Annotated in this window: 110 protein-coding genes, 10 tRNA genes and 1 other RNA gene; 53 read left to right on the forward strand and 68 right to left on the reverse strand. The window is 55.2% G+C overall.

What is annotated here, in order from left to right; all coding sequences use genetic code 11:
- Position 1 precedes the first annotated feature (1 nt).
- The 23 genes from EC836_RS20360 to sdhC form a co-directional block, all read right to left on the reverse strand.
- Positions 2-74, reverse strand: a tRNA-Val gene (locus EC836_RS20360).
- 71 nt (positions 75-145) lie between these two features.
- A tRNA-Lys gene (locus EC836_RS20365) sits at positions 146-221 on the reverse strand.
- Positions 222-251: 30 nt separating this feature from the next.
- Positions 252-365, reverse strand: a non-coding RNA gene (locus EC836_RS20370) — RtT sRNA.
- Positions 366-379: 14 nt separating this feature from the next.
- Positions 380-455 (reverse strand) — tRNA-Lys (locus EC836_RS20375).
- Between the two features lie 164 nt (positions 456-619).
- Positions 620-1,429: a cell division protein CpoB gene (cpoB, locus tag EC836_RS20380; RefSeq protein WP_123336513.1), complete on the reverse strand. Its 810-nt coding sequence runs from the start codon at positions 1,427-1,429 to the stop codon at positions 620-622.
- Between the two features lie 9 nt (positions 1,430-1,438).
- Positions 1,439-1,954: a peptidoglycan-associated lipoprotein Pal gene (gene pal, locus EC836_RS20385; protein ID WP_123336515.1), complete on the reverse strand. Its 516-nt coding sequence runs from the start codon at positions 1,952-1,954 to the stop codon at positions 1,439-1,441.
- A 42-nt stretch (positions 1,955-1,996) separates the two neighbouring features.
- Complete coding sequence (gene tolB, locus EC836_RS20390) at positions 1,997-3,289, reverse strand: Tol-Pal system beta propeller repeat protein TolB (RefSeq protein WP_123336517.1); 1,293 nt, start codon at positions 3,287-3,289, stop codon at positions 1,997-1,999.
- A gap of 110 nt (positions 3,290-3,399) precedes the next feature.
- Positions 3,400-4,737, reverse strand: a complete 1,338-nt coding sequence (gene tolA, locus EC836_RS20395) for a cell envelope integrity protein TolA (protein WP_123336519.1) — start codon at positions 4,735-4,737, stop codon at positions 3,400-3,402.
- Between the two features lie 29 nt (positions 4,738-4,766).
- The gene (gene tolR / locus EC836_RS20400; protein WP_123336521.1) at positions 4,767-5,195 is read right to left on the reverse strand and encodes a colicin uptake protein TolR; all 429 of its coding nucleotides are present in this window, start codon (positions 5,193-5,195) and stop codon (positions 4,767-4,769) included.
- Positions 5,196-5,207: 12 nt separating this feature from the next.
- Positions 5,208-5,894: a Tol-Pal system protein TolQ gene (gene tolQ, locus EC836_RS20405; RefSeq protein WP_123336523.1), complete on the reverse strand. Its 687-nt coding sequence runs from the start codon at positions 5,892-5,894 to the stop codon at positions 5,208-5,210.
- Positions 5,891-6,295 carry a tol-pal system-associated acyl-CoA thioesterase gene (ybgC, locus tag EC836_RS20410; RefSeq protein ID WP_105591092.1) on the reverse strand — a complete coding sequence of 135 codons (405 nt, stop codon included), beginning with the start codon at positions 6,293-6,295 and terminating at the stop codon, positions 5,891-5,893. Before ybgC ends, tolQ begins: the two co-directional genes overlap by 4 nt.
- A gap of 235 nt (positions 6,296-6,530) precedes the next feature.
- Positions 6,531-6,824, reverse strand: coding sequence for a cyd operon protein YbgE (gene ybgE / locus EC836_RS20415; protein WP_123336525.1), 294 nt, complete (start codon positions 6,822-6,824; stop codon positions 6,531-6,533).
- Entirely contained in the window at positions 6,824-6,931 is a 108-nt protein-coding gene (cydX, locus tag EC836_RS20420; protein ID WP_123336527.1) for a cytochrome bd-I oxidase subunit CydX, read from the reverse strand. The genes ybgE and cydX overlap by 1 nt, the downstream gene beginning before the upstream one ends.
- Before the next feature lie 14 nt (positions 6,932-6,945).
- Positions 6,946-8,085 (reverse strand): cytochrome d ubiquinol oxidase subunit II, encoded by a 1,140-nt coding sequence (gene cydB, locus EC836_RS20425; protein ID WP_123336529.1) that lies wholly within the window; start codon positions 8,083-8,085, stop codon positions 6,946-6,948.
- 15 nt (positions 8,086-8,100) lie between these two features.
- Positions 8,101-9,669 (reverse strand): cytochrome ubiquinol oxidase subunit I, encoded by a 1,569-nt coding sequence (gene cydA, locus EC836_RS20430; protein ID WP_123336531.1) that lies wholly within the window; start codon positions 9,667-9,669, stop codon positions 8,101-8,103.
- A gap of 604 nt (positions 9,670-10,273) precedes the next feature.
- Positions 10,274-11,149 (reverse strand): succinate--CoA ligase subunit alpha, encoded by an 876-nt coding sequence (sucD, locus tag EC836_RS20435; RefSeq protein WP_105591087.1) that lies wholly within the window; start codon positions 11,147-11,149, stop codon positions 10,274-10,276.
- Entirely contained in the window at positions 11,149-12,315 is a 1,167-nt protein-coding gene (sucC, locus tag EC836_RS20440) for an ADP-forming succinate--CoA ligase subunit beta (RefSeq protein ID WP_105591086.1), read from the reverse strand. Before sucC ends, sucD begins: the two co-directional genes overlap by 1 nt.
- A gap of 91 nt (positions 12,316-12,406) precedes the next feature.
- Entirely contained in the window at positions 12,407-13,624 is a 1,218-nt protein-coding gene (odhB, locus tag EC836_RS20445) for a 2-oxoglutarate dehydrogenase complex dihydrolipoyllysine-residue succinyltransferase (RefSeq protein WP_123336533.1), read from the reverse strand.
- A gap of 14 nt (positions 13,625-13,638) precedes the next feature.
- Positions 13,639-16,446: a 2-oxoglutarate dehydrogenase E1 component gene (sucA, locus tag EC836_RS20450; RefSeq protein WP_123336535.1), complete on the reverse strand. Its 2,808-nt coding sequence runs from the start codon at positions 16,444-16,446 to the stop codon at positions 13,639-13,641.
- 229 nt (positions 16,447-16,675) lie between these two features.
- Positions 16,676-17,392 (reverse strand): succinate dehydrogenase iron-sulfur subunit, encoded by a 717-nt coding sequence (locus EC836_RS20455; protein WP_123336537.1) that lies wholly within the window; start codon positions 17,390-17,392, stop codon positions 16,676-16,678.
- A gap of 15 nt (positions 17,393-17,407) precedes the next feature.
- The gene (gene sdhA / locus EC836_RS20460) at positions 17,408-19,174 is read right to left on the reverse strand and encodes a succinate dehydrogenase flavoprotein subunit (RefSeq protein WP_123336539.1); all 1,767 of its coding nucleotides are present in this window, start codon (positions 19,172-19,174) and stop codon (positions 17,408-17,410) included.
- The gene (sdhD, locus tag EC836_RS20465; RefSeq protein ID WP_123336541.1) at positions 19,174-19,521 is read right to left on the reverse strand and encodes a succinate dehydrogenase membrane anchor subunit; all 348 of its coding nucleotides are present in this window, start codon (positions 19,519-19,521) and stop codon (positions 19,174-19,176) included. Before sdhD ends, sdhA begins: the two co-directional genes overlap by 1 nt.
- Positions 19,515-19,904 (reverse strand): succinate dehydrogenase cytochrome b556 subunit, encoded by a 390-nt coding sequence (sdhC, locus tag EC836_RS20470; RefSeq protein WP_105591080.1) that lies wholly within the window; start codon positions 19,902-19,904, stop codon positions 19,515-19,517. Before sdhC ends, sdhD begins: the two co-directional genes overlap by 7 nt.
- A 628-nt stretch (positions 19,905-20,532) precedes the next feature.
- Here sdhC and EC836_RS20475 point away from each other — a divergent pair.
- A complete protein-coding gene (locus EC836_RS20475) occupies positions 20,533-21,816 on the forward strand; it encodes a citrate synthase (RefSeq protein ID WP_123336543.1) in 1,284 nt (427 codons plus the stop codon).
- Between the two features lie 76 nt (positions 21,817-21,892).
- Here the strand turns inward: EC836_RS20475 and nei are convergent, their stop codons facing one another.
- From nei to EC836_RS20515, 8 genes are all read right to left on the reverse strand, one after another.
- The gene (gene nei, locus EC836_RS20480) at positions 21,893-22,684 is read right to left on the reverse strand and encodes an endonuclease VIII (RefSeq protein ID WP_123336545.1); all 792 of its coding nucleotides are present in this window, start codon (positions 22,682-22,684) and stop codon (positions 21,893-21,895) included.
- Positions 22,685-22,828: 144 nt separating this feature from the next.
- Entirely contained in the window at positions 22,829-23,566 is a 738-nt protein-coding gene (pxpA, locus tag EC836_RS20485; RefSeq protein WP_123336547.1) for a 5-oxoprolinase subunit PxpA, read from the reverse strand.
- Entirely contained in the window at positions 23,563-24,489 is a 927-nt protein-coding gene (gene pxpC / locus EC836_RS20490; RefSeq protein WP_123336549.1) for a 5-oxoprolinase subunit PxpC, read from the reverse strand. Before pxpC ends, pxpA begins: the two co-directional genes overlap by 4 nt.
- On the reverse strand, positions 24,483-25,139 hold the full coding sequence (pxpB, locus tag EC836_RS20495; protein WP_123336551.1) for a 5-oxoprolinase subunit PxpB: 657 nt from the start codon (positions 25,137-25,139) through the stop codon (positions 24,483-24,485). Before pxpB ends, pxpC begins: the two co-directional genes overlap by 7 nt.
- A gap of 123 nt (positions 25,140-25,262) precedes the next feature.
- On the reverse strand, positions 25,263-26,006 hold the full coding sequence (locus tag EC836_RS20500) for a type 2 GTP cyclohydrolase I (RefSeq protein WP_123336553.1): 744 nt from the start codon (positions 26,004-26,006) through the stop codon (positions 25,263-25,265).
- A gap of 2 nt (positions 26,007-26,008) precedes the next feature.
- A complete protein-coding gene (gene phrB, locus EC836_RS20505) occupies positions 26,009-27,439 on the reverse strand; it encodes a deoxyribodipyrimidine photo-lyase (protein ID WP_123336555.1) in 1,431 nt (476 codons plus the stop codon).
- Between the two features lie 18 nt (positions 27,440-27,457).
- Positions 27,458-28,435: a 2-thiouracil desulfurase family protein gene (locus EC836_RS20510; protein WP_123336557.1), complete on the reverse strand. Its 978-nt coding sequence runs from the start codon at positions 28,433-28,435 to the stop codon at positions 27,458-27,460.
- A gap of 182 nt (positions 28,436-28,617) precedes the next feature.
- Positions 28,618-28,824 (reverse strand): YbfA family protein, encoded by a 207-nt coding sequence (locus EC836_RS20515; RefSeq protein ID WP_123336559.1) that lies wholly within the window; start codon positions 28,822-28,824, stop codon positions 28,618-28,620.
- A 303-nt stretch (positions 28,825-29,127) separates the two neighbouring features.
- On the opposite strand from EC836_RS20515, the gene kdpE reads away from it, so the two are divergent.
- On the forward strand, positions 29,128-29,811 hold the full coding sequence (gene kdpE / locus EC836_RS20520; protein ID WP_123336561.1) for a two-component system response regulator KdpE: 684 nt from the start codon (positions 29,128-29,130) through the stop codon (positions 29,809-29,811).
- Positions 29,812-29,898: 87 nt separating this feature from the next.
- Here the strand turns inward: kdpE and pgm are convergent, their stop codons facing one another.
- From pgm to EC836_RS20530, 3 genes are read right to left on the reverse strand one after another with little or no spacing between them, the layout of a single operon-like run.
- On the reverse strand, positions 29,899-31,539 hold the full coding sequence (gene pgm, locus EC836_RS20525; protein WP_199735254.1) for a phosphoglucomutase (alpha-D-glucose-1,6-bisphosphate-dependent): 1,641 nt from the start codon (positions 31,537-31,539) through the stop codon (positions 29,899-29,901).
- Positions 31,540-31,563: 24 nt separating this feature from the next.
- Positions 31,564-32,100, reverse strand: coding sequence for a replication initiation negative regulator SeqA (seqA, locus tag EC836_RS24880; protein WP_199735255.1), 537 nt, complete (start codon positions 32,098-32,100; stop codon positions 31,564-31,566).
- The gene (locus EC836_RS20530) at positions 32,087-32,320 is read right to left on the reverse strand and encodes a hypothetical protein (protein ID WP_123336563.1); all 234 of its coding nucleotides are present in this window, start codon (positions 32,318-32,320) and stop codon (positions 32,087-32,089) included. The genes seqA and EC836_RS20530 overlap by 14 nt, the downstream gene beginning before the upstream one ends.
- Positions 32,321-32,359: 39 nt before the next feature.
- Here EC836_RS20530 and ybfF point away from each other — a divergent pair, with 39 nt between their 5' ends.
- The 4 genes from ybfF to fur all read left to right on the forward strand — a co-directional run bounded on the left by ybfF (position 32,360) and on the right by fur (position 35,066).
- On the forward strand, positions 32,360-33,124 hold the full coding sequence (gene ybfF / locus EC836_RS20535; protein WP_123336565.1) for an esterase: 765 nt from the start codon (positions 32,360-32,362) through the stop codon (positions 33,122-33,124).
- A gap of 146 nt (positions 33,125-33,270) precedes the next feature.
- Positions 33,271-33,552: a LexA regulated protein gene (ybfE, locus tag EC836_RS20540; protein ID WP_123336567.1), complete on the forward strand. Its 282-nt coding sequence runs from the start codon at positions 33,271-33,273 to the stop codon at positions 33,550-33,552.
- Positions 33,553-33,697: 145 nt separating this feature from the next.
- Positions 33,698-34,228 carry a flavodoxin FldA gene (gene fldA, locus EC836_RS20545; RefSeq protein WP_123336569.1) on the forward strand — a complete coding sequence of 177 codons (531 nt, stop codon included), beginning with the start codon at positions 33,698-33,700 and terminating at the stop codon, positions 34,226-34,228.
- A 394-nt stretch (positions 34,229-34,622) separates the two neighbouring features.
- A complete protein-coding gene (gene fur, locus EC836_RS20550) occupies positions 34,623-35,066 on the forward strand; it encodes a ferric iron uptake transcriptional regulator (RefSeq protein WP_105591064.1) in 444 nt (147 codons plus the stop codon).
- A 56-nt stretch (positions 35,067-35,122) separates the two neighbouring features.
- On the opposite strand, the gene mtr is transcribed toward fur, so the two are convergent.
- The 3 genes from mtr to EC836_RS20565 all read right to left on the reverse strand — a co-directional run bounded on the left by mtr (position 35,123) and on the right by EC836_RS20565 (position 38,222).
- Entirely contained in the window at positions 35,123-36,370 is a 1,248-nt protein-coding gene (gene mtr, locus EC836_RS20555) for a tryptophan permease (RefSeq protein WP_123336584.1), read from the reverse strand.
- Between the two features lie 116 nt (positions 36,371-36,486).
- Positions 36,487-36,876 (reverse strand): hypothetical protein, encoded by a 390-nt coding sequence (locus EC836_RS20560; RefSeq protein WP_123336586.1) that lies wholly within the window; start codon positions 36,874-36,876, stop codon positions 36,487-36,489.
- On the reverse strand, positions 36,873-38,222 hold the full coding sequence (locus EC836_RS20565; RefSeq protein ID WP_123336588.1) for an MFS transporter: 1,350 nt from the start codon (positions 38,220-38,222) through the stop codon (positions 36,873-36,875). Before EC836_RS20565 ends, EC836_RS20560 begins: the two co-directional genes overlap by 4 nt.
- Positions 38,223-38,314: 92 nt before the next feature.
- On the opposite strand from EC836_RS20565, the gene EC836_RS20570 reads away from it, so the two are divergent.
- Entirely contained in the window at positions 38,315-39,202 is an 888-nt protein-coding gene (locus EC836_RS20570; RefSeq protein WP_123336590.1) for a LysR family transcriptional regulator, read from the forward strand.
- Positions 39,203-39,316: 114 nt separating this feature from the next.
- On the opposite strand, the gene glnS is transcribed toward EC836_RS20570, so the two are convergent.
- A complete protein-coding gene (gene glnS, locus EC836_RS20575) occupies positions 39,317-40,984 on the reverse strand; it encodes a glutamine--tRNA ligase (RefSeq protein WP_123336591.1) in 1,668 nt (555 codons plus the stop codon).
- A 157-nt stretch (positions 40,985-41,141) separates the two neighbouring features.
- A complete protein-coding gene (gene nagE / locus EC836_RS20580) occupies positions 41,142-43,097 on the reverse strand; it encodes a PTS N-acetyl glucosamine transporter subunit IIABC (RefSeq protein ID WP_123336593.1) in 1,956 nt (651 codons plus the stop codon).
- Between the two features lie 333 nt (positions 43,098-43,430).
- Between nagE and nagB the strand changes: the two genes are divergently transcribed.
- The 12 genes from nagB (at position 43,431) to EC836_RS20640 (ending at position 50,361) form a co-directional block, all read left to right on the forward strand.
- On the forward strand, positions 43,431-44,231 hold the full coding sequence (gene nagB / locus EC836_RS20585; protein ID WP_123336595.1) for a glucosamine-6-phosphate deaminase: 801 nt from the start codon (positions 43,431-43,433) through the stop codon (positions 44,229-44,231).
- 101 nt (positions 44,232-44,332) lie between these two features.
- Positions 44,333-45,481 carry an N-acetylglucosamine-6-phosphate deacetylase gene (nagA, locus tag EC836_RS20590; RefSeq protein WP_123336597.1) on the forward strand — a complete coding sequence of 383 codons (1,149 nt, stop codon included), beginning with the start codon at positions 44,333-44,335 and terminating at the stop codon, positions 45,479-45,481.
- A 7-nt stretch (positions 45,482-45,488) separates the two neighbouring features.
- A complete protein-coding gene (locus EC836_RS20595; protein ID WP_123336599.1) occupies positions 45,489-46,709 on the forward strand; it encodes an N-acetylglucosamine repressor in 1,221 nt (406 codons plus the stop codon).
- Positions 46,710-46,726: 17 nt separating this feature from the next.
- Positions 46,727-47,479: an HAD-IIA family hydrolase gene (locus tag EC836_RS20600; RefSeq protein WP_123336601.1), complete on the forward strand. Its 753-nt coding sequence runs from the start codon at positions 46,727-46,729 to the stop codon at positions 47,477-47,479.
- 268 nt (positions 47,480-47,747) lie between these two features.
- Complete coding sequence (asnB, locus tag EC836_RS20605; protein WP_123336603.1) at positions 47,748-49,412, forward strand: asparagine synthase B; 1,665 nt, start codon at positions 47,748-47,750, stop codon at positions 49,410-49,412.
- 218 nt (positions 49,413-49,630) lie between these two features.
- Positions 49,631-49,707, forward strand: a tRNA-Met gene (locus EC836_RS20610).
- Positions 49,708-49,718: 11 nt separating this feature from the next.
- Positions 49,719-49,803, forward strand: a tRNA-Leu gene (locus EC836_RS20615).
- Positions 49,804-49,829: 26 nt separating this feature from the next.
- A tRNA-Gln gene (locus tag EC836_RS20620) sits at positions 49,830-49,904 on the forward strand.
- 53 nt (positions 49,905-49,957) lie between these two features.
- Positions 49,958-50,032, forward strand: a tRNA-Gln gene (locus EC836_RS20625).
- A 28-nt stretch (positions 50,033-50,060) separates the two neighbouring features.
- Positions 50,061-50,137, forward strand: a tRNA-Met gene (locus EC836_RS20630).
- Between the two features lie 6 nt (positions 50,138-50,143).
- A tRNA-Gln gene (locus EC836_RS20635) sits at positions 50,144-50,218 on the forward strand.
- A gap of 68 nt (positions 50,219-50,286) precedes the next feature.
- Positions 50,287-50,361: transfer RNA gene (locus tag EC836_RS20640), tRNA-Gln, on the forward strand.
- A 132-nt stretch (positions 50,362-50,493) separates the two neighbouring features.
- Here the strand turns inward: EC836_RS20640 and ubiF are convergent.
- Entirely contained in the window at positions 50,494-51,672 is a 1,179-nt protein-coding gene (gene ubiF / locus EC836_RS20645; RefSeq protein WP_123336605.1) for a 3-demethoxyubiquinol 3-hydroxylase, read from the reverse strand.
- Positions 51,673-51,851: 179 nt separating this feature from the next.
- Between ubiF and miaB the strand changes: the two genes are divergently transcribed.
- The 9 genes from miaB to EC836_RS20695 all read left to right on the forward strand — a co-directional run bounded on the left by miaB (position 51,852) and on the right by EC836_RS20695 (position 61,344).
- Positions 51,852-53,276, forward strand: a complete 1,425-nt coding sequence (gene miaB, locus EC836_RS20655; RefSeq protein WP_123336607.1) for a tRNA (N6-isopentenyl adenosine(37)-C2)-methylthiotransferase MiaB — start codon at positions 51,852-51,854, stop codon at positions 53,274-53,276.
- Positions 53,277-53,479: 203 nt separating this feature from the next.
- On the forward strand, positions 53,480-54,544 hold the full coding sequence (locus EC836_RS20660; RefSeq protein WP_123336609.1) for a PhoH family protein: 1,065 nt from the start codon (positions 53,480-53,482) through the stop codon (positions 54,542-54,544).
- Positions 54,541-55,008: an rRNA maturation RNase YbeY gene (gene ybeY, locus EC836_RS20665; RefSeq protein ID WP_123336611.1), complete on the forward strand. Its 468-nt coding sequence runs from the start codon at positions 54,541-54,543 to the stop codon at positions 55,006-55,008. Before EC836_RS20660 ends, ybeY begins: the two co-directional genes overlap by 4 nt.
- An 83-nt stretch (positions 55,009-55,091) precedes the next feature.
- The gene (gene corC, locus EC836_RS20670; protein ID WP_123336614.1) at positions 55,092-55,970 is read left to right on the forward strand and encodes a CNNM family magnesium/cobalt transport protein CorC; all 879 of its coding nucleotides are present in this window, start codon (positions 55,092-55,094) and stop codon (positions 55,968-55,970) included.
- A 7-nt stretch (positions 55,971-55,977) separates the two neighbouring features.
- The gene (lnt, locus tag EC836_RS20675; RefSeq protein ID WP_123336616.1) at positions 55,978-57,519 is read left to right on the forward strand and encodes an apolipoprotein N-acyltransferase; all 1,542 of its coding nucleotides are present in this window, start codon (positions 55,978-55,980) and stop codon (positions 57,517-57,519) included.
- A 565-nt stretch (positions 57,520-58,084) separates the two neighbouring features.
- Entirely contained in the window at positions 58,085-59,008 is a 924-nt protein-coding gene (locus EC836_RS20680) for an amino acid ABC transporter substrate-binding protein (protein ID WP_123336618.1), read from the forward strand.
- 192 nt (positions 59,009-59,200) lie between these two features.
- Positions 59,201-59,941 carry an amino acid ABC transporter permease gene (locus EC836_RS20685; RefSeq protein ID WP_123336620.1) on the forward strand — a complete coding sequence of 247 codons (741 nt, stop codon included), beginning with the start codon at positions 59,201-59,203 and terminating at the stop codon, positions 59,939-59,941.
- Positions 59,941-60,618, forward strand: a complete 678-nt coding sequence (gene gltK / locus EC836_RS20690) for a glutamate/aspartate ABC transporter permease GltK (protein ID WP_123336622.1) — start codon at positions 59,941-59,943, stop codon at positions 60,616-60,618. Before EC836_RS20685 ends, gltK begins: the two co-directional genes overlap by 1 nt.
- Positions 60,619-61,344: an amino acid ABC transporter ATP-binding protein gene (locus tag EC836_RS20695; protein WP_105591041.1), complete on the forward strand. Its 726-nt coding sequence runs from the start codon at positions 60,619-60,621 to the stop codon at positions 61,342-61,344. It begins immediately after the preceding gene.
- Positions 61,345-61,475: 131 nt separating this feature from the next.
- On the opposite strand, the gene EC836_RS20700 is transcribed toward EC836_RS20695, so the two are convergent.
- Positions 61,476-61,958: a zinc ribbon-containing protein gene (locus EC836_RS20700; RefSeq protein WP_123336624.1), complete on the reverse strand. Its 483-nt coding sequence runs from the start codon at positions 61,956-61,958 to the stop codon at positions 61,476-61,478.
- Between the two features lie 227 nt (positions 61,959-62,185).
- Between EC836_RS20700 and leuS the strand changes: the two genes are divergently transcribed.
- The 13 genes from leuS to lipA all read left to right on the forward strand — a co-directional run bounded on the left by leuS (position 62,186) and on the right by lipA (position 75,786).
- Positions 62,186-64,768: a leucine--tRNA ligase gene (gene leuS, locus EC836_RS20705; RefSeq protein ID WP_123336626.1), complete on the forward strand. Its 2,583-nt coding sequence runs from the start codon at positions 62,186-62,188 to the stop codon at positions 64,766-64,768.
- 14 nt (positions 64,769-64,782) lie between these two features.
- Complete coding sequence (gene lptE / locus EC836_RS20710) at positions 64,783-65,379, forward strand: LPS assembly lipoprotein LptE (RefSeq protein ID WP_123336628.1); 597 nt, start codon at positions 64,783-64,785, stop codon at positions 65,377-65,379.
- Entirely contained in the window at positions 65,376-66,407 is a 1,032-nt protein-coding gene (gene holA, locus EC836_RS20715) for a DNA polymerase III subunit delta (protein ID WP_123336631.1), read from the forward strand. Before lptE ends, holA begins: the two co-directional genes overlap by 4 nt.
- The gene (gene nadD / locus EC836_RS20720; protein WP_123336633.1) at positions 66,400-67,080 is read left to right on the forward strand and encodes a nicotinate-nucleotide adenylyltransferase; all 681 of its coding nucleotides are present in this window, start codon (positions 66,400-66,402) and stop codon (positions 67,078-67,080) included. The genes holA and nadD overlap by 8 nt, the downstream gene beginning before the upstream one ends.
- Before the next feature lie 48 nt (positions 67,081-67,128).
- Positions 67,129-67,446 (forward strand): ribosome silencing factor, encoded by a 318-nt coding sequence (rsfS, locus tag EC836_RS20725; RefSeq protein ID WP_123336635.1) that lies wholly within the window; start codon positions 67,129-67,131, stop codon positions 67,444-67,446.
- A 3-nt stretch (positions 67,447-67,449) separates the two neighbouring features.
- Entirely contained in the window at positions 67,450-67,920 is a 471-nt protein-coding gene (rlmH, locus tag EC836_RS20730) for a 23S rRNA (pseudouridine(1915)-N(3))-methyltransferase RlmH (protein ID WP_105591034.1), read from the forward strand.
- Positions 67,921-67,952: 32 nt separating this feature from the next.
- Positions 67,953-69,857 carry a peptidoglycan DD-transpeptidase MrdA gene (gene mrdA, locus EC836_RS20735; protein ID WP_123336637.1) on the forward strand — a complete coding sequence of 635 codons (1,905 nt, stop codon included), beginning with the start codon at positions 67,953-67,955 and terminating at the stop codon, positions 69,855-69,857.
- A 5-nt stretch (positions 69,858-69,862) separates the two neighbouring features.
- Positions 69,863-70,975 (forward strand): peptidoglycan glycosyltransferase MrdB, encoded by a 1,113-nt coding sequence (mrdB, locus tag EC836_RS20740; RefSeq protein ID WP_123336640.1) that lies wholly within the window; start codon positions 69,863-69,865, stop codon positions 70,973-70,975.
- A gap of 11 nt (positions 70,976-70,986) precedes the next feature.
- Complete coding sequence (gene rlpA / locus EC836_RS20745; RefSeq protein ID WP_123336642.1) at positions 70,987-72,111, forward strand: endolytic peptidoglycan transglycosylase RlpA; 1,125 nt, start codon at positions 70,987-70,989, stop codon at positions 72,109-72,111.
- Between the two features lie 99 nt (positions 72,112-72,210).
- Positions 72,211-73,422 (forward strand): D-alanyl-D-alanine carboxypeptidase DacA, encoded by a 1,212-nt coding sequence (dacA, locus tag EC836_RS20750; RefSeq protein WP_123336644.1) that lies wholly within the window; start codon positions 72,211-72,213, stop codon positions 73,420-73,422.
- A 158-nt stretch (positions 73,423-73,580) separates the two neighbouring features.
- Complete coding sequence (ybeD, locus tag EC836_RS20755; protein WP_105591029.1) at positions 73,581-73,844, forward strand: DUF493 family protein YbeD; 264 nt, start codon at positions 73,581-73,583, stop codon at positions 73,842-73,844.
- Positions 73,845-73,928: 84 nt separating this feature from the next.
- On the forward strand, positions 73,929-74,597 hold the full coding sequence (gene lipB / locus EC836_RS20760) for a lipoyl(octanoyl) transferase LipB (protein WP_123336648.1): 669 nt from the start codon (positions 73,929-73,931) through the stop codon (positions 74,595-74,597).
- A 223-nt stretch (positions 74,598-74,820) separates the two neighbouring features.
- On the forward strand, positions 74,821-75,786 hold the full coding sequence (lipA, locus tag EC836_RS20765; RefSeq protein ID WP_123336650.1) for a lipoyl synthase: 966 nt from the start codon (positions 74,821-74,823) through the stop codon (positions 75,784-75,786).
- Between the two features lie 64 nt (positions 75,787-75,850).
- Here the strand turns inward: lipA and tatE are convergent, their stop codons facing one another.
- The 5 genes from tatE to pagP all read right to left on the reverse strand — a co-directional run bounded on the left by tatE (position 75,851) and on the right by pagP (position 78,804).
- On the reverse strand, positions 75,851-76,054 hold the full coding sequence (tatE, locus tag EC836_RS20770) for a twin-arginine translocase subunit TatE (RefSeq protein WP_123336653.1): 204 nt from the start codon (positions 76,052-76,054) through the stop codon (positions 75,851-75,853).
- Between the two features lie 108 nt (positions 76,055-76,162).
- Positions 76,163-76,963, reverse strand: coding sequence for a deaminated glutathione amidase (locus tag EC836_RS20775; RefSeq protein WP_123336655.1), 801 nt, complete (start codon positions 76,961-76,963; stop codon positions 76,163-76,165).
- A gap of 3 nt (positions 76,964-76,966) precedes the next feature.
- Complete coding sequence (locus tag EC836_RS20780; protein ID WP_123336657.1) at positions 76,967-77,392, reverse strand: GNAT family N-acetyltransferase; 426 nt, start codon at positions 77,390-77,392, stop codon at positions 76,967-76,969.
- A gap of 482 nt (positions 77,393-77,874) precedes the next feature.
- Positions 77,875-78,084 (reverse strand): transcription antiterminator/RNA stability regulator CspE, encoded by a 210-nt coding sequence (gene cspE, locus EC836_RS20785; protein ID WP_004156612.1) that lies wholly within the window; start codon positions 78,082-78,084, stop codon positions 77,875-77,877.
- A 150-nt stretch (positions 78,085-78,234) separates the two neighbouring features.
- On the reverse strand, positions 78,235-78,804 hold the full coding sequence (pagP, locus tag EC836_RS20790; RefSeq protein ID WP_123336659.1) for a lipid IV(A) palmitoyltransferase PagP: 570 nt from the start codon (positions 78,802-78,804) through the stop codon (positions 78,235-78,237).
- A 1,045-nt stretch (positions 78,805-79,849) separates the two neighbouring features.
- On the opposite strand from pagP, the gene EC836_RS20795 reads away from it, so the two are divergent.
- The 3 genes from EC836_RS20795 to EC836_RS20805 are packed head-to-tail and all read left to right on the forward strand — an operon-like array spanning position 79,850 to position 81,382.
- On the forward strand, positions 79,850-80,569 hold the full coding sequence (locus EC836_RS20795) for an MtnX-like HAD-IB family phosphatase (RefSeq protein WP_123336661.1): 720 nt from the start codon (positions 79,850-79,852) through the stop codon (positions 80,567-80,569).
- 55 nt (positions 80,570-80,624) lie between these two features.
- Positions 80,625-80,981 carry an EamA family transporter gene (locus EC836_RS20800; RefSeq protein WP_123336663.1) on the forward strand — a complete coding sequence of 119 codons (357 nt, stop codon included), beginning with the start codon at positions 80,625-80,627 and terminating at the stop codon, positions 80,979-80,981.
- Positions 80,981-81,382: an EamA family transporter gene (locus EC836_RS20805; RefSeq protein WP_123336665.1), complete on the forward strand. Its 402-nt coding sequence runs from the start codon at positions 80,981-80,983 to the stop codon at positions 81,380-81,382. The genes EC836_RS20800 and EC836_RS20805 overlap by 1 nt, the downstream gene beginning before the upstream one ends.
- A gap of 203 nt (positions 81,383-81,585) precedes the next feature.
- On the opposite strand, the gene EC836_RS20810 is transcribed toward EC836_RS20805, so the two are convergent.
- From EC836_RS20810 to ltnD, 6 genes are all read right to left on the reverse strand, one after another.
- Positions 81,586-82,977 (reverse strand): aspartate aminotransferase family protein, encoded by a 1,392-nt coding sequence (locus tag EC836_RS20810; protein ID WP_123336667.1) that lies wholly within the window; start codon positions 82,975-82,977, stop codon positions 81,586-81,588.
- A 434-nt stretch (positions 82,978-83,411) separates the two neighbouring features.
- The gene (locus EC836_RS20815) at positions 83,412-84,770 is read right to left on the reverse strand and encodes a GntP family transporter (RefSeq protein WP_123336669.1); all 1,359 of its coding nucleotides are present in this window, start codon (positions 84,768-84,770) and stop codon (positions 83,412-83,414) included.
- A 143-nt stretch (positions 84,771-84,913) separates the two neighbouring features.
- The gene (locus EC836_RS20820; RefSeq protein ID WP_123336671.1) at positions 84,914-85,690 is read right to left on the reverse strand and encodes an HPr family phosphocarrier protein; all 777 of its coding nucleotides are present in this window, start codon (positions 85,688-85,690) and stop codon (positions 84,914-84,916) included.
- 4 nt (positions 85,691-85,694) lie between these two features.
- Positions 85,695-86,318: an aldolase gene (locus tag EC836_RS20825; RefSeq protein WP_123336673.1), complete on the reverse strand. Its 624-nt coding sequence runs from the start codon at positions 86,316-86,318 to the stop codon at positions 85,695-85,697.
- Positions 86,315-87,577: a 3-oxo-tetronate kinase gene (gene otnK, locus EC836_RS20830; RefSeq protein WP_123336675.1), complete on the reverse strand. Its 1,263-nt coding sequence runs from the start codon at positions 87,575-87,577 to the stop codon at positions 86,315-86,317. Before otnK ends, EC836_RS20825 begins: the two co-directional genes overlap by 4 nt.
- Positions 87,577-88,491: an L-threonate dehydrogenase gene (gene ltnD, locus EC836_RS20835; protein WP_123336677.1), complete on the reverse strand. Its 915-nt coding sequence runs from the start codon at positions 88,489-88,491 to the stop codon at positions 87,577-87,579. Before ltnD ends, otnK begins: the two co-directional genes overlap by 1 nt.
- 280 nt (positions 88,492-88,771) lie before the next feature.
- On the opposite strand from ltnD, the gene ygbI reads away from it, so the two are divergent.
- Together ygbI and EC836_RS20845 are read left to right on the forward strand one after the other, a co-directional pair.
- Positions 88,772-89,533, forward strand: a complete 762-nt coding sequence (gene ygbI, locus EC836_RS20840) for a DNA-binding transcriptional repressor YgbI (protein ID WP_123336679.1) — start codon at positions 88,772-88,774, stop codon at positions 89,531-89,533.
- 268 nt (positions 89,534-89,801) lie between these two features.
- A complete protein-coding gene (locus tag EC836_RS20845; protein WP_123336681.1) occupies positions 89,802-90,872 on the forward strand; it encodes a malate/lactate/ureidoglycolate dehydrogenase in 1,071 nt (356 codons plus the stop codon).
- Between the two features lie 46 nt (positions 90,873-90,918).
- Here the strand turns inward: EC836_RS20845 and EC836_RS20850 are convergent, their stop codons facing one another.
- Complete coding sequence (locus tag EC836_RS20850) at positions 90,919-91,545, reverse strand: LysE family translocator (RefSeq protein ID WP_123336683.1); 627 nt, start codon at positions 91,543-91,545, stop codon at positions 90,919-90,921.
- A 756-nt stretch (positions 91,546-92,301) separates the two neighbouring features.
- On the opposite strand from EC836_RS20850, the gene EC836_RS20855 reads away from it, so the two are divergent.
- The 3 genes from EC836_RS20855 to EC836_RS20865 all read left to right on the forward strand — a co-directional run bounded on the left by EC836_RS20855 (position 92,302) and on the right by EC836_RS20865 (position 95,146).
- Positions 92,302-93,726, forward strand: coding sequence for a cytochrome ubiquinol oxidase subunit I (locus EC836_RS20855; protein ID WP_123336685.1), 1,425 nt, complete (start codon positions 92,302-92,304; stop codon positions 93,724-93,726).
- A gap of 1 nt (position 93,727) precedes the next feature.
- Positions 93,728-94,735, forward strand: a complete 1,008-nt coding sequence (gene cydB, locus EC836_RS20860; RefSeq protein WP_123336688.1) for a cytochrome d ubiquinol oxidase subunit II — start codon at positions 93,728-93,730, stop codon at positions 94,733-94,735.
- A gap of 156 nt (positions 94,736-94,891) precedes the next feature.
- Positions 94,892-95,146: a CsbD family protein gene (locus EC836_RS20865; RefSeq protein ID WP_123336690.1), complete on the forward strand. Its 255-nt coding sequence runs from the start codon at positions 94,892-94,894 to the stop codon at positions 95,144-95,146.
- Between the two features lie 63 nt (positions 95,147-95,209).
- Here the strand turns inward: EC836_RS20865 and EC836_RS20870 are convergent, their stop codons facing one another.
- On the reverse strand, positions 95,210-95,467 hold the full coding sequence (locus tag EC836_RS20870) for a hypothetical protein (protein WP_123336692.1): 258 nt from the start codon (positions 95,465-95,467) through the stop codon (positions 95,210-95,212).
- A gap of 223 nt (positions 95,468-95,690) precedes the next feature.
- Here EC836_RS20870 and EC836_RS20875 point away from each other — a divergent pair, with 223 nt between their 5' ends.
- A complete protein-coding gene (locus EC836_RS20875; RefSeq protein ID WP_123336694.1) occupies positions 95,691-96,080 on the forward strand; it encodes a carbohydrate porin in 390 nt (129 codons plus the stop codon).
- Between the two features lie 313 nt (positions 96,081-96,393).
- Positions 96,394-97,707 (forward strand): carbohydrate porin, encoded by a 1,314-nt coding sequence (locus tag EC836_RS20880; RefSeq protein ID WP_233599381.1) that lies wholly within the window; start codon positions 96,394-96,396, stop codon positions 97,705-97,707.
- 227 nt (positions 97,708-97,934) lie between these two features.
- Here EC836_RS20880 and fetB read toward each other — a convergent pair whose 3' ends face one another.
- From fetB to EC836_RS20950, 14 genes are all read right to left on the reverse strand, one after another.
- Positions 97,935-98,696 (reverse strand): iron export ABC transporter permease subunit FetB, encoded by a 762-nt coding sequence (gene fetB / locus EC836_RS20885; protein ID WP_123336697.1) that lies wholly within the window; start codon positions 98,694-98,696, stop codon positions 97,935-97,937.
- Positions 98,693-99,349 carry an iron ABC transporter ATP-binding protein FetA gene (gene fetA / locus EC836_RS20890; protein WP_123336699.1) on the reverse strand — a complete coding sequence of 219 codons (657 nt, stop codon included), beginning with the start codon at positions 99,347-99,349 and terminating at the stop codon, positions 98,693-98,695. The genes fetB and fetA overlap by 4 nt, the downstream gene beginning before the upstream one ends.
- A 59-nt stretch (positions 99,350-99,408) precedes the next feature.
- Positions 99,409-99,792, reverse strand: a complete 384-nt coding sequence (gene arnF / locus EC836_RS20895) for a 4-amino-4-deoxy-L-arabinose-phosphoundecaprenol flippase subunit ArnF (RefSeq protein ID WP_123336701.1) — start codon at positions 99,790-99,792, stop codon at positions 99,409-99,411.
- Positions 99,792-100,127 carry a 4-amino-4-deoxy-L-arabinose-phosphoundecaprenol flippase subunit ArnE gene (arnE, locus tag EC836_RS20900; RefSeq protein WP_123336703.1) on the reverse strand — a complete coding sequence of 112 codons (336 nt, stop codon included), beginning with the start codon at positions 100,125-100,127 and terminating at the stop codon, positions 99,792-99,794. Before arnE ends, arnF begins: the two co-directional genes overlap by 1 nt.
- The gene (gene arnT / locus EC836_RS20905; RefSeq protein WP_123336705.1) at positions 100,124-101,785 is read right to left on the reverse strand and encodes a lipid IV(A) 4-amino-4-deoxy-L-arabinosyltransferase; all 1,662 of its coding nucleotides are present in this window, start codon (positions 101,783-101,785) and stop codon (positions 100,124-100,126) included. Before arnT ends, arnE begins: the two co-directional genes overlap by 4 nt.
- 6 nt (positions 101,786-101,791) lie before the next feature.
- On the reverse strand, positions 101,792-102,688 hold the full coding sequence (gene arnD / locus EC836_RS20910) for a 4-deoxy-4-formamido-L-arabinose-phosphoundecaprenol deformylase (RefSeq protein WP_123336707.1): 897 nt from the start codon (positions 102,686-102,688) through the stop codon (positions 101,792-101,794).
- Positions 102,685-104,667: a bifunctional UDP-4-amino-4-deoxy-L-arabinose formyltransferase/UDP-glucuronic acid oxidase ArnA gene (gene arnA, locus EC836_RS20915; protein ID WP_123336975.1), complete on the reverse strand. Its 1,983-nt coding sequence runs from the start codon at positions 104,665-104,667 to the stop codon at positions 102,685-102,687. Before arnA ends, arnD begins: the two co-directional genes overlap by 4 nt.
- On the reverse strand, positions 104,667-105,641 hold the full coding sequence (gene arnC, locus EC836_RS20920; RefSeq protein WP_123336709.1) for an undecaprenyl-phosphate 4-deoxy-4-formamido-L-arabinose transferase: 975 nt from the start codon (positions 105,639-105,641) through the stop codon (positions 104,667-104,669). Before arnC ends, arnA begins: the two co-directional genes overlap by 1 nt.
- Before the next feature lies 1 nt (position 105,642).
- Positions 105,643-106,782, reverse strand: coding sequence for a UDP-4-amino-4-deoxy-L-arabinose aminotransferase (gene arnB / locus EC836_RS20925; protein ID WP_123336711.1), 1,140 nt, complete (start codon positions 106,780-106,782; stop codon positions 105,643-105,645).
- Positions 106,783-107,228: 446 nt separating this feature from the next.
- Positions 107,229-108,218, reverse strand: coding sequence for a substrate-binding domain-containing protein (locus EC836_RS20930; protein ID WP_370348339.1), 990 nt, complete (start codon positions 108,216-108,218; stop codon positions 107,229-107,231).
- 78 nt (positions 108,219-108,296) lie between these two features.
- Positions 108,297-109,334 carry an ABC transporter permease gene (locus EC836_RS20935; protein ID WP_123336715.1) on the reverse strand — a complete coding sequence of 346 codons (1,038 nt, stop codon included), beginning with the start codon at positions 109,332-109,334 and terminating at the stop codon, positions 108,297-108,299.
- A gap of 83 nt (positions 109,335-109,417) precedes the next feature.
- Complete coding sequence (locus tag EC836_RS20940; protein WP_123336717.1) at positions 109,418-110,920, reverse strand: sugar ABC transporter ATP-binding protein; 1,503 nt, start codon at positions 110,918-110,920, stop codon at positions 109,418-109,420.
- Positions 110,917-112,431 (reverse strand): xylulokinase, encoded by a 1,515-nt coding sequence (xylB, locus tag EC836_RS20945; RefSeq protein WP_123336719.1) that lies wholly within the window; start codon positions 112,429-112,431, stop codon positions 110,917-110,919. Before xylB ends, EC836_RS20940 begins: the two co-directional genes overlap by 4 nt.
- A 3-nt stretch (positions 112,432-112,434) precedes the next feature.
- On the reverse strand, positions 112,435-113,469 hold the full coding sequence (locus tag EC836_RS20950) for an NAD(P)-dependent alcohol dehydrogenase (RefSeq protein WP_123336721.1): 1,035 nt from the start codon (positions 113,467-113,469) through the stop codon (positions 112,435-112,437).
- A gap of 221 nt (positions 113,470-113,690) precedes the next feature.
- On the opposite strand from EC836_RS20950, the gene EC836_RS20955 reads away from it, so the two are divergent.
- Together EC836_RS20955 and EC836_RS20960 are read left to right on the forward strand one after the other, a co-directional pair.
- The gene (locus EC836_RS20955) at positions 113,691-114,221 is read left to right on the forward strand and encodes a D-lyxose/D-mannose family sugar isomerase (RefSeq protein WP_123336723.1); all 531 of its coding nucleotides are present in this window, start codon (positions 113,691-113,693) and stop codon (positions 114,219-114,221) included.
- 109 nt (positions 114,222-114,330) lie between these two features.
- On the forward strand, positions 114,331-115,317 hold the full coding sequence (locus EC836_RS20960; RefSeq protein ID WP_123336725.1) for a LacI family DNA-binding transcriptional regulator: 987 nt from the start codon (positions 114,331-114,333) through the stop codon (positions 115,315-115,317).
- Positions 115,318-115,343: the final 26 nt, after the last annotated feature.

A 115,343-nucleotide genomic window follows, 5' to 3' on the forward strand; every position in this document is an offset into this window, starting at 1 on the left:
GTGGGTGATGACGGGCTCGAACCGCCGACCCCCTCCGTGTAAAGGAGATGCTCTACCAACTGAGCTAATCACCCATATCAGAACTGCTTTACTTCACTTGCTCACGATTTACATCACTCATCATGTTAAGTATTACTCTAAGTGATGGTGGGTCGTGCAGGATTCGAACCTGCGACCAATTGATTAAAAGTCAACTGCTCTACCAACTGAGCTAACGACCCTACGCTCGGTAAATCTTTAATGCTTTGAAGTGGTGGGTCGTGCAGGATGACTTCGCCCTTCGGGCCGTCGCTAATCGCAACGTTGTCTCGCTTTCGCTCGACTCGAACCTTTACGGTTCTCATCCTTCACGATTTACACCGTGCATCACATTAAGTGATGGTGGGTCGTGCAGGATTCGAACCTGCGACCAATTGATTAAAAGTCAACTGCTCTACCAACTGAGCTAACGACCCACTTTTGTGCTGCTGGACGCTGTTAACATATCCCCCGGCAACGGCGGCATATATTACTGATTTGAATTTCCAGCGCAACCACTATTTCAACACATTACGTTCAACTGCTTAGCTTTCACGCGTTAAGACCAGAATTCAGGCGTATTCTGGTCAAATCGTGCCTTTTACAGCGCTGCGGAACGCTTTTGCGCCTGCTTTGCTGCTTCGCTATTTGGATAAAGTTTTATGACCTGCTGGTAAACGGCCTTGGCTTTAGCCTTGTCGCCCTTCTCCTGCATGATCACCCCAACCTTAAACAGCGCATCGGCGCTTTTTGGCGATTTAGGGTAACTTTTGACGACGGTAGCGAAATAGTAAGCCGCATCGTCTTTTTTGCCTTTGTTGTAGTTCAACTGCCCAAGCCAGTAGTTGGCATTAGGCTGATAGGTTGAATCCGGGTACTTTTTTACAAAGGCCTGAAACGCCGCGATAGCCTGATCGTACTGTTTCTTTTCCAGTACCAGCGCAACCGCCGCGTTGTAGTCGGTATTCGCATCACCGCTCTGCGTCGGCGCAGCAGTTGGTGCCGCCGCCGTCGCATCGCCTGCCGCACTGCCGGATGCAGCCGCCGCACCGGCTGCTGCATCTCCCGCACCGCTGGCCTGCGCACCGGCATTCCCGCCGCCGCTGCTCAGACTGTCGATCTGCTGAAGGATACCTTTCTGCCGCTCAACAACCTGGTTCAGCTGATAGCTGTTTTCCTGGATCTGACCGCGCAGAGAATCAATATCATTTTGCGTATCGGAAAGCTGCTGCTGAAGCTGCTGGAGGAGTTGTGCCTGAGCATTAGAAATACGCTCAAGGGTAGTGACGCGGTCTTCGACCGAGCCTGAGCCAACGCTACTGATTGTTGCCTGGGCATTAGCGGCCCAGGGGGCCGCTATGCCAATCAGTAACGACAGACTCAATAGTTGAGTTCTGAAGCTACTAATCATGTGAGTCTCTTAGTAAACCAGTACGGCACGACGGTTTTTAGCATAGGCTGCTTCGTCGTGGCCCAGTACAGCTGGCTTCTCTTTACCGTAAGAAACGATAGAGATCTGGTCAGCAGAAACGCCTTTACCCTGCAGGTACATCTTAACTGCGTTAGCACGACGCTCGCCCAGTGCGATGTTGTACTCAGGAGTACCGCGCTCATCCGCGTGGCCTTCTACAGTCACTTTGTAAGACGGGTTGCTACGCAGGAAGTTAGCGTGCGCATCCAGCATCTGAGCGAATTCAGACTGGATGTCATATTTGTCCAGACCGAAGTAAACGATGTTGTTCTGCTGCAGCTGCTGCATCTGCAGACGCGCCTGCTCGTCAGAAGACATGTTGCCGCCGTTGTTGTAGCCGCTGTTAGAACCGTCCTGACCTGCGTTGGTCTGGTCGTTGTTGTTGTTCTTGTGAGAGCTACAAGCCGCTACCGCGATTACTGGCAGTGCCAGCATTAAGCCTTTCAGCACTTTGTTCAGTTGCATTTTTGATTCCTAATTATTGTTTGTCATACATATTTATATGCATTACAGATACGGCGACCAGGCAGGAAACTTGACCTGTCCATCAGTTGCCGGAAGACGCGCTTTGAAACGCCCATCCGTCGAAACCAACTGCAATACGGAACCCATACCCTGAGTTGAGCTGTAGATTACCATTGTGCCGTTAGGTGCGAGACTTGGCGTCTCATCCAGGAACGTGTCCGTTAATTGTTGAACGGCTCCCGTTACCAGATCTTGTCGGGCGACGTGTTGAGCGCCGCCGTTGGTGCTGATCATCACCATTGATTTGCCGTCAGCGCTGACGTCCGCATCCTGGTTCTGTGAACCTTCCCAGGTGATACGCTGCGGAGTACCGCCGCTTGCGCTGACTTTATAAATTTGTGGGCGTCCGGCCTGGTCAGAAGTATAGGCAATGCTCTGACTGTCCGGGAACCAGGTCGGTTCGGTGCTGTTATAGCGGCCGTCGGTTACCTGACGGATCTGGCCGGAACCAATATCCATGACGTACAGGTTCAGGCTGCCGGTTTTAGACAGGGCGAAGGCCAGCTTGCTGCCGTCCGGTGAGAATGCCGGTGCGCCGTTGTGACGTGGGAACGATGCAACCTGACGGATAGCGCCGTTAGCCAGCGTCTGGATAACCAGCGCTGATTTGCCGCTCTCAAAGGTCACATAGGCCACTTTGCTGCCGTCCGGAGACCAGGCCGGCGACATCAGCGGCTGCGGTGAACGGTGCACAACGAACTGGTTGTAGCCGTCGTAGTCGGAAACGCGCAGCTCATACGGGAACTGGCCGCCGTTGGTGGTCACGACGTAGGCGATACGGGTACGGAACGCACCTTTAATACCGGTCAGCTTCTCAAAGCTTTCATCGCTGGCGGTATGCGCAGCGTAGCGCAACCACTGTTTGGTGACTTTAAACTGGTTTTGCGCCAGCACTGCACCCGGGTTGCCAGACGTATCGACCAACTGGTAGGACACCAGATAGCTGCCGTCGGCGCCAGGCTGTACCTGACCCACCACTACAGCATCAATACCCAGCGCGGTCCATGCAGCAGGCTGCACTTCAGCGACAGAGGTTGGCTGCTGCGGCAGGCGAGCGCGATCGATTGGATTAAATTTCCCGCTGTTGCGCAGGTCGGCAGCAACGATGCCACCAATATCTTCCGGGGCAGCGCCAGGGCCATCCCACTTAAACGGTACCACGCCAATAGGACGCGCGGAATTCACACCCTGAGTAATTTCAATGCGTACTTCTGCATGCGCCACGGCGACAAACAGCAGTAAAAAACTCAGCGCTACACGAAATGCCTGCTTCATTATTTCTCCCTTATCCGGGCATAGCGCCCACGATAAATTAGCCTTGTATCAACAAACCTAAGAGTACGGCATGCTTAACATAGTTCAACATGCCGCTGGTTACCGCATTCTTACGGTTTAAATTCCAGCCTAGCTTCTTTTACCGCCTGCCACACTTCCGCGCTCGGTGGTTTCGGAATTCGTGCGGACTTAGCCGCCGTTACCGCGGCCTGACACAGCGCCGAATCGCCACCTGCCGGCGTGGCATCAAAAAGTGTTCCATCTGAAGCAAGTTTAATCCGCACATCACATTTTTTACCGGCAAAGGTGTCCGCATCATAAAACTTGCTCTGAATCGCCGCTTTGACCTGGCCCAGATAGCTGTCTATCGCTGCACCGGAGGCACCCGATTTCTTCTGCGTGCCCTGCCCTGCTGCACCGCCACCGCCGGCTGCTTTGCCTGATTTCGGCGCATTCTTGCCGGAGGAGAGATCGCCAAGCAGATCGCCTACGTCACCGGCATCTTTCGCCGCCTCGGCAGCCGCTTTCTTCTTGGCGGCCGCATCCGCTTTGGCTTTTGCTGCTGCGTCGGCTTTCGCTTTCGCGGCGGCATCGGCTTTTTCCTTCGCCTCAGAGGCGGCTTTCTCTTTGGCTTCCGCTGCGGCTTTCTCTTTCGCATCAGCGGCTGCCTGAGCTTTCGCTTCGGCGGCAGCCTCCGCTTTAGCTTCTGCTGCCGCCGCTTTGGCATCAGCCGCGGCTTTCGCCTTAGCATCAGCGGTCGCTTTAACTTTAGCCGCTTCGGCCGCGGCCTGTTTAGCCTGTTCTTCCGCTTTTTTCTTCGCGTCAGCAGCGGCCTTCTTGACCTCTTCTTCCGCTTTTTTCTTCGCATCCGCTGCGGCTTTTGCCTGCGCATCGGCATCGGCTTTAGCCTGTGCCTGCGCATCAGCCTTGGCTTTCGCCTGGGCATCCGCTTTCGCCTTAGCCTGGGCGTCCGCTTCGGCTTTCGCGTCAGCCTTCGCTTTGGCGGCTGCCGCCTCGGCCTGTTTCTGTTCCTGCTGAGCCTGTTTGGCCGCGGCTTCCGCCTGTTTCTGCTCGGCGGCCTGTTCCGCTGCCTGCTGCTTAGCGTCTTCCTGCGCCTGCAGACGCTCTTTTTCCAGCTGCTTCAGGCGCTGCTGTTCAGCGGCCTGCTTCTGCTGTAGCTCTTCCGCCTGCTGTTTTGCCTGCTTCTGACGCTGCTGCTCGGCGCGCTTGCTGTCGCTCTGCTGATTTTGCTGGCGATTGTACTGTTCAACGACAGCACCAGGATCGACCATCACCGCGTCAATATCGCTACCGCCACCGCCGCCGCTGGCGTCGATATTTTCGTCAAACGAGCTCCACACCAGCGCCGCAATCAAAATGATATGCAGCACTACGGAGATGGTTATGGCTCGTTTTAACTTATCGTCTTGCTCGGTTGCCTTCGACACTCTCGGTTCCCAAAAACGGTTCGGATGAATTAAATCGGCTGCGTCATCAGTCCGACAGACTTAACGCCTGCCTGATGCAGCAAGTTCAGCGCCTTAATGATCTCGTCATAAGGCACTTCTTTAGCACCGCCAATCAGGAACACGGTTTTCGGGTTCGCCGTAATGCGGCTTCGCGCCTCGGCCACCACCTGTTCCGGCGGCAGCTGCTCCATCCGGTCGTGATCGACCACCAGGCTGTACTGTCCGACGCCCGCGACTTCGACAATCACCGGAGGATTATCGTCGCTGGAGACTGTTTTTGAATCGGTTGCGTCCGGCAGATCGACTTCCACGCTCTGGGTGATAATCGGCGCCGTTGCCATGAAAATCAGCAACAGCACCAGCAGCACGTCCAGTAATGGAACGATATTGATTTCGGACTTCAGTTCGCGGCGACCGCGACCACGCTTTCTGGCCATAAAACCTCCGACTTACTTGCTTACGTCGCTGGTGAAAGCCTGACGATGCAGGATAGCCGTAAACTCTTCCATAAAGTTGTCGTAGTTCTGCTCCAGCTTATTCACGCGCTGGTTCAGGCGGTTATAGGCCATAACGGCGGGGATAGCCGCGAACAGACCGATTGCCGTGGCAATCAGTGCTTCAGCGATACCCGGAGCAACCATCTGCAGGGTCGCCTGTTTCACCGCACCCAGCGCGATAAAGGCATGCATAATCCCCCACACCGTACCAAACAGACCGATGTACGGACTGATGGAACCTACGGTACCGAGGAATGGAATATGGTTTTCCAGCGTTTCAAGCTCACGATTCATCGAGATGCGCATGGCACGCGTCGCCCCTTCCACCACCGCTTCCGGTGCATGGTTATTGGCACGATGCAGGCGAGCAAACTCCTTAAAGCCCGCGTAGAAAATCTGCTCAGTTCCGCCCAGTTCATCACGGCGCGCCTGGCTTTCCTGATACAGACCAGACAGTTCGACACCCGACCAGAACTTGTCTTCAAATGCATCCGCATCGCGTGTCGCAGCATTGAGGATACGGGTACGCTGAATAATGACCGCCCAGGAAGCGATTGAAAACCCGATCAAAATCAACATGATAAGTTTGACCAGAAGGCTCGCCTTCAGGAACAAATCAAGAATGTTCATGTCAGTCACTGCTTGAACTCCGCGACAATAGACTTGGGAAGCGCTATCGGCTTCATTAGATGTGGGTTGATGCAGGCGATAAGGACTTCTGCTTCATTGAGCACACGGCCATCTGCATTAAGGATACGCTGGGCAAATGTCATGGTCGTTCTGCTCATGGCAATGACCTCGCTCTGCACGTCGAGCATATCGTCGAGGCGGGCAGCTGCAAGGTAATCAACCGTGATACGACGCACGACAAAAGCGACCTGTTGTTCCAGAAGCGCCTGCTGATTGAAATGACGCTGACGCAGCATTTCAGTCCGTGCTCGTTCATAAAAAGCGACATAGCTGGCGTGGTAAACCACACCACCGGCATCAGTGTCTTCGTAATAGACGCGAACCGGCCATTGAAACAGCGTTGTACTCACTCTACATCCCGGTAATGCTAACGTTGGTACAGGAAAACGTTGCTACTATACGCAAGAGATAACGCCTTTGGAATGGGTTGCCAGAGGGGAACGAAAATAATTATCAGACGGTAACAACTTCTCTGATTTCAGCACATTTATCAGACAAACCTTGACAGAAATGAAGCTAAAAAAAGATTTCTCAAGGGTCTTTCGCAGAGGATAGGGAGCCAGCGATCGCTGACTCCACGGGAAACTACAAAAAGAAAAAGGCTAACCCGGCCAGCAGGACAATAAATGCAGGAAGCGGTGAGAAGAATCCCTGCCAGCGGAGGCGACGAGGGCGAAAGCCCACACCATGAATGACACCGCTGCACACGGCCCACATCAGCACCAGTCCCTGCCAGATAGCAAGATGACCACTACTGGCAGCAAAGCGTGACGGGTCCCAAAACATACAGCCCGCCAGCAGCAGTGCGGCAACCAGGGACAAGGCCCGCAGCGGGACCTTATCCATCAGCCGATAAAGTTTAGCGATGCCCTGCCCCATTAGTGTTTATCTTTCGCTGTTGCTTCCGTCTGTTCCAGCGCCAGCGCGGTGATCACACCGAAGGCACAGGCCAGTAGCGTGCCAAGTATCCAGGCAAAATACCACATCGTGTCGCTCCTTCTTAGTAGAGAGAATGGCTGTTACTTTCAATCTGCTCTTTGGTCACGCGACCGAACATTTTGTAGTAACACCAGATTGTGTAACACAGGACGATTGGCACAAAGATAGCGGCCACGACGGTCATCACTCTCAGCGTCAGCAGAGTCGACGTTGCATCCCACATGGTCAGGCTGATATTTGGCACGGTCACTGAAGGCATAATGAACGGGAACATCGCCACGCCGGCCGTCAGAATGACACAGGCCATCGTCAGAGAGGAGAAGACGAATGCCCAGGCACCTTTTTCCAGACGCGAGCACAGAATTGTCAGCAGCGGCAGAACCACGCCCAGGGCAGGAATAACCCACAGGACAGGCGCACTGCGGAAGTTCGCCATCCAGGCACCGGCTTCATGGCTCACTTCTTTCAATAACGGATTGGAAGGGCCGTTATGATCGAGGACGGAAGTCAGAACGTAACCGTCAATGCCGTAGACAACCCAGACACCGGCCAGCAGGAAACAAATCATCATTACCAGTGCAGCAATCTGCGCGGTGATTCGTGAACGCAGATGCAGTTCACCCGTAGTACGCATCTGCAGATAGGTGGCTCCCTGAGCCAGGAACATCGTCAGGCTGATGATGCCTGCCAGCAGACCAAACGGATTCAGCAGCTGGAAGAAGTTACCGGTGTAGAACAGACGCAGATCGGTATCAATATGGAACGGCACACCCTGCAACAAGTTGCCGAATGCCACACCAATCACCAGCGGTGGTACAAAGCTACCGATGAAAATGGCCCAGTCCCACATTCCACGCCAGCGCATGTCTTCAATTTTCGAACGGTAATCAAACCCTACCGGACGGAAGAATAAAGACGCCAGCACCAGGATCATCGCCACGTAAAAACCGGAGAACGCCGCAGCATAAACCGTAGGCCAGGCGGCAAACAGCGCACCACCGGCGGTAATCAACCAGACCTGATTGCCGTCCCAGTGCGGTGCGATACTGTTGATCATCACGCGGCGCTCGGTATCGGTTTTACCCAGAATACGCGACAGCATGCCCACGCCCATATCAAAACCTTCGGTGACGGCAAACCCAATCAGCAGTACGCCAATCAGCACCCACCATATAAAACGCAATATCTCGTAAGAAAACATGTGAGAACTCCTGTCTTAGCGCGCTGGCTGCGATTGAGTACTGGACAGCTCGTAGTGATAGCGTCCGGTTTTCAAGCTACTCGGTCCAAGGCGGGCGAATTTAAACATCAGATACATTTCCGCGACCAGGAACAGGGTGTACAGTCCGCAAATCAGTCCCATTGAGAACAGCAGGTCACCGGCGGTCAGCGAAGAGTTCGCGACGGCCGTTGGCAGCACTTCACCAATAGCCCACGGTTGACGACCGTATTCGGCAACGAACCAGCCGGATTCGATAGCAATCCACGGCAGAGGAATACCGTACAGCGCACATTTGAGCAGCGTTTTACAGTTGCCGATGCGGTTGCGAAGTACTGACCAGAATGACAGACCGATAATCAGCAGCATCAACACCCCACAGCCAACCATGATACGGAAGGAGAAGTAGAGCGGCGCGACGCGTGGAATCGAATCCTGGGTTGCCATCTGAATTTGCGCTTCACTGGCATCAGACACGTTTGCCGTATAGCGTTTCAGTAACAGCCCGTATCCGAGATCGTTTTTCGCCGCGTTAAAGGCGCTACGCACTGCCGGATCCTGGTTACCGCTGCGCAGTTCCTGCAGCAGCTCATAGGCTTTCATCCCGTTACGGATACGCACTTCATGCTGGCCCAACAGATCTTTCAGACCGGTAACCTGCTTGTCGACCGAACGCGTGGCGATCAGGCCAAGCGCCCAGGGGATTTGAATCGAATAGTTATTTTCCTGCGTATCCTGATCGGGGATCCCAAACAGGGTAAACGCCGCAGGCGCGGGCTGGGTTTCCCACTCGGCTTCAATCGCGGCCAGTTTGGTTTTCTGCACGTCACCCATTTCATAACCGGATTCATCACCCAGGACGATCACCGACAGGATGGCGGCCATGCCGAAGCTGGCGGCGATTGCGAATGAGCGTTTAGCAAACGCCAAATCACGGCCACGAAGCAGGTAATAAGAACTCACGCCGAGGATAAACATCGCACCACAGGTGTAGCCCGCTGCGACGGTATGAACGAATTTAACCTGCGCAACCGGGTTAAGCACCAGCTCAGAGAAGCTGACCATTTCCATACGCATGGTTTCAAAGTTAAATTCTGAGGCAATCGGGTTCTGCATCCAGCCGTTTGCCACCAGGATCCACAGCGCAGAAAGGTTAGATCCCAGCGCAACCAGCCAGGTCACCGCCATGTGCTGCACTTTACCCAGGCGATCCCAACCGAAGAAGAACAGGCCGACAAAGGTTGATTCCAGGAAGAACGCCATCAGGGCTTCGATCGCCAGTGGCGCACCGAAGATATCGCCTACGTAGTGAGAGTAATAGGACCAGTTGGTACCGAACTGGAACTCCATGGTGAGTCCTGTTGCGACGCCAAGGGCAAAGTTAATCCCAAACAACTTGCCCCAGAACTTGGTCATATCCTTATAGATTTGTTTACCTGAAAGCACATAAACCGTTTCCATTATTGCCAGCAGAAACGCCATACCTAGCGTTAATGGTACAAACAGGAAGTGATACATGGCAGTCAAGGCAAACTGTAACCGCGACAGTTCGACAATATCCAACATTTTGACTCCTTGCTCCGCTAATGGGCCTTGGCAAAAAATAATTGAGTAAATTACTCAGGTATATTTTTCGGCCCAGAAAAACATAATTATTCCTGGTATTGGTTTTAGACGCATAACAGCACGCCTCCCGCCAGGGTGATCTAAAGTTAAAAACAGGTTAAAAATTTCGGTAAGACTTGCACCCATTATAATACGCCCCAATAGGCTTATAGTTAAAGGGGTTTCTCATTGCAATATTGTTTTTTATCACCAGATCAAATTTCAGCTCAAAAGAGGTCGGGACATCCATTTGATATAGCGCAATTTATACCAAAACTGACAAATTCTTCCAGCTAAATACCTGGTAAATAAGTCGTGTTTTTTTGATCTAAAATAATATTTGATGCAGGGGTTATATGCTAGCAAAGGAAGAATTGTTAACTTTTTGTACCTTATATTTACGTGGCAGTTAAATATTAAGGTAATAAGAGGTTTGTTTTAAGATATGGCGAGAAATAGTCTATTTAATAATAAATAAGCCATTTTTATTGAATGACTTAAAATCTGGCAGAGGATCGTAAAAAAGGCCACCCGAGGGTGGCCAACATGTCGAGATTTTTTAACGTTATTTCTGTGGCAGAACCGCTTTGACCGCATCGCCGATGTCGGCAAGGCTGCGCACGGTTTTAACACCGGCCGCTTCCAGAGCAGCAAACTTCTCGTCAGCGGTACCTTTACCACCGGCGATAATTGCACCGGCGTGACCCATACGCTTGCCTTTCGGCGCGGTCACACCGGCGATGTAGCCGACGACAGGTTTGGTAACGTGTTCTTTGATGAACGCCGCCGCCTCTTCTTCCGCGCTACCGCCGATTTCACCGATCATCACAATCGCTTCGGTCTGCGGATCGTCCTGGAACAGCTTCAGGATATCGATGAAGTTAGAACCCGGGATCGGGTCACCGCCGATGCCGACGCAGGTAGACTGGCCGTAGCCGATATCTGTGGTCTGCTTAACGGCTTCATAGGTCAGAGTACCGGAACGGGAAACGATACCGATACGACCTGGCTGGTGAATGTGCCCCGGCATGATGCCGATCTTACATTCACCCGGGGTGATAACGCCCGGACAGTTAGGACCAATCATGCGCACACCGGCTTCATCCAGCTTCACTTTCACGGTCAGCATATCCAGCGTTGGGATACCTTCGGTGATGGTGATGATCAGTTTGATACCGGCGTCGATAGCTTCCAGGATACCGTCTTTACAGAACGGGGCCGGAACGTAGATAACGGAGGCAGTAGCGCCGGTGGCTTCCACGGCTTCACGCACGGTGTTAAATACCGGCAGGCCCAGATGCTCGGTGCCGCCTTTACCCGGGGTCACGCCGCCAACCAGCTGCGTACCGTAGGCCAGCGCCTGCTCGGAGTGGAAGGTACCCTGACCGCCGGTGAAGCCCTGGCAGATCACTTTGGTGTTTTTATCGATCAGAATGGACATTATTTACCCTCCGCTGCGGCAACAACGCGCTGCGCCGCGTCACTCAGGCTGGTTGCTGCAATAATATTCAGGCCGCTGTCTGCCAGTTTTTTGGCACCCAGTTCAGCATTGTTACCTTCCAGACGTACGACAACCGGGACGTTAACACCCACTTCCGCTACGGCACCGATGATACCGTCAGCGATCAGGTCACAGCGAACGATGCCGCCGAAGATGTTCACGAATACCGCTTTCACTGCGTCATCGGAGAGAATGATTTTAAACGCTTCGGTTACGCGCTCTTTGGTTGCGCCGCCGCCAACGTCCAGGAAGTTAGCCGGCTGGCCACCGCTCAGCTTAACGATGTCCATGGTGCCCATCGCCAGACCTGCGCCGTTAACCATACAGCCGATGTTGCCTTCCAGCGCCACGTAGTTCAGTTCCCACTGCGCTGCATGCGCTTCACGGGAATCTTCCTGGCTTGGGTCACGCATTTCGCGCAGCTCAGGCTGACGGAACATCGCGTTGCCATCGGCGGTCAGTTTGCCGTCCAGGCAGACCAGATCGCCCTGCTTGGTGATCACCAGCGGGTTGATCTCAACCAGTGCCAGATCGCGCTCCAGGAACAGCGTTGCCAGACCCATAAAGATTTTGGTGAACTGACCAATCTGCTTACCGGTCAGACCCAGTTTAAAGGCCAGCTCGCGGCCCTGGAACGGCTGCGGGCCGGTCAGTGGGTCCAGCGCCATTTTATGAATCAGGTGCGGGGTTTCTTCCGCCACTTTTTCAATTTCCACGCCGCCTTCGGTCGACGCCATAAACACCACGCGACGCGTTGCACGGTCAACGACCGCGCCCAGGTAAAGTTCCTGGTCGATGTCGGTCGCGGCTTCAACCAGAATCTGGTTTACCGGCTGGCCGTTTGCATCAGTCTGGTAAGTGACCAGGTTTTTACCCAGCCAGTTTTCAGCGAAAGCACGAATGTCTTCCTTGCTGTTCACCACTTTCACACCGCCCGCTTTACCGCGGCCACCGGCATGAACCTGACATTTCACTACCCACGGACCGGCGCCAATTTTAGAGGCGGCTTCTTCTGCTTCACGTGGCGTGGTGCAGGCATAACCGGTTGGTGCCGGTAAGCCATACCGTGCAAACAACTGTTTTGCCTGATATTCGTGTAAGTTCATGATGTTCTATCCATTCAGGTCTGAAAAGACTTAGCCGTCAGCAACGGCTACACATAGGATGGGTGCGGCACGGGGCCGCACGCCAGGGGTTTTAAACGTCCAGCAGCAGACGGGCCGGATCTTCCAGCAGCTCTTTGATCGCCACCAGATAGCCGACGGATTCGCGGCCGTCGATCAGGCGGTGATCGTAAGAGAGCGCCAGATACATCATTGGCTGAATCACTACCTGGCCGTTCACCGCCATAGGACGATCTTTGATGGCATGCATGCCCAGGATCGCGCTCTGCGGTGGGTTGATGATCGGCGTAGACATCAGTGAACCGAAAACGCCGCCGTTGGTAATGGTGAAGTTACCGCCGGTCAGTTCATCAACGGTCAGCTTGCCGTCACGGCCTTTCACGGCCAGTTCTTTAATTTTCTTCTCGATGTCCGCCATGCTCAGGGCATCAACATCTTTCAGCACCGGGGTCACCAGACCGCGCGGGGTGGATACCGCGATGCTGACGTCGAAGTAGTTGTGGTAAACCACGTCTTCGCCGTCGATGGAGGCGTTCACTTCCGGATAACGCTTCAGCGCTTCTACCACGGCTTTGATGTAGAAGGACATGAAGCCCAGGCGCACACCGTGGCGTTTTTCGAAGGCATCACCGTACTGTTTACGCAGAGCCATGATTGGCTGCATGTTGACTTCGTTAAAGGTAGTCAGCATGGCGGTGCTGTTTTTCGCCTGCAGCAGACGTTCGGCAACGCGTTTGCGCAGACGAGTCATCGGTACGCGTTTTTCACTACGGTTGCCAAGCGAGCTGGCCGGTGCAGCTTCAGCAGCTTTAGGTTCGGCAGCTTTCGCCGGTGCCTTAGCCAGATGCTTCTCAACGTCTTCACGCGTCAGACGACCACCCACTCCGCTGCCCTTGATCGCTGATGCATCAAGGTTATGTTCAGCGATCAGACGACGGATCGCCGGGCTCAGGGCATCGCTGCTCTCTTCTTCCAGAGATGCGCTCTGACGCTGCGCCGGAGTCGATTCTTTGCTGTCTGCCTTGGCTGACGTTTCTTTGCCTTCGCTGTTGCCTTCTTTCAGACGGCCCAGCACCTGGCGAGAAGTCACGGTTGCGCCTTCATCCTCGACGATGGCTTCCAGTACGCCGTCTGCTGAGGCAGGAACTTCCAGAATCACTTTGTCAGTTTCGATCTCAACCAGCACTTCATCACGCTTAACGCTGTCGCCGGGTTTTTTATGCCAGGTTGCAACGGTGGCATCAGCAACGGATTCTGGCAGGTCAGGAACAAGAATCTCTACACTACTCATTATTTTTCCTTAATTTATTCAACGTTCAGCGCGTCATCAACCAGATCTTGCTGCTGCTTCTGGTGAACGGACATATAGCCAACTGCCGGTGATGCAGATGCAGGACGACCGGCATAACGTAATGAAGCCCCAAACGGCACGACTTCGCGGAAATGATGCTGACTGCAATACCATGCACCCTGGTTCAGAGGCTCTTCCTGACACCAGACAAAATCATGCACGTGGGCGTACTGCTGCAGAATATCCTGCACCGCTTTGTGCGGGAACGGATACAGCTGCTCGATACGTACGATGGCCACGTTGGTTTGCTCGTTTTTACGGCGCTTATCCAACAGGTCGTAATATACTTTACCGGAACACAGCACGACGCGTTTCACGCCCTGCGGATCGAGCTCATCGATTTCACCAATCGCCGGCTGGAAGCCGCCGTTAGCCAGCTCTTCCAGGGAAGATACCGCCTGAGGATGACGCAGCAATGACTTCGGTGACATCACCACCAGCGGACGACGCATACCGCGCAGCGCCTGACGACGCAGCATGTGGTAAACCTGAGCCGGCGTAGAAGGAACGCAAACCTGCATATTCTGCTCGGCGCACAGCTGCAGATAACGTTCAAGACGCGCGGAGGAGTGCTCCGGGCCCTGACCTTCATAGCCGTGCGGCAGCAGCATTACCAGGCCACACATACGGCCCCATTTCTGCTCGCCGGAGCTGATGAACTGATCGATAACCACCTGCGCGCCGTTGGCGAAGTCGCCAAACTGCGCTTCCCAGATGGTCAGCGTGCGTGGTTCAGCGGTGGCGTAACCGTATTCAAAGGCCAGTACCGCTTCTTCAGACAGCACGGAATCCCAGACTTTGAAAGTACCCTGACCGTTGTGCACGTGCTGCAGCGGGGTATAGGTAGAACCGTTTGCCTGGTTGTGGATCACTGCGTGACGATGGAAGAAGGTACCGCGCCCCATATCCTCACCGGACAGGCGGCATGGGATCCCTTCGTCAACCAGCGTCGCGTAGGCCAGGTTTTCAGCTGCGCCCCAGTCGAACAGTTTATTCCCCGCTGCCATTTCGGCGCGATCGTTATAAATTTTCGCCACGCGCGACTGCATTTCAACCGCTTCCGGCACCGTGCTGATGCGCTTAGCCAGTTCCTGCAGGCGTTTCAGCTCGATGGTTTCCGGATATCTTTCATCCCACTCGTGGTTCAGATAAGGAGACCAGGTGAAAGAGTGCAGGCTCATCGGACGCCATTCCGGCACCACGCATTCACCGGCATCCAGTGCATCACGGTACAGGTTGACCATTTCCGTGGCATCTTCCAGGCTGGCGACCTTTTCGGCTTCCAGCTTATCAGCATAGAGTTTACGCGGCGTTGGGTGTTTCTTGATTTTCTGGTACATCACCGGCTGAGTGGCGCTTGGCTCATCAGCTTCGTTATGACCGTGACGGCGATAGCAGACCAGATCGATAAACACGTCGCGTTTGAAGGTGTTACGGAAATCCAACGCCAGACGAGTGACAAAGGCAACGGCTTCCGGGTCATCCGCGTTCACGTGGAAGATCGGAGCCAGTACCATTTTACCAATATCGGTACAGTACTGAGTCGAACGGGCGTCTTTCGGGTTTGAGGTGGTGAAACCAATCTGGTTGTTGATCACGATACGCACGGTACCGCCCACTTCATAGCCGCGAGCCTGCGACATGTTCAGGGTTTCCTGCACCACGCCCTGCCCGGTCACTGCTGCATCGCCGTGAATGGTAATCGGCAAGACTTTATTGCTGCTCGGCTCATCAAGACGGTCAAGGCGCGCACGCACCGAGCCCATGACGACCGGGCTGACGATTTCCAGGTGCGAAGGGTTGAACGCCAGCGCCAGGTGCACGCTGCCACCCTCTGTTTCCACATCTGAAGAGAAGCCCATATGGTACTTAACGTCACCGGTACCCAGATGTTCTTTGTGCTTGCCGGAGAACTCGTCGAACAGCTCCTGCGGCCTTTTACCCAGCACGTTGATCAGTACGTTGAGACGTCCGCGGTGCGCCATACCCAGCACCACTTCACGCGTGCCGCTCTTGCCGGCATGACGGATCATCTCATTGAGCATTGGCACCAGCGCATCGCCGCCTTCCAGTGAGAAGCGCTTCGCACCCGGGAACTTCGCTCCCAGATAGCGCTCCAGACCTTCTGCTGCGGTCAGCTGTTTGAGGAAGCCCTTCTTCTCTTCGACAGAGAATGACGCACGCCCCATCACTGACTCAAGACGCTGCTGGATCCAGCGCTTTTCATCGGTATTGGTGATATGCATGTACTCAGCACCGATTGAACCGCAGTAGGTTTGTTTCAGCGCTGCATACAGATCGGACAGCTTCATCGTGTCTTTGCCGATGGCAAACGAACCGACGTTGAAACTCTCCTGGAAGTCAGCCTCACTTAATCCATGATATGCAGGATCAAGATCCGGTACCGTCTCCAGCTTCCATAGCCCTAACGGATCGAGGTTGGCATGCTGATGCCCGCGGAAGCGGAAGGTGTTAATCAGCTGGAGAACCTTGACCTGCTTGGCATTGGTTTCAGGATCGCTAACGGAAGCGGTGTAGCGCGAAGCGTCTTTCGCCAGACGGCGGAAGTACTCGCGAGTGGAGGAATGAAATTGCTCAGGTTTAACCCCAGTACCGGGAAGCTGCTGGAAAAGAGATTTCCATGCATCATCGACAGAGTCAGGATCGGTTAAAAAGTCCTCATAGAGTTGCTCTATGTAGGACTGGTTCGCGCCGGCCAGCCAGGAGGAGTCCAGCCAGGGTTTCATCGCGCTGTTCTGCATTGTGATCCCTTAAGCATTTTTTGCTTTTTTTCGCCGTGGTTGTTTATGGAACCTTTGCAAGTCCCGCGCCGTGTAAACGGCATACCGAAATACGGTTCTTCGATACGAGCGACCGGCCCGTAAGGGAACCTTTGCAAGACGTTTCCAACAACTGCTCTCTGTCGGAAACATCTTACAAAGATGACCTGTTAAAACTCCGGGAACCAGAGGTTCCCGGATATCATACCTGTTATGCGCCGCGCTGCAGCAGCATCGACTTGATATGGCCGATGGCTTTGGTCGGGTTTAGCCCTTTCGGGCAAACACTGACACAGTTCATAATGCTGTGGCAGCGGAATACGCTGAAAGCATCATTCAGATTATCCAGGCGCGCATCGGTTTCCGTATCGCGGCTGTCAATCAGGAAGCGGTATGCCGCCAGCAGGCCTGCCGGGCCGATAAACTTGTCCGGATTCCACCAGAATGACGGACAAGAGGTGGAACAGCATGCACAAAGAATACACTCATACAGGCCATCCAGTTTTTCACGCTGCTCCGGCTGCTGCAAATGTTCTCTTGCCGGTGGTTTCTTCCCATTATTCAACAGGTAAGGCTTAATCTTCTCATACTGAGCATAGAATTGCCCCATGTCTACCACCAAATCACGAATAACCGGTAAACCCGGCAGTGGGCGGATAACAATTTTCTTCTTGCCGTTGCCCAGTGCGGAAACCGGCGTGATGCAGGCCAGACCGTTCTTACCGTTCATATTGATGCCGTCAGAACCACATACCCCTTCGCGGCAGGACCGACGGAAGGCTAAGGTGGGATCTTTCTCTTTCAGACGCATCAATGCGTCCAGCAGCATCATGTCGCGGCCTTCTTCAGACTCCAGCGTGTAATCCTGCATCCGCGGAGCATCGTCGACATCCGGGTTATAACGATAGATGGAAAATTCGAGTCTCATGTGTTTCTCCGCAAACTAGTAAGTACGCGCTTTCGGCGGGAAGGCCGCACGCAGTTTCGGCTGCATGTTCACCTCACGGCGCGTCATGCTTTCACTTTGCGGCAGATACAGGCTGTGACATAACCAGTTCGCATCATCACGCTCAGGATAGTCGAAGCGGCTGTGCGCTCCACGGCTTTCGGTGCGGTAGTTCGCTGACACCGCGGTGGCATAAGCCGTTTCCATCAGGTTATCCAGCTCCAGGCACTCAACGCGCTGGGTGTTGAAGTCGCTGGAACGATCGTCAAGACGGGCATTCTTCAGGCGCTCACGCAGAACTTTCAGCTCGGCCAGGCCTTTAGCCATCGCATCACCTTCACGGAATACCGAGAAGTTATTCTGCATGCAGGCCTGCAGTGCCTTGCGCAGGTCGGCAGGATCTTCACCGGAAACGTTGTTGTTCCAGCGGTTCAGACGCGCCAGCGAGGCTTCGATCTCTTCTTCTGTCGCATCGCGCAGTTCACCCTGCTCGGCAATAGATTCCTGCAGATGCACACCCGCAGCACGGCCAAAGACCACCAGGTCTAGCAGCGAGTTGCCGCCCAGACGGTTAGCACCGTGTACCGAAACGCAGGCGATTTCACCCACGGCAAACAGGCCAGGGACCAGCACATCTTCACCCTGTTCATTTACCGTTAGTGCCTGGCCGCTTACGCGGGTCGGAATGCCGCCCATCATATAGTGGCAGGTCGGGATAACCGGGATCGGCTCTTTCACCGGATCGACGTGAGCAAAGGTACGGGACAGCTCGAGGATACCCGGCAGGCGCGCTTCTAAAACGTCTTTACCTAAGTGATCCAGTTTCAGCTTGGCGTGCGGGCCCCACGGACCATCGCAGCCGCGGCCTTCGCGGATTTCGATCATGATCGAGCGAGCAACCACATCGCGCCCGGCCAGATCTTTCGCATTTGGCGCGTAGCGTTCCATAAAGCGCTCGCCGTGCTTGTTCAGCAGGTAACCGCCCTCACCGCGACAGCCTTCCGTCACCAGCACGCCGGCACCGGCAATACCCGTTGGGTGGAACTGCCACATTTCCATATCCTGCACCGGCACACCGGCACGCAGTGCCATACCCACGCCGTCACCGGTGTTGATATGCGCATTGGTGGTGGACTGGTAGATACGTCCGGCACCACCGGTCGCCAGAACGGTGGCGCGGGCTTTGAAGTACACCACTTCACCGTCTTCAATGTTCAGCGCGGTACAGCCGACAATGGCACCGTCGGCGTTTTTCACCAGGTCCAGCGCGTACCATTCGGAGAAGATCGTGGTGTGATTTTTCAGGTTCTGCTGATACAGCGTATGCAACAGCGCATGGCCGGTACGGTCAGCGGCTGCGGCGGTACGGGCCGCCTGCTCGCCGCCGAAGTTCTTCGACTGGCCGCCGAACGGGCGCTGGTAGATACGGCCATCGTCCAGACGGGAGAACGGCAGACCCATGTGCTCCAGTTCCAGAATCGCTTCTGGACCGACGTTACACATATATTCTATCGCGTCCTGGTCTCCGATGTAGTCGGAACCCTTAACGGTATCGTACATGTGCCATTCCCAGTTATCTTCGTGGCTGTTACCCAGCGCTACGGTAATACCGCCCTGAGCAGACACGGTGTGGGAACGGGTTGGGAAAACTTTCGACAACAGGGCACAGGTCTGGCCCGATTGGGAAATCTGCAGTGCCGCGCGCATACCTGCACCACCGGCACCGATTACTACGGCATCAAATTCTCTGACTGGCAAACTCATCACGCACCCCACACCACTACAGTTCCATAAATTGCATATACCAACAGCGCAACCACAATCACCAGCTGCAGCATCATGCGCAGCGCCAGTGGTTTAATGTAGTCGGTCAGTACCTGCCACATGCCGATCCAGCCGTGCACCAGAATGGATAACAGCGTCAGAAGGGTGAAAACTTTAGTAAAGGAAGAGGCGAAAAAACCACGCCAGATGTCATAGGTCAGGGTCCCAGACATCACCAGAAAACCGAGGATATAAATCACATAGAGGGTCATCACCATGGCGGCGGCACGGAGTAACAGCCAGTCATGGATGCCATTACGACCCAGTGCAGAAGCATTGCTTACCATACAAGGACTCCAGCCAGGATTGAGAGCACGACAGTAATACCGAACGCAATTTGCGCAGAAAGTTTGCCCGTTTCTAAGGTTTCACCCAGATAGCCAAAATCCATCATTAAATGGCGAATGCCACCGGCAATGTGATAAGCCAGCGCGGTCAGAATGCCCCACATAATGAATTTAGCGATAAAGCTGTCCATCACGGCAGATGCCTGCTGGAAGCCTTCGGGTGAAGAGAGTGACAGACCCAGTAACCAGAGCAGGATCCCGATCGCCACAAAGGTGATCACACCGGAAACGCGGTGGAGAATGGATGCTATTGCAGTAACGGGAAACCGGATCGTAGTGAGATCCAAGTTGACAGGTCTTTGTTTTTTCACGGTTTTGCCCACACAGCTTTTCTTATTTTGCTTCCTCCGGTCCTGAGGGCGGGTCAGACAGCGTTAACAAGTCGAACATTGCGCCAGGCACCTAAAACAACATCCAGTGTCAAAACGACGCGTATGAAACGCTGGGTGGCTCCTACAACAGGGTATTCCCGGAGACCTGGCGGCAGTATAGGCGGATCACATTCTCATTACAATTCCCCTACAAACACTTTGGAGACATTTCGATAGAACAGTGATCGCATTCACGGTTTTCATAATTGATACAAATTCAATTACCTGATTTGACATAACTTCAACATTTCTGTTACAAACTGAGCAATAAAAGTTCTATGATGCACAAAAGTTATGGGGATACACTTTCCCCTAAGCACAAGTTATGTAACATTGAGTCGTATTCTTTATAAAGCAACGGTATTGGTTATAACGTAAGCATGTTTAGACCGGATCTCTTAACTACCATGCTACACTCTCAGGAATGTGCCTAACCCAGCCCACGAGCGCCCGTCACTCTGTACCCTGCACGCCTTAAAGATGCCACAGAGATGATTACCTTCTGCGCCTGGCAATGAGCTGGGAGTGCGTAACTTCCCGGTGTTAAAGATCCCTATATAAGGCGCTAAGGAGACTATAAATGGCTGATAAAAAAGCGACGCTAACCCTCGAAGGCGAAGCTCCTATTGAACTTAATGTGCTAAAAGGCACGTTAGGTCAGGAAGAGATTGATGTCCGGGCTTTAGGTTCTAAAGGGTATTTCACCTTTGATCCAGGCTTTACCTCTACCGCGTCCTGCGAATCTAAAATTACCTACATCGACGGTGATGAAGGCATTTTGCTGCATCGTGGTTTCCCTATCGATCAGCTGGCTCTGCATTCCAACTACCTGGAAGTGTGCTACATCCTGTTAAACGGCGAAGCCCCAACGAAAGCCCAGTTTGACGAATTCAGAACGACGGTCACCCGCCACACCATGTTGCACGAGCAGATCCATCATCTGTTCCGTGGCTTCCGTCGTGACTCGCATCCGATGGCCGTCATGTGCGGCGTCACCGGTGCGCTGGCAGCCTTCTATCATGATGCTATGGACGTTAACATCGAACGTCATCGTGAAATCGCCGCATTCCGTCTGCTGTCGAAAATGCCTACCATGGCAGCAATGTGTTACAAATATTCCATCGGTCAGCCTTTTGCCTATCCGCGCAACGACCTTTCCTATGCCGGTAACTTCCTGCACATGATGTTCTCTACGCCGTGTGAAGAATATGTCGTGAATCCGGTGCTGGAAAGAGCGATGGATCGTATCCTGATCCTGCACGCCGATCACGAGCAAAACGCCTCCACCTCTACCGTGCGTACCGCCGGCTCTTCCGGTGCGAACCCGTTTGCCTGTATCGCCGCGGGCATCGCCTCGCTGTGGGGACCGGCTCACGGCGGCGCGAACGAAGCCTGCCTGCGTATGCTGGAAGAAATCAGCACCGTCGAACACATTCCTGAGTTCCTGCGCCGCGCCAAAGATAAGAACGATTCGTTCCGTCTGATGGGCTTTGGCCACCGCGTGTACAAAAACTACGATCCGCGTGCCACCGTGATGCGTGAAACCTGCCATGAAGTGCTGAAAGAGCTGGGTATGAAAGATGACCTGCTAGAAGTCGCCATGGAACTGGAGCACATTGCGCTGAACGATCCGTACTTTATTGAGCGCAAACTCTATCCAAACGTTGACTTCTATTCCGGCATTATTCTGAAAGCCATGGGCATTCCATCTTCAATGTTTACCGTTATCTTCGCGATGGCGCGAACCGTTGGCTGGATTGCACACTGGAAAGAAATGCACGATGACGGTGTGAAGATTGCCCGTCCTCGTCAGCTGTATACCGGCTACGACAAGCGTGATTTTACCTCCAGTCTGAAGAAGTAACTGCGAGGCTGGCCTGATTTTTTAATCAGAGCTGGAAACGAGCCAATAAAAAGCCGGGATCTGCATCCCGGCTTTTTTATTTCTGACAACCAGGGCACCAGTAAAACGGGCGCGAAGATAAGGTCGTTTTGACGATGGTTTCCCCACAGCGTTCACAGGCCTGCCCTGCCCGATGAAACACCTTAAAACTGAAAATCGCGCCGTGATGGCGGTTTTCATCCGCCTCACCGCGCGTTCGGTAGGAAAGGCGCGGTATCGCCAGCAGCGCTTCCGCCAGCACATCGCACTGAGCATCGCTCAGATCCTCGGCCCGATGACTCGCCGCCAGCTCCGCCTGCCAGAGAATTTCAACCCGCAGATAGTTACCTAACCCGGCAAGAAAGCTTTGATCGAGCAGCAGCCCGCTAAACTGGCGACGGCGAAAACGCTTAGACAGCAGTCGCTCGCGCACCTGCTCAACCGACAGCAAGGGATCCAACACGTCCGGCCCGACTCTGTTTAGAAAGGGATGGGCGGCCACACCGTCGGCATCCAGCAGTTCGATATCCGATGCGCTGTATAAAAGCAGCGTTTTATCCGCCGCCGACAGTCTGACCCGCAGCACGCGTTTACTGTCAGGTTGTTTACCGGTCGGCACCACGCGCCACACGCCGTAAAGCTGATTATGGCTGTAGAGCGTCAACCCGTTGGAAAAGTGGGTCAGTAGCGCCTTGCCGCGTGTCTCAATGGCCGTGACGCGCTGCCCTGTCAGTTCATTCTGATAAGTCTGTAATTCAGGAAAAGCGAACCAGACATCGGTCAGCACTTTACCTTTGATGGCGTCTTCCAGGCGGTCCGCCGCCCGGCGAATTTCAGGACCTTCCGGCATGCAAACTCCGTTGCGTCATTAACCTATGATATCGGCGGCGGTGAAATGCCAAATTCCGATGTTGAGAGAACCTGGTTGTAACCTGTTATGACCGGGAACCTGAAGCCGTTACAAAATGGCGGATAAAGACTCGGTCCACCGAATCTAACGGTTGGTGACATCGATCAAATGGGCACGAAAAGCCTGCTGGAGCCGCTGCGCAAAGTTAAGCGCATGAGGACCGTCGCCGTGAAGGCAGACCGTTTCCGCTTTTACCGACACCCACTTTCCCGTCACGCTCAGCACTTCGCCGCGCTGCACCATATCCAGCGTCTGACGAATAGCCAGCTCCACGTCGTCTATCAGCGCGCCCGGCTGCCCGCGCGGCACCAATGAACCGTCAGCCTGATAGCCGCGATCGGCAAAAACCTCTTCTCGCGTCACCAGCCCCTGCGCCCGCGCAGCCCGAATCGATTCACTCCCCGCCAACCCGACCAGAATCAGTGCCGGATCGACGGCCTTCACCGCCCGGGCTATCGCCTCCGCCAGCGGTATTCCTCGCGCCGCCTGGTTGTACAGCATACCGTGGGGTTTGACGTGAGCCAGCCTACCGCCAAGGCTTTCGGTCAGCGCCTTCAGTGCACCGACCTGGTAAATCACCTGGGCATAAACCTCGTCCGGCGGCAGCTGCATCGCCGTACGGCCAAAGTTTTCACGGTCCGGAAAGCTGGGATGTGCGCCAATCGCCACGCCGGCATGCAGCGCCTGCCGCACCGACTGCAGCATGGTGGATGCATCGCCCGCGTGAAAACCGCAGGCGATATTAACCGATGTGACCAGCGGCAAAAGCTCCCGTTCGCCGGGGCATCCTTCGCCGATATCGGCATTAAGATCGATTTTCATGCCCTTAATCCCCAGGCGATCTGATCCAGCACGCGCTGCTGCTCTCTTTTGGCCTGCAGCGCCTCTTCCAGCGTGCAGTGGACAAAGTGGATCGGCTCACCCAGCCGCAGCTGCGCCAGATGATAGAGGTCGGCTTCGATCACGCAGGCGATGCGCGGGTAACCGCCGGTAGTCTGGGCATCGGCCAGCAGCACAATCGGCTGCCCTCCGGCAGGCACCTGCACCACGCCGGGAACCAGCCCGTGCGATAGCAGTTCACGATCGGCTTCGCGCTGGAGCTTACGCCCCTGTAGGCGGTATCCCATGCGGTTACTTTGCGGGTCGAGCCGCCATGCGGTGCGCCAGAATGCCTCACGGCTGTCGACGCTGAATTCATGGTACTCCGGCCCGGGCAGCGCCCGCACCCGATTGCCCCACAGCAGCTGCCGTACACCCGCAGGTTGACTAAAATCACGCGTCGCTGCCCCCAGCGGCAGCCGATCGCCATCCCGCAGCTTTCGTCCGGCAAGACCGCCGAAACCCGCTTTCAGATCGGTGCTTTTCGATCCCAGCTGCGGTTCGACAGCAAAACCGCCATTAACGGCCAGATAGCTGCGCATACCGCGCTGCGGCATACTGAGCGTGAGGCGCTGACCTTTTTTCACTGCCGTTCGCCAGCCGGTCCAGAGAGTCTCTCCGTCCAATTTTGCGTTGCACCCCGCTCCGGTGAGCGCGAGCCAGCCGTCGCGACCAAATTCAGCGGTAAACTGCCCGAGAGTGATTTCCAGAACCGCCTCATCCGGTGCATTGCCCACCAGCATATTGGCCGTCTGCATCGCCGGAGTATCCAGTGCGCCGCAGCGACTGATGCCGTACTGACCCCAGCCGTTCCGTCCGGCGTCCTGAATGCTGGTGCTGATCCCGGCACGAATGATTTTCAGCATACGCCCTCCTTCTGCGGCACAAAGCGCACCCGATCGCCGGAACGCAACAGCACCGGCGGCTGCCGATCTGGGGTGAACAGTGTGGTTTGTGCCCGGCCAATCAGCTGCCAGCCGCCGGGCGTGGCCAGGGGATAAACACCGGTCTGTGCCCCGCCGATGGCAACCGATCCGGCAGGAACCTGTAGCCTGGGCTCGGCGCGACGCGGCGTGTGCAGGCGGCTATCAAGACCGCCAAGATAAGGGAAGCCGGGCTGGAAGCCGATAAAATAGACGACATATTCCACGGCGCTGTGGCAGGCAACCACCTGCGAGGCGCTCATTTCGCAGTGGCGCGCGACCTCGTCAAGATCGGGACCCGCCGGGCCACCGTAGACCACCGCGATGTCGATTAAGCGTGATTCCGGGACCTGTATTTCACTGGTTTCCCACCACTGCTGTAGCCACTCAATGGCATCCAGAGCGGTTTGCTGCGGATCGCTCAACGCGACGGTAATATTATTCATCCCGGGGACAACATCGATGACTTCGGGACGACCGCGCAAGCGCTGCGCCAGTCCCCATATACGCTGCTGGCTGCTCAGTGAAACCGGCGGATCCAGTTCCAGCACCACAGTGCGTTCTCCTAACAAATAACATCGTGCTCGCTGCACCCAAGCCTCCTGAGCGGAAGTGATCGCCATTGACGGACAGGGAAACAGTTATGCGAGATTGTCGTAACGGTGTCAACCTACGGGGCGGCGGCAGCTGCCTCCCGCAGGTTGCTGATACGGGGATCAGACCGGATTATCGATATCAATAAAAGTGACATCCAGGCCGTGATGTTTGGCCAGCCACTCACCGAGCGCTTGAATACCGCAGCGTTCGGTGGCGTGATGGCCGGCACCGTAAAAATGGAGCCCCTGCTCGCGCGCGCTGTGGATGGTTTGTTCGGAGGCTTCACCGCTGATAAATGCATCAACGCCAAACGCGGCGGCGGCATCAATAAAGCCCTGTCCGCCGCCGCTGCACCACGCGACGCGCTTAATCAGCGCCGGGGCGTTGTCGCCGCAGTGCAGAGGCGTACGTCCCAGCGTATCTTCAATGCGCTTCGCCAGCTGTTCGCCGCTAATCGGCTGGGCAAACTCGCCCCAGAACAGTAGCTGTTCCACTTCACCTTTCATCTCGATACCGAACATCTTCGCCAGCAGGGCGTTGTTGCCCAGTTCAAGGTGCGCATCCAGCGGCAGATGCCAGCCAAACAGGTTGATGTCGTTCGCCAGCAGCGTTTTCAGGCGCTGACGCTTCATCCCTTTGATAACCGAAGGTTCGTTTTTCCAGAAATAGCCGTGATGCACCAGCACAGCATCAGCCTCCAACCGCACGGCTTCATCCAGAAGCGCCTGGCAGGCGGTCACACCAGTGACGATCTTTTTAATTTCGCTCTTACCTTCGACCTGCAACCCGTTTGGGCCATAGTCCTTAAAGGCGGTGGCATTCAGTAACTGGTTAACCAGCTGTTCGAGTTCACTATTGCGCATAATCAATCCATCTGTTTTCGTGCAGCTTCAAAGGCGTCCAGCGTTTGCTGGCGTGCCTGTTTATGTTCCACGATCGGCGCAGGATAATCGAGCCTTTGGTTCATTTTCTTTGCCCACTCATGGGGCTGATGAATATATTTTTCCGGCACCTGCCGCAGTTCGGGCAGCCACTGACGAATAAACTCGCCTGCCGTATCGAAGCGTTCGCCCTGCGTGGTGGGATTAAAAATGCGGAAATACGGTGCCGCGTCGGTGCCGGTAGAAGCGGCCCACTGCCAGCCGCCGTTATTCGCCGCCAGGTCGCCATCAATCAGCTGTGACATAAAGTAGCGTTCGCCCTCGCGCCAGTCGATCAGCAGGTCTTTCACCAGGAAGCTGGCGGCGATCATCCGCAGCCGGTTATGCATCCAGCCGAGAGTGTTAAGCTGACGCATGGCGGCGTCCACAATCGGATAGCCGGTTTTGCCTTCCTTCCAGGCGGCAAGTTGCTCGGGTGCATCGCGCCAGGCGACCTTACGCGTCCAGCGGACAAAGGGCTGATGGCGGCACAGCGCCGGGTAAGCCACGATCAAATGGCGATAAAACTCTCGCCAGATAAGCTCATTCAGCCAGACAAAAACTTTGCCGTCTTCCAGCCCGCGCGGATGCTCTTTTAGCAGTCGATATAGGCACTGGCGCGGTGACAGCACGCCGAGGGCTAAATACACCGAAAGACGGCTGGTGCCGTCCAGCGCGGGTAAGTCACGCCGCTCGGGGTAGTGCGTCACCGGTTGCTGGCTGAATTCACGCAGCCTGGCAATCGCCGCCTTTTCACCGGCGGGAAACAGCGTGCTGTCGATGGATTCTCGCGGATAGTTAAAGGGCTTCAGCGGAGAAACGTTTTTCAGCGGCCCGCTTTCGCGCACGGCCGGAGCGGAAAAACATTCGGGCAATCCTTCCTGCAGACGCTTAACAAAGGCCTTACTGAACGGCGTAAAGACCTTATACATTTCACGATTGCCGGTCAGCACGCTACCGGGCGGCAGCAGCAGGCTGTCGTCAAATCCCTGCACCATTACATCATGATCAAACAGCACCCGCTCGGCATCAGCATCGCGCTGGCGCTCGTTAACTTCGTACTGATAGTTATAAAACATGCGGTCAACGCGGTGCTCCTGGCAGAAGTCCAGCAGCCGATCCACGGAGGCGCTGAAGTCATCACATTCGGCAAGATGCAGCTCGATGCCCTTCTGTGCCAGTGACTGCTGCAGATCCTGCAGACTCTGCCAGATAAATTCCGCCTGCTTCGCGGCCATGCTATGGCTCTGCCACTGTTTCGGCGTGGCAATAAATAGCGCAATAACTTTCGCGCTGCCTGAGCGGCAGGCGGCATAAAGGGCATGGTTGTCGTTGATGCGCAGATCGTTACGCAGCCAGACCAGGTGGGTTGTCATAATGCTCCCTGAATGTATTTAGTATCCGTAACGCAGCCGCAGGGCTTCAGGATAAGGCGAGAAGTAGCGCTGCCCGGTCAGCCAGGGATGCGGATACTGCGTCATATAGTGTTTCAGCAGGGTAATCGGGGCCAGTAAAGGCTGGATACCGCGGCGGTAGCTGTCAATCAGCGTAGTCAGTTCCTGGCGCTGAGGCGGATTCAGCTCACGGCGGAAATAACCCTGAACGTGCATCAGCACATTGGTGTGATTACTGCGCGAGGCGGGCAGCTTCATCAAATCCATCAGCAGCTGACGATAGGCCAGAGCGAACTCCTCCAGCGATTCCCAGCGATCCATTTTGGCCACGAACGGGCCGATTTCCCGGTATTTTGGCTGCGAGTGTGCCAGCAGAAGCAGTTTGTAACGGCTGTGGTAATCCATCAGTTTTGCCCGGGTCAGACCGCCCGCCCACAGCTGATTAAACTCATGCAGCGCATACACCCGCGCGACGAAATTCTCCCGCAGGATAGGATCGTGCAGTCGTCCGTCTTCTTCCACCGGCAGCCACGGCAGCTGCGCCATCAGCTCGCGGGTGAAAATTCCGACGCCCTCTTTTTGATTATTGTTGTTATCAGGCTGATAGACCCGCACGCGCTCCATGCCGCAGCTGGGCGATTTCGCACAAACGATGTAGCCACACAGATGGTGAAGCTGGGCCACCTTTTCAGCGGAGAATGTCTGCATCTTTTCGGTCACAGCTATATCTTTCCCGTTAACGTCGGACGCCTTACCGTTGCTAAAGCGCAGCGCTACCTCATCCCCTTCGCCTTGAGTCAGGCGCAGTGCGGGCCGGGGTGCCGGTAAACCAATCGCCATCTCCGGGCAGACCGGCTCATAGTGAAGATAAGGAGCCAGCTCTTCTGCCGCGAAAGCAGAGCGCTTATGTCCACCGTCAAATCTTACCCGCTCACCGAGCAGGCAGGCACTGATGCCAACAGGAATTTTTTTGCTCATATCTATACAACCTAAAAATTATTGTACAGGTTTGAGTGTAGATCAGTTTCGCTGATTTATCTCTTAAAACCTCTGTTGATGGATTTTACGCAAAAAAAATCCCGCACTCAGGCGGGATAGTAAACTGAAAAAATGGCATTGAATTGTTGGTTTAGCTTAAAGCTGTCGCGTTGAAACCGGGATTAATAAAAATCGCAGCAGACCGACTCGGCTTCCGCCAGCCAGACTGGCTTATCGCTGGTTTTCAACCAAACCCGGTGGAGGTAGCTGTAAAAACGGGCACGGTCGGCGCGGAACAGCATGACCGGCAGCGCGAGAACACCGGCGAGCACAACCGCTGCACGACGCATGAAAATCCGCGTAGTTGAATAAGAGTGATAAAGATTCATACGTCCTCCTCAAATCGGTTAAAAAAATCGTCTGTAATCTGAGCAAAATAATAGCGCCTTTAATGTAATTTTACTACTGATCGGACCACTTATTTTGCCTGAATTTTGGGCTATTTTCGCCCAAACTGTAATTATGTTACATGATGGTTAATAAAGACTTAAAATTACCGTTGATATGATCGATTAGTTAACAAGTGAGCGCATCGAGAAACAGCAGTGGGCTATCCGTCGCCTCTTTTGCTAAATTAGCCACCATAATGGCGTTTCCCGGCAGATCGGTCTGACTGCCGGTGCGGAGGAACCTTGACCACGATTCTGATCGTTGAAGATGAAAAAGAGATCCGCCGTTTTCTACGTGTGGCGCTGGAGGGCGAAAGCTTTCGCGTGGTGGATGCCGACACGCTCAGCCGTGGGCTGATTGAGGCCGCCACGCGCAAGCCTGAACTGGCGATCCTCGACCTCGGATTACCGGACGGTGACGGCATTCAGTTTATTCGTGAAGTACGCCAGTGGAGCAGCATGCCGATCATTGTGTTATCGGCACGCAGCGACGAGCAGGATAAAATCATAGCGTTGGATGCCGGTGCCGATGACTTTCTGACGAAGCCCTTTGGCGTGGGTGAACTGCTGGCGAGAGTGCGCGTTGCCCTGCGCCACCGTCCGGCATCGACCGGGAGCAGCGAGCAGGCACAAATTACCTTTAGCGACGTCAGCGTCGATATTGCCGCCCGGCGGGTCACCCGCGATGGCAGCGATCTGCATCTGACGCCGATTGAATTTCGTCTGCTGGTCAGCCTGCTGAATCATCCCGGCAAGGTCATGACCCAGCGGCAGCTGCTGGTTCAGGTCTGGGGACCGAATGCGGTTGAGCACAGTCACTACCTGCGGATCTATATGGGCCACCTTCGGCAAAAGCTGGAGCGCGATCCCGCCCAGCCCCAGCATCTGCTGACGGAAACCGGCGTGGGCTATCGCTTTATTCCCTGAATTACGGCAACAAAAAAAGGCCATTCAGAGAATGGCCTTAATCATGATTACCGCTGCGACTGCGTCGCCTCAGCGGCAACATCAGCCTCAGGCATTTTTCAACACCGCGCTGACTATCTCTACCGCTTCTTTCTCAATCTTCTCGCGGTGCTCGGCACCGAGGAAGCTTTCACAGTAGATTTTGTAGGCATCTTCAGTGCCGGAAGGACGCGCGGCAAACCAGCCGTTTTTAGTCATCACTTTCAGTCCACCGATGGATGCGCCATTACCCGGCGCAGCAGTCAGACGGTCGGTGATCGGATCGCCCGCCAGCGTGTCCGCGCTAACCATTTCCGGAGAAAGCTTCGACAGGGCAGCTTTCTGGGCTGACGTTGCCGCAGCCTGGATACGGTTATAGCTTGGTGCACCGAAGCGCTCGGCCAGTTCATCATAGTGCTGCTGCGGATTCTTACCGGTCACGGCGGTAATTTCCGCCGCCAGCAGGCACATGATGATGCCGTCTTTGTCGGTTGACCACGGCGTGCCGTCGAAGCGCAGGAAGGATGCCCCCGCGCTCTCTTCACCACCGAAGCCGAAGGTACCGTCAAACAGGCCATCAACAAACCACTTGAAGCCCACAGGCACTTCCACCAGCTTACGGCCGATATCGTTAACCACACGGTCAATCATCGCACTTGAAACCAGCGTTTTGCCTACGGCGACGTCTTTGCCCCACTGCGGACGATGCTGGAACAGATAGTTCACCGCAACGGCCAGATAGTGGTTAGGATTCATCAGTCCGGCAGGCGTGACGATGCCATGGCGGTCATAATCCGGGTCGTTGGCAAACGCCAGATCGAACTTGTCGCGCAGCGCCAGCAGGCCCGCCATGGCACACTCGGATGAGCAGTCCATACGGATCACGCCATCTTTATCCAGGTGCATAAAGCGGAAGGTCTGATCGACGGCATCGTTAACGATAGTCAGATCGAGCTTGTAGAACTCAGCAATACGCTGCCAGTAGGCAATACCGGATCCACCCAGTGGATCGACGCCGATTTTCAGGCCCGCTTTCTGAATCGCCGGGATATCGACGATCGTCGCCAGACCTTCGATATACGGCTGGATCAGATCCTGCTCCTGCAGATGGCCGCTGGCCCATGCCTGATCGAGAGAAATACGCTTAACGTCTTTCAGACCGTCCTTAATTAAGGCATTGGCACGATCTTCCACCACTTTGGTGACGTTGGTATCCGCCGGTCCACCGTTTGGCGGGTTGTATTTGATGCCGCCATCTTCCGGTGGATTGTGGGAAGGCGTAATCACAATGCCGTCCGCGAGTGCCGCTCCGGCTTTATTATGCTCAAGGATAGCGTTCGAAATCGCAGGAGTCGGCGTATAGCCATTATCCTGCTGCACAATCACATCCACACCGTTTGCCGCCAGCACTTCCAGCACCGAGATAATCGCCGGTTCAGACAGCGCGTGGGTATCTTTACCAACGTAGCAGGGCCCGGTCACGCCGTTCTTTTTACGTTCTTCGGCAATCGCCTGGGCAATCGCCAGGATATGCGTTTCATTGAAACTGTGACGACCCGCGCTACCGCGATGACCTGAGGTGCCGAATTTTACTGCATGTTCCGCATTGCCCAGTTCAGGCTGTAAGACGTAGTACTGCGATGTTAACTGTGCAACGTTAATTAAATCGCTCTGCCGGGCTGGCTGCCCGGCACGGGGGTGATTGGCCATTGGCGCTTCTCCCTGACGCTTCGGTTAAAGGGTACCGCAAACTTTCTCGGTCAGTTCCGCCGGGAACTGCATCGATAACATGATATGTTCCACCATGCTGCGCTTACGGCCTGTATTGGTGTTGGTGATCACCCAGTAAGGGGTGCCCGGAATATGCTGCGGCTTGGTATGCGTACCGTTCTGAGTCAGCGTCTGCTGGTTGCCCGCGAAATAAACGCGCGTGCGGCCATGCAGCGACTCGGTGGCATCGCCAAAGGCTTTGGCGTCCAGGGTATATAAAGTCGATAAGATCAGCATAAACCTGTTCACCACTTTCTTCTGCTCGGCATATTCGTCGGAAAGCAGCAGTTCACGCACCGCGCGAACGCGGTCCTGCGGGCGAGGTTCAGATTTCACCACGGCGGGCTCTTTTGCCGCCTGGGCAACCGGTGCCGCTGGCGCAGTCTGCCCGGCGGTGAACTTCAGCATGCGGCGTAAAATGTCCGATGCGCTTTCCCCAATATGCTGAGTATGGCTGGCAATATAGCGGTATAGCTCTTCGTCGACTTCAATCGTTTTCATCTTTATCCAGTACGGTTGTTGCTTCTATCAGAATCGGGGTAAAACGGGCACGATCCTCAGGATCATCTGTTTTCTGGAACCCGGATCCTAACATCAGGATTATAAAGTTAAATCCAGCCCGGTTGTAGCTTAAGCCCTCTTTGCCAGCAAAAGTCAGAATTTGCCGTAAAAGATCGTTGGCAGCGCCTGTGCTACCCCCGGCAGAAAATGTAAAATCCATGATACCCTAAGCCTTCGTTCCAACTGTAAGAACTTTGCTATGAATTTGAATGTCCGCCTGCAATCTGAACAATCCGCGACAGACGATCTGCCTTTAGTGTTGATCCACGGACTTTTCGGCAGCCTCGATAATCTCGGCATCCTTGCTCGTGACCTGAAGCAGCACCGTCGTCTGATCCAGCTTGATGTGCGCAATCATGGCCTGTCGCCACGGTCGAATGAGATGAACTACGCGCTGATGGCGCAGGATGTGCTGGAAACGTTAGACGGACTGGGTGTTGAGCGTTTCGGCGTTATTGGCCATTCAATGGGCGGCAAGATTGCCATGATGCTGACCGCGCTGGCTCCGGACCGCGTGGACGGACTGGTGGTGATTGATATGGCACCGGTCGCCTACCCCACCCGCCATCATGATGATATTTTCGCTGCGCTCCAGGCGGTGACGGATGCAGGCATCGCTTCGCGCAGTGAAGCAGCAGCGCTGATGCGCCAGATGCTGACGGAAGAAGGGGTCATCCCGTTTCTGTTGAAATCGTTCCACGAAGGCGAATGGCGCTTCAATGTGCCGGTGCTGTATCAGTGCTACGACCAGATTATCGGCTGGCAACCGCAGCCCGCCTGGCCGCATCCTGCACTGTTTATTCGCGGGGAGCGTTCACCCTATCTGGCGGATGAATATCGTGATGCGCTGCTGGCACAGTTCCCGCAGGCGCGGGCCTACGTTGTGGCCGGTGCCGGTCACTGGGTACATGCTGAAAAACCTGATGCAGTTTTACGCGCAATTCGTCGATTTTTTGTGCTGTAAAAACAATTATTTCCCTATGTTGTTAAAACATTGTCGTCATCACTTTCACTGGGGTATGATGCGCGCTGACATTTTTCCGCTGGCGATTTTTCCGGCGGATAACGGCCTGACACATCAGAAATCCAGCCTTTCAGTATCACTATTCTATGGCAAAAGAGAACACGGACCGCACAACGCTCGATCTGTTCGCAGATGAACGTCGCCCGGGACGACCGAAAACTAATCCGCTGACGCGTGATGAGCAGCTGCGCATCAACAAACGTAATCAGCTTAAGCGCGATAAAGTTCGCGGGCTTAAGCGCGTCGAGCTGAAAATGAACAGTGAAGCCGTTGACGCACTGAACCAGCTGGCCGATGCGCGCAATATGAGCCGCAGCGAGCTGATTGAAGAGATGTTGCTGAATCAGCTAAAACACCTTCAATCCTGATCGCCCTGCGTGCTCTCAACGCACAAAGCGACAAAAGCAGCAGGATTACGCATTTATCCGCTCTCGGCGGTCTGCTATTATTAACACCATCTGCAAAAATTTTGGCAGCCACCATATCATTAAGATTCAAGAGGTTATTAAACTCATGGCAATCGTAGGCATTTTCTTTGGCAGCGATACGGGCAATACGGAAAACATTGCAAAAATGATCCAGAAACAGCTGGGTAAAGACGTTGCAGAAGTTCGTGATATTGCCAAAAGCAGCAAAGAAGACCTTGAAGCCTTCGACATTCTGCTGCTGGGCATTCCCACCTGGTACTACGGTGAAGCGCAGTGTGACTGGGATGACTTTTTCCCGACGCTGGAAGAGATCGACTTCAACGGCAAGCTGGTCGCCCTGTTCGGCTGTGGCGACCAGGAAGACTACTCAGAATATTTCTGCGATGCGATGGGCACCATCCGCGACATCATTGAGCCAAACGGCGCGATTCTGGTAGGCCAGTGGCCAACCGAAGGCTATAACTTCGAAGCCTCTAAAGGCCTGGCCGATGACAACCACTTCCTGGGTCTGGCCATCGACGAAGATCGTCAGCCGGAACTGACCAATGAGCGCGTTGATAAGTGGGTTAAACAAATTTTTGATGAACTTCAGCTGAAAGAAATCATCGAAGCCTGAGTCAAACGGTTTGATGTGGGAGACATCTCACATCAAACCAGTGATTTTTCCTATAGAAGTAATAGATACGTATTTGTAACTTCCACCTGTAAAAATGTACAATAACCCTATCGGTTACCCGCTTTCTCATCCTTCAGCATCTCTAAACGATCTTTAGCGATCGTCGTGCGACGGGATGAGATAGAGCGAAATGTTAACTTTGTAAGATTTGGACGCAAGCCACTCAGGACGTAATGACATTTATCCTTACATCCAATAGTGGTTTAAGGCATCCCTTGTTGTTTTCATTTCGATGTATGAGTTCTATACTGTGACGCATCCAACTCTAGCGTCAACCGATGTTCAGGGCTTTTCAGCCACTAAGTGACTAGCAAAGTAACAGGACAATATCCGCATGACTGACAACAATACCGCATTAAAGAAGGCCGGCCTGAAAGTCACGCTTCCACGACTGAAAATTCTGGAAGTGCTTCAGGAACCAGAAGGCCATCACGTCAGTGCGGAAGACTTGTATAAGCGCCTGATTGATATGGGCGAAGAAATCGGTTTAGCCACGGTTTACCGCGTGCTTAACCAGTTTGATGACGCAGGGATCGTTACCCGTCATAACTTTGAAGGCGGAAAATCCGTTTTCGAACTGACTCAGCAGCACCATCACGATCATCTGATCTGCCTGGACTGCGGCAAAGTTATCGAATTCCGCGACGAATATATCGAAGCACGTCAGCGTGAAATCGCCACTCGCCACGGGATCAAACTGAGCAACCACAGCCTGTACCTTTATGGCCATTGCTCTAAAGGCGACTGCCGCGAAGACGATACGCTGCACGACGAGTAATCCGTTCTGATATCAGTATGAAAACCGGTGGCTGCCCACCGGTTTTTTTTTGCGCGTTATCCGGCATACACCGGCAGGACGTTCCAGTATGAAAGTAGGGACACCAGCGCATTCACCGCACCGAAAATCAGCACCAGCACGATCGGTGCCATTCCTCCCCTGACCTGCCATTCCGCCGTGCTAAAACGCTGACGCGCTCTTCGCGCCAGCATTGCAGGCGTGATTACCGCCCACAGCGTTGCCGCCAGCCCGGCATAGCCAATCGCCACCAGAAAACCGTTCGGCCAGATCATCGCGGCCGTCAGCGGCAGAATAAAAGTGACAACGGTCGTTTTTAGCCGGCCGATCGCCGAACGATCAAACTTAAACAGGTCGGCAAGATAGTCAAAGAAGCCCAGACTGACGCCCAGGAACGAGCAGGCGACGGCAAAGTTAGAGAAAATATCCAGCAGCAGGTTCAGATAGGGACTGTGCAGCACGCCGGAAAGTGCGGCGACCAGCACGTCGATATTTCCACCCTGCGCCGCAATCGCTTTGAATTCATGGCGCGGGATGTTGCCCATCGTGCCAATAATCCAGATAAAGTAGATAACCAGCGCCATCAGCGTGCCGAACACCAGACAGCGGCAAACCCGACTGCCGTTCTTCTGGTAATAGCTGACCAGCCCGGCGATATTGCCATGATAGCCAAATGAGGCGAGGCAGAACGGAATCACCATCCAGAGGTAGCGCAGGTAGTGGCTTTCATCACCCTGGCTGTCCAGCAGCTTCACGGGTTCGATATGCCACAGCAGCCCGCCAAAGATGATCAGAAAGGTAATCACCTTCGCGCCGAGAAAAATCAGCGTCATACGGCTCACCATCGCCGTACCCAGCCAGATAAACACCGCCACCAGCAGCGTAAAGGCAAAACCAGCGCTACGGGCAGAGATCGGCAGTGAAAGCTGGCTCAGCGTGTGCTGAATAATGGCTCCGCTGGCGGAGATATAGGCGTAGGTGAGGATCCCGAGGACAAAGGCAACTGACAGACCGTTAATCAGGTTCCAACGTCGCCCCAGCAGGTCGCGCGTAATGGTATCGAAGCTGGCCCCGGCAGGATAATGCAGGCTGGCCTCCAGGAACAGCAGGCCGGAAAGCAGCATGCAGAACCAGGTGACAATCAGTAATGCTGATGACCACAGGAACCAGGCGCCGGACATCACGACGGGTAATGAAAACATCCCGGCACCGATAATGGTGCCGCTAATAATTAACGTTCCCCAAAGTGTAGAAGGCAGGCGGGCGGCGGAAACCGGTAAATCCATGACTAATCCTTAGCAAAAAACGGAAACTCACCGCCATCACCGGAATTATTCACTGGGTGAGCGGCATTAACGCCGCACATTCTACATGAACCCGCACCCGCGGACTAGTACGGTAATTAATTGGCTACCATTGTTTCCTGCAAATAACGCCAGCGCGGTGGCTGGTTTGCGCAGTCAATGACCGCCAGCGAAATGCGATGAGAATGATTATCCTGCTGCTGCTGCAGTTCGTGATACTGAATAACCACCTCTTCTGCCCGCTGCGAAATAACGCTGCACTGCTCAATGGTAATCGTCATTCCCTGTCGCGCTCCGGTCAACCGACCGAATAAGGCTTCAACGTCAGCCAGCGCCAGGCTTTTGCCGCTCGGGGTGACCATTACAAAATCGTCGGCAAAATGCGTCAGCAACTCCGTAATCTGGCTGCCGTCGCCGTGAAAAACAGCCTCAATCAGCTGGTGCAGAACGATAACGCTCTGCGTAGCCTTTTCGGTTAAATCAGTCATTGGATTTCCTTATGAAAGCGTCGTTGATAAATCAGCCACAGCGGTAGCAAACCGCTAGCTGCCGCAATAATAAATGCCAGATGCCACGCCTGTTCTCCAGGAAAATAACGGCTCAGTACCGCCAGCAGCAGCGTAAACAAAGCGGTACCGAGGCTGAACGTAAGCTGGCGGTTAATATTCCATAGCGTACTGCCCCGGGTCATCTGCTGCTCGTTCAGCTCGATTAACGCCGTAGTCTGCGCGCAGTTCGCGGCAATTCCGCCACCGATCCCCATCAGTAGATAGGCCGCACACAGTATGCCACTACCGTTTGAATCGCTGACCAGGGAAAGCAGCGCAATGCCGCCGCTGTGCAGCAGCAGTCCGCAACTGAATAAGCGAGGTGCGCCGACCCGATAATAAATCCGCCCGGCCACCAGCATCGCCACCAGCGCTCCGGCACCGTAGAGCAGCATAAAGCTGCCGGTATGCCCGGCGCTGAAATGTAAAACCTGCTGCAGGTAAAAGATGTTAAGCAGATTCACCCCGGTAAATACGCCCGGGACAGCATAGTAAACGGCGATGGACAGATTCAGCTGAGGATTGCGCAGCAGGCTGAGATCGAGAATGGCCGTCGGCTGTCGTCGGTAATGCTGCAGATAACCCCACGCCAGCAATAAAGCAGCGGCCAGCCACAGCGTGGCCTGCGGCAAAGCCTGCTGCTCGCTGAACAGCGACAGGCTCCTCAACAACATGCCCAAAGCGCCACAGACCAGAATAATTCCGGTGATATCCGCGCGGATGCGCTCCGTTGTCTGCGGGCGGATCCATATCGCCGCCAGCAGCGCCGCGAGCAGACTGAACGGAATGTTGCTGTAGAAGATCCAGCGCCAGGAAAGCACATCGACCAGCATGCCCCCCAGCAGTGGAGACAGCGCGGGAGCAATCAGCGCAACGCACATGATCAGCGTTGAAATAGCGGCGCGCTGCCGCCCCTGAAACAGATTAAAGGTCAGCGCCTGGCCTACCGGGATCAGCAGCCCGCCGCCCGCCCCCTGGATAAAACGCCACGCGATTAGCGTACTGAAGGAATCAGCACGCGCGCAGCCCAGCGCGGCGATGCTGAAAATCAACATCGAGGCGACGATAGTCTGCCGGGTGCCAAAGCGTGAGGCCAGCCAGCCGCTCAGCGGCACGATCAGCGTCAGGCCCAGAATGTAGCCGTTTGCCACCCAGCTGATGGACTCCGTCGCAACGGACATCTGCGCAGCTATCGACGGCAGCGCAATAGCCGACATAAAAATATTAATACAATCTATAAAAAAGCCGAGCAGGAAAATCGCTGCGACCCGATAACCATAGTGCATTGTCACACCTCCACGCGCAGCATAGCGGCGGTTGACCTGACAAATAAAGACGCCTAAATTTAAATGATTGTTTGATAAAACTGAATAATCTCATGCATGCTCATCTTGATAAGATCCATACCTTCTTTGCCATCGTCGACAGCGGCAGCTTTACCCGGGCCGCCAGCAACCTCGGCTTAAGCCGCGCGATGGTCAGCCTGCATCTTAAGAGCCTGGAACAGCTGCTTGGCGTCACGCTGCTGGTGCGCAATACCCGCAGCCTCGCCCTGACCGGCCACGGGCAGCAGTTTTATCAGGACTTTAAGCTGATTTTTGCGGATATTGACCGTGCCGTCGCGCGAGTGGCCACTGAGCATCACTCCCTCTCAGGGGAACTGCGCATCACATCGACGTGGGAGTTCGGCCAGCAGTTCCTGATGCCGCTGGTCGGCGAATTCTGCCAGCGCCATCCCCTGCTGAAACTGAGCTACAGCGTCGGAGCTTCGCTGGATGATTTAGTCAGTAATAAGCTGGATGTGGCGATACGTCTGGGGGCGCTGCGCGACTCGTCCCTAAAAAGCCGCAGGCTGACGGATTATGCCATTTTACTGGTGGCTTCCCCTTCGCTGGTAAGCCGCAGCCACCCGCAGCAGTTGCAGGACGTTTCCGCCATGCCGTGGATCCACAACAGCAACCTGACGCATCCCGGCCGCTGGACCTTTCGCGGAGTGGATAATCAGACTGCAGAACTGAAGTCCGATGCCGCTTATACCGCCAACTCGGCACAAATCGTCCGCCAGATGGCATTAGGCGGAATGGGCGTCGCGGTGCTGCCGGAATGGCTGGTATGTGACGATATTGCCGCAGGCAGACTGCAGCACCTGTTTGAGACATGGCAGTTGCCGGATCAGCCGGTCAGCGCCGTGTTCGCAGGGCATGGGGAGATGCAGAGGAAAACCCGGCTGTTTATCGATTTTCTCTCTGAGAAACTGTCGATATAGCCGGGCCAGGTCAGACCTACAGAGGCATAACGTGCTCTGTGCGGCGCGGTGCCAGTGAAGATTTAGACGAAAAAAAAGGGCGAATCGTCGCCCTTTTATTGCAGCAGGATCGGCTTATTCGCCGATTTTAGCCCAGGTATCACGCAGGCCAACGGTGCGGTTAAAGACCAGATTGCTGGCAGAAGAATAAACGCTGTCAGCGCAGAAGTAGCCTTCACGCTCAAACTGATACGCCGCTGAGGCTTCCGCTTTCTGCATACCCGGCTCAACGAAACCGTGACGGACCACCAGAGATTCCGGGTTGATGCTGCCGAGGAAATCCTCCTCCGCCGCCGGATTCGGCACGCTGAACAGGCGATCGTACAGGCGGAACTCTGCCGGTAACGCATGCACGGCGGAAACCCAGTGGATCACGCCCTTCACTTTACGCCCATCAGCCGGATCTTTGCTCAGGGTGTCCACGTCGCAGGTACAGAACAGGCAGGTAATATTACCGTCTTCATCTTTCGCGACGCGTTCTGCTCTAATCACATAGGCGTTACGCAGACGAACTTCTTTACCCAGCACCAGGCGCTTGTACTGCTTGTTCGCTTCCTCACGGAAATCGGCGCGATCGATATAGATCTCACGGCTGAACGGCACTTCACGCGTCCCCATTTCCGGCTTATTCGGATGATTCGGCATGCTGATCGTCTCTTCATGATGAGCAGGCAGGTTTTCAATCACCAGTTTAACCGGGTCCAGCACCGCCATCGCGCGCGGGGCGTTTTCATTGAGATCGTCACGAATACAGGATTCCAGCGCGGCCATCTCAACGTTGTTGTCCTGCTTGGTGACGCCAATACGGCGGCAGAACTCACGGATCGACTCCGCGCTGTAGCCACGACGGCGCAGACCGGACACGGTCAGCATGCGCGGATCGTCCCAGCCCTCAACCACTTTCTCGCTCACCAGCTGGCTCAGCTTGCGCTTGGACATGATGGCGTATTCAAGATTCAGACGAGAAAACTCGTACTGGCGCGGATGAACCGGGATGGTAATGTTATCCAGCACCCAGTCATACAGGCGACGGTTGTCCTGGAACTCCAGCGTACACAGGGAATGGGTGATCCCTTCCAGCGCATCGGAAATGCAGTGCGTGAAATCGTACATCGGATAGATGCACCACTTCGAACCGGTCTGATGGTGATCGGCGAACTTAATACGGTACAGCACCGGATCGCGCAACACGATAAAGTTGGATGCCATATCGATTTTGGCACGCAGACACGCTTTACCTTCTTCAAACCCGCCGCTGCGCATTTTCTCAAACAGCGCCAGGTTTTCTTCCACGCTGCGATCGCGATAAGGGCTGTTTTTACCCGGCGCGGTCAGGCTGCCGCGGTATTCACGGATTTGCTCCGGTGAGAGTTCATCCACATACGCCAGCCCTTTTTCGATCAGTTCGACCGCATAGTGGTGTAGCTGGTCGAAATAGTCAGATGAGTAACGCACCTCGCCGCTCCACTCGAAGCCGAGCCACTGCACGTCACGTTTGATGGACTCAACGAACTCCAGGTCTTCCTTCACCGGGTTAGTATCATCAAAACGCAGATTGCACTGACCCTGGTAATCATTGGCGATACCAAAGTTCAGGCAGATCGACTTAGCGTGGCCAATATGCAGGTAGCCGTTTGGCTCAGGCGGGAAGCGGGTATGCACGCTCTTGTGCTTACCGGACGCCAGATCTTCGTCGATAATCTGACGAATAAAGTTCGTTGGGCGGGCTTCAGCCTCACTCATCTCAATTTCCTCAATTAATGCCTGGAATAAATTCGCTACGAAATAACGGAGTATGATCCACAAAGCGGGGGACTGAGACAACCGTTTGTTACGGAAATCCAATAAAAAAAGGGCGGGAATTGCTCGCCGCCCTTTCTGCTTACGTTAGTATCGTATTTTAGCCATTAATCTCGTAGATACGGCTCTCACCGGCAACGACGGTGTCGCCTGCCAGCAGCGTTAATCCAGAGAAATCCTCGATGTTGCTGACCACGACAGGGCTGATCATCGAACGGGCATTGGCTTCCAGGAAGGCCAGATCCATTTCCAGCACCGGTTGACCGGCCACCACCTGGGCACCTTCTTCCACCAGACGGGTAAAGCCTTTACCCTGCAGCGCAACGGTATCCAGCCCCATGTGCACCACAATTTCCGCCCCTTTATCCGTTTCCAGACAGAAGGCGTGATTGGTGTTGAAGATTTTCACCAGCGTACCGCTGGCCGGTGCCACGACGGTGCTGCTGGTCGGTTTGATCGCCAGCCCGTCACCGACCGCTTTACTGGCGAAGGCTTCATCCGGCACCTGGTCAATTGCCACTACGGTCCCGCTCACCGGAGCCACCAGCGTACCAACAATCCCTTTACTGGCGTTTGGTACGGCCTGCGGCGCCGCGGTTGGCGCAGCCGGTGCGACTGGCGTAGCGGTAGCCGCTGCCGCCGCGATTGGCCCTTTGGCAATCAGTTTTTTCATGCTTTCAGCGATGGATTCCGCTTTCGCACCGACAATCACCTGGATCGTCTGTTTATTCAGTCGAACAATACCGGATGCGCCCAAACGCTTACAGGCGGCATCGTTAACCAGTCCGGCATCTTTAACGGACAGGCGCAGACGGGTGATACAGGCATCAATCACGTTGAGGTTATCAGAGCCACCGATCGCCACAATGTACTGGCGGGACAGCTGATCCATCCCCTCTTCGGTGTTGCTGTTCGCTTCTTCTGTTACCACCAGGTCAGAGGCATCCTCCCGGCCCGGCGTTTTCAGATTCATCATGCGAATCACCGCACTGAAAAGCACGAAGTAAACCAGGAATGCAACCAGGCCCATCACCAGCAGCATCCAGACGTTCTGGCTGGCGGCCGGCAGGTTATACATCAACACGTAGTCGATGGCCCCCGCCGAGAAGGAGAATCCGGCATGGATCCCCAGCAGCGTAGCGACAAACAGGCTGATACCGGTTAGCAATGCGTGGATCAGGTACAGCATCGGTGCCAGGAACATGAACAGGAATTCCAGCGGCTCGGTCACACCGGTCAGAAATGCGGTTACCGCTACGGAGAGCAGCATGCCGCCGACCATTGGACGGCGCTCTTTTGGCGCAGCCATATACATCGCCAGCGCAGCGCCCGGCAGACCGAACATCATGATCGGGAAGAAGCCCGACATGAACATCCCTGCGGTACCGTCACCGGCGTAGAAACGATTGATATCGCCGTGGAAGACGGTACCTGCCGCGTTGGTGAATTCACCAATCTGGAACCAGGCAATGGTATTCAGCACCTGATGCAGACCGGTTGGGATCAGCAGACGGTTAACGAAGCCGAACACGCCAGCCCCGAATGCGCCTTCAGCCACAATCCATTCACCACCGGCGTGAATCGCGTTCTGCACCGGCGGCCAGACGTAGCCGAAAATGGCTGCCAGCACCAGACAGAAGAAGCCAGTGGCGATCGGCACAAACCGTTTACCGCCGAAGAAGCTGAGGAAGTCAGGCAGTTTAATATCGGCCCAGCGGTTATAGGTGGCACCCGCGACCAGACCGGTGATGATCCCCGCCAGCACGCCCATATTGACGGCTGGGTTGATGGTCACCATCGCTTTGGTCAGGATAAAGTAACCCACGGCACCAGCCAGCGCAGCTGCTCCAGCATTGTCTTTTGACCACGTTGACGCTACGCCGATGGCGAAGATCAGCGCGAGGTTATCGAAGATTGCACCGCCGCCCTGTGCGATGAACGGCATATTCAGTAAATCAGGTTGACCAAAGCGCAGCATCAGTGCAGCAACCGGCAGTACGGCTATCGGCAGCTGTAGCGAGCGCCCCAATCGTTGAAAGAATCCTAAAATATTCACCTTTTCCCCCTTTGAACCCGTTAAGGTGCCAGAAATCGTTTATTTTTTTACGGTCTTCTGCAGTCTGAGTGACAGTATACACCACAGTCACAAGTGTAAAAAAAAATTAATTCGCTTCGCAAATTATATCACTGCTTATGTGATTAAAATCACCAAAAAAATCATTTTTACCACCATTAGACTGGCTAACATAACAAACTTATTTTATGATACGAAAAATCAAAACGGACTCATCCCTCTGTTATCTGTTCGTAATCACGTTACGATAAATCTTAGTTAGCAGGGCAGCGTTTTCAGACCCATATTTATATTGCTCATTTTACGAGGTTCATCATGAGACTGATTCCACTGGCAACATCTCCTCAGGTCGGTAAGTGGGCTGCACGCCACATTGTTACCCGCATCAACAACTTCAAACCTACCGCAGAGCGCCCTTTCGTTCTGGGCCTGCCAACCGGCGGCACGCCGCTGGAAGCCTACAAGCACCTGATTGAGATGCATAAAGCGGGCCAGGTTAGCTTCAAGCACGTCGTCACCTTTAATATGGACGAATATGTTGGCCTACCGAAGGAGCACCCGGAAAGCTATCACAGCTTCATGCATCGTAACTTTTTCGATCACGTTGATATTCAAAGCGAAAATATCAATCTTCTCAATGGCAATGCGCCGGATATTGACGCAGAATGTCGCCAGTATGAGGAAAAAATTCGCTCCTACGGCAAAATCCATCTGTTTATGGGCGGCGTGGGCAACGACGGGCACATCGCTTTTAATGAACCGGCCTCTTCGCTGGCTTCACGCACCCGTATCAAAACGCTGACCCACGATACCCGTATCGCCAACTCACGTTTCTTCGGTGGCGATGTGGATCAGGTGCCAAAATACGCGCTGACCGTGGGCGTGGGTACGCTGCTTGATGCCGAAGAAGTGATGATTCTGGTTACCGGCCACCTGAAGGCGCATGCCCTGAAAGCTGCTGTTGAAGGTAACGTTAATCATATGTGGACCATCAGCTGCCTGCAGCTACATGCTAAGTCTGTAGTGGTTTGCGATGAGCCGGCCACAATGGAACTGAAAGTGAAGACCGTGAAGTACTTCCGCGAAATGGAAGCGGAAAATATTACCGGTCTGTGATGCCGGGAGGTGCGCCTCCCCTTCACCGATCGCATCCGGCTGGTCGAGGCTTCGCTAAGGCCAGCCGGATCGTAACAGCATTAAAAGTCAGGAGAATGACTATGTACGCTTTAACCCAGGGTCGTATTTATACCGGCCATGAAGTCCTCGACGGGCATGCGGTGGTGATCGCCGATGGCCTGATCGACCGTGTTTGCCCGCTCGGCGATGTGCCTGACGGTATTGAAATCCGTGACGTTAACGGTGCCATTATCGCCCCTGGCTTTATCGATCTGCAGCTTAACGGCTGCGGCGGCGTGCAGTTTAATGATGACCCTGCGGCAATCAGCGTTGAAACGCTGAATACCATGCAGAAAGCGAATGAAAAATCCGGCTGTACCAGCTTCCTGCCGACGCTTATTACCAGCACCGACGAGCTGATGAAACGCGCGGTTGAAGTGATGCGGGCATGGCTGGCACAAAACACCAATCAGGCGCTGGGTCTGCACCTTGAAGGCCCGTGGCTGAATCCGCTGAAGAAAGGCACCCACAATCCGGCACTGATCCGCGCCCCTGATAAAGCGCTGGTCGACTTCCTGTGTGAAAATGCGGACGTGATTACCAAGATTACGCTGGCCCCTGAAAAAGTGGGCACGGAAGTCATCCGCCAGCTGCGTGCCGCCGGGATCGTGATTTCCGCCGGGCACTCGCATGCGACCTATGACGAAGCGCGCAGCGGCATTTCCGCAGGCGTCAGCTTTGCCACCCACCTTTATAACGCGATGCCAACCACCACCGGCCGCGAACCGGGTTTGATCGGCGCGCTGTTTGATTCCCCTGACGTCTGGTGTGGCGTGATTGCCGACGGTTTACACGTCCATTTCGCCAACATTCGGAACGCAAAACGCATTAAGGGCGACAAGCTGGTGCTTGTCACCGATGCTACCGCGCCGGCGGGCGCTAATATTGACCAGTTCATTTTTGCTGGTAAAACAATATACTATCGTAACGGGCTGTGCGTTGACGAGAACGGTACTCTGAGTGGTTCTGCGCTGACTATGATTGAAGCTGTGGAGAACAGCGTCGAACATGTTGGTATCGCCCTGGATGAAACGCTACGTATGGCAACGCTTTATCCGGCCCGTGCAATGGGGGTTGATAATCAGTTAGGGTCAATTGAAGCCGGAAAAGTGGCGAACCTGACGGTATTCACCCGCGATTATAAAATCACCCGGACCATCGTTAACGGTAACGAGGTCTTTAGCGAGTAGATATTGAATGAGCACTGGCGGCCAGGCCCAGATTGGGAATGTTGATCTTGTTAAACAACTAAATAGCGCGGCCGTGTATCGGCTCATCGATCAGCAGGGGCCCATATCGCGCATTCAGATTGCCGAACACAGCCAGCTTGCCCCCGCCAGCGTCACCAAGATCACCCGGCAGCTCATTGAACGCGGGCTGATTAAAGAGGTTGAGCAGCAGGCCTCCACCGGCGGCCGCCGGGCCATCTCGATTATCAGCGAAACCCGTGGCTTCAACACCATTGGCGTTCGCCTGGGCCGTAACGATGCCACACTGACCCTGTTCGATCTCAGCGGCAAATCGCTGGCGGAGGAGCACTATCCTCTGCCGGAGCGCAGCCAGGAAACGCTGGAGCACGCGCTGTTTAATTCCATCGCGGCCTTCCATGAGCAGCATCAGCGCAAGCTGCGCGAGCTCATCGCCATTTCGGTTATTCTTCCCGGCCTGGTCGATCCAACCAACGGCGTGATCCGCTATATGCCGCATATCAGCGTCAGCCACTGGCCGCTGGTCGCCAACCTCGAAAAACGCTTTAACGTCACCAGCTTTGTCGGGCACGATATCCGCAGCCTGGCGCTGGCAGAGCACTATTTTGGTGCTTCTCGCGACTGCGCAGACTCCATTCTGGTGCGCGTACATCGCGGAACGGGGGCGGGGATTATCGCCAACGGTCACATTTTCCTTGGCAGCAACGGCAACGTCGGCGAGCTGGGGCATATTCAGGTTGATCCGTTAGGCGAGCGCTGCCACTGCGGCAACTTTGGCTGTCTGGAAACGATTGCCGCCAATAGCGCGATTGAACACCGCGTGCGCCACCTGCTGACGCAGGGCTATCCGAGCAGTCTGAGTCTGGATAACTGTCAGATCCAGCATATCTGTAGTGCCGCTAATCGCGGCGACGCGCTGGCCGCTGAGGTTATCGAACATGTAGGCCGCCATCTGGGTAAAGCGATTGCCATCGCCATTAACCTGTTTAATCCGCAGAAAGTCGTCATTGCCGGTGAGATAACCGAGGCAGATAAAGTCCTGCTGCCTGCAATTGAAAGCTGCATCAACACCCAGGCGCTAAAAGCGTTCCGCAAAAATCTACCGGTCGTACGCTCAGAGATCGATCATCGGTCGGCCATCGGGGCCTTTGCGCTGGCGAAACGGGCGATGCTTAACGGCATCCTGCTGCAGCGACTTCTGGAAGCCTAATCAAGGACTGTAAGTGCATGACGATTAAGAACGTAATTTGTGATATTGACGGCGTATTGATGCATGACAATACCGCCGTGCCCGGCGCGCGTGAATTCCTGCAGCGGATCATGGGAAACGATATGCCGCTGGTGGTGTTGACCAACTACCCCTCACAAACCGCAATGGACCTGGCGAACCGCTTTGCTTCGGCAGGGATCGACCTTCCGGACAGCGTGTTTTATACCTCCGCAATGGCAACCGCCGATTTTCTGAAGCGCCAGGAAGGAAAAAAAGCCTATGTCGTTGGCGAGGGTGCGCTGATCCATGAGCTGTATAAAGCCGGGTTTACCATTACCGATATCAACCCGGATTTCGTGATCGTCGGTGAGACACGCTCCTTTAACTGGGACATGATGCATAAAGCCGCCTTCTTTGTGGCGAACGGCGCACGCTTTATTGCCACCAACCCGGACAGTCACGGCCACGGTCACTCCCCTGCCTGCGGCGCCCTGTGCGCCGGGATTGAGCGTATCTCCGGTCGGCAGCCTTTCTACGTCGGCAAGCCCAGTCCGTGGATCATGCGCGCCGCGCTGAATAAGATGCAGGCCCATTCAGAGGAAACGGTTATTGTTGGCGATAATCTTCGCACCGATATTCTGGCCGGATTCCAGGCAGGTCTGGAAACCATCCTGGTCCTTTCCGGCGTGTCCAGCCTCAGCGATATCGACGCTATGCCCTTCCGACCGACCTGGGTTTATCCCTCCGTCGCGGATATCGACATATTTTAATTCCCCAGCCCGGCTAACGCCGGGCTGGGTCTTTCTGTATCGCGCAAAATTCATCCGCTTTTCGCCACTTTTTGTTGATTCATCAATAAAAACGCAAATTAATTGCATATTCGCTAAAGATTACGCCAAGTCAACGGGCTATTTTTCAGGTATTGGCTAAATTGCTTGCATAGTCTGCTCTGTTAGCGCATTTTCTTATACATCAGGCGGCAACTCTCGCCTCAAACCAATATCAATACCGCAAGGTAAGTCGTTTAGGGAGCTGTGTATGTGTTCTATTTTTGGTGTACTCGATCTGAAAACCGATCCTACTGAACTGCGTAAGAAAGCGCTGGAGCTTTCTCGTCTGATGCGCCACCGTGGCCCGGACTGGTCAGGCATTTATGCCGATGACTATGCCATCCTCGCCCACGAGCGTCTGTCGATCGTTGACGTGAACAATGGCGCACAGCCACTGTACAACGCCGCGCACACCCACGTTCTGGCGGTTAACGGTGAGATCTACAACCATCAGGCACTGCGCGCTGAACTGAGCGACCGCTATGAATTCCAGACGGATTCCGACTGCGAAGTGATCCTCGCGCTGTATCAGGAAAAAGGTATCGATTTCCTGGACGATCTGCAGGGTATGTTTGCCTTTATTCTGTATGACACCGAGAAGAAAACCTGGCTGATCGGCCGTGACCATATCGGCATCATTCCGCTGTATATGGGCAACGATGAACACGGCAACCTGTATGTCGCGTCTGAAATGAAGGCACTGGTGCCGGTTTGCCGTACGATCAAAGAGTTTCCGGCAGGCAGCTATATGTCCAGCACCGATGGTGAGATTAAACGCTACTGGCAGCGCGACTGGTTCGACTATGCCGCCGTGGCTAACAACACAACCGATGCAGCGGCTCTAAAAGGCGCGCTGGAAGAGTCAGTGAAAAGCCACCTGATGTCAGACGTACCTTATGGCGTACTGCTGTCCGGTGGTCTGGACTCCTCCATCATTTCAGCGGTGACCAAGAAATTTGCTGCCAAGCGCGTAGAAGATCACGACAAGAGCGAAGCCTGGTGGCCACAGCTGCACTCCTTCGCCGTGGGCCTGGACGGTTCACCGGATCTTAAAGCCGCGAAAGCCGTGGCCGAACATCTGGGTACCGTGCACCATGAAATTCATTTCACCGTGCAGGAAGGCCTGGATGCGATTCGCGATGTGATTTATCACATTGAAACCTATGACGTGACCACCATCCGTGCATCAACGCCGATGTATCTGATGTCACGTAAGATCAAAGCGATGGGCATTAAGATGGTGCTGTCCGGTGAAGGTGCGGATGAAGTCTTCGGTGGCTACCTGTACTTCCATAAGGCACCGAACGCGCAGGAGTTCCACGAGGAGAACGTGCGCAAGCTGCATGCGCTGCACATGTTTGACTGTGCGCGTGCCAACAAGGCGATGTCGGCCTGGGGCGTGGAAGCTCGCGTACCGTTCCTGGATAAGAAATTCCTTGATGTGGCAATGCGCATCAACCCGGAAGACAAAATGTGCGGCAGCAACGGCAAAATGGAAAAACACATCCTGCGTGAGTGTTTTGAATCCTACCTGCCGGCAAGCGTAGCATGGCGCCAGAAAGAGCAGTTCTCCGACGGTGTTGGCTACAGCTGGATTGATACGCTGAAAGAAGTGGCCGCAGAGCAGATTAGCGACCAGCAGCTGCAAACTGCGCACTTCCGCTTCCCGTACAACACGCCATCCTCAAAAGAGGCGTATCTGTACCGTGAAATCTTTGAAGAACTGTTCCCGGTACCGAGCGCGGCAGAATGCGTTCCGGGCGGCCCTTCCGTCGCCTGCTCGTCGGCTAAAGCCATCGAATGGGACGAAGCGTTCAAAAACATGGACGACCCGTCAGGACGTGCGGTTGGCGTGCATCAGTCCGCCTATTAATCCTTACCGTCTGACAAATACTTACGGGCCTTTATGGCCCGTTTTTTTTGCCATAATGCTGTTTAGACTCAGAATTCGTTGATTTTATCGACATAATGGTCACAAGCCATGCAAACAACACGTTTATGGCAAAAAACGGGAAAAAACTAGTTGACGCTTTTGGGCCAACTCCGCATAATGCGCCCCGCAACGCCGATGAAGGTTACGCAAAAAAAGAAGGCTACTTAGCTCAGCTGGTTAGAGCACAGCACTCATAATGCTGGGGTCACAGGTTCGATTCCCGTAGTAGCCACCACTTCTTTTTGCGCGGGAGTGGCGAAATTGGTAGACGCACCAGATTTAGGTTCTGGCGCCGCAAGGTGTGCGAGTTCAAGTCTCGCCTCCCGCACCATTTCCGACAGAGGTTTGCAGTAAGGATGGGGTATCGCCAAGCGGTAAGGCACCGGTTTTTGATACCGGCATTCCCTGGTTCGAATCCAGGTACCCCAGCCAGTTTTTGTAGTAGATTTAGATTTCTGACTGTCGTGTTATCACGATGCGGACATTGGGATATCGCCAAGCGGTAAGGCACCGGTTTTTGATACCGGCATTCCCTGGTTCGAATCCAGGTATCCCAGCCAGTCAGAAAGTAGTAAAGCAGTAACGTACGGCTACTTAGCTCAGCTGGTTAGAGCACAGCACTCATAATGCTGGGGTCACAGGTTCGATTCCCGTAGTAGCCACCAAATTTTTGGGGTGTCGCCAAGCGGTAAGGCACTGGTTTCTGATACCAGCATTCCGGGGTTCGAATCCCTGCACCCCAGCCATATAAAGACGGCTGGTTGTTATAAGTCGCAAAGTAAAAGTCGCCTGGTTCGCCAGTCGCAGTGAAAATTGGGGTGTCGCCAAGTGGTAAGGCTCTGGTTTCTGATACCAGCATTCCGGGGTTCGAATCCCTGCACCCCAGCCACAAAGTAAAAAAGCCCGCGCAAGCGGGCTTTTTTACATGTGTAGTTTACCTGGCTCAAACAAACTCACCGCTCAATAAAACAGACCGCTTAATGACAGCATCGGGCAGGCTTTCAACCCACCCGAAATAAAGCTACAGCCCCAGCGCGTACCGCAGCGCCTGACGCTTTAGCCCACCGGAATGCTCTGCCGCCATCAAGCCCAGGTTACGCACAAATTTTAACGGCGCAAGCTGATTGCTGAAGGCAAAATAAAACAGATCCATACCGCTCTGCATCAGTTGATTATCTTTCTGTCGCTGACGCTGATAACGCAGCAGCACCGCTTCCGAAGCCCAGTCCTCCGCGCGCAGACGCGACTCGCTCAGCACGTTAATCAGCGCGTCCACGTCGCGATAGCCGAGGTTCACCCCCTGCCCGGCCAGCGGATTGATGGTGTGGGCCGCATCACCGACCAGCGCCAGGCCCGGCTTAACGTAGTCGATGGCATGCCTGCGCACCAGCGGGAATGAGCCGGCGGCCACGGCGGTCACTTTGCCTAACCGCGCCGGGAAGTGTGCAGCAATTTCTTTTTGCAGCTGGGGGATCGGCATCGCCTGCAGCTGACGAATACGCGCCGGGCTGTCATACCAGACCAGTGATGCCCAGTTGTCGAACAGCGGCAGGAAAGCGCGCGGCCCCTGCGGGGTAAACTGCTGCCAGGTGGTATCACCGGCATCGTGTTCGCAGCGCACGCTGATCAGCATACAGGACTGGGCGTAGTTCCATCCGCGAATCCCTATTCCGGCCATCTGGCGAACCTGCGAATTAGCGCCGTCGGCGCCAATCACCAGACGCGCATTCAGCCGCTTGCCATCAGCAAGCGTGAGCTGCCAGCCCCCGTTCATCGATTGCAAACCCTGCAGCCGCGCGGGGCAGATTGTCCGCACAGGCTGCTGCTGCAGGCGCTGCCAAAGCGCACGCTGCAGCACGCTGTTCTCCACCATGTAGCCGAGCTCGGGCAGGCCAAGCGAGGCGGCATCAAACGAGACCTGGGCCGTCTGCCACTCCCAGGTTTCAAGCCGGCGATAAGGCACACAGCGCATGGCGCTGACCGCGGGCCAGACATCAAGCTGTTTGAGTAAAGCGACGGAGGCGGCACCAATGGCCGAGATACGCACGTCGGGAGGGCTTGCCGGATCAAACTCTGCCGGGGCTTCCTGCTCCAGAACCACCACCTCAAACCCATGCTGGGCCAGACCACTGGCTAACGCGGCGCCCACCATGCCACCGCCCACGATAGCCACATCTACCTTCTGCTCATTTTCTGTCATTGTTTTTCCTTCACCGGCGTTGCCAATTATGCTGTACAGCTACACCTCGCCGGGCGAATTCTGTTATCCTGATAGTTAGTAAGTGTACCGGATTTTAACCCCGTTACCTCAGTTTCACTGGTCGCGAAACAACAGGATACGCGTCCAGCACTCTTTTCTGCATGACAAATGGCAAGTCGATGACAAAAAAACTGCATATTAAAACCTGGGGCTGCCAGATGAATGAGTATGACTCATCCAAAATGGCTGACCTGTTAAACAGCACCCACGGTTATACCCTGACCGAAGACGCGGAAGACGCGGACGTACTGCTGCTCAACACCTGCTCGATTCGCGAAAAGGCTCAGGAAAAGGTTTTCAATCTGCTTGGCCGTTGGCGAAAGCTGAAAGAAGCACGACCGGATGTGATTATCGGCGTGGGAGGCTGTGTGGCATCGCAGGAAGGCGAGCACATTCGTCAACGCGCCAGCTGCGTGGATATTGTTTTTGGCCCGCAGACCCTGCACCGCCTGCCGGAAATGATCAACACCGTGCGCGGCACCAAAAGCCCGGTGGTCGACATCAGCTTCCCGGAAATTGAAAAATTCGACCGCATGCCCGAACCCCGCGCGGACGGACCGACGGCGTTTGTCTCTATCATGGAAGGCTGCAACAAGTACTGTACGTTCTGCGTGGTGCCCTATACGCGCGGTGAAGAGGTCAGCCGCCCGTCGGATGATATTCTCTTTGAGATCGCCCAGCTGGCAGCGCAGGGCGTGAGGGAAGTGAATCTGCTGGGGCAAAACGTTAACGCTTACCGGGGCGAAACTTACGACGGCGGAATCTGCACGTTCGCCGAACTGCTGCGTCTGGTGGCCGCCATTGACGGTATTGACCGCATTCGCTTCACCACCAGCCATCCGATTGAATTTACCGACGATATTATCGACGTTTATCGCGACACGCCGGAACTGGTCAGCTTCCTGCATCTGCCGGTACAGAGCGGAGCAGATCGTATACTCACGCTGATGAAGCGCTCGCATACCGCACTGGAATATAAAGCGATTATTCGTAAGCTGTTGGCTGCCCGACCCGATATTCAGATGAGCTCCGACTTTATCATCGGCTTCCCCGGGGAAACCCAGGCCGATTTTGAGCAAACCATGAAGCTGGTTGGCGATATTAACTTCGACGTCAGCTTCAGCTTTATCTACTCTGCGCGCCCCGGTACGCCCGCCGCCGATCTCCCGGACGATGTATCGGAAGACGAGAAGAAACAGCGTCTGTATATCCTGCAGGACCGCATTAACCAGCAGGCGATGGCGTGGAGCCGCCGTATGCTCGGCACCGTCCAGCGAATTCTGGTCGAAGGCACTTCGCGTAAAAATGTGATGGAGCTCTCCGGCCGCACGGAAAATAACCGCGTGGTCAATTTTGCCGGCACACCTGAACATATCGGCAAATTTGTCGATGTTGAAATCGTGGATGTCTATACCAACTCGCTGCGCGGTGTGCTGGTGCGTAGCGAAGAACAGATGGGCCTGCGCGTTATTGAGTCCCCTGCCTCGGTCATTGCCCGCACCCGCAAAGAAAATGAACTGGGCGTGAGTACTTTCCAGCCCTGATCCCGCCTTAAAATGCGGCGAGGCTTCCAGTTCGCCGCATTATTTCATGCAACAACGGTTGGTTTCTGAAATCTCAGCCCAAATATCGACTGAGACGCTTGCACCTTTGCGCCTCGCCATAAATAATTCCCTTATGGCACTGGCGCTTAAGTCGGTGAAGTCCACTTTTCTCAACCTGGCCCTGAGTGACCCAAAGGATTAGTTTGAATATTGAAACACGTGAAATTACCTTAGACCCGGCCGATAACACCCGACTGCTGAGCCTGTGTGGCCCGTTCGACGACAACATCAAGCAGCTGGAACGCCGTCTTGGGATTGAAATAAACCGACGGGATAATGCGTTTAAGCTGGTCGGGCGTGCGCTTTGCGTCAACGCCGCCGTGGATATTCTGCGCGATCTGTACGTGGATACCGCCCCCGTGCGTGGCCACATTCCGGATATCGATCCGGAACAAATCCACCTGGCGATTAAAGAGAGCCGGGTACTGGAGCAGACCGCTGAGAGCGTGCCGGACTTTGGCAAGGCCATTCACATCAAGACCAAACGCGGCGTGATCAAGCCACGTACGCCGAACCAGGCGCAGTACATTGCCAATATTCTCGACCACGACGTGACCTTTGGTATCGGGCCTGCGGGTACCGGTAAAACCTATCTGGCGGTGGCCGCTGCGGTAGATGCGCTGGAGCGACAGGAGATCCGTCGTATCATGCTGACTCGTCCGGCGGTCGAAGCCGGTGAGAAACTGGGCTTCCTGCCCGGCGATCTCAGCCAGAAGGTCGATCCTTACCTGCGTCCGCTGTATGACGCCCTGTTTGAGATGCTGGGCTTTGAGCGCGTAGAGAAGCTGATTGAACGCAACGTGATTGAAGTCGCCCCGCTGGCCTACATGCGCGGGCGTACCCTGAACGACGCGTTTATCATTCTTGATGAAAGCCAGAACACTACCATCGAACAGATGAAGATGTTCCTGACGCGTATCGGCTTCAACTCAAGAGCGGTGATTACCGGTGATGTGACCCAGATTGACCTGCCGCGTAATCTGAAATCCGGTCTGCGCCATGCGATTGAAGTGTTATCTGACGTGCCGGAATTGAGTTTCAACTTCTTCCACAGCGAAGACGTTGTGCGCCATCCGGTCGTTGCCCGCATTGTTGTTGCCTATGAAGCCTGGGAAAGCGCCGATCAAAAACGGCGCGATGCCCTGGCAGAAGAACGTAAACGTGAACCGCTTGCCCTGCAGCAGGCCGCTTCACAGGAGCCCAGATGAGTACAGTCATTCTTGACCTGCAGTTAGCCTGTGAAAGTGAACAGGGATTACCACCGGAAGCCGACTTTCGCCGCTGGCTGGAAGCGGTGCTGCCGCAGTTCCAGCCGGAAAGTGAAGTCACCATTCGCGTGGTGGATGAAGCGGAAAGCCATGAGTTGAACCATACGTATCGCGGTAAGGACAAGCCAACCAACGTGCTGTCTTTTCCGTTTGAAGCGCCGCCGGGCATTGAACTGCCCCTGCTGGGTGACCTGATTATTTGCCGTCAGGTGGTGGAGCAAGAAGCGCAGGAGCAGGAAAAAGCGCTGGAGGCGCACTGGGCGCACATGGTGATCCACGGCAGCCTGCACTTATTAGGTTATGATCACATCGAAGATGATGAAGCCGAAGAGATGGAATCGCTGGAGACCGAGATAATGCTTGCTCTTGGCTATCCCGATCCGTACATTTCGGAGAAAGAATAAGTACTGGCGTATCCAGCTTGCTGTACGCCTTGCCCCTACGGGGGCAGCCGATCCCTTAACAGAGAGACTAACTCAAAAACGCCATGAGCGATGACCATTCACAGAACAACGACAGTCCCAGTAGCAAAAAGGGATTTTTTAGCCTGATCCTCAACCAGCTGTTCCACGGTGAGCCAAAAAACCGTGATGACCTGCTTGAGCTCATCCGTGATTCCGAGCAGAACGAGCTGATCGATCCGGATACCCGGGACATGCTGGAGGGGGTGATGGATATCGCCGAGCAGCGTGTACGCGACATTATGATCCCCCGTTCCCAGATGGTCACCCTGAAGCGCAATATGTCGCTTGAGGAGTGTCTGGCGGTGATTATTGACTCAGCCCACTCGCGCTTCCCGGTGATCAGTGAAGACAAGGATCATGTTGAAGGCATCCTGATGGCGAAAGACCTGCTGCCGTTTATGAGCAGCAGCTCCGAGCCGTTCAGTATAGAAAAAGTCCTGCGCCAGGCCGTTGTGGTGCCGGAAAGTAAGCGTGTCGACCGTATGCTGAAAGAGTTCCGCTCCCAGCGCTACCATATGGCGATCGTCATTGATGAGTTTGGCGGTGTTTCCGGCCTGGTGACCATCGAAGATATTCTCGAGCTGATCGTTGGCGAAATCGAAGATGAATATGACGATGAAGAAGATCGTGATATCCGCCAGCTGAGCCGTCATACCTACACCGTGCGAGCGCTGGCCCCGATTGAAGACTTTAATGACGTCTTTGGCACCCACTTCAGCGATGAAGAGGTCGATACCATCGGTGGGCTGGTGATGCAGGGCTTCGGCCATCTCCCGGCGCGCGGAGAGAGTATCGAAATCGACGGTTATCAGTTTAAAGTCGCGATGGCCGACAGCCGCCGTATCATCCAGGTCCATGTCAGGGTTCCGGAAAACTCGCCACAGCCCACTCTGGAAGAGTAATTACCTTATGGCAATTGCCTCAATGTACCAGCGCCAGCGGGTTCGCCTGCTGCTCGCGCTGTTAACGGGTGCCGCTGGCACCCTTTCTTTCTCCCCTTATGATTTCTGGCCGGCCGCCCTCGTCTCTTTAATCGGGCTTCAGGCGCTAACGTTAAACCGCACCACCAGGCAGGCCTGCGCAATAGGGTTTGCGTGGGGCTTTGGCCTGTTCGGCAGCGGCATTAACTGGGTCTATGTCAGCATTGCCACCTTTGGCGGTATGCCCGGCCCGGTGAATATTTTCCTCGTGGTTCTGCTGGCAGCGTATCTGTCGCTGTACCCGATGCTGTTTACCACCCTGCTTAACCGCCTGTTCCGGAAAACCACGCTGCTGCGGCTGGTTCTGGTGGCGCCGGTTCTCTGGCAGGCAACGGAGTTTTTACGCGGCTGGATCTTAACCGGCTTCCCGTGGCTGCAGTTCGGCTACAGCCAGATTAACGGCCCGCTGAAAGGGCTGGCCCCGCTGGTTGGTGTGGAAGGCATTACTTTCATGCTGATGGTGATTGCCGGTCTGCTGGTCTTTGCCGCCAGTCAGCGTCGCTGGGGTGCGGGTATCATCGCACTGGCCCTGCTTTTAATGCCGTGGCCTCTCCGTCTGATCAACTGGTTCCAGCCGCTGCCGGAACGCGCCGTGGACGTCGCGCTGGTGCAGGGCAATATCGCGCAATCGATGAAGTGGGATCCTAACCAGCTGGTTAATACGCTAAAAACCTATACCGCGCTTAGCCGTCCCTTCGTCGGCAAAGCACCGATTATTATCTGGCCGGAGTCCGCTATTCCCGATCTGGAAACCCGGCAGCAGCCGTTCCTGAAAGAGGTGGATGAGCAGCTTCGCAACGGCGGCAGCAGCCTGATTACCGGGATTGTTGACTCGCGCCTCGAAAATAACCGCTACCACGACTACAACTCGATTATCGTGCTAGGCGGACCGGAGCCTTACAACTACTTCAGCGGCAACCGCTACCAGAAGAATCATCTGGTGCCTTTCGGTGAGTTTGTCCCGCTGGAATCGCTGCTTCGTCCGCTGGCTCCGTTCTTCGATCTGCCGATGTCCTCCTTCAGCCGTGGCAGCTACGTTCAGCCGCAGCTCAAAGTGGCAGGCTTTAATCTGACCGCCGCGATCTGCTACGAAATCGTGCTGGGCCAGCAGGTGCGGGATAACTTCCAGCCGGATACCAACTTCCTGCTGACCATCTCTAACGATGCCTGGTTTGGCCATTCCATCGGCCCCTGGCAGCATCTCCAAATGGCGCAGATGCGCGCGCTGGAGCTCGGTCGCCCGCTGCTGCGCAGCACCAATAATGGCGTAACGGCCATCGTGGATGCGAAAGGGGATATCAGCCAGATTATTCCCCAGTTCACCGCTGAGGTGCTGTCTGCCAAGGTCACGCCAACAACGGGCCTGACGCCTTATGCGCGTATCGGTAACTGGGGCGTGTGGGCTATCTCGCTGCTCTTCGTCGTGTTGGGTGGCATCTGCCGCTGGCGCTCACGCAGGTCCGCGCGTTAAATCTGTCCGGGGCCAGCCTGTGCGCTGGCCCCGCATTTCTTGCATTATTCAAGTCGCACTCTTTCGGCCCCCGTTTCCATCACTACGTTTTCCCTCACCTGTACTCGCTGCCTTTTTCCAGCTCCCTTTTTCTAATGCTACTCCTCCACTGCATTACCGGTCTGCGCTACCTTACTGACCGACTCTCAGGATCCCCTGTGCGTTCTGCACCCCGCTCGCCGTTTATGCTGCACTTTTGTTAAAAAACCGCCGTTGGCACGATGATTGCAAAATATTTCCGTGAAAACGTGTGTCGCCCTTAACAAAGTCATGACGAAACGCCTTACGCACCATAATGGAGCATTAAATGCACTATTTTGGATCTCAGGTGATAATCAAGCGCCAGATTGGTGCGGCATGACTCGCAAAAAGAAAACTTTTTCGTATCCTGCCGTTAACATTCGGCTATGTTATTTGAGAAAGACCACGTTAACCGCAGTACAAAAAACAGATAAACAGCTGGAAATACACACAACATCACGCAGGCGTAGTGTCATTCACGCCACAACAGCACAGGAGTTGGAACATGAAATTACGGAAACTGGGGCTTTGCCTTGCGCTGGCAGGTTTTGCCTCCGGTATTGCCCAGGCTGAAGAGGCTGCGGCACCGCAGGCAGCAGATGCACAAACCCAGACCCTGGAAAAGATCGCTAAAAACGGCGTAATAGTCGTGGGCCACCGTGAATCATCCGTCCCGTTCTCCTACTACGATAATCAGCAAAAAGTGGTGGGTTATTCTCAGGCGTATTCTGACGCCATCGTTGAAGCGGTTAAAAAGAAACTCAACAAGCCTGACCTGCAGGTTAAGCTGCTGCCAATCACCTCACAGAACCGCATCCCGCTGCTGCAAAACGGCACCTATGATTTCGAATGCGGTTCCACAACCAATAACCTCGAACGCCAGAAACAGGCCGCCTTCTCTGACAGCATCTTCGTTGTCGGTACCCGCCTGCTGGTGAAAAAAGGTGGCCCGATTAAAGATTTTGCTGACCTGAAAGGGAAAAGCGTCGTGGTCACCTCCGGCACCACGTCTGAAATCCTGCTGAACAAGCTGAATGACGAGAAGAAAATGGAAATGCGCATCATCAGCGCGAAAGATCACGGTGACTCGTTCCGTACGCTGGAAAGCGGGCGCGCGGTGGCCTTTATGATGGATGATGCTCTACTGGCCGGTGAACGCGCGAAAGCCAAGAAACCGTCTAACTGGGAAATTCTCGGTACGCCACAGTCGCATGAAGCCTACGGCTGTATGCTGCGTAAGGGTGATAGCGAATTCAAGAAGCTGATGGATGACACTATCGCGCAGACGCAGACGTCCGGCGAAGCGGCGAAATGGTTCGACAAATGGTTTAAACAGCCAATCCCACCGAAAAACATGACCATGGACTTCGATCTCTCTGACGATATGAAAGCGCTGTTCAAGTCTCCTAACGACAAGGCAATGAATTAATAACGAAAATAAAGGGCAGTCTGCTGCCCTACGATTGTTGAATACAGGCCCGGACAGACACGGCCAGGCTGATTGGGCAAAAGCCACGCAGCCTGGCTAAGGTATTAAGCGGTCGTTCCCCGCAGCGTACATCAGGGCCTCTCATCAATCTTCAGGGTAGCGGTCGCTACCCTTTTTTTACCGGAGTCGTTTATGTCAATTGATTGGAACTGGGGTATCTTCCTGCAACAGGCCCCGTTCGGTAATACCACCTACCTTGGCTGGCTATGGTCTGGTTTCCAGGTCACCGTTGCCGTCTCAGTCTGCGCCTGGATTATCGCTCTGCTGGTTGGATCGCTGTTTGGTATTTTGCGCACCGTACCTAACCGCTGGCTGTCAACGCTGGGCACCTGCTACGTTGAGCTTTTCCGCAACGTGCCGCTGATCGTTCAGTTCTTTATCTGGTATCTGGTTATCCCGGAGCTGCTGCCTGAAAGCATCGGCATGTGGTTCAAATCGGAGCTGGACCCGAATATTCAGTTCTTTACCTGTTCGGTACTCTGCCTGGGGCTGTTTACCGCCGCGCGCGTGTGCGAGCAGGTCCGCGCCGCGATTCAGTCTTTACCATCCGGTCAGAAAAACGCCGGGCTGGCGATGGGTCTGACGCTGCCACAAACCTACCGTTACGTCCTGCTGCCTAACGCCTATCGCGTTATCGTGCCGCCAATGACGTCTGAAATGCTGAACCTGGTGAAAAACTCGGCGATTGCTTCAACCATTGGTCTGGTGGATATGGCGGCGCAGGCGGGCAAACTGCTGGATTACTCCGCACACGCCTACGAATCCTTTACGGCGATTACGCTGGCCTACATCGCCATCAATGCGGTGATTATGCTGCTGATGAGCCTGGTTGAACGTAAAGTGCGCCTGCCCGGCAATACGGGAGGAAAATAATGTACGAATTTGACTGGAGCACCATCGTTCCCAATCTGCCTTACCTGTGGAACGGCATGATTGTGACGCTGAAAATCACCGTCACGGCGGTTATTTTTGGCATCATCTGGGGGACCCTGCTGGCGGTAATGCGACTGTCGTCAATCACCGTCGTCAGCTGGTTTGCCCGCCTGTACGTCAACCTGTTCCGTTCAGTACCGCTGGTAATGGTGCTGCTGTGGTTCTATTTGGTGGTGCCAAGCTTCCTACAACAGGTGCTGGGGCTGTCGCCAAAAACGGATATCCGCCTGATATCGGCGATGGTGGCCTTCTCACTGTTTGAAGCCGCGTACTACTCCGAGATTATCCGCGCAGGAATCCTGAGTATTGCTCGTGGTCAGGGTAATGCCGCGCTGGCGCTGGGCATGACGAAATGGCAGTCAATGCAGCTGATCATTCTGCCGCAGGCCTTTCGCGCCATGGTGCCGCTGCTCCTCACCCAGGGTATCGTTTTGTTCCAGGACACCTCACTGGTTTACGTTCTGAGCCTGGCCGATTTCTTCCGTACTGCAGATACCATCGGCATCAACAACGGAACCGAAATTGAGATGGTGCTGTTTGCCGGTGCGGTCTATTTTGTTATCAGCCTCAGTGCTTCGCTGTTGGTCAGCTATTTAAAGAAAAAAAGGACTGTTTAAATGATTACCCTGAAAAATGTTTCTAAGTGGTATGGTCAATTTCAGGTGCTGACCGACTGCTCAACGGAAGTGACGAAAGGTGAAGTGGTGGTGGTCTGTGGCCCTTCCGGCTCGGGTAAATCCACGCTGATTAAAACCGTTAACGGCCTGGAGCCTATCCAACAGGGCGTGATTGAAGTGAACGGCACGGCGGTGAACGATAAACGCACCAATCTTGCCCAGTTGCGTTCACGCGTTGGCATGGTGTTTCAGCACTTCGAACTGTTTCCCCACCTTTCCATCGTGGAAAACCTGACGCTGGCGCAGGTCAAGGTCCTTAAGCGTAATAAAGACGAGGCACGTCAGAAAGGGCTGAAGCTGCTGGAGCGCGTCGGGCTGGGCGCACACGCCAACAAGTTCCCGGGACAGCTTTCCGGCGGTCAGCAGCAGCGCGTGGCCATCGCCCGCGCGCTCTGTATGGATCCGATCGCCATGCTGTTTGATGAACCCACTTCCGCACTGGATCCCGAAATGATCAACGAAGTGCTGGATGTGATGGTGGAGCTGGCGAATGAAGGCATGACTATGATGGTGGTAACCCACGAGATGGGCTTTGCCCGTAAAGTGGCCAACCGGGTGATCTTTATGGATGAAGGCAAGATTGTGGAAGATTCACCGAAGGATGACTTCTTCAACAACCCGCAGTCGGAGCGTGCAAAAGAGTTCCTGGCGAAAATCCTGCATTAAGGCAGGCCGAGCGGAATAAGCAGGAAACGTTATACCGTCGTTCATGACGCTCAGAGACTATCTGGATTTGAGAGTCATTCGGGCACAAGAATGTGCCCGAATGACTCAATCAGACTTGACTGGCTCGGGCCTCAAGGCTCAAACGGCTGACGCTGGAACTGATCGTGCCCACACGCCGAGCAGCGGGTTAACACTTCGGGCGTATAGATCGCTCGGGTAAACTGGCATTTTTCACACACCAGATTCCCCAAGCCGACCACTTCACCACTTTGATAGACCCCGTGATGATTCAGATCCTGAAACACTTCACGCCACTCAAGCTGGCTTTTATCGGTAATATCGGCCAGTTCTTTCCACAGGCTCTGGCGGATCACCCGCATAAACACGCTGTCACCCAGCTCCTGCTCGTTTTCCGCATAGCTGCGGGCGAACTCTTCTAGGTCGCGGCGAACCGCACGCGTGACGTCATCAATTTCGCTACGGGTCAGTTCGCCACGGTTGTTCATCCGCTGTCGCGCGCTCTCTACCAGCGCATCAATATCGCGCTCGCCCTGCTCCAGGCGCTTCGTTAAGGATGAAATAAACTCGCGATAGTACTGAGCAACCTTGTTCATGGACTCTCCTTATTGATAACGAAAGCATTTCCCTATCATTCTAGTTCCTGTACAAAAAACACGGCTTTTCATTGCACAAATTTGCCGCAGCGCTTCCAGCTTAAAGAGAAATGCCCCCTCGCCGCTCGCTTACTGTTGTTGCGTTGGGGGGGGATCAGCTATGCTATGCGGATCTTAATGAAATCAGAAATAAGCTTCGCGCTATTCAAAAAGGACCACTGGCAGCCATGCAAGAGCAATACCGCCCGGAAGAGATAGAATCCCACGTTCAGAAATACTGGGATGAGAAGCAAACGTTCAAAGTGACCGAAGAGGAAGGTAAAGAGAAGTATTACTGCCTCTCAATGCTGCCCTATCCTTCCGGCCGCCTACATATGGGCCACGTGCGCAATTACACCATCGGGGATGTGATTTCACGCTACCAGCGCATGCTGGGCAAAAACGTGCTGCAGCCTATCGGCTGGGATGCATTCGGTCTCCCTGCGGAAGGCGCAGCGGTTAAAAACAATACCGCACCTGCCCCGTGGACCTATTCCAACATCGATTACATGAAGAACCAGCTGAAGCTGCTGGGCTTTGGTTACGACTGGAGTCGCGAACTGGCGACCTGTCAGCCTGAGTACTACCGCTGGGAACAGTGGTTCTTCACCAAGCTGTACGAAAAAGGCCTGGTCTATAAAAAGACTTCGGCGGTGAACTGGTGCCCGAACGATATGACCGTTCTGGCTAACGAGCAGGTGATCGACGGCTGCTGCTGGCGCTGCGACACCAAGGTTGAGCGTAAAGAAATCCCGCAGTGGTTTGTGAAAATCACCGCCTACGCCGACGAACTGCTGAACGACCTCGACACGCTGGAAAGCTGGCCTGAGCAGGTTAAAACTATGCAGCGTAACTGGATTGGCCGCTCCGAAGGGGTGGAAATCGAGTTTAACGTTGCCGATAGCGAAGAGAAGCTCAGCGTTTATACCACCCGTCCTGATACGTTTATGGGCGTGACCTACCTGGCCGTGGCTGCAGGCCATCCGCTGGCGGCGGCCGCGGCGGCGTCAAACCCGGCGCTGGCTGACTTTATCGCTGAATGCCGTAATACCAAGGTTGCCGAAGCAGAAATGGCCACCATGGAGAAAAAAGGCATGGCCACCGGCCGCTTTGCGATCCATCCACTGACCGGTGAGCAGGTTCCGGTATGGGTAGCGAACTTCGTGCTGATGGAATACGGCACCGGCGCGGTGATGGCAGTGCCTGGTCACGACCAGCGCGACTGGGAATTTGCTACCAAATACGATCTGACCGTTAAGCCGGTTATCCTGGCCGCAGACGGCACGCCGCCGGATCTGAGCGCCGCAGCGATGACCGAAAAAGGCACGCTGTTTAATTCCGGTGAGTTTGACGGTCTGTCGTTTGAAGACGGCTTCAACGCTATTGCCAACAAGCTGGCAGAGAAAGGCGTCGGCGAGCGTAAAGTGAACTACCGTCTGCGCGACTGGGGCGTTTCCCGTCAGCGTTACTGGGGTGCACCAATCCCGATGGTCACGCTGGAAGACGGTACCGTGATGCCAACGCCGGAAGATCAGCTGCCGGTTATCCTGCCGGAAGACGTGGTGATGGATGGCATTACCAGCCCGATTAAAGCCGATCCTGAGTGGGCGAAAACCACGGTTAACGGCCAGCCAGCGCTGCGCGAAACCGATACCTTCGACACCTTCATGGAATCGTCATGGTACTACGCGCGCTACACCTGCCCGGACTATGATAAAGGCATGCTGGACCCGGCTGCGGCCAACTACTGGCTGCCGGTCGATCAGTACGTCGGCGGTATTGAGCACGCGATCATGCACCTGCTTTATTTCCGCTTCTTCCACAAACTGCTGCGCGATGCGGGCCTGGTGACGTCTGACGAGCCGGCTAAACGCCTGCTGTGCCAGGGAATGGTGCTGGCCGATGCCTTCTACTACATCGGCAACAACGGCGAACGTAACTGGGTTTCTCCGGTTGATGTGACCGTTGAACGTGACGAGAAAGGCCGCATCACCAAAGCATCGGATGCCTCCGGTCGCGAAGTGGTCTACGCCGGCATGAGCAAAATGTCGAAGTCAAAAAACAACGGCATCGACCCGCAGGTGATGGTTGAACGCTACGGTGCGGATACCGTTCGCCTGTTTATGATGTTTGCTTCCCCGGTGGATATGACCCTGGAATGGCAGGAATCCGGCGTTGAAGGGGCGAACCGCTTCCTGAAGCGCGTCTGGAAACTGGCCTTCGAGCACAGTGAAAAAGGCGCAACCGAAGCGCTGGATGTTGCCGCACTGAGTGACGAGCAGAAGTCGCTGCGTCGTGACCTGCACAAAACCATCAGCAAAGTCAGCGATGATATTGGTCGTCGTCAGACCTTCAACACCGCTATTGCCGCGATTATGGAGTTGATGAACAAACTGCTCCGTGCGCCGCAGGAAACCGCTCAGGACCGCGCGCTGATGCAGGAAGCGCTGCTGGCCGTTGTTCGTATGCTGTATCCGTTCACCCCGCACGCCAGCTTCGAACTGTGGCAGGCGTTGGGCGGCGAAGGCGAAGTGGATAACGCCCCGTGGCCACAGGCTGATGAGTCAGCGATGGTTGAAGATTCCCTGCTGGTGGTGGTTCAGGTTAACGGCAAAGTTCGCGGTAAAATTACCGTTGCAGCAGACGCGACTCAGGAGCAGGTGCAGGCTCGTGCGGCACAGGAGCATCTGGTGGCGAAATATCTCGACGGCGTTACCATTCGTAAAGTCATTTACGTCCCGGGTAAACTGCTTAACCTGGTTGTGGGTTGATGTCAGGAGGAATTGTGCGACATCCGATAGTCTCTCTGCTTGTTGGCCTGGCGGTGTTGATCACCGCCGGCTGTGGCTACCATCTGCGCGGCACAACGTCTGTGCCCACGGAGATGAAAACGCTGGTGCTGGATACGTCAGATCCCTATGGTCCTCTGGCACGTTCAGTGCGTGAACAGCTGCGCCTGAATGATGTGAAGATTCTGGATAGCACGGATAAAAATACCGAGGTGCCGTCGCTGCGACTTCAGGGCGAGCGCATCAACCGTGATACCGCGTCGATCTTCCAGGATGGTAAAACTGCCGAATACTCGATGATGATGATCGTGAGCGCTCAGGTGCTGGTACCAAATAAAGGTATCTACCCGATTAGCACGACCGTTTATCGTTCATTCTTTGATAACCCGCTGGCCGCACTGGCTAAAGATTCTGAACAGCAGATTATCATTAGTGAAATGCGTACTCAGGCATCTCAGCAGCTGGTTCGTAAACTGCTGACGGTGCATGCGGCAGAGAATGATTCATCGATCAATACGCTGGATCACACGCCTTCTTCAGTCGATCACCTGCGTTCAGACAACGCAGTGTCGGACGATTCCTACACCCGATGATCAGGATTTACCCTGAACAGCTAGGCGCGCAGCTCCGTGAGGGGCTGCGCGCCTGCTACTTATTAAGCGGTAACGAGCCGCTGCTGCTACAGGAATCACAGGATGCTATCCGCGATGCCGCACAGCAGCAGGGCTTTACCGAACATCATAGTGCCACGCTGGATGCCAGCACCGACTGGCCGTCCGTTTTCGCGCTCTGCCAGGAACTCAGCCTGTTTTCTACACGTCAGACGCTGCTGCTGATCCTGCCGGAGAATGGCCCTAACGCGGCGATGAACGAGCAGCTGCTGACGCTCTCGGGCCTGCTGCACAGCGATATTCTGCTGATTCTTCGCGCGGCTAAACTGACCAAGGCTCAGGAAAACAGCGCCTGGTACAAGGCGTTGAGCAACCAGGGTGCCACTATCCCCTGCCAGACACCGGAGCAGGCACAGCTGCCTCGCTGGGTCAGCGCGCGGGCGAAAAAAATGCAGCTCACCTTAGACGATGCCGCTAGCCAGCTACTGTGCTACTGCTATGAAGGCAATCTGCTGGCGCTTTCACAGGCGCTTGAGCGGCTGTCGCTTCTGTGGCCGGATGGTAAGCTGACGCTGCCTCGCGTTGAGCAGGCGGTCAGCGACTCGGCACATTTCACCCCGTATCACTGGGTTGACGCTCTGCTGGCCGGAAAAAGTAAGCGCGCACTCCACATTTTGCGTCAGATGCGCAATGAAGATAGCGAACCGGTGATCCTGCTGCGCACCCTGCAGCGCGATCTGCTGCTGCTGGCGACGCTTAAGCGTCAGATGACCCACACGCCGATGCGCACGCTGTTCGATCAGCACCGCGTGTGGCAAAACCGCCGAACGCTGTTCAGCGAGGCGCTACAGCGCCTATCATCCTCGACCCTGGCTCAGGGCATTCATCTGCTGGCGCGCATTGAGCTGACGCTAAAGCAGGATTACGGCCAGTCCGTGTGGTCTGAACTGGAAACGCTGGCGCTGCTGCTTTGCCATCCGGCTTTCCCGACGAGCTTCTGCGATGCCTGATCAATCCCAGCTTCATGCCCTGTATGGCGGTACGTTCGACCCGATTCACTATGGTCACCTGAAACCCGTTGAAGCTCTGGCGACGCTCGCCGGGCTGCATAACGTCACGCTGCTGCCCAATAACGTGCCGCCCCATCGCCCGCAGCCGGAAGCGACTCCGTCACAGCGGATCGAGATGGTCAGGCTGGCGATTGCGGGGAATCCGTTGTTTAGTCTCGATCTGCGGGAAATGCAGCGCGACACGCCTTCATTTACCATTGAGACGCTGGCCGAACTGCGGCAGGAGCGCGGGGCGAGTCAGCCGCTGGCGTTTATTATCGGTCAGGATTCACTGCTCACCCTGCACAAGTGGCACCGCTGGCAGGATTTGCTGTCGCTGTGCCACCTGCTGGTGTGCCAGCGCCCGGGATACAGCAGGGAAATGACCACGCCGGAACATCAGCAGTGGCTCGATCACCATTTGGCAAAACGGCCGGAAGAGCTGCATCAGCAGCCTGCTGGTAAAGTTTTTCTTGCCGATACGCCGCTGGTCTCGATCTCTGCGACCGAGATCCGCGACCGCCTCCATCAGGGACGCCCTGATGCCGACCTGCTACCGCCGCCGGTCAGTGAATTTATCGTGCGCGAGGGTTTATATCGGAACCCGAATCCGCATGCTATACTGCGCCGCTAATTTTTTGGGCATCAGCCCGACCCGAACTCAATCCCAAGGGGGAACCTTTTGCAAGGTAAAGCACTCCAAGACTTCGTCATTGATAAAATCGACGATCTGAAAGGCCAGGACATCATTGCTATCGACGTCCAGGGCAAATCCAGCATCACCGACTGCATGGTGATCTGCACCGGTACCTCAACCCGCCACGTGGTTTCCATTGCTGAACACGTTGTGCAGGAAGCTCGCCTGGCAGGTCTGCGTCCGTTCAGCGTAGATGGCCGCGCCGCTGCCGACTGGGTCGTTGTCGATCTGGGTGAAATCATTGTTCACGTTATGCAGGAAGAGAGCCGCAAGCTCTACGAACTGGAAAAGCTCTGGAGTTAAGTCGTGAAGCTGCAGCTGGTTGCCGTCGGCACAAAAATGCCCGACTGGGTACAGACTGGATTTATGGAATATCTGCGGCGCTTTCCGAAGGATATGCCGTTTGAACTGGTCGAGGTTCCTGCCGGGAAGCGCGGTAAAAATGCCGACATTAAACGTATTCTGGAAAAAGAAGGCGAAATGATGCTGGCCGCGACCGGTAAAGGCAACCGCATCGTGACGCTGGATATACCCGGCCAGCCGTGGGAAACCCCACAGCTTGCCAGCCAGCTGGAACGCTGGAAGCAGGACGGACGTGATGTCAGCCTGCTGATCGGCGGCCCGGAGGGCCTGTCACCCGCCTGCAAGGCCGCGGCGGAACAAAGCTGGTCACTCTCGGCGCTGACCCTGCCCCATCCGCTGGTACGCGTTTTGGTTGCAGAGAGTTTGTATCGTGCATGGAGCATTACTGCGAACCACCCCTATCATCGTGAATAACGACCAGGGTTAACCGGACAAACAAGCAGCGGATGAAATTACAACGTAACTCCTTTCGTGACTACACCGCCGAGCAGACGCTGTTTGTTCGTCGGGCGCTTATCGCATTTTTGGGCATTCTTGTGCTCTCCGGTGTGCTGGTGGTCAACCTTTACCACCTGCAAATCGTCCGCTTTGAAGATTACAGCACCCGCTCCAACGAAAACCGCATCAAGCTGGTCCCGGTTGCGCCGAGCCGCGGCATCATCTATGACCGAAACGGTATTCCGCTGGCGTTGAACCGCACCATTTATCAAATAGAACTGGTGCCGGAAAAGGTCGATAACCTGCAGGAAACGCTACAGGCGCTGAAACCCATCGTTGACCTGACCGACGAAGATATCGAAGCTTTCCAGAAAGAGCGGAAACGCTCGCGACGCTTTACCTCTATCGCGGTGAAAACCGGGCTGAACGATGTCCAGGTGGCGCGATTTGCCGTCAACCAGTACCGCTTCCCCGGCGTTGAAGTCAAAGGCTATCAGCGCCGCTACTATCCTTACGGCTCTGCGCTAACCCACGTGCTCGGCTACGTCTCCAAGATCAACGATCGCGACGTCGAGCGCCTGGATAAAGAAGGCAAATGGCCAAACTACGCCGCCACCCACGATATCGGCAAGTTAGGCATTGAACGCTATTACGAAGACGTCCTGCACGGAAAAACCGGCTACGAAGAGGTGGAAGTTAACAACCGTGGCCGGGTGATCCGCCAGCTGCATGAGCAGTCTCCGCAGGCAGGGCGCGATATCCATCTGACCATCGACCTCAAGCTGCAGCAGTATATTGAAACGCTGCTGGCGGGAAGCCGCGCGGCGGTCGTGGTGTCCGATCCGCGTAACGGAGAGCTGCTGGCGATGGTTTCCATGCCGAGCTACGATCCGAATCTGTTTGTCGACGGCATCTCCAGCAAGGACTACAACGGCCTGCTGCATGATGAAAACCGCCCGCTGATTAACCGTGCTACTCAGGGTGCTTATCCACCGGCGTCCACGGTGAAACCGTATATTGCCGTTTCCGCCCTGACGGCAGGCGTGATTACCCGCAACACCAGCCTGTTTGACCCCGGCTGGTGGCAGCTGCCGGGCTCTGAAAAACGCTTCCGCGACTGGAAGCGCTGGGGACACGGCCGCCTGAACGTCACCAAGTCTCTGGAGGAGTCGGCGGATACCTTCTTCTATCAGGTGGCTTACGATATGGGCATTGACCGTCTGAGCGAATGGATGAGCAAATTCGGCTACGGTCATCTGAGCGGTATCGACCTGGTGGAAGAGACGCCGGGCAACATGCCAACCCGCGACTGGAAAATGAAGCGCTTCAAAAAGCCGTGGTATCAGGGTGACACCATCCCGGTGGGGATCGGCCAGGGCTACTGGACCGCAACGCCGGTGCAGATGAATAAGGCACTGATGATCCTGATTAATGACGGGGTGATCAAAACGCCGCATCTGATGATGGATACCATGCAGGGCGAGGCGAAAATTCCGTGGCGTCAACCCGCTGCCGCGCCGATCGCCGATATTCATACCGGCTACTGGGAAATTGCCAAAGACGGGATGTACGGCGTGGCCAATCGTCCAAACGGCACCGCGCGCAAAAGCTTTGCAGATGCGCCGTATAAAATCGCCGCGAAATCAGGTACGGCACAGGTATTCGGCCTGAAGGCCAATGAAACGTATAACGCCCATAAGCTGACCGAGCGTCTGCGCGACCACAAGCTGATGACCGCCTTTGCACCTTACGATCATCCACGCGTTGCGGTAGCGATGATCCTGGAGAACGGCGGTGCGGGCCCGGCCGTCGGCACCATCATGCGCCAGATCCTCGACCATATTATTTTGGGCGACAACAATACCAACCTGCCCGACGCTGCGCCTGTGCCGCCGGGCTATGAAGGTGAATAACCGGTATGAATGATAGCCGTCAGAAACGGTCAATCTGGACCCGAATCCATATTGACCCAACATTTTGTCTGATTATCCTCGCGCTGCTGATTTACAGCGCGTTGGTCATGTGGAGCGCCAGCGGTCAGGATCCGGGCATGATGGAGCGCAAAATTGGCCAGATTGCCATGGGTATTCTGGTGATGCTGGTGATGGCGCAGGTCCCGCCTCGCGTCTATGAAGGCTGGGCCCCTTACCTGTACATTGTCTGCGTGATCCTGCTGATAGCTGTGGATGCGTTCGGCCATATCAGTAAGGGCGCACAGCGGTGGCTGGACCTGGGCATTGTCCGTTTTCAGCCATCTGAAATAGCCAAAATTGCCGTACCGCTGATGGTAGCGCGGTTTATTAACCGTGACGTCTGCCCGCCCACGTTGAAAAATACCGCCATCGCGCTGGTGCTGATTTTTATGCCCACGCTGCTGGTCGCCGCTCAACCTGATCTCGGGACATCGATTCTGATTGCCGCTTCCGGGCTGTTTGTGCTGTTCCTGTCCGGAATGAGCTGGCGGCTGATTGCCATTGCCGTGGTGCTGGTCGCCGCGTTTATTCCGGTACTGTGGTTCTTCCTGATGCATGACTATCAGCGCGACCGCGTCATGATGCTACTGGATCCGGAAAGCGATCCGCTCGGTGCCGGCTATCATATTATTCAGTCTAAAATCGCCATTGGTTCCGGCGGCCTGCGCGGTAAAGGCTGGCTGCACGGTACGCAGTCGCAGCTGGAATTCTTGCCCGAACGCCATACCGACTTTATTTTTGCCGTACTGGCAGAAGAACTGGGGCTGGTGGGCGTGCTGGTCCTGCTTATACTCTACGTGCTGCTGATCATGCGCGGGCTGATGATGGCCGCCCGGGCGCAAACCACGTTTGGCCGCGTAATGGCAGGAGGATTAATGCTGATCTTCTTTGTCTATGTTTTTGTTAATATTGGCATGGTCAGCGGTATTTTACCGGTGGTAGGGGTGCCGTTACCGCTGGTAAGCTACGGGGGATCGGCCCTGATAGTCCTGATGGCCGGGTTTGGGATCATTATGTCGATTCACACCCATCGAAAACTGTTGTCGAAGAGCGTTTAAGAGGCATAGACATGCGTAAGGATTGGCTTTGGATTGCCCTGGCATCAGCCATGCTGGCAGCCTGTACCACTGATACAGAGCAGCAGGCTCCGGCCCCGCAGCAGCAGGCGTATAACGGCCCGGTGGTAGAAATTGGCGGAGCAGAACCGCGTTACGAACCGATTAATCCCGGTACCAGCCAGGATTACTCGGTGAATGGCAAAACCTATAAAGTCATCAAGGATCCCTCCAACTTCAGCCAGGTCGGTCTGGCTACCTCGTACGGGGAAGAAGTCGGTGGAAATCGCACGGCTATCGGTGAAGTATTTGACCCCAACGCGCTGACCGCCGCGCATCCCACGCTGCCGCTGCCAAGCTACGTTCGCGTAACCAACCTGGCGAATGGCCGGATGATTGTGGTGCGCGTTAACGATCGCGGCCCGTACACGTCTGACCGGATTATCGACCTGTCACGCGCGGCGGCCGATCGGCTGAATACCTCGAATAATACCCGGGTTCGCCTCGACTATATTTCCGTGGCACCGGACGGTTCGCTCTCAGGCCCGGGAACAATCGGTACCACGGTGGCAAAACAGAGCTATGCCCTGCCTGCCCGTCCGGAAATTGGTGCGGGCATGACCATGGGTGGCGGCGCAGCGATGTCACAGCCACAAGTTTATACTGCCCCTGCGGAACAGCCTGAACAGCAGAATATCCGCGCGGTGGACAACAGCACGTTGAGCAGCGATGACGGTATTGGCGCACCGGTTCGCAGCGGTGGTTTCCTCGGTGCCGCTCAGCCGTTACGCAACGGCGTGCTGGAAGGCAGCGAGCCGGTCAGCACGCCGGTCACCTCGTCAACGTCATCAGAGCCACCGGCGGTTGTTGCCGCTGCGGCGGCTTCGCAGCCCACTGCCGGCAGCGGAAATTACGTGGTGCAGGTCGGCGCACTGAGCGACGGCACCCGCGCACAGCAGCTGGCCAACAGCCTGGGCAAACAGTTTGGCGTTCGTGGCTCCGTTGACAGCCGCGGCAACGTTTATCGAGTCCAACTGGGCCGCTTCAGCTCCCGCCAGCAGGCCGCCGCATTGCAGCAGCGGCTGGCGAATGAAGCTAACCAGCAGTCGTTTATTACCGTCGCACCCAATGCAATGTGATTCTGACCGGCCCGCCACAATTAGCGCGGGTCGCTGCCAGAGGATTTTGCTATAGTGAGTCACTTTTTTTAACTTAGCCAGGATGTTGTCGTTCTTAACATGAGCAATCTGACCCCTTCTCGACTGATCAAACGCCTGACGGTAGGATCGCTGATCGCCCTCAGCCTCAACGTTGTCGCCTATGCCGATGATGTAAACATGAAAACTATGATCCCGGGCGTACCGGAAATTGATGCTGAAGCTTATGTCCTGATCGACTATAACTCCGGTAAAGTGCTGGCCGAGAAAAATGCCGATACGCGTCGCGATCCCGCCAGCTTGACCAAAATGATGACCAGCTACGTTATCGGCCAGGCAGTTAAAGCCGGCAAAATCCATCAGGACGACATCGTTACCGTCGGTAAAGACGCATGGGCGACCGGCAATCCGGTGTTCAAAGGCTCTTCGCTGATGTTCCTGAAGCCCGGTGACCGCGTGCCGGTTTCCCAGCTGACTCGCGGCATCGTGCTGCAGTCGGGTAATGACGCCTGTGTGGCAATGGCCGATTATGTCGCCGGCAGTCAGGATGCGTTCGTTGGCCTGATGAATAACTACGTCAAGGCGCTCGGCCTGCAAAATACCCACTTCCAGACGGTGCACGGCCTGGATGCCGAAGGGCAGTACAGCTCTCCGCGCGATATGGCGCTGATTGGCCGCGCGCTGATCCGTGATGTGCCGGACGAGTATGCGGTTTACCACGAGAAAGAATTCACCTTTAACAACATCCGCCAGATGAACCGTAACGGTCTGCTGTGGGATACCAGCCTTAACGTCGACGGCATCAAAACCGGCCATACCGATGCGGCAGGCTACAACCTGGTGGCTTCCGCGACCGAGGGTCAGATGCGTCTGATTTCTGCGGTGATGGGGGGGCGGACCTACAAAGGCCGTGAAACCGAAAGCAAGAAACTGCTGACCTGGGGCTTCCGCTTCTTTGAAACCGTCGCGCCGCTGAAGGCCGGGAAAGAGTTTGCCTCCGAGCCGGTTTGGTTTGGTAACAGCGATCGCGTACAGCTGGGCGTGGAAAAAGACGTCTATCTGACTATCCCACGCGGCCGGATGAAAGATCTGAAAGCCAGCTACACCCTGACCAACACCGAGCTGCATGCCCCGTTGCAGAAAAATCAGGTTGTGGGCAGCATCAACTTCCAGCTGGATGGCAAAACCATTGAGCAACACCCGCTGGTGGTACTGAATGAAGTGCCGGAAGGTGGCTTCTTCGGCCGAATCGTGGACTACATCAAACTGATGTTCCACCACTGGTTCGGTTAATTCAGCGCATTAAGGGGGCCGATCGCCGATCGGCCCCTGCGGAATAGCATTCTGGTTATTCGCCTGTCTCTTGAAATTATCCCACAATATCCCCATATTGTTACTATCTGTGAACTCCCGCAGCGACGGGGTTCCTTGTATGTGTTACCGGAGTCCATATGAAAACCAACCTTAAAGATTTGCTCGAATTCCCCACCTCGTTTACCTACAAAGTAATGGGGCTGGCACAGCCAGAGCTGGTCGATCAAGTGGTTGAGGTCGTGCAACGTCATGCGCCGGGCGACTACTCTCCGGACGTTAAGCCGAGCAGCAAAGGAAACTTCCATTCCGTTTCCATCACCATCACCGCCACGCACATCGAGCAGGTTGAAACGCTGTACGAAGAGCTGGGTAAAATCGAAATTGTTCGGATGGTGCTGTAACCCCATATCTGGTGCGGGCATACTAGTTCTTGCCCTGCACCAGCGCTATACTGCCCTCCTGCTTTTCTAACCGGATCGTGCGTTTTGTCTCCTGATACTCTGATTATTCGCCAGCTGGGCCTGCAGCCCTGGGCACCTGTCTCTCAAGCCATGCATCAGTTTACCGACCAGCGCGGCGAAGCCACGCCTGATGAAGTCTGGCTGGTAGAACACTCGCCGGTATTTACTCAGGGTCAGGCCGGAAAAACCGAACATCTGCTAATGCCGGGCGATATTCCGGTGATGCAGAGCGATCGCGGCGGCCAGGTGACCTACCACGGTCCGGGCCAGCAGGTGATGTACGTGATGATTAATCTCAAGCGCCGTAAAGTGGGCGTTCGCCAGTTAGTCACCGCGCTGGAGGAGACGATTATTACCACCCTCGCCCAGCTCGGCATTACCGCCAGCGCACGCCCCGATGCGCCCGGTGTTTACGTCGACAACAGAAAAATTTGCTCACTGGGCCTGCGCATTCGCAACGGCTGCTCGTTTCACGGGCTGGCGCTGAATATTGATATGGACCTCGCGCCGTTCCTGCGCATCAATCCCTGCGGCTATGCCGGTCTGGAGATGACGCACATTCACGCGCTGCATCCGGAGGCAACGCTGGCTTCCGTTCAGCCGCTGCTGATTGACAATTTTGCTCGCCAGCTGGCAATTACCGACGTGCAGTGGAGCAAAGCGCGCGATTTACCGCTAAAATGTGCGCTCTGATTTACAATTCTGTAACGCTTTCTCGCACTGGCAGGCTGTTTCTGTAAACGAGAGATGATATAATTTTTATGCCTTTTCAAAAAAAGTTGAATTCACCCATAAAATTTTACGTCGGGGCAGACGGTCAGACAGGCTGATGTCCGAGAGTAAAAGGGTGTACCACAAACTCATTTAGTGTTTAGCGGGTACTTTCGCCGCAATCCAACCTGGAACTAGCAAGACTATGAGTAAACCGATTCTGATGGAACGCGGCGTTAAATACCGCGATGCAGACAAAATGGCGTTGATCCCGGTGAAAACCGTGATGACCGAGCGTACTGAAATACTGCGTAAGCCAGAGTGGATGAAAATCAAACTCCCTGCAGATTCCAGCCGCATTCAGGGCATTAAAGCCGCAATGCGTAAAAATGGTCTGCATTCCGTCTGCGAAGAGGCTTCCTGTCCAAACCTTGCTGAATGTTTTAACCACGGCACCGCGACCTTTATGATCCTCGGTGCGATCTGTACCCGTCGCTGCCCGTTCTGTGACGTTGCACACGGCCGTCCTGTCACCCCAGACAGCAACGAACCGGGGAAACTGGCACAGACCATCGCCGATATGGCGCTGCGCTACGTGGTGATTACCTCCGTTGACCGTGATGACCTGCGCGACGGCGGTGCCCAGCACTTTGCCGACTGCATCACCGCCATCCGTGAGAAAAGCCCGACGATCAAGATTGAAACGCTGGTGCCTGATTTCCGTGGCCGTATGGACCGCGCGCTGGAAATCCTCAACGCCTCACCGCCCGACGTGTTCAACCACAACCTTGAGAACGTGCCGCGCGTTTACCGCCAGGTGCGCCCGGGCGCGAACTACGACTGGTCACTTAAGCTGCTGGAGCGCTTTAAAGAAGCGCACCCGGATATCCCAACCAAATCCGGCCTGATGGTTGGACTTGGCGAAACCAACGAAGAAATCGTTGAAGTGATGCGCGATCTGCGCCGCCACGGCGTCACCATGTTAACGCTGGGCCAGTATCTGCAGCCAAGCCGCCACCATCTTGCGGTACAGCGTTACGTCAGCCCGGCTGAGTTTGATGAAATGAAAGCCGCTGCGATGGATATGGGCTTCACCCATGCCGCCTGTGGACCGTTTGTACGTTCGTCTTATCATGCAGACATGCAGGCCAAAGGTCTGGAAGTGAAGTAACTCCGCCCTGTGCGCGAAAAAAACGGATGACTCTGTCATCCGTTTTTTTTCGCCTGAAACCGACTTACTCTTTGCGAGCGGGCTGCTCGGCCGGATTTGCTTCGGGCTCGGCGCGCTTCGCGGCCGTGTCGTCGTCGCTCATCGCTTTTTTAAAGCCTTTAATGGCGGCACCTAAATCGCCGCCCAGCGTGCGCAATTTGTTGGTACCGAAAAGCAGTACGATAAGCGCGCCGACAATCAGCAGTTTGCCGATACTTAAACCTTCCATATCTACCTTCTTCGCGTTAAGCAGAGGGGAGAAACACCCCGAATCTGCCTATTTTAACGCGCGTCAACGACTCCGACTTAGCGGCAATCTGTAACAGGATACGAACCCTCAACGCTCTTTAATTGCCAGTTCGGGTGGGGCAAAGCGGCGATTAGCCAGCACCGGCAGCGCCTGCCGTACGGCTGCAATTCGCTGTGGGTCCACGTCTGCCGTGAGCAGCGCTGGGCCCTCAGCCGCTCTGGCAGTCGCAATACCGAGCGGATCGACCAGCAGACTGTTACCAATATTGCGCGGACCACACTCCCCTACCGCCAGCACGTAGCAGGTATTTTCTAACGCACGGGCGGTAACCAGCACTTCCCAGTGCATCTCTTTATGTGGGCCTCTGACCCAGGCTGCGGGCAGCACCAGCAGCGAAGCACCGTCCAGCACCAGGCGCCGCGCCATCTCGGGAAAGCGCAGATCGTAGCAGGTCATCAGCCCAACCTTGATTCCGTCGATTTCTATCAGCGGCGGCAGCTCATCTCCCGCGCTGACATTGCGGGACTCCTGCATGGCAAAAGCATCGTAAAGGTGCAGCTTGTTGTAGCGGGCGATAATCTCACCGCGCTGAATGGCGATCAGCGTGTTGAATACCCGCCCCGCCCCATCCGGCACGTGCAGCGTCAGTATCGTGGTGAGCGTATTTTGCTTGCTGGCAGCCAGTAGCTGGCTGACAAACGGCCCGTTCAGCGGCTGTGCCGAGCGCACGCCCCAGTCAGGATCGCCGTTGTCCCTCGCCAGTACGGCCTCCGGTAACACCAGCAGGCTCACCTCTTGCGCCACGGCATCATTCATAAGCCCGATACAAATATCCGCGTTTTCCTGCCATTCGCGGCGTACGGCAAACTGTCCGGCGGCAACTTTCATCGTTCAGCCCAGCTCCTTAACATGGTAGCGCGGCGATTCTGTGAAACCTTCGCGCAGATAAAAGGCATTGGCTTTCTCACGTCGCTCATGGCAGTGAACCTCCATCCGGTCACAGCCGCGATCGCGAGCCAATTGTTCTGCGTACGCCAGCAGCTGCTGCCCGGCACCTTTACTGCGTTCGCCTTCGGCAATGCAGAAATAGCTAATACGGGCAAAATCCCCCGCCAGCGCCAGCTGAGGGATGAAATGCAGCGAAAGGAATCCCAGCACGGTATGGCCGTGTTCCGCCATTAGCAGGCGTTCGGTGTCATCCGCTATCAGCTGCGCCAGCCGCCGCTCAATAAATGGAGCCGTACCTTCATAGCCCAACTCCGCCAGCAGCGCGCTCAGGGCAAAAGCATCTTTCGTTTCAGCAAGACGAATTTTCATCCACACTCTCCAGACCAGGCAAGCGGTAAATACGATAAACCCTAACAGAAATAATTCCTGTCATTGTTTATAGCCTCAGCCCGGCTGTCCCCGCAAGGGGCCAGATCACAAGGTAATGTTACAAGTGCTGATAAGTGTAATCAGAGTGCAACGGCATCCATTTATCAACCGAGGTGACCGGCGATTAATGTTTCCTTAATAATGTTTCGGCAGACTCAGCGCATCACACTGTAAGAGGCGATCACGATGAACTGGCTTCCCCGCACTCCGATTGAAAGCATAGCTATGCTGCTGGCCTGTAGCGCAGCAGTGGCCTGGCTGATACTGTTCTTCTCACGTTAGCATGCAATGACTCGGCATGCTGTTCCCCTCGCCGGGTCACAATTGTTACACCGGCCTCGCCCGCTCGGTCTCATTTGACGATCTTCAGGCGAAAAAAAACCCGCCTCATGAGGCGGGTTTTAAAAATTCTGTCTGATAACTTAAATAGCGGCAACGTTAGCAGCAGATGGGCCTTTAGCGCCGTTGGTGATTTCGAACTCTACGCGCTGACCTTCAGCCAGAGTTTTGAAACCATTGCTCTGGATGGCAGAGAAGTGTACGAACACATCTTTGCTACCATCTTCAGGAGTAATGAAACCGAATCCCTTGGACTCATTAAACCACTTAACGCTACCTTTGATCTTAGACATCTATATTACCTTTACATGAAAAATGGACACTAAACTGTGTCGGCATCTAGTACAGCAATTGCGAAGGCTTTTGTCCAGTAGACAATGATGAAAAAGTGACAAATATCGTCTTTTTTTATCATCCCTCATTTTTTTCGCACTTTTCTTCCGTTAAAACTGCCAGCGCAGCCAGGCAAAATAAACATTACCGTTATTGTAGGTACCTGGAATATAGGTCATCTGAAATGATGCGGGACCATAACCGATTGAAGCAAGGGGTAATACCAGCGGAATAGGAATATAATTCCAGTTATCGCGCATTGTCACGCCAGCAGTGAAACCGGCCCCCAGGTGGAAGTTATCGTCGACGAGGGGGCGCCAGGTTTTCTCCCAGCCGTAACCGCCAATCGGCTCCCACTTGTTATAGGAATCTTTAAAAGCCATCACGTAAATGCCGTTCCAGTTTCCCTTCTCGTTATAGTGGCTAATCCCAAAGCCTGCACCCCATGGGCGCTCGTTGTAGCGGTCGGTTTTCTCTTTGTCGTAGGTCCAGCGGTTATGCCAGGTGATAGCCGGTATGTAGAGGTCAATCGTCTGCGGATCGTTCCAGGTCTGGCTGACGTTATCGGTGAAAGAGTTCCACCCTTCCGCTACCGCATCGTTCAGCTTTGACGCCTGCGCACCTGCAGAAAAAAGGCCACCCAGCAGCAATAAAAAGAGGTATTTCTTCAGGCTTGCCATAATAGTTCTCACATCTCCCCGGTAATGATTAACAATCAACTTCCTGTATGGGCCCAACATTTCGGCCCGGACAATATTAGACTAATAATGCTAATTATAGCGTTTCCACTTAAACACATCATTAACTCCTGTATTTTCCCCACACAGCCATCTTGCTACGGCCAGATAAAAAACTGAACCCGTTGAAATAAATGAAAAAACATTAAGTCATCACTTCAATTACTACTCAAAAAATCCACAGGTAAGGGTAAGTTCAAGGACAAAATTTCGCTGCGAGCAACGGCTTAGGATCTTTCAGTCGCATTCCATACCAAAATGAACAAAATTTACGCTAAATCATATAAATCACGATTTATTTACGAATCAATGAGTCTTTTCAGGGTATAAAATACGCGAATTTATAAAAATAAACTTACTTATCATAAAGTTAAACAAAATTAAAGCTAACAAAAACTAATAAATATTATTTATAGATCTCTGACTGTTTTTTGATAAGATAATTCCTATCCATTAGGAGACAGGGAGGCTTTGGTGATTAGAATGTTAAGGTGTGGGCAGTGTGGAAGCACAAAATTCATCTTTACGGTGGGTAATAGTAATGGTGGACATCACGGGGCGATGTGCGCGTGCTGCCATAAACGACTCAGCAGTCACGATACTCTGGCGAGTTTATCGACTCATTCCAGCACTTTACCAGCAACGATTGCTGAAAATCTGTTCCACCGCGCGATAAAAAAATAGCCGTAACGCTTACCTGATCCTCCTTGCAGCCTTCACATTGCCGACGGTTAGCCGGTACCGATCGCATCCATTCTCCGATTCGCGTTTTGTCACGCTTTGAAAACATCATCCAGATCTGATAAATACCTAACGATGAAAATGCAATTTGTGCCTTTTTGACAGCTAATTCAAAAGCCGTTCGTTTATGCACCGTTTCTGTTTATATCTTATTTATATCTTCCCCCTTAAACTGAATCCGTTAATTAGCTGAACGGCCTCAACGCCTGTTCACTAACTTATTACCCTCTACAGTCGGACGTTATATATGGAAAATCAGGAATTATCCGGCACTATCACACGCGCGGATTCACGCTGGATTATTGTATGTGATTTTGATGGCACAATTAGTTGTGCCGATGTTACGGATACATTAATGGAGAAGTTTGGGCATCCTGACTGGCAATTACTGGAGACGCGCTGGAAAAATAACGAAATAGGTTCTCGCGATTGCCTCAGCGGTCAAATATCATTACTTGATGTTTCACGCCAGCAGATGGATGAATGCCTGGATAAAATCAAAATTGACCCAGAATTCTGTCGTTTTGCCCGCTGGGCAAAAACTGAGGCTATCCCGCTTTATGTGGTTAGCGATGGCCTTGATTACGCCATTGAACGGATCTTAAGCAATAACAACATTGCTGGCCTGCCGGTGATTGCCAATCACCTTGAGCAGGTTAGCGAGCGGCGCTGGCGCATCAGCTTTCCGCACTTTGATCCGCAATGTCAGTTCGCCAGCGGCACCTGCAAATGCCGGGTTGCACGCACGTTGAACCCGCGCGCGTTTTTAGTCATTGGCGACGGTCGCTCCGATTTCTGCGTTGCCGCTAAAGCCAGTCACGTACTGGCAAAAAAAAGCCTGCTAACCCAGTGCCTGAAAGGGGGGATTCCGCACACGCCTTTTAATAGTTTCAGCGAGGTGCGCGTCTGTGTTGAAGGTCTGACTATACAGGACAGCTTGCCGATTCCATCGCAGGAGAACGTATGATTTCCCTCAACGGCGATCTGTTGCCGGACCGGAAAACCACCGGCAGCGAGCCATTATGAGTCATCTCACCCTGTTGCTGTGGTTTCTCAATGTGGCGATCGACAGCATGGGCCAACTGTCGTTTAAAGCCGCAGCCAGCGGTAGCGCACACTATGAGGGCCTGCGACAGTGGCGGTATATGCTGCTGCGGCCGTGGATCTGGCTGGGTATGGCCTGTTACGCCATTGAATTTTTGCTGTGGCTGGCCTTTTTGACGCTCGTCCCGCTTTCCGTTGGCATCCTGCTTGGCTCAACCAGCATTGTCACCATTATGCTGGCCGGGAGAATTTGGTTTAAGGAGTCGCTTACTTGCTGGCGCTTAACCGGCATTCTGTTGATTTCGTTGGGCGTAGCGATAACAGGGATGGATTAATGAAACGCTTCTATATTATTGGCTTCCTCGCGTTGATGGCGTTCGACACGCTGGCGCAGCTCAGCTTTAAAGCGGCGGCGATTCATGCGTCACCGCTCACGATGGACGTCGCCTGGCTCTCTCGTATATTCAGCCACCCGTGGATTTATGGTGGATTTCTGGGTTATACCGGCGCGTTTTTCACCTGGATGACGCTGTTGAAGTACGCGCCGATTGGCCCGGCATTTGCCGCATCGCATCTTGAAATTATCAGCGTTACGCTGCTTTCGGTCTGGTTATTTGACGACAGCCTGACGCTGACCAAAACCTTCGGCGGGTTGTTGATCCTCGCCGGGATCCTGTTGCTGGCAAAGGGGGAGATCGCTCAGGTCGATGAGAACGCGGAACGGCAGGTACAGTGAGTCTCTTTTTTGACTCACGCCAGCCACTTTCGCCAGCCCGGATAGATGGGCTGGCTATGGCACTACGATAGTTAACAGATTCAACCGGATCGAGAATGACGGCACACCATCAACAGCGCTCGTACGATAACCTCCTGCGACGGATACATCGCAAATAGCGCGCCCTGTTGCTGGTTCTCACTGATTGACGTACTTTTTCCTGATCATTTACTGGTGTACAGCTCGCGTTTCGCCCGAACCAGCAGCTGATCTAACAGCGTAATAGCCTGATCGATCTCAGACCGGCTGATCTCAAGCGATGGCGCGAAGGTGATAACATTTTTATAGTACCCTCCCACATCCAGCACCAGCCCGGTCTTCTGCCCCTGATACTCCAGCGTCCCGGAAAGACCAATATCCACCATCTTATCCAGCAGCGCTTTATCCGGCGTGAATCCGTCCGGCCCGCAAAGCTCCGCACGCAGCGCCAGTCCAAGACCGTCAACGTCGCCAATCTCTTTATGCTGCAGTTGGAGAGATTTCAGTCCCTCAAGGAAATAGGCACCGCTTTCCATCACCTGGCGCTCGTAGTCTTTCTCCGCCAGCATATGCATCACTTCCAGCCCGACGGCGGTACCCAGCGGATTCGAGGCAAAGGTAGAGTGGGTGGATCCGACGGGGAAAGTGGTTGGGTTAATCATCTCTTCCCGTGCCCAAATGCCCGCCAGCGGGTTAAGGCCGTTAGTCAGCGCTTTGCCAAACACCAACACGTCCGGCGTAATCCCAAAGTGTTCAACCGACCACAGCTTACCCGTACGATAAAAGCCCATCTGAATTTCATCCACCACCAGCAGAATGCCATGCTGATCGAGTACCTTTTTCAGCGCGGGGTAGAAATTGCGCGGAGGAATAACGTAGCCACCGGTGCCCTGCACGGGTTCGATATAAAATGCCGCAAATTCAGACTGCTGTGCTTTCGGATCCCACAGTCCGTGGTATTCGTTTTCAAACAGGCGGGCAAAATCAGCGACCAGTTTTTCCGCGTACTCTTCCGGGGTCATGCCTTTCTGACGGCGGAACGGATAGGGGAACGGAATAAACTGCGCACGTTCACCAAAGTGGCCAAAGCGGCGGCGGTAGCGATAGCTGGAGGTAATCGATGACGCACCCAGCGTACGTCCATGATAGCCGCCCTCAAAGGCGAACATCCGGCTTTTACCGTTGCAGAAATTGCGCACCAGCTTCAGGGAATCATCCACCGACTGTGAGCCACCGACGTTGAAATGCACTCTGCCCGGCAGGCCAAATTTACGCTCCATATCCTGAGCAATGATTTTTGACAGCTCGATTTTGGTAGGATGCAGATACTGGCTGGCCAGCTGCGGCAGCTGGTCAATTTGTTTTTTTAAGGCGTTATCAAGGCGGGGATTGGCGTAACCAAAGTTGACTGCCGAGTACCACATTTGCAGATCGAGATAGGGAGTATCCTGCGCATCAAACAGATAGCTTCCTTTGCAGCGATCGAAGATTTTGGGTGGATTAACATAATGCACCGTATCACCATACGAACAATACTTCGCTTCATCCTGTAATAGCTGTTCTTCATTAAACGTCATCATTTCTCCTTGGCACGTTTCTCCATATAAGTTCTGCGAGTATATCCCGCAAAAGAAAATATTTTAGTGCACGCAGAGGCATATTGACGTTTGGTTGATAATAAAAACCCCGTATTTATTTCGCAATAGATACTAAAAACACAACCACGAAAATAGAAAGTGGTTACATTTAAAAAGACGAAAGGCATGATTAACCAAGATTAAAAATTAATGTCGGCCACCTGTAGAGTATAAACAGGCGGCCGGAAAGACAATCAGAAAATGAGTTTAAAGACACCGGTAATCGTTAACAGCCCAACGATAAAGATAATTGCGATGACCCAGAGAATAATTTTCATTTTTCATCTCCTTCAAAGGTAAAAAGCCACAGAACTCATCAGTAAGTTCCTGTGGCTTAAGTATAGAAGAAGATTTCCGCTTCGCAGGCCAGCGGGTTATAGCACCGCCGACAGCAGCCACACCAGCACAAAGCCGGTCAGGCCCATAGCGGTGGTTAACACCGTCCAGGTTTTCAGGCCATCGGCAACCGACAGGCCCAGATAGCGCGTTACCACCCAGAAACCGGCATCATTGACATGAGAAAGCCCCAAACCGCCGAAACAGGCCGACAGCGTCACCAGTACCAGCTGCATATCGCTCAGTCCGGTGACGGCCTGGGTTAGCAGACCGCTGGTAGTTAGAATTGCGACGGTGGCAGAACCCTGTGACGCACGCAGCGCCAGCGACAGCAGGAACGCGGCCGGGATCAGCGGCAGATTAATCGTTTCCAGCGACAGCGCCAGTGCCTTGCCCACGCCGGACTCCACCAGCACCTTGCCAAACGCACCGCCTGCACCGGCCACCAGAATAACCCCTGCAGAGCTGGGAATGGCGCGATCCAGCAGATCGCTGAGCTTATCCCGACTCCAGCCACGGCGCAGGCCCAGCAGCCAGGCGGAAAGCGCCAGCGCAATCAGCAACGCAATCGCTGGCGTACCGACCAGCGTTAGCACCTGGCGGATCACATTCCCTTCCGGCAGCACCGTGTGCGCCAGCGTGCCCACCACAATCAGCACGATCGGCACAACGATTAGCGAGGAAATCAACCACGCGCCGGGGGCCTGCTCGCCCTTCGACGGGTTCTGGCTACCCTCCGGCTTTGCCAGCTGTAACTGTTCCAGCACGCTGACCGAAAGCTGATACTGGCGGCGGTTCATCGCTTTCGCCACGAAGTAACCCACCACGCCAACGGGGATGGACACCGCAATGCCCAACAGCATCAGCCAGCCCATATCACTGCCCAACAGTCCCGCCGCGGCCGCCGCACCGGGATGGGTTGGCAGCGCCACGTGCACCGTCAGCATCACACCGGCCATCGGCAGGCCATACTTTAGCGGAGAAACGCGGGCCACCTTGGTAAAGCCATAAATCAGTGGAATAACGATAATAAAGCCGACCTCAAAGAACACCGGAATACCGAGAATAAAGGCCGCCATGGTCAGCGCTGCCACAGTACGTTTAATTCCCAGCGTCTGAGTAAAGCGCTGCGCCAGAGATTCTGCGCCACCGGAGCATTCAATAATTGCCCCCAGCATCGCCCCCAGCACGATAATAATGGTTATCGAACCGAGCAGGCCGCCCATTCCGGCGGAAATCACCTTCATAATATTATCGGCGGGGATCCCGGTGGCGATGGCAACCAGCAGACTGACCACCAGCAGGGCGACAAAGGGATGGACTTTGGCTTTAATCACCAGCAGCAGCAGAATAAGCACGCTGGCAACGGCGATCGTTAATAACAGGGCGGTAGACATAAATAAGCCTCAATAATTATATTTATTTCAGCGCTTTAGAGCGCCGTTATCAGCAGCATTTCCCCTGGCGGGTGGCCAGATTCAGGCAACAGAAACCCGACGCTGCGCAAAATTTGCGCAGCGCGGTGAGTATTCACGTCAGATTATTTCCAGGCGTCGAACCAGCCCAGACCTTCCAGAGTGGTGGTACGCGGGAAATATTCACAGCCGATCCAACCCTGATAACCGCTGCGGTCAATCAGATCGAACAGCCACGGATAATTCAGCTCCCCTTCGTCCGGCTCATGGCGGTCGGGCGCTGAGGCAATCTGGATATGCTGATACTGACCGACGTAATCGGCGATCAGATGGCTCAGGTTGCCGTCCACCAGCTGCGCGTGGAAAAGATCGAGCTGGGTGAAAACATTCGGCCTGTCGATGCGTTTAACGATATCCAGCGTCTGGTACTGGCTGGAATACAGATAGTTCAGCTTGGTTTTCGGATTCAGCGCCTCAAGCAGCACGCGAATACCGTGCGGCGCAAAGCGATCGGCGGCGTAGCGCACATTGTCGATAAAGGTACGGCACCAGGCTTCGCGGTCGGCACCCGGCGGCACCACCGAAGCCATCACGTGCACCTGACGGCAGTTCAGCGCCAGCGCATACTCCAGCGCGCGGTCGATGTCACGACGGGCGTCTTCTTCACGTCCTGGGATCGCGCAAACGCCCCACTCTCCCGCCGCCGCGTTCCCCGGTGCGGTGTTAAACAGCACCAGCTCCAGCTTATTCCGCGTCAGGGCCTCTTTCAGTACCGCCGCATCGTATTCATAGGGAAACAGAAATTCCACGCCTTTAAAACCGGCCTGTGCCGCAGCGTCAAAGCGCTCAAGGAAAGGCAGTTCGTTAAACAGCGTAGAAAGGTTAGCAGCAAACTTAGGCATGATTTCAGCTCCGTAATTCAGCCACTTCGTCATCGGTCAGATAACAAATCGGGCGATCGCCCAGGGTAAATATCAGTCGGGCAGTCTCTTCCAGTTCCTCGGTATTGTCCGCGGCCTCACGCAGCGTTTTTCCTACCACCACCGGCCCGTGATTCGCCAGCAGGAATGCGCGATAGTGTGGCGCCAGCTTCGCCAGATCCTCACCGAGTCGAGAATCGCCCGGACGATAATAAGGAACAACCGGCACATCGCCAACGCGCATCACCACATAAGGCGTGAAAGGACGAATACAGTTTTTGCTGTCCAGCCCCTCCAGACAGGAAAGCGCGGTCAGATACAGACAGTGCAGATGCACGATGGCCCCGCACGCCGGGTTGTTCTGATAGATAGCGCGGTGGAAGCTGATCTCCTTTGAGGGTTTATCGCCGCCGATCCACTCCCCATCCGGAGTCACCTTCGACAAGCGCTCCGCTACCAGCTCGCCGAGGCAGGATCCGGTCGGCGTCGCCAGCAGCGTGCCGTCCTCCAGCCGCATCGATAAATTTCCCGCCGAACCGGTGGCGTAGCCGCGCTGGAAAAACGAGGCGCCCAGCCGGACCATTTCTTCACGTGCCTGCTGTTCAGTCATACTGCGAACTCCGTTTGCGCGCGGGCAAAAAAGTTTTCATCACCGAAATTACCGGACTTTAGCGCAAGGGATACCGGCTGCGTGACCGATCGGACCCACGGAACGCCGGGGGAAATCACCGGACCGATATGGAAAGCATCAATCTTCAGCGTCTGCGCCACCACGCCCGAGGTCTCCCCTCCGGCGACGATAAAGCGCTGCCAGCCGCGCAGCTGCAGTTCACGCACCACGCTGGCGAACAGTTGCTCAACGGCCTCGCTGCTCTGCTGCGCACCGTACTGCTGCTGAATCCGCTGCAGCGTTTCCGGCTCGGAGGTGGCAAATAGCATCGGCGCCAGTGCCTCTTCGGCATGACCCGCCACCCAGTCGCACAGCTCGTGCGCATAGGCATCGCGCTGCTCCAGCGCGCGCTCTACATCAACCGCCAGTGAAGAAGCCTGCTGACGATAACGGGCCACCTGGCGGTTGGTCATCGTCGAGCACGAACCGGAGATAACCACCGCACGTCCGCCCTGCGGTTTACCGGCTGCCTGCGCCTGCTCACGATCCCAGCCGCTGCTCGCCCACTGCCGCGCCAGGCCAATGGCCAGCCCGGAACCGCCGGTCACCAGCTTCATCTCACGCAGCGCTTCACCCTGAGTCAGCAGATGCTGTTCGTTAAGCGCGTCCAGCACCACATAGCGTACCCCCTCTGCCGCTAGCGCGGCCAGTTCGGCGCGCACCGCTTCAGCACCACGATCCAGCGTCTGGCTGGCAATCAGACCGGCCTTACCCGTCGCCTGCGCTTCCATCAGCCGCAGCAGGTTGCTGTCGGTCATCGGCGTAACCGGATGATGGCGCATACCGGAATCGGACAGCAGCTGGTTCATCACGAACAGATGCCCCAGATAGACGGTGCGACCATTGACAGGCAGCGCCGGAGAAATCACCGTCTGCGTTTCACCCAGCGCGGCCAGCAGCGCATCGGTGACCGGACCGATGTTACCTTTCGCGGTGCTGTCGAAGGTTGAACAGTATTTAAAGTAGAACCGCTCGCAGCCCTGCTGTTGCAGCCATGCCAGCGCAGCAAGAGAATCCTCAACGGCTTTTTCCGCCGCGCAGGAGCGCGACTTCAGGCTGACCACTATCGCTTCCGCATCCAGTCGGCGATCGTCCTGCGGCACGCCGTTAACCTGTACCGTTGACATGCCGTTCTGCACCAGAAAACTGGCGATATCGGTGGCACCGGTAAAATCATCTGCAATCACACCCAGGCGCATTATTGCTGCTCCTTTTTTTCCGGCAGCGTAATGCCGCTGAAGATCTTGATCACCGCGCTGTCGTCCTCGCGGCCGAAGCCAGCATTGCTCGCGGAGGTGAACATATTGAACGCCGTTGAGGCCAGCGGCAGCGGGAAGTGCAGCGCTTTCGCCGTGTCTGCCACCAGCCCGAGATCTTTCACAAAGATATCTACTGCGGATTTCGGCGAGTAGTCACCGTCAACAACATGGCGCATGCGGTTTTCAAACATCCAGGAATTGCCCGCCGCGTTCGTCACCACGTCGTACATGGTATCCAGCGGGATACCCGCACGTGCCGCCAGCGCCATCGCTTCCGCACCGGCAGCAATATGCACGCCCGCCAGCAGCTGATGGATAATCTTCACCGTGGATCCAAGACCGATTTCACTGCCGATGCGATACACTTTACCCGCAACGGCATCGAGTACCGGCTGCAGGCGCGCGAAGGCGGCATCGCTGCCGGACGCCATCACCGTCATCTCGCCCGCTGCCGCTTTCACTGCTCCACCGGATACCGGGGCATCCAGCATAATCAGCTGATGCTGAGCCAGCTGCTGCTCAATACTCTGCGCATCGGCGGCGGAAATCGTGGAGGACACCATCACGGCAGTGCCCGGCTTCAGGCGCGGTGCCAGGCCGTTCTCGCCAAACAGAATAGCGTTAACCTGAGCGGCATTCACCACCAGCAGCAGCACCGCATCCAGCCGGTCGGCGAAATCATCAGCGCGGCTTTCTGCCGCCTGTGCGCCGCTGTCGCGCAGGGTTTGCAATGCCAGTGGATTGAGATCCACGCCCCAGGTCCGCAGGCCTGCCTTAATACAGGATTGCGCCGCGCCCATGCCCATAGATCCGAGGCCAACGACACAAACCGACATTGATGCTGCGTTTGACATACGCTCTCCGTGTTAATTTTGGTGATAATTTGTTTTCTTGTGTGAAGTATAGGCGTTTTAAGCGCCAAACTTGGTGATGCTCATCACAATAATTAACAATCAATACAGACTCATTCACATAGATTAACAGCGAGTCGATAAAGATAAATTCAAATAAAAGCAAATACATTCAGCAGGATAGTCTTTTTTACAAGGTGAAAAGCTGTGACGATAAAACGCGGGCGTGATAAATTGGTAAAAAATGTGGTGCTGTTACCCCGCTCATTCGCAAGGAGAGTGCATGATCCCTATTGAACGCCATCAACAAATTTTATCGCTGGTGCAGGAACGCGGCGTGGTCAGCATTGCTGAACTGACGGAACGACTGGCGGTCTCCCATATGACCATCCGCCGCGATCTACAAAAACTGGAAGAACAGGGTGCGGTGATGCTGGTTTCCGGCGGCGTACGTTCAACCGATCGCCTTGCCAGTGAGCCTTCGCATCTGGATAAAACCAGCATGTTCAGCCAGGAAAAACAGGCCATTGGCGCGGCCGCCGCGCAGCATATTCCACGCAACAGCTGTATTTATCTGGATGCGGGTACCACTACTCTGGCGCTGGCGCGCGAACTCAGCGTTCGTGACGACCTGTTGATCGTCACCAACGACTTCGCGATTGCCAACTTCCTGATCGATGGCAGCCAGTGTCGGATGATCCACACCGGCGGCACGCTGTGTCGCGATAACCGCTCAAGCGTCGGGGACGCCGCCGCACAGGCCCTGCGCGGGCTGTCGATCGACATCGCATTTATCTCCGCCTCCTGCTGGGGCACTCGGGGAACCTTCACCCCGGATGAAGAAAAAATTGCCGTAAAACGCGCCGCCAGCGAAGTAAGCAGTAAACGGGTGCTACTGGCCGACAGTTCGAAATACAATAAGATCGCCACGTTCCTCGCCCTGCCGCTCGATCGATTTGACAGCATCATTACCGATCCGCATCTGTCGGCGTCGGCGAATCGCGAACTGGCAGCCATGGATATTGACATCACCCTTGCCGGCTAATCGGACGGTAGCGCTGCGTCTCGTGTAACAGGAATTGTTCAGCTGTTACCGTAATCGATTTAGAAGATCGAAATGTGTAAATTGATCTGAATAATCAATTATATTTATCCAAATAAATCGTGAGACAATTCCGCTGTACCATCTCGTGGTAAAGTCGAGAAATAATTTTCGTTGCCCACTTTCTGTGGGCTTTTTTTTAAAAAATCCTGCGCGCCCCTGCAACAACCCGGATAGGATAAAGACGATATTTAAAACATGGAGCGTCGCTATGGATGAAATTCGTATTGCCCCCGATAACCTGCATCAGATGGTCTACAGCCTGTGGCAACAGGCGGGCAGCAGTCGATCTGAAGCAAAAAAAATAGCCGATCACCTGGTTGCCGCCAATCTTGCCGGCCACGACTCACACGGCGTGGGGATGATCCCCACCTATATGACCTCTCGTGCGCTGGGAAACCTGCAGCAAAACCGTGAACTACAGATCGTTAAGGATGCCGGGGCGGTGTTAACCGTTGATGGCCAACAGGGATTTGGCCAGGTGATGGCTGACCAGGCGATGGAACTGGCGATTGGCCGAACCCGCGAACTGGGCCTGTGCGCGATCGCCCTGCGTAATTCTCACCACATCGGACGCATCGGACACTGGGCAGAAATGTGTGCCCGCGCCGGATTTATCTCGTTCCATTTTGTCAACGTGGTCGGCGATCCGCTGGTCGCGCCTTTTAACGGCAGCGACCGCCGGTTCGGCACCAATCCGTTCTGTGCCATATTTCCGCGCCCCGGCAAGACTCCGCTGCTGCTGGATTTCGCCACCAGCGGCATCGCCTACGGCAAAACCCGGGTGGCGTGGAATAAAGGCGTGCCGGTTGCCGACGGCAACCTGATCGACAGCCACGGCCAGCCGACCTGCGATCCCGCCGTCATGCATGACACCCCTTACGGCTCACTGCTGGCGTTCGGCCTGCACAAAGGCTATGCGCTGGCGGTGATGTGTGAAATTCTCGGCGGCGCGCTTTCCGGGGGTAAAACCACCCATCAGGATTCACTGCAAACCTCACCGGCGGCGATTTTCAACTGCATGACCAGCATCGTGCTGGATCCGGCCGCGTTCGATGCCCCGGAAATGCAGCAGGAAGCGCAGCGGTTTATCGACTGGGCAAAAGCGTCGCCGCAGGCCGGTGAACAACCGATTAAAGTGCCCGGTGAATGGGAAGAGGAGCAGCGGGCGGATCGTCAGCAGCACGGCATTCCGATCGATGCCAACAGCTGGCAACAGCTGTGCCAGGCGGCACGCGAAGCCGGTATGTCAGAAGAAGAACTGGCCGGTTACCAGCCCTGAGCCATCGGCTGAACGCGGCGTAGCTTCTGGCTACGCCGCTGACCGCCTAGCGTGAAGACAGCAGCTTGATCCCTGCCGCAGTGAAGAACAGCGCAAACACCCCTTCAATACCGCGACGGCATTTCTGATAGCCCCGGCTCATCACACGGGTCGAAAACAGCAGCGCGTAGCTGCTGAACACCACGATGCCTAACAGCGCACAGCCGCCAACAATCATCGGCAGTAGCCAGGGAGAGGCGTCGGCGTGGATACCCAGAGACATAATCGCCATCCAGACCATAATCGCCTTCGGGTTGCTGAGGTGCAACAGTAAACCACGGCGATAGAGTGCATGATAAGGAAGCGGCATGGCTATCGCTCCACCTTCATTCAGCGGCCTGGACTGCGACGCGCTACGGGCGGCCTTAAACGCCAGCCAGAGCAGATAGAGGCCGCCGACGATTTTAATTACCGTCACCGCCTGCGCCCAGGCCAGCAGCAGCGTCGACAATCCGGTGGCCACCAGCATCGCCCAGAACAGCGAGCCGCTGATCACTCCGGCGGCCAGCATCAGAGCGGGCACCCGCCCCTGGCTCATTGCCACTCCCATAATCGCCATATTGCTGGGGCCCGGGCTGGCGGTACCCAGCAAATAGGCCGCATAAACCGGCAACAGCGCCAACAGAATTTCCATATTACTTCCCCAAAGATGGCCGACAATAGCCGAGAACAGCTGTTATAGCATGCCGGTCCGGGCGGCGGCTAATACGCATATTTCACTCAGATGAATTTTGATTTCTGACAACCATTGCGCAGATAAATGCCATTTAAATGTAACTAAACATTTCAACATGCGTGTTTTTATGTATTACATTATTAACATTTTTCGGACTAAGGTTGAAAATAGCGGGATGAGAAACGGTGAGATAAATGCAGGCAGATTAACAAATTAAATTACCACCTAAAAACGCAACACAAAGATCACATATTTCACTAAACCTTTATATTTTCTGTGGTTATTATATCAATACCGTGACATAAAGTTATTTTCATATCCCTCTTCGCTATAAAAAAAACCTCAGCTCAACGTCAAAAATTCAGATCAGGAAGAAGTATCCGATGCATTTCCTGCCATACGAATGAAGAAAAAAAACCTTACCCATCATAATTATACAGTTCATTCACATCTCATCAGCATTTCACTAGCCTGCTTTAACATTTCCCGCCAGCGATTTAACCTGCCTGCGAAACACTTCATCGTAATAATCATTGCTGTTATACCCGCGATCAATATTACTGTTACTACTCCTTCACCGGATTTGGTCTTAGGATCACGCCGTCGTAGATGAGAAACCCGCAATTTGCCACCTTCACTTTTTCACAATGTAGTCTATTTGTTAATTGTGGGTAAAAAAATAAAAGGCAGTATTATGCTAGATCGAGGTAAGCAATGTTCGGATTAGATGCGTATCACCTGGCGAGGATACAGTTTGGCTTTACCGTAGCCTTTCACATCCTTTTCCCCGCTATCACCATTGGGCTGGCCAGTTTCCTTGCGGTACTGGAAGGCCTGTGGCTGAAAAGCAAAAACGAGGTTTATCGCGACCTCTATCATTTCTGGTCAAAAATCTTCGCCGTCAACTTCGGGATGGGCGTGGTGTCAGGGCTGGTGATGGCCTATCAGTTCGGTACTAACTGGGCTGGATTCTCACAGTTTGCCGGCAGTATTACCGGCCCGCTGCTCACCTATGAAGTGCTGACCGCCTTCTTCCTGGAAGCCGGCTTCCTTGGCGTCATGCTGTTTGGCTGGAATCGCGTCAGCCGCGGCCTGCACTTCTTTGCCACCTGCATGGTGGCACTGGGCACGATTATTTCCACCTTCTGGATCCTGGCTTCCAACAGCTGGATGCAAACGCCGCAGGGCTACGCGGTGGAAAACGGGATCGTGGTCCCTGCCGACTGGCTGGCAATCATCTTCAACCCGTCTTTCCCGTATCGACTGCTGCACATGTCCGTGGCGGCTTTCCTGGTCACCGCGTTCTTCGTGGGTGCCTCGGCGGCCTGGCATCTGCTGCGTAAAAACGATACCCCGGCCATTCGCAAAATGCTGTCCATGGCCCTGTGGATGGCGCTGATCGTCTCGCCGATTCAGGCAATGATTGGCGATGCGCACGGCCTGAATACCCTCGAACATCAACCGGCGAAAATCGCCGCGATCGAAGGGCACTGGGAAAACCCACCGGGTGAAGCCACGCCGCTGATCCTGTTTGGCATCCCGGACATGAAGGAAGAGCGAACCCGCTACGCGCTGGAAATTCCTTACCTCGGCAGCCTGATCCTGACCCACAGCCTCGACAAACAGGTTCCGGCACTGAAAAGCTTCCCGAAAGAAGATCGCCCTAACTCGCTGGTGGTGTTCTGGTCATTCCGCGTGATGGTTGGTCTGGGCATGCTGATGATCCTGATGGGCGTAGTGAGCCTGTGGATGCGCCGCGGCCAGCGCCTGTACACTTCGCGTCCGTTCCTGTGGTTTGTTCTGCTGATGGGGCCATCCGGGCTTATCGCGCTGGTGGCAGGCTGGATCACCACGGAAATGGGGCGTCAGCCGTGGGTGATCTATGGCCTGCTGCGCACCCGCGATGCGGTTTCGCTGCACAGTACGCTGCAGATGGCGATCTCGCTGATAGCCTTTATCCTGGTTTACGTCTCGGTATTCGGCGTCGGCTATACCTATCTGGCGAATCTGATCAAAAAAGGTCCGCAGACCGGTGAAGGTGACCATACGCCAGAAGGTGGACCGGGGACCTCGCACACGCCTTCTCGCCCGCTGTCGGCGGTGCAGGAAAAATTAAATTCATCGGAAGAGGGAAAATAAGATGGGAATCGATCTCTCCATTATCTGGTTTACCATCATTGTCTTCGCCACCCTGATGTACATCATTATGGATGGCTTCGATCTCGGTATCGGCATCCTGTTCCCGTTCAACAAGGACCCCGTTGAGCGCGACATGATGGTCAATACCGTCGCCCCGGTGTGGGACGGTAACGAAACCTGGCTGATCCTCGGCGGAGCCGCGCTGTTCGGTGCCTTCCCGCTGGCCTATGCGGTGATCACCACCGCGCTGGCCGCACCATTGACGATTATGCTGATCGGCCTGATCTTCCGTGGTGTGGCCTTTGAATTCCGCTTTAAGGCCACCGAAGAACACCGTCCGTTCTGGGACAAAGCCTTTATCGGCGGTTCATTTGTAGCCACCTTCAGCCAGGGTGTCGTTCTGGGTGCGGTCATTAACGGTTTCGAAGTCACCAACCGTACCTACAGTGGCCCGGCGCTGGCGTGGCTGACGCCGTTTACGCTGTTCTGCGGCGTAGGTCTGGTTCTGGCCTATGCGCTGCTGGGCAGCACCTGGCTGATTATGAAAACCGAGAACGAACTGCACCGCAAAATGACCGCGCTGACGAAGCCGCTGCTGCTGGCGCTGCTGGTGGTCATTGCCATCGTCAGCGTCTGGACCCCGCTGCTGCACGAGAATATTATGCATCGCTGGTTTAGCCTGCCTAACCTGTTCTGGTTCCTGCCGGTGCCGGTACTGGTGCTGGCCGCTGCCTGGGGACTGCTAAGCGCGCTGAAGCGCCATGCGCACTACACGCCGTTCCTGCTCACGCTGGCGCTGGTATTCCTGGGCTTTACCGGCCTCGGTATCAGTATCTGGCCGAATATCATTCCGCCATCTATCACCATCTGGGATGCCGCCTCTCCGCCGCAGAGCCAGGGCTTTATGCTGGTGGGCGGTCTGCTGATCATTCCGGTGATTCTGGTTTATACCTTCTGGAGCTACTACGTGTTCCGCGGCAAAATTAAGCCGGATGAAGGTTATCACTGATATTCATCAGGAAAAGGGGGGATCGCAGGATCCCCCTTTTTTTACACCAGGTTCATCGTATATTCATATTTTTATACAAATTCCGACAATCATCTGCCCACAGTGGTCTACGCTTATTATCTCACATGAGGAAATCATGCCATCAAAGGAGGCAGTATGAGTCTGTTTGATAAAGCGAACGATAAAGCGGAAGAAGCTATCGGCAAAGGCCAGGAAGAATTTGGTAAAGCCGTCGATTCTCCTGAGCATGAATTCAAAGGGAAAGTCCGTCAGCAGGCGGCAAAAGCTTCCTACGCCATTGACGATGCCCTGGACTGTGTGAAGACCAAAACCCAGGATTCTCCGTTGGTTTCACTGGTTATTGCAGCAGGAGTCGGTTTCCTGGCAGCTAAAATATTCGGCCGCAGATAGTTAACCCATTAATTCTGGGTAATCAAATAAGAATAAACGCCCGCGAACGGGCGTTTATTTTTTTCAGGCTTCAGCCTGATGATGCATCATCCATACTTCGTGACAGGTCATCATCGCTAACAATAACGACAATCCACTCCCAGATAAATAAATCCAGCGGGTGAATGCCACCTCACCGGCGTTCGATAAAAGCTGGAGAAAACTTTCTATAAACTCACGCGGGATAATATTAACCTGAATAAACGTAATCAATAAAAAGAATATTGAATAAGATAAGACAAAAGAAAACACACACCACACCGCAAACAATAGTTTCCTCATAGACGCTCTCCCTGATAACCTGTTAAAAACTCCCTTCGGTTGTATTGAGGATATCTTACGCTAAGCTTCCGCAGGCTGAAAATCAGTTGATGCGGTCTGCACGCAATCCCCTGAATTTGTCCTGCAACCGCATTTTAAAGAGAAACGGCCATGTGCTGGCATGCTGTAATCATGGTGAGCACGAAAGGGAATACCACTGGCTGGATTAAAAAGGAGATCATTTATGGAAAGGCTGTCGCCGTCGAAAATGCGGTATAACGTCCTCGTCTTCAGCGCGAGTGCGCTGGCGTTACTGTTGGTTAGCGGCGCGCTTTATGCCAAGCCAAAACCGCTGAACATTATGCCCGAACAGCAAGTCCCCTATTATATCTATCCCAACGCCGTGAACGGTTATCCCTCACCCGATAACCTGTCTGTGCCGCCCAACTATCAGGACCACAGGCCACAGCCGCTCATGCACGGTGAAGGATTCAACTACGATCTTTACTATAACTATCACTTAACTCCGCATATTATTCTGCACCCTAATCTGCAACAAACGACCAAACCCGGCGCTGTGGAAGATAACTCACAGCCGTTCGTCGGCGGCCTGAGCGCCGGAATTAAGTTTTAATCCTCGCCGCCAGTTTTTACTCATTGTAAACTGGCGGAAAACACGCTCACTGAAACAATTATTCATCACACCTATTATTTATAAACAATTAAGCCTCTCACAACAGCATTATCCGCACAAAATCATAATCCCCAAAACTTGTTTACATGTTGTCATACGCCAGCCGCAACACATTTATTGCGACAGGTAATATTTCAGCATTTTATCTCTAAGCGCCTGACGGTTAGCCACTAATGGAATGTAGTGAACCGCGCCGCGGGTGATAATAAAAAAGGTCATTATCATGCAAAGAAAAGCATACGCAGATCGGAAAATGAAAAAGATTGCACTCTTGTGCGGTGGCGCACTCGTGATGTTTTCTGCTGTTTCCCACGCCGATATGGCACCGTTTAGCCTTGATTCATCCTATATGTTCGGAGACTGGGGCGGTCTGCGCTCAGAGTTGAAAGACGACGGCGTCGATTTCCAGGTGAACTACACCATGGAGTCCGCCAGCAACCTGGCCGGTGGCTATAAAACCTCGTCGACCGCCCGCTATACCGATCAGTGGGCGTTTGGTACCACTCTCGATTTAGAAAAACTGCTAAACTGGGACGATACTCAGTTCCAGTTCACTCTCACCAGCCGAAACGGCCACGACCTTACCGAGCATATTAACGATCCTCGTACCGGTGGCCTGTCATCGGTAGAGGAAGTTTATGGTCGCGGCCAGACCTGGCGCCTGACCCAGTTCTGGATGAACAAAGGCTTCTTCGATCGTCTTGTCGAGGTTAAAGCCGGGCGCGTCACCGTCGGCGAAGATTTTGATTCATTCCAGAGCAATTTCGAAAACCTGGCGTTCGGCAGCGGACAGCCGGGGAACTGGCGCGGCGATCGCTGGTTTAACTGGCCGGTTTCCCAGTGGGGCGGTCGCGTAAAACTCAACTTCACGCCGGAAGTCTTCCTGCAGGTCGGCTTCTACAATCAAACCGCCAGTAATTACGATACCGGAAATGGCTTCCGCCTGGATACCAGCCCAACGCTCGGCAATATGGTGCCGGTCGAACTGGGCTGGAAGCCGGTCTTCGGGCCGGAAAAACTGCCGGGTAACTATCGCATGGGCGTCTACTACTCATCGGTCAACGGCAACAAGTACTCCAGCTACCGCAACGGCAGCTATCACGATGATGCCCATGCCTACGGCGGCTATCTGTTGCTGCAGCAACAGCTGACGGCGATGGACGGTGATAGTCAGCGTGGACTAAGCATGACGGTACAGGGCGTGATGAACGATCGGCGCACCTCGAAAACCGATAACTATCAGGCGATGACCTTTGTCTGGAAAGGCCCGTTCGCCGCTCGTTCACAGGATGAAATTGGTGTCGGTGCGGGACGCATTCACGTTAACAGCAACTACGGGCGCATGCAGCACCGTATCAATGAAGAAAACGGGGAAAGTCACTACCAGAGCCCGACCTACCTGCCCATTCAGCACGGGTCGGAATACAACTATGAGGTTTACTACAACGCCCTCCTGACCAACTGGCTGAGCCTGCGGCCAAACCTGCAGTACGTCGCCTCACCGGGTGCGGTCAGCGAAGTGAAAAACGCCTTTGTTGGCGGTCTCAGCGCTAACGTGAATTTCTAAAGGCGGCATTAAGGGGATGTGGGATATGTAAGTGTTAACGCCCACAACCGCGCTAAAGTGAAGTACAGGCGGTATTATTTAGCCGCAATATCAATAACGTTCACAGGCCTCATTTGGGGCCTGTGAACGTTATGTCAGCCTGAGTGCAGCATAAACCAGCCTCATCACACGCTGCCAGCCTGATGACTTAATGACTTGGCAAGCTGGCAACGTTCCGATTTAATCCTTCACGACTTCAGCTGTACCCGCGCGGTATAAAAGCGCCGGCAGGCAAGATACCCCGCCACGATGGTGGACAGGCTGGCCGTCCCCAGCAGCATAAACGTCACCATAATCTGATATTTGATCGCCTTCACCGGATCGATGCCGGCAAAAATCAGCCCCGACATCATCCCCGGCAGGCTGACCAGGCCCACGGTTTTAGCGGCATCCACGGTGGGGATCATCGCCGCACGAATGCTGTCACGCACAATGCTGCCGGAAGCGATTCGCGCACTGGCTCCCAGGCTCAGCATCTCTTCCACCTTCTGACGGTTATCGGCAAAGCGCTGGTTAAGATTGCTGAAGCACAGCCCCACCGCCACCATCGCATTCCCGGCGATCATGCCGGATATCGGGATCACCTGCATCGGCATAAACTCAATGGCCCCACTGAGCACCAGAATGGTTAAGGTCAGGGTGGTGCCCAAGGTTATCGCCACAAACGAAATCAGAAAGCCGTTATCAATGGCGCGGCTGCGCTTTTTGGCGTTCAACGCGGCATTCACGCAGATAAACAGCACCATCAGCACCGTCAGCCAGCCGTTGTCCAGCTCGAAAATATACTTCAGCACATAGCCGACGATCACCAGCTGCACAATCGCCCGCGCCACGCTCCAGACGATGTCTTTTTCCAGCCCCAGCTTCTCCTTACGGCTGACCAGCAGGGCAATCAGCACCAGTACCAGCGCCAGGCCCAGCGACTCATTAGTGATATTATGCTGGTTCATGCTGCCCCCCCGTTTTGCGGTGCAGACAGCGTCAGAATACGCTGCGCGTTCTCGGTTTCATGGCGATCGTGGCTGATCCAGATCGCGGCGGTGCCCTGCCCGACCTGTTCATCGATCAGCTGATGCACCGCCTGCTTATTTTCCTCATCCAGCGCGCTGGTAATCTCATCCAGCAGCAGAATATCGGGCGGGAACTGTAGATTACGCAGCAGCGCCACCCGCTGTTTTTCCCCGCCGGAAAGCTGGTCGATGCTGCGGTCCAGCGCTTCCGCAGGCAGATTCAGCCGCGCTAAACCCTCGATCATGGCCTGCCGCTGCGGCGCGCGCTGGCGGATCTGATACGGCAACGCCAGGTTGTCGTACACCGTACTGCCGAACAGCACCGGCGTCTGGAAAACGTAAGAAACCTGCTGCCGGTAGCGTTCCGGTTTTAACGTCGCCAGCGGCTGGCCGTTAAATATCACCTCACCCGATGATGGCTCTAACAACGAGGCGATAATTTTCAGTAACGTACTCTTCCCTACCCCGGACGGACCAGTCAGCCAAAGAAACTCCCCTTTGCCCAGCGAAAAGGACAGCGGCGCCAGCAGAACCTTCTCCTGCAGCGCAAAGCTGACCTCCCGAACCTCCAGAAGGCGATCTTTATCCATCATTTAAATGTCCTGCTAATTTAGATATCCCAAAACCCGGCAATCATAGCGCCTTTAGCCGATTAGCGGTCTTTTTTGTCCGGCCAGAAGATTAGCAGCAGGCCCGTGAGGATCAGCGCTCCGCCCGCCAGCTTGCCCCAGAGAAACGACTCACTGAGCGAAGGGATAAGCAGCGCAATCCCCCAGACCAGCAGATAGCTGAGGCTGAGGAGCGGATAGGCGCGGCTGAGCGGCATCCGCTTTAGCGCCAGCAGCCAGCACAGCATGGAAAGCGCATAGGCCAGCAGACCGCCCAGCAGCGCCAGCGCGGGGGGTGAAAAGGTGAGAATAGCAGCAGCGAAGTCCAGCGGGCGTTCGAGAGTCGGCAGCTGGATCATCGCCCATTTCATCAACAGCTGCGCTGCACTGACCAGCAGCACGCTGCACAAGGCACCTACCCAGCCCATCAGGTATACCCGCCCATTACCGCCACGCCGCCCACGATTAGCAGAATGCCACAGCAGTGGCGCAGCGACAGCCGCTCATGCCACAGCCAGCGGGCAGCGAGCGCCACAAAGACAAAATTCAGGCTGAGCATCGGATAGGCGACGCCCACCGGGACGTCCTGCAAAACCCGCAGCCAGGCAAGCATCGCCAGCCCCAGCAGCAGCACGCTCAGGCCAAGCCACAGCAGCAGATGCCGCCGTGGCCGGGCGTGACCGGTGCTGGTCGTTGCCTGCTTCTGGCACAGTTGCCCGGCGCAGCTCAACAGGCTGACCAACAGGATCAGCAGAATATTCATGGCTGCTGATGATAGAAGTAAAGGACCATGCGCTGCTGGCGATAAACCTGGTCCGGCGCGGGCAGTCCGGGGTCAGCGTCGCGTGCGGTATCGGTCAGTTTCAGCACCAGCGACACGTTACCGAGCCTGCGGTGTGCGGCCAGCCAGTCGGTAAACCGGTCACTCGCCACCAGCCGGTCGCGGCTGTCGGGGTAGCTCAGCCCCCAGGTCAGTTCACCCGACTGCTCGTACATATCGACGTCGCTGCGCTTCAGCTGCCACGCCACCGCCGAAGCCATGCCGCTGTTGTTCGACAGAATAAAACGGCTGTCCGCCAGCTGCTGTTGCGTCGCCTGAATAAATTCCTGCGGTTGTTTGGAATTCACCACTTTATCCGGAATGACCAGCGCCACGGCCAGCGCAATCCCGAGCGGGCACAGCGCGGCGAGCGGCCAGTTTCTGCCGCGCGCGGTGAACGTAACGGCGCCCATCAGCGCCCAGAATAGAAATGCCATGCCGCCCAGCGCCACCTTAACGCCCTCGGAAAGCTGATAAACCGGACGGTGGGACAGGCCCCACGGCGAAAGCACCAGCCACACTGCCAGTGCGGCCAACGTGCCGAACGCCAGGTTCACCAGCGCGTTAGCCCGCAGCGCCCGGCCACCGGCTTTCGCCGACTGCACGGCGTAGTCGGCCAGCAGGATCGCCAGTGGTGCAAAGCACGGAAGGATATAGGTCGGCAGCTTACCTTTGGCAATGCTGAAAAAAAGCAGCGGCATCACGACCCAGCTCAGCAGATACATTCCGCCGCTCCTGTTACCTCGCTCCCGGCCCGCACGGAGCAGTGCCCCCGGCAGCAGCCCCAGCCAGGGCAGTGAACCGGCAATCAGCACCGGCAGGTAGTACCAGAACGGGGCTCTGTGCTGCGCATCTTTCTCGGCAAAGCGCTGAATATGCTCCACCCAGAAGAAGTACGACCAGAAATCCGGCTGCTGGCGGGCAATCGCGATCCCCCAGGGAAGCGAGATTAACACCGCCGCCATCACCGCCAGCGGTCCGTATATCAGCAGCTCGCGGAAGCGATGCTGCCAGATGGCCCACGGCACAATCGCCACCACCGGCACCGCCAGGGCCAGAAAGCCCTTGGTCATAAATCCCATACCGCAGGCCAGCCCCAGCAGCAGCCAGGCCACCATTTTCTGCCGCCGCGTCTCCGCCTGCACCGCCAGCCAGTAGCTGCACATCGCCGCCACCAGCCACAGGGTAATCATCGGGTCAAGAACCGCATAGGTGCCGATGCAATAAACCAGCAGGCTGGAGAGAAACACGATCGCCGCCAGCCACGCGGTGCGCCGCTGCCCGACAATCTGCAACGCCAGCCACCAGACGAGCATGGCACTCAGGGTAATCGAGAAAACCGAACCGAAGCGCACGGAAAAGTTGTTGCCGCCGAACAACAGCTGGCTGAGGTTATTTATCCAGTAGCCCGCCACTGGTTTTTCAAAATAGCGCAGGCCGAGAAAATGCGGGGAAACCCAGTTACCGCTGGCCAGCATTTCACGGCTGATTTCAGCATAGCGAACCTCATCCGGCTGCCACAGGGCGCGGAATTCAAGCGGGATCAGATAGTACAGGGCATACATCAGGATCAGGGACAGGGTAATGCGCCAGCTCTTCATCCGGTCTCACTCAATAAGTTGCTGGCATCCTAACCAGCCTTCGCGGCCGGGGAAGCTACCCCGGACAATGCTGCCCATCGGCAGCTGTGTGACATCATCGGGCAGCAGCTCACCGAGCGGACAGAAGCGAATGCCGCGCTCCCGCGCCTGAGTCAGAAGCACGTCAAACATCCCGCTTAGCGCGATACCTTCGACCTCGGCGTGAATGGTGTACACCGGCACGCCATCCCGCTGCTCAACGATGCGGTCGAGAATAAAATCATTGAACGCCTGGCGGCTTACCGAGGTGCCCGCCACCTCATCCCAGGTCGGTAGTGTTACCGGGATCTGCACCGTGCCCGGCTTGCCGTCCGGCAGACGTGGCCGGAAAGGATGGGTGCCCCGGCAGTCGCTGTTCCAGGCAAAGCCGAAACGCTGCTTAGCCGCGACGACCCGCCCATCTGCCCGCCAGCCCGCCACGGCCGAACAGTTAACCGGCCTGCCGAGGATGTCCGCCAGCGCGCGGGCACCGCGTTCAATCTCCGCATGCAGCTTTTCCTTCGGCCAGACTCCCGCCCAGGTTTGCCAGGCAAAGTGGTCCCAGGCATGCAGCCCGATTTCATGCTGCTCTGCCGCCGAGCGGATCCGATCCGCAAGGCCCCGGCCAATATTACGTCCCGGCCACGCGGTGCCCGCCAGCAGAATATCCCAGCCGTAGAGCGACGCCGCGTTGGAGCGCAGCATCTTCCACAGAAAGCGTGGCTTCAGCAGCCGCCACAAGTGGCGGCCCATATTGTCCGGGCCGACGCTGAAGAAAAAGCTCGCCTGGGTTTGCTGCTGCTGCAAAATCTCCAGCAGACGCGGCACTCCGTCACGGGTCCCACGCCAGGTATCGACATCAATACGCAGACCAACGTTGATCATTCAGCAGACTCTCCGCCATCCACCGAATTGAGGAAGAAGTCCAGCGTGGCGTCGATGGTGCGGTTCATCTGCACCGCAGGCTGCCAGCCGAGCAGCCGTTTCGCATTGCGAATCGACGGTTTGCGGTGCTCCACGTCCTGGTAGCCCTTACCGTAATAGCTGCTGCTTTCCACCTCGCGGAATCCGGCAAACGGCGGGAAGCGATGGCGCAGCGGATGGCGGTCAAAGCTTTCCAGCAGCTGCTCCGCCAGCTGTTTAATACTGGCTTCATTGTCCGGGTTACCGATGTTAATAATTTGCCCGTCGCAGTTCTGCTGCTTGTTTTCAATAATCAAAAACAGCGCTTCAATGCCGTCACGAATATCGGTAAAGCAGCGCTTCTGCCGCCCACCGTCGATCAGTTTAATCGGCGAACCTTCCACCAGATTGAGGATTAGCTGGGTGATCGCCCGCGAGCTGCCGATGCGTGCTGCATTAAGGTTATCCAGACGCGGCCCCATCCAGTTAAACGGCCGGAACAGGGTAAAACGCAGCCCTTCTTTTTCGCCGTAGGCCCAGATCACCCGATCGAGCAGCTGCTTGGAAACTGAATAAATCCAGCGCTGTTTGTTAATCGGCCCAACCACCAGATTCGAGTGGTCCTCATCAAAGGTATCGTCGGTACACATGCCGTACACTTCGGAGGTGGACGGGAAGATGATACGCTTCTGGTACTTCACGCAGTCGCGAATAATCTTCAGGTTTTCTTCAAAATCCAGCTCGAAAACGCGCAGCGGATTGCGGGTATATTCAATCGGCGTGGCAATGGCGACCAGCGGCAGCACCACGTCGCACTTTTTAATATGGTACTCAATCCACTCCGAGTGAATACTGATATCCCCCTCGACGAAGTGGAAACGCGGATGACCCACAAAGCGGCTGATGGCGTCGGAGCCAATATCCAGCCCGTAAATTTCAAAATTATCATCCTGCAGCAGGCGTTCAGTCAGATGATTGCCGATAAAACCGTTCACGCCGAGGATCAGCACGCGGGTCAGGCGCTTAATCGCCGACACCGGCTGATTGTGCAGGATCGCCCCGCTGACCAGCCCCAGCGTCTGCGCCAGCTGCCTGCCCTGCATATAGACGCCGCTGTCGCCCTGGCCGGTGACGATCTCCAGCGCGCCCTGGCCACAGGCCACCACCAGCGGGTTTACCGACAGCACGGTGCCCGGCTTCGCCGCCGGTAAATCGTACCGAGCTGTCGACTGCCAGACGATAAATCTGCCGGAACCCACAAAGCTAAACGCCCCCGGCCACGGATCGGTCACCGCGCGCACCAGATTGTGAATACGATGGGCTGGCTGAGACCAGTCAATACGGCCATCTTCAGGCGTACGCCGCCCGACGTAGCTCGCCTGGCTTTCATCCTGCTCACGCTCGGTAAAATCACCGCGAAGAATACCGGGCAGGCTGGAATCCAGCAGTTCGACGCTCGCCCTGCACTGTTTGCGGTGCAGGGTCAGCGCATTATCCTGCGGGTCGATCGCCACCCGCTGCTGGGCGACAATCGCCCCGGCATCGGCGCGTTTGACCATGCGGTGCAGCGTCACACCGGTTTCTTCTTCGCCGTTGACCAGCACCCAGTTCAGCGGCGCGCGGCCACGATAGCGGGGCAGCAGCGAGGCATGCAGATTAAAAGCCCCTTCGCTGGCGCTGTTGAGGATCGCGTCACTGAGCATCTGCCGGTAGTGGAACGAGAAAATCACCTGCGGCGCCATCGCTTTAATACGCTCAACCCACAGCGGATGATTCACATCCTCCGGCGCATAGACCGGCACGCCCAGCTCCGCCGCCGTGCGGGCAACCGAGGCGTAAAACTGATTTTCAGCGGCATTATCCGCATGGGTGAAAATGGCCTCGATCTCAAACCCCGCCTTATGCAGCGCACGAATACCCGCGCACCCAATATCATGGTAGGCAAAAACCACTGCTTTCATCATTGTTTATCCTGTGTCGAGTCGGCGTTGTGACTGACAACGCGCTGAATAAAATAGCGAGGGCGGGCACGGACATCGTTATAGATGCGTCCGATGTACTCACCCAGCAGGCCCATACCGACGAACTGCGCGCCGACAAAAATAAACAGCACGGCAAACAGCATAAACACCCCTTCCGCCGACCACTGCGGACCAAGAAACAACCGCATCACCACCAGCAGCACGGCAATGGCAAAGCCCGACAGCGCGATGACGCTGCCGAACACGCTCAACAGGCGCAGCGGCGTGGTGGTCAGGCAGGTAATCAGGTCGTACATCAGGTTAATCAGCCGCATAAAGCTGTATTTTGAATCGCCGAATTCCCGCTCGGCGTGCATAACCGGAATTTCCGTCGCCCGGCGGGCAAAGGTGTTGGCAAGGATCGGGATAAAGGTACTGCGTTCGTGGCAGTGCAGCATCGCATCGATAATATGGCGACGGTAGGCGCGCAGCATGCAGCCGTAGTCACCCATCGCTTTACCGGTGGTACGCTGGATCAGGCGGTTAATCATCTGCGAAGCAAATTTGCGGAACCAGCTGTCCTGACGGTTCTGACGCACGGTGCCGACTACGTCATAGCCCTCCATCGCCACTGCCACCAGCCGGGGAATTTCCTCCGGCGGGTTCTGTAAATCCGCGTCGAGAGTGATAATCAAATCACCGGACACGTGGCTGAATCCGGCCATAATCGCCGAGTGCTGGCCGTAGTTACGGTTCAGCAGCACCGCAACGACTTTACTGCCCGGCAGCTCGGCGGCAGCGGTCAGCATCTCCGCCGAGCTGTCGCTGCTGCCGTCATCCACCAGCAGGATTTCATAATCCACCGTCAGCGTGTCGCAGGCGGCCTGCGTCCGGCGGATTAACTCGTTCAGGCTTTCCTGTTCGTTATAAACCGGGATCACCACCGAGACCTTTTTAATAGCCTGGTCTGTCATCTTATTTACCTGCAATCTGGCGCAGTGTGGCGATAACGCGATTGGTATCGTCATCGGTCATCGTCGGGAACAGCGGGATGGAACAAATGCGCGCCGAATTCCACTCCGTATTGGGGAGCGTTAACTCAGGAAAGCGTTCGCGGTAGTATTTCTGCGTGTGGGCCGCGCGGAAATGCAGCCCGCTGCCGATGCCCTGATCCTTGAGCCGCTGCATCAGCTCATCACGGCTGAGGCCACAGGTTTGCGGATCGATGCGCAGAATAAAGAGATGCCAGGCATGATGATGCGGCCAGTCGGGCTGCCTGAGCGGCAGGAACGGCGTATCGGCAAGCTCGGTCAGATAGCGGCGCGCAATCTGCTCGCGGCGCGCGTTGTGCTGCGTCAGCTTTTTCAGCTGCACCAGCGCGATAGCCGCATTGAGGTCGGCCAGATTGTATTTGTATCCCGGCGTAATCACTTCCGCCTGCGGCGCGCGGCCGTGAGTCTGCCGATCGTAGGCATCCACGCCCAACCCGTGAAACTTCAGGCTGTGCACGCGGTCGGCCAGCGCCGCATCGTCGGTCACCACCATTCCGCCTTCGGCGCAGGTCATGTTTTTAATGGCGTGGAAGGAGAAGATGGCCGTCCCCGATGCCCCGACGTGGCGGCCACGATAAAAGGTGCCGGCGGCATGCGCGGCATCGTCGATCACCGTAATACCGTAGCGTTTACCCAGCGCGTAAATCGCGTCGATATCTGCCGGAACTCCGGCGTAATGCACCGGAATAATCGCTTTGCTTCGCGGGGTGATCGCCGCTTCGATCAGATCGGGCGTGACCATCAGCGTATCGCGATCGACATCGATCATCACCGGTGTGGCGCCCAGCAGCGCGATCATATTCAGCGTGGAAACCCAGGTCATCGACGGGGTAATCACTTCATCACCCGCCTGAATGCCCAGCGCCATTAACGTGACGTGCATCCCAGCGGTCGCCGAGCTGACGGCAATCGCGTGACTGTTACCGGTTAGCTGACAGAACTCCTGCTCAAGCTGCTGATTTTTAGGGCCGGTAGTGATCCAACCTGAACGCAAAACCTCTGCCAACGCGTCAAGTTCTTCGCTGCCCATTGCAGGGCGGGAAAAAGGTAAAAACTCCAACATTGATTAATCTCACTAAACAGTTAGCACCAATAAACTGGCAGAAATTAACCGTGGGGCGTGCAAAACCGCACCTCGGAGAAAGTGGACAATAGTTGGGATGACCCAGGTGAAAACGCCAAAGTCAAAAAAACACACGTTAGCCATGAAAACAGACCGAGACGATAACTGACTAACAACAGGTGAGTTATCTTATCCTCGCGACTATACACAGAGCATAAATGAATTTTCTTAGGGGAAGATTAAGAACGAGAGTCAGGCGCGGAATTAAATCAGGTTGGTTGTCGTGCCGTTTATCTAATGCGGAAAGAGCAAAAATAAACCGACCAGGATAAAACTGAACTATAAAATAAACTTCATATTTTTGTCACAAAACTTTCGAGAGTGTTGCAGTTAAGACAAAAGCAAAAACAGGGCCATCCGTTCAGGAACGGTGGCCCTGCATCTGATTACTTACGTGCGTCCAGTAGCTGGGTGGCGTTTTCCGTGGTCACTTCGGTCCACGGCACGGAGTAGCGTTTTGATTTGCCATCATCCCACGCCATTTTGCCTTCGTACTGCTTCCAGATGGTCGACTGCGGCTGATAGCTGTCGCCCTTCACTGCCCGCAGCGCCACGTCGATTGAGCCCTGCATCTGCGCATGAGCATCCTGCAGAATGGAGACCATTTCACCCGCCTGCACCGCGCGGATCGCGTCGGAAACGCCGTCCACGCCGGCAATGGCGAAGTCTTTCACATTGAGGTTGGCACCCTTGATGGCTTCAATCGCGCCCAGCGCCATTTCGTCATTCTGTGCGATCACGCCGTTAATCTGACCACGGTGTTTCTGCAGCCAGTTTTCCATCAGCGGCAGCGCCTCGGCGCGTGACCAGTTGGCGGTTTTACGCTCCAGCACCTTCACGTTACCGGCACCGCATTCGGCGATGGCTTTATCGTTGCCCTGGCCGCGCTGGATCTCACCGCTGCCGCCCTTCGGCCCTTCAATAATCACCACGTTGCCTTTACAGTTCATTTTCTTCAGTACCGCTTTGGCTTCCAGGTAGCCACCCAGTACGTCATCGGACACCACTTCAGAGGTCATTTTGTCGGTATTCAGGCGGGCGTTGGTCACCACCACCGGAATTTTCGCCTCGTTCGCCATGGTCACTACGTCGATATTCGCTTCGTAGTCCATTGGGTTAATAATAATCGCATCGACGTGGGTCTGAATGGCGGTTTCCGCCTGGTTGTTCTGCACCAGCGGATCGTAACGGCCATCGTAAACGGTTAACTGCACATCGCCGCTTTTCACCGCCGGATGTTCTTTACCGGCTTTTTCCATCAGCTGGACAAATTCCGCTTTCATACCGTACATCAGCACGGCAATTTTAACCGGTGCGGCGTGAGCGGCCATGCTGCCCATTAACAGGCCGGAGGTCAGCAGGGCTATTTTGGTCATCTTGTGCATTTTAACTCCTGGTTTTTGTAGGATACTCACCTGTTAAACAGGCTGTTTATTTATTCCGTGAACGTCGTATTAATCGCGCTGTTGTTTACGCGACGGGTCGAGCAGTACCGCAACCACAATTAATGCGCCTTTAATAATCTGCTGGTAATAAGACTGCACGCCGAGCAGATCGAGGCCGTTATTCATTACGCCGATAATTAAAATACCGAAAAGCGTACCGATCAGCGTTCCCACGCCACCGGCCATACTGGTGCCGCCAATCACCACCGCCGCGATGGCATCCAGCTCGTAGGCCGCTCCGGCGTTAGTTTGTGCCGAGCCGGTACGGGCGGTGAGGATCAGACCGGCAATCCCGGCCAGCGCACCGCACAGGGTGTAAACCAGCACCTTAATTTTCACCACGCTGATGCCCGACGTACGCGCGCTTTTCTGGTTGCCGCCCACCGCGTAAACGTAGCGGCCAAACAGGGTTTTATTCAGCAGGATCCAGGCCAGGGCAAACAGCACCACGAACAGGATCACCGGCACCGGAATGCCCAGCACGTAGCCGTTACCTAACCAGCGGAAATCAGAGTTAAGCTGGGAAACCGGGTTGCCGTCGGTGGTCAGCAGCGCCAGACCGCGCGCCGCAGACAGCATGCCCATGGTGACGATAAACGGCTGCAGGCGGTAGCGTGCCAGGATGGTGCCGTTCAGCAGGCCGCAGACGATGCCGATGCCCAGCGCAATAATCAGCGGCATCAGCACCGCATGCGCGGTATCGCCAATCGCCAGCCCGGTGTTGGTGGTGGCAAAGCGCGCGGCCACAATGCCGCTCAGCGCCAGCACCGATCCCACCGACAGATCCACCCCGGCGGTAATAATCACGAAGGTCATGCCGATCGCCAGAATGCCGTTTATCGAAATCTGGCGCAGCACGATCAGCATATTTTCGTTACTGAGGAAGTAGTTACTGCTCCAGGCTCCTTTAGCAACCTGAACTTCACCAATGGCCGTCACGACCAGGCACAGCACAAAGAACGCGATAATAATGCCGTATTTATGCAGGTGACGCTTATTTCGGGCGAATAAAGACAACCCAGGTGTCAGTGAATGAGTCGAGTTCATCATTTTTTCTCTTATAAGCCGGTCAGAATTCAGCGTACCGGAATATTATTCCCGCTGATTTCTGTCAGATAGTTAAAGCGGATTTACACCGCCAGCTTCATTAATTCCGCCTGGGTGACGTTGTCAGCCGATAATTCCCCGGCCAGTGCCCCATCTTTAAATACCAGGATGCGATCGCTCATGCCGATAATTTCCGACAGTTCGGATGACACCATAATAATGCCGCGATCCTTCAGGGCGAATTCGGACATAAAGCGGTAGATCTCTTTCTTGGCCCCGACATCAATCCCGCGCGTCGGCTCATCCAGCAGCATCACCTGCGGATCGACCAGCGCCCAGCGCCCCAGCACCACTTTTTGCTGATTGCCGCCGCTGAGGTTGCCCACCAGCTGATCTCCGTCCGGCGTTTTCACGTTAAAGCGCTGGATCATCTCTCGCGTTCGCTGCTGCTCGCGGCGGTCGCTGATAAATCCGCCCCGGCTGATATCCTGGAATGAGGCAATATTGATGTTTTCATTCACCGAACGGCACAGCACTAATCCGGTTTCTTTGCGATCTTCCGTGACATAGGCAATCCCGCTGGCAATCGACTCCTTCGGTGAATGGCGCGCCAGCGTCTTCCCGCCCAGCTGCACGGTGCCGCTGTCGGCGTGGCGAATACCAAAAATCAGGTCGAGAAACTCGCTGCGCCCCGATCCGACCAGGCCATAAATACCGAGGATTTCACCGCGCCTTAGCGTCAGGCTGATATCCCGCACCTTCCTTCCCCAGCTCAGGTTGTTCACCTGCATCATCACTTCATCGCCGGGGCGATTGAACTTGGCGAATTCGTTTTCAAACTCACCGCCGATAATGTGTTCAATCAGCTGCTCGCGAGTGATATCGCTCAGAAACCCCTCATGGATATAGCTGCCGTCGCGGAAGATGGTGTAGCTGTCGGCAATCTGGAAGATCTCCGCCAGACGGTGCGAGACGTAGATAATCCCCTTGCCCTTCTGCGCCAGCCGGGTGATCACCTGGAAAATCTTCTGCACGTCCTCCTCGCCAATCGCCGAGGTCGGCTCATCCATGATGATGATGTCGGCATTGGCGTGCGACAGCGCCTTGGCGATCTCCACCAGCTGCTGCTCCGCCACGCTGAGATTGCGCATCTTCTCGGTTGGCGACAGGGTGAAATGCAGATCCGCCAGCAGATCGGCGGTCTGCTGATTCATCCGGCGGAAGTCCACAAAGCCAAAGCGGCGCGGCTCGCGTCCCAGCCAGATATTTTCGGCCACGGTCAGATCGGCGATGGTGCTTAATTCCTGCTGCACAATGGCGATGCCTGCCGCCAGCGCCTCTTTCGGATGGGAAAACTCGCAGCGCTTGCCGTTAATAAAAATGTCACCGCTGTCGGGCTGAACAAACCCCATCAGAATGCTGAGGAAGGTCGATTTCCCCGCGCCATTCCCGCCGCACAGGGCGTGAATAGAACCACGCCGCAGGCAGAATTCGGCGTTCTTCAGCGCCACTACCGGGCCGAAGCTCTTTTTCACGCCGCTGACCTCCAGCAGATAAGCGGACTGCTCTCCGGCTGACTGACTCATAAACTCACCTCGTGCTCTTTGTGCAGTAAATGCAGATAGCGCTGATACAGATCGGCATAGCGGCGCGTGCGGTCGGCGTCCGGCTGCGCGCGGCTGCTTTCGTCCAGCCGCACAAACCGCTGGCTCAGTTCGGCAAGCAGCGTTGCCGGGGGCCGTTCGCTGTCGTCGTGCAGACGGTGGCACCAGATCGCCTGGATTGCCGCGCCCAGCGCCGCGCTCTCTTTCTCATGCAGGCACACCACCGGGCAGTCCATCACGTCGGCGACGATCTGCCGCCAGCGCGGACTGTTAGCCCCGCCGCCGGTCAGACGGATCTCGCCAACCGCCACGCCCTGCTGGCGGAACAGATCCAGCCCGAAGCGCAGGCCGTAGGTCGCCCCTTCCACCACCGCCAGGCAAAGATTGGCCGGGGTCAGATTATCGCTGTCCAGATTGTGCAGGCTGGCCTTCGCCCCCGGTAGTTCCGGCACGCGCTCGCCGTTGAAGAACGGCAGCATCAGCATGCCGCCCGCACCCGGCTCCGCCTGCTCCAGCGCCAGGTTGAACGACGCCAGATCCTGATTCAGCAGATGCTGCACCGTGGTCGTCGCCGAGGTGACGTTCATGGTGCAAATCAGCGGCAGCCAGCCGTTGGTGCTGGAGCAGAACCCGGCGATCATCGCGGAATCCGCCACCACCGGGTTATCCGAACAGGCAAACAGCGTGCCGGAGGTGCCGAGGCTCATGGTCAGGATCCCCGGCTGGATATTGCCGGTGCCGATAGCCGCCATCATATTGTCGCCGCCGCCGCTGGCCACCAGCGTATCCGGGCGCAGGCCCAGCGCGTCAATCGCCCGATCGCAGACCGTACCCACCGGCCGCTCGGCTGAAATCAGCGGCGGCAGCGCGTTCCACAGGCGTCCGCTGTCGTCAATTAACTCGACCGTGCGGCGGTCCCAGCAGCGCTGGCGGATATCAAACAGCCCGCTCCCCGAGGCATCACCGTATTCCGCACAGCGCACATCGGTCAGCCAGAAGTTCAGATAATCGTGCGGCAGCAGCACCGTTGCCAGCCGCTGCCAGAGTTCAGGATGCTGCCGTTTGAACCAGACGATTTTTGAGGCGGTATAGCCGGTGGCGACCGTCAGGCCAAGCTGTTCCAGCGAGCCCTGTTCACCGCCCAGCTGCGCCAGCAGCCAGGCGTTTTCATCGGCGGTACTGGTATCGCACCACAGCTTGACCGCGTGCAGCACTTCTCCGGCGTCATCCAGCGCCACGAAACCGTGCTGCTGGCCGGATACCGACAGCGCAGCAATCTGCTGCGGATCGACGCCCGCCGCGGCCGTCGCTTGCTTAAACGCGGCAATCAGCGCATCGACCCACCATTCCGCCTGCTGCTCGCGCCGCCCTGATGAATCACTGATCAGCTGATGTGACGCGCTACCGCTACCGAGGAGAGTCCCGCTCTGGTCATCAACAATCACCACTTTGGTACCCTGGGTACCGCAGTCAATGCCCGCATACAGCGCCATGACTTACTCCATTTCCAGCATGATTTTGATGTCGTCAGGGTTGCCCGCAGCCGCCCGTTCAAACGCCGCCACGCTGTCGACGAACTTATAGGTCTGCGAGATCAGCGGCTGAACGCGCAGCTTGCCGGAGCTGAGCAGACGGAGGGTGCGCGGATACATATTGGCGTAGCGGAAAATGGTCTTGAAGGTGACCTCTTTTGCCTGGGCCGCCACGATATCCATCGGCGCAGCGTCAATCGGCATGCCCACCAGCACCGCGGTGCCGCCCGGGGCGATATGTTCACTGATACCGGCAATCGCGGGCTTCGCGCCGCTGCATTCAAACACCACATCGACGCCGTTGCCGCTGGTCAGGCGCGCCACGGTGGCAGCCAGCTGGCCGCTTTTGATATTTACCGCGTGCAGGCCTTCGTAGTTCGCCGCTACCTGCAGTTTTTCATCAAACAGGTCACAGATAATCACGTCCGAGCAGCCTCCGGCCAGCGCCGCCAGCGCGGTCACCACGCCAATAGGTCCCGCACCGATCACCAGCGCGATATCGCCCGGTTTGATCGCCGCTTTAGTGGCGGCATGCATGCCGATCGCCAGCGGCTCTACCATCGCGCCCTCGGCAAAGCTGACGTTGTCCGGCAGCTTAAAAGTAAAGGCCGCAGGGTGGATCACCGTTTCGCGCAGGCAGCCGTGGACAGGTGGCGTGGCCCAGAAGCGTACCGCTGGATCGAGGTTATAGATCCCGGCACGCGACTGCGCCGACTGCATATCCGGAATGCCCGGCTCCATGCATACGCGATCGCCCGGCTGTAAGTGCTTTACGCCCTTGCCGACCGCCAGCACCACGCCGGAAGCCTCGTGGCCCAGCACCATCGGCGCTTCCACCACGAATGGCCCGATTCGGCCGTGCTGGTAGTAGTGCACATCGCTGCCGCAGATGCCGACGGAGTGGATCTTGATCTCCACATCGGTGTCGCCCAGCGGTTCATCAAACTGGAGATCTTCAATGGCAATTTTGCCTGCTTCTGCAAGGACTAACGCTTTCATATTCGGCTCCCGGTGATATCTAAATGGTATCGATAACATTAACATGACAGCGACAATATCGGATTCCGGGTTAAAAATGTGTGACTTCGGTTAAATTTTTGGCTTTTTGATCCCTGAAACGACGTCATGAGGCGGATAATGGCCTCCACAAGCCAGTAAAACCGATCCAGGGATCGTTTTTATGATGTTACCGATACCAGTTTTATCTCCGGAGGACGATCATGAGTACGCGTCAGCAGGCCATTGAACAAACCCGCCATTTTTTGCAGCAGGCCGCCATTCAGCTCACCGAGGCCGAGCAACAGCAGATTGAAATTGCCACCTTCGGGCTGCCGGATTACCCGATATCCGGCCTGCAGCTGCTGACCTACGTTAATACGTCGCGCTACTGCGCCAAGGAGCTGGTGCTGTTCCCGCACCAGACGTGCCCGGAACATTTGCATCCGCCGTTTAACGGCACACCGGGTAAACAGGAAACCTTCCGCTGCCGCTGGGGCGAAGTGTGGCTGTTTGTTGACGACGACAGCCTGCCCTCCTCGGCAGGGATTGGTCAGCCGCCGGAAGGTGCGGAGGCCTGGTATACGGCCAAAAATTACATACTGCTGCGCCCGGGCGAGCAGTACACTATCTCCCCCAATACCCGTCACTGGTTCCAGGCGGGCGAACACGGCGCGGTGGTATCCGAATTCTCCTCGGAAAGCCGCGACGATCTGGATGTCTTTACCGATCCTCGGGTAAACCGCCAGGGATAAGCGCGTGCAAGGATTGACTCGCTTCAGGTCTGGCGATCTGTCATGATACGGCAATGGTACAAAATGATATTCAAAAAATCAGGAGCACAAATTGCCGCCAGGCCGGAAAATGAAGGCCACGCTGTCGAGCGTAGCCGCACAATCAAACGTCAGTAAAATTACCGTGTCGCGTGCTTTTTCTCACCCGGACAAGGTGCATCCTGAAACGTTGAAAAGGGTACTGGAAACCGCTGCAGAGATGGGGTACGTGGTTAACACCGCCGCACGTAATCTGCGGGCGCGCGACAGTAAAACTATCGGCATTGTTAACCCCGATATGGGCAACCCGTTTTTCGGCGGGCTGACCCGACTGATGACGCTGGAAGCGGAAAAAGCGGGCTATGACACGCTGATTTTCGATTCTCGGGAATCGCAGGAGCATGAAAACCGTATCATCGACAAGCTGATTGGCTATAACGTTGACGCGATTGTTCTGTCGGTGATCTCGTCGGATCGCAACTATCAACCGGCGTATATGGCGCAGCTGGAAGCATTAAACATTCCGGTGATCCTGGTGGATCGCGAACTGGATATCAGTTCGTGCAGCGGTGTCTATATCGACAATCTGGACTGCGGGCTGCAGGCGGGACGCTATTTGCTGGATCATAAAGCGCAGCGAGTCGTGGTGGTTTCCGGACCGGAAGATTCTAACGTTGCCCGTGAGCGCGTAACCGGTCTGAGCGCCGCGCTGGCGGGAAAAGTCGCCAGTTTTGAGGTGCTGTACGCCGATTTCTATATGGACATCGCCGCCAGCGTCACCAGTGATTATCTGCAAAACAATCCACCGCCGGACTTCTTTGTTGGCTGTAACAACCAGATTTCACTGGGAATTATCAAGTCCTGCATCGATAGCCAGCTTCAGCCGATGAAAGATGTGTCGCTGTTCAGTATTGACGAAGTTTCACATGCGGCAATTTACGGCTTTAACTTCCCGTGTATTTCTCACGATCTGCACGAGATGGCCTGGCAGGTGATTAATCTGGCGATTCGCCGCGCGACCGAGAGCGATATCAAGCCGGGCAAGGTGATTGTACGCGGGAAGATGCTGGCCGGATAAGGGCGATATCTTATTCTTGTCGTCTG

This window comes from Erwinia sp. JUb26 (assembly GCF_003751505.1).
In the GTDB taxonomy this organism is placed as follows: Bacteria; Pseudomonadota; Gammaproteobacteria; order Enterobacterales; family Enterobacteriaceae; genus Erwinia.

Bases quoted from the DNA above. Each gene is read 5' to 3' on its own strand.
- cpoB (WP_123336513.1), bottom strand. From the start codon at position 1,429: ATGATTAGTAGCTTCAGAACTCAACTATTGAGTCTGTCGTTACTGATT.
- pal (WP_123336515.1), bottom strand. From the start codon at position 1,954: ATGCAACTGAACAAAGTGCTGAAAGGCTTAATGCTGGCACTGCCAGTA.
- tolB (WP_123336517.1), bottom strand. From the start codon at position 3,289: ATGAAGCAGGCATTTCGTGTAGCGCTGAGTTTTTTACTGCTGTTTGTC.
- tolR (WP_123336521.1), bottom strand. From the start codon at position 5,195: ATGGCCAGAAAGCGTGGTCGCGGTCGCCGCGAACTGAAGTCCGAAATC.
- ybgE (WP_123336525.1), bottom strand. From the start codon at position 6,824: ATGGGGCAGGGCATCGCTAAACTTTATCGGCTGATGGATAAGGTCCCG.
- cydX (WP_123336527.1), bottom strand. From the start codon at position 6,931: ATGTGGTATTTTGCCTGGATACTTGGCACGCTACTGGCCTGTGCCTTC.
- cydB (WP_123336529.1), bottom strand. From the start codon at position 8,085: ATGTTTTCTTACGAGATATTGCGTTTTATATGGTGGGTGCTGATTGGC.
- cydA (WP_123336531.1), bottom strand. From the start codon at position 9,669: ATGTTGGATATTGTCGAACTGTCGCGGTTACAGTTTGCCTTGACTGCC.
- sucD (WP_105591087.1), bottom strand. From the start codon at position 11,149: ATGTCCATTCTGATCGATAAAAACACCAAAGTGATCTGCCAGGGCTTC.
- sucC (WP_105591086.1), bottom strand. From the start codon at position 12,315: ATGAACTTACACGAATATCAGGCAAAACAGTTGTTTGCACGGTATGGC.
- odhB (WP_123336533.1), bottom strand. From the start codon at position 13,624: ATGAGTAGTGTAGAGATTCTTGTTCCTGACCTGCCAGAATCCGTTGCT.
- sucA (WP_123336535.1), bottom strand. From the start codon at position 16,446: ATGCAGAACAGCGCGATGAAACCCTGGCTGGACTCCTCCTGGCTGGCC.
- EC836_RS20455 (WP_123336537.1), bottom strand. From the start codon at position 17,392: ATGAGACTCGAATTTTCCATCTATCGTTATAACCCGGATGTCGACGAT.
- sdhA (WP_123336539.1), bottom strand. From the start codon at position 19,174: ATGAGTTTGCCAGTCAGAGAATTTGATGCCGTAGTAATCGGTGCCGGT.
- sdhD (WP_123336541.1), bottom strand. From the start codon at position 19,521: ATGGTAAGCAATGCTTCTGCACTGGGTCGTAATGGCATCCATGACTGG.
- EC836_RS20475 (WP_123336543.1), top strand. From the start codon at position 20,533: ATGGCTGATAAAAAAGCGACGCTAACCCTCGAAGGCGAAGCTCCTATT.
- nei (WP_123336545.1), bottom strand. From the start codon at position 22,684: ATGCCGGAAGGTCCTGAAATTCGCCGGGCGGCGGACCGCCTGGAAGAC.
- pxpA (WP_123336547.1), bottom strand. From the start codon at position 23,566: ATGAAAATCGATCTTAATGCCGATATCGGCGAAGGATGCCCCGGCGAA.
- pxpC (WP_123336549.1), bottom strand. From the start codon at position 24,489: ATGCTGAAAATCATTCGTGCCGGGATCAGCACCAGCATTCAGGACGCC.
- EC836_RS20500 (WP_123336553.1), bottom strand. From the start codon at position 26,006: ATGCGCAATAGTGAACTCGAACAGCTGGTTAACCAGTTACTGAATGCC.
- phrB (WP_123336555.1), bottom strand. From the start codon at position 27,439: ATGACAACCCACCTGGTCTGGCTGCGTAACGATCTGCGCATCAACGAC.
- EC836_RS20510 (WP_123336557.1), bottom strand. From the start codon at position 28,435: ATGAGCAAAAAAATTCCTGTTGGCATCAGTGCCTGCCTGCTCGGTGAG.
- EC836_RS20515 (WP_123336559.1), bottom strand. From the start codon at position 28,824: ATGAATCTTTATCACTCTTATTCAACTACGCGGATTTTCATGCGTCGT.
- pgm (WP_199735254.1), bottom strand. From the start codon at position 31,539: ATGGCCAATCACCCCCGTGCCGGGCAGCCAGCCCGGCAGAGCGATTTA.
- seqA (WP_199735255.1), bottom strand. From the start codon at position 32,100: ATGAAAACGATTGAAGTCGACGAAGAGCTATACCGCTATATTGCCAGC.
- EC836_RS20530 (WP_123336563.1), bottom strand. From the start codon at position 32,320: ATGGATTTTACATTTTCTGCCGGGGGTAGCACAGGCGCTGCCAACGAT.
- ybfF (WP_123336565.1), top strand. From the start codon at position 32,360: ATGAATTTGAATGTCCGCCTGCAATCTGAACAATCCGCGACAGACGAT.
- ybfE (WP_123336567.1), top strand. From the start codon at position 33,271: ATGGCAAAAGAGAACACGGACCGCACAACGCTCGATCTGTTCGCAGAT.
- fldA (WP_123336569.1), top strand. From the start codon at position 33,698: ATGGCAATCGTAGGCATTTTCTTTGGCAGCGATACGGGCAATACGGAA.
- fur (WP_105591064.1), top strand. From the start codon at position 34,623: ATGACTGACAACAATACCGCATTAAAGAAGGCCGGCCTGAAAGTCACG.
- mtr (WP_123336584.1), bottom strand. From the start codon at position 36,370: ATGGATTTACCGGTTTCCGCCGCCCGCCTGCCTTCTACACTTTGGGGA.
- EC836_RS20560 (WP_123336586.1), bottom strand. From the start codon at position 36,876: ATGACTGATTTAACCGAAAAGGCTACGCAGAGCGTTATCGTTCTGCAC.
- EC836_RS20565 (WP_123336588.1), bottom strand. From the start codon at position 38,222: ATGCACTATGGTTATCGGGTCGCAGCGATTTTCCTGCTCGGCTTTTTT.
- EC836_RS20570 (WP_123336590.1), top strand. From the start codon at position 38,315: ATGCATGCTCATCTTGATAAGATCCATACCTTCTTTGCCATCGTCGAC.
- glnS (WP_123336591.1), bottom strand. From the start codon at position 40,984: ATGAGTGAGGCTGAAGCCCGCCCAACGAACTTTATTCGTCAGATTATC.
- nagB (WP_123336595.1), top strand. From the start codon at position 43,431: ATGAGACTGATTCCACTGGCAACATCTCCTCAGGTCGGTAAGTGGGCT.
- nagA (WP_123336597.1), top strand. From the start codon at position 44,333: ATGTACGCTTTAACCCAGGGTCGTATTTATACCGGCCATGAAGTCCTC.
- EC836_RS20595 (WP_123336599.1), top strand. From the start codon at position 45,489: ATGAGCACTGGCGGCCAGGCCCAGATTGGGAATGTTGATCTTGTTAAA.
- EC836_RS20600 (WP_123336601.1), top strand. From the start codon at position 46,727: ATGACGATTAAGAACGTAATTTGTGATATTGACGGCGTATTGATGCAT.
- asnB (WP_123336603.1), top strand. From the start codon at position 47,748: ATGTGTTCTATTTTTGGTGTACTCGATCTGAAAACCGATCCTACTGAA.
- ubiF (WP_123336605.1), bottom strand. From the start codon at position 51,672: ATGACAGAAAATGAGCAGAAGGTAGATGTGGCTATCGTGGGCGGTGGC.
- miaB (WP_123336607.1), top strand. From the start codon at position 51,852: ATGACAAAAAAACTGCATATTAAAACCTGGGGCTGCCAGATGAATGAG.
- ybeY (WP_123336611.1), top strand. From the start codon at position 54,541: ATGAGTACAGTCATTCTTGACCTGCAGTTAGCCTGTGAAAGTGAACAG.
- corC (WP_123336614.1), top strand. From the start codon at position 55,092: ATGAGCGATGACCATTCACAGAACAACGACAGTCCCAGTAGCAAAAAG.
- lnt (WP_123336616.1), top strand. From the start codon at position 55,978: ATGGCAATTGCCTCAATGTACCAGCGCCAGCGGGTTCGCCTGCTGCTC.
- EC836_RS20680 (WP_123336618.1), top strand. From the start codon at position 58,085: ATGAAATTACGGAAACTGGGGCTTTGCCTTGCGCTGGCAGGTTTTGCC.
- EC836_RS20685 (WP_123336620.1), top strand. From the start codon at position 59,201: ATGTCAATTGATTGGAACTGGGGTATCTTCCTGCAACAGGCCCCGTTC.
- gltK (WP_123336622.1), top strand. From the start codon at position 59,941: ATGTACGAATTTGACTGGAGCACCATCGTTCCCAATCTGCCTTACCTG.
- EC836_RS20695 (WP_105591041.1), top strand. From the start codon at position 60,619: ATGATTACCCTGAAAAATGTTTCTAAGTGGTATGGTCAATTTCAGGTG.
- EC836_RS20700 (WP_123336624.1), bottom strand. From the start codon at position 61,958: ATGAACAAGGTTGCTCAGTACTATCGCGAGTTTATTTCATCCTTAACG.
- leuS (WP_123336626.1), top strand. From the start codon at position 62,186: ATGCAAGAGCAATACCGCCCGGAAGAGATAGAATCCCACGTTCAGAAA.
- holA (WP_123336631.1), top strand. From the start codon at position 65,376: ATGATCAGGATTTACCCTGAACAGCTAGGCGCGCAGCTCCGTGAGGGG.
- nadD (WP_123336633.1), top strand. From the start codon at position 66,400: ATGCCTGATCAATCCCAGCTTCATGCCCTGTATGGCGGTACGTTCGAC.
- mrdA (WP_123336637.1), top strand. From the start codon at position 67,953: ATGAAATTACAACGTAACTCCTTTCGTGACTACACCGCCGAGCAGACG.
- mrdB (WP_123336640.1), top strand. From the start codon at position 69,863: ATGAATGATAGCCGTCAGAAACGGTCAATCTGGACCCGAATCCATATT.
- rlpA (WP_123336642.1), top strand. From the start codon at position 70,987: ATGCGTAAGGATTGGCTTTGGATTGCCCTGGCATCAGCCATGCTGGCA.
- dacA (WP_123336644.1), top strand. From the start codon at position 72,211: ATGAGCAATCTGACCCCTTCTCGACTGATCAAACGCCTGACGGTAGGA.
- ybeD (WP_105591029.1), top strand. From the start codon at position 73,581: ATGAAAACCAACCTTAAAGATTTGCTCGAATTCCCCACCTCGTTTACC.
- lipA (WP_123336650.1), top strand. From the start codon at position 74,821: ATGAGTAAACCGATTCTGATGGAACGCGGCGTTAAATACCGCGATGCA.
- tatE (WP_123336653.1), bottom strand. From the start codon at position 76,054: ATGGAAGGTTTAAGTATCGGCAAACTGCTGATTGTCGGCGCGCTTATC.
- EC836_RS20775 (WP_123336655.1), bottom strand. From the start codon at position 76,963: ATGAAAGTTGCCGCCGGACAGTTTGCCGTACGCCGCGAATGGCAGGAA.
- EC836_RS20780 (WP_123336657.1), bottom strand. From the start codon at position 77,392: ATGAAAATTCGTCTTGCTGAAACGAAAGATGCTTTTGCCCTGAGCGCG.
- cspE (WP_004156612.1), bottom strand. From the start codon at position 78,084: ATGTCTAAGATCAAAGGTAGCGTTAAGTGGTTTAATGAGTCCAAGGGA.
- pagP (WP_123336659.1), bottom strand. From the start codon at position 78,804: ATGGCAAGCCTGAAGAAATACCTCTTTTTATTGCTGCTGGGTGGCCTT.
- EC836_RS20795 (WP_123336661.1), top strand. From the start codon at position 79,850: ATGGAAAATCAGGAATTATCCGGCACTATCACACGCGCGGATTCACGC.
- EC836_RS20800 (WP_123336663.1), top strand. From the start codon at position 80,625: ATGAGTCATCTCACCCTGTTGCTGTGGTTTCTCAATGTGGCGATCGAC.
- EC836_RS20805 (WP_123336665.1), top strand. From the start codon at position 80,981: ATGAAACGCTTCTATATTATTGGCTTCCTCGCGTTGATGGCGTTCGAC.
- EC836_RS20810 (WP_123336667.1), bottom strand. From the start codon at position 82,977: ATGACGTTTAATGAAGAACAGCTATTACAGGATGAAGCGAAGTATTGT.
- EC836_RS20815 (WP_123336669.1), bottom strand. From the start codon at position 84,770: ATGTCTACCGCCCTGTTATTAACGATCGCCGTTGCCAGCGTGCTTATT.
- EC836_RS20820 (WP_123336671.1), bottom strand. From the start codon at position 85,690: ATGCCTAAGTTTGCTGCTAACCTTTCTACGCTGTTTAACGAACTGCCT.
- EC836_RS20825 (WP_123336673.1), bottom strand. From the start codon at position 86,318: ATGACTGAACAGCAGGCACGTGAAGAAATGGTCCGGCTGGGCGCCTCG.
- otnK (WP_123336675.1), bottom strand. From the start codon at position 87,577: ATGCGCCTGGGTGTGATTGCAGATGATTTTACCGGTGCCACCGATATC.
- ltnD (WP_123336677.1), bottom strand. From the start codon at position 88,491: ATGTCAAACGCAGCATCAATGTCGGTTTGTGTCGTTGGCCTCGGATCT.
- ygbI (WP_123336679.1), top strand. From the start codon at position 88,772: ATGATCCCTATTGAACGCCATCAACAAATTTTATCGCTGGTGCAGGAA.
- EC836_RS20845 (WP_123336681.1), top strand. From the start codon at position 89,802: ATGGATGAAATTCGTATTGCCCCCGATAACCTGCATCAGATGGTCTAC.
- EC836_RS20850 (WP_123336683.1), bottom strand. From the start codon at position 91,545: ATGGAAATTCTGTTGGCGCTGTTGCCGGTTTATGCGGCCTATTTGCTG.
- EC836_RS20855 (WP_123336685.1), top strand. From the start codon at position 92,302: ATGTTCGGATTAGATGCGTATCACCTGGCGAGGATACAGTTTGGCTTT.
- cydB (WP_123336688.1), top strand. From the start codon at position 93,728: ATGGGAATCGATCTCTCCATTATCTGGTTTACCATCATTGTCTTCGCC.
- EC836_RS20865 (WP_123336690.1), top strand. From the start codon at position 94,892: ATGAGTCTGTTTGATAAAGCGAACGATAAAGCGGAAGAAGCTATCGGC.
- EC836_RS20870 (WP_123336692.1), bottom strand. From the start codon at position 95,467: ATGAGGAAACTATTGTTTGCGGTGTGGTGTGTGTTTTCTTTTGTCTTA.
- EC836_RS20875 (WP_123336694.1), top strand. From the start codon at position 95,691: ATGGAAAGGCTGTCGCCGTCGAAAATGCGGTATAACGTCCTCGTCTTC.
- EC836_RS20880 (WP_233599381.1), top strand. From the start codon at position 96,394: ATGAAAAAGATTGCACTCTTGTGCGGTGGCGCACTCGTGATGTTTTCT.
- fetB (WP_123336697.1), bottom strand. From the start codon at position 98,696: ATGAACCAGCATAATATCACTAATGAGTCGCTGGGCCTGGCGCTGGTA.
- fetA (WP_123336699.1), bottom strand. From the start codon at position 99,349: ATGATGGATAAAGATCGCCTTCTGGAGGTTCGGGAGGTCAGCTTTGCG.
- arnF (WP_123336701.1), bottom strand. From the start codon at position 99,792: ATGGGCTGGGTAGGTGCCTTGTGCAGCGTGCTGCTGGTCAGTGCAGCG.
- arnE (WP_123336703.1), bottom strand. From the start codon at position 100,127: ATGAATATTCTGCTGATCCTGTTGGTCAGCCTGTTGAGCTGCGCCGGG.
- arnT (WP_123336705.1), bottom strand. From the start codon at position 101,785: ATGAAGAGCTGGCGCATTACCCTGTCCCTGATCCTGATGTATGCCCTG.
- arnD (WP_123336707.1), bottom strand. From the start codon at position 102,688: ATGATCAACGTTGGTCTGCGTATTGATGTCGATACCTGGCGTGGGACC.
- arnA (WP_123336975.1), bottom strand. From the start codon at position 104,667: ATGAAAGCAGTGGTTTTTGCCTACCATGATATTGGGTGCGCGGGTATT.
- arnC (WP_123336709.1), bottom strand. From the start codon at position 105,641: ATGACAGACCAGGCTATTAAAAAGGTCTCGGTGGTGATCCCGGTTTAT.
- arnB (WP_123336711.1), bottom strand. From the start codon at position 106,782: ATGTTGGAGTTTTTACCTTTTTCCCGCCCTGCAATGGGCAGCGAAGAA.
- EC836_RS20930 (WP_370348339.1), bottom strand. From the start codon at position 108,218: ATGACCAAAATAGCCCTGCTGACCTCCGGCCTGTTAATGGGCAGCATG.
- EC836_RS20935 (WP_123336715.1), bottom strand. From the start codon at position 109,334: ATGAACTCGACTCATTCACTGACACCTGGGTTGTCTTTATTCGCCCGA.
- EC836_RS20940 (WP_123336717.1), bottom strand. From the start codon at position 110,920: ATGAGTCAGTCAGCCGGAGAGCAGTCCGCTTATCTGCTGGAGGTCAGC.
- xylB (WP_123336719.1), bottom strand. From the start codon at position 112,431: ATGGCGCTGTATGCGGGCATTGACTGCGGTACCCAGGGTACCAAAGTG.
- EC836_RS20950 (WP_123336721.1), bottom strand. From the start codon at position 113,469: ATGAAAGCGTTAGTCCTTGCAGAAGCAGGCAAAATTGCCATTGAAGAT.
- EC836_RS20955 (WP_123336723.1), top strand. From the start codon at position 113,691: ATGAGTACGCGTCAGCAGGCCATTGAACAAACCCGCCATTTTTTGCAG.
- EC836_RS20960 (WP_123336725.1), top strand. From the start codon at position 114,331: ATGAAGGCCACGCTGTCGAGCGTAGCCGCACAATCAAACGTCAGTAAA.